The sequence below is a fragment of the Bacillus thuringiensis genome (assembly GCF_022095615.2).
Taxonomy (GTDB): domain Bacteria; phylum Bacillota; class Bacilli; order Bacillales; family Bacillaceae_G; genus Bacillus_A; species Bacillus_A cereus_AG.
Window position 1 is genome coordinate 4,675,172 of the sequence record NZ_CP155559.1, and the last position, 115,343, is coordinate 4,790,514.

A 115,343-nucleotide genomic window follows, 5' to 3' on the forward strand; every position below is an offset into this window, starting at 1 on the left:
CAAATAGCATAGAAAAGGAAGGTTGATAATTATGGTAAAAGTAAATTCTCATATTAGTAGTTATGATCCAAATGATGCTATTTTTCTATTAAAAGATATTAGTGATTTAATGAAAGAAAGTTCCACAGAAACTAGAGAACAAGCAATTCAAGCTGGCACACATTATTCCGAAATGTTACCAATGGAATATAAACCATCTAAAGCGTATATGGATTTATTCTTTTCTTCCCTGCAACAATACAAACACAAACTAGCTATTGCTGTTGGAGTTGTCGCCGAACAAATTATACAGACTAAAGGAACTAACCTTGTCCTCGTTTCATTAGCTCGTGCTGGTACACCTATTGGCATTCTTATAAAACGCTACATACGTTATCAATACAACCTTGATGTACCTCACTATTGTATTTCTATTGTTCGCGGACGCGGTATTGATGAAAATGCACTCCATTATATTTTGGAACATCACTCTAAAGAGACAATTCAATTCATTGATGGATGGACTGGGAAAGGTGCAATAAAAAAAGAATTAGAATATGCAGTACACACATTTAACGAACGAAATAATACACACATTTCTCATTGTATGGCTGTGCTTGCTGATCCCGGTTACTGTACTTCAATCTACGGTACGCGTGAAGATTTTCTTATTCCTAGCGCTTGCTTAAATGCAACTGTCTCTGGACTAATTAGCCGCACTGTACTAAATGACACCTATATCGGTCCAAATGATTTTCATGGTGTTAAATATTATAAAGAGCTAGAACAAGAAGATTTATCAAATTTCTTCATTGATGAGGTAACAGATTTATTCCCTTCTGTTCATTCTCATGTAGATAATCAATTACGTTATATTGCTTCAACTTACACGGATCCCTCTTGGCAAGGATTAAAAGATATACAGTCTATCCAAAATCATTTTAAAATTGACGATATTAACTTAATTAAACCAGGAGTCGGTGAAACAACTCGCGTATTACTCCGAAGAATACCATGGAAAATTTTAATACGTAAGCAAAACAATCCCGATTTAAAGCATATTTTACTTCTTGCTAAAGAAAAGAATGTCCCTATTGAAATATATGAGAATATGGCTTATTCATGTTGTGGGCTCATTAAGCCTCTTAGGAGGGAAACGATATGATTTTCGCTAGTGATCTTGATCAGACGCTTATTTATTCCCGGAAATCGTTTCGTGCCCCTATAGAAGATGAATCAATTCAACTCATTGAAACTTTAGATGGGAAAGAAATTTCTTTCATATCACATAAAACCATTTCACTACTAAAAAAATTGCAACTGCACTCATATTTTATCCCAGTTACAACAAGAACGATTGAACAGTTTCAGCGTATTACTTTATTCCAAAATGAAATCATTCCCGAATATGCCATTACAAGTAACGGCGGTAATATCCTTCATGACGGCAAGCAAGATGTTACTTGGAACAAAGAAATAAAAAAAAGACTTTCAGTAGAATGTTTAGAGAGAAACGATATACTAAAGGAATTTGAACAAATCGCTCATAAAGATTGGGTTATATCACAAAAAACAGCTGATGATCTATTCCACTATTGCATCATTAAACGAGAGAACATTCCTTATGACGAATTAACATCCTTTATTTCTTGGTTAGACAAACAAGGCTGGGCCCATTCACTTCAAGGTAGAAAATTATATTTTGTACCGAAGCCTATTAACAAATGGGATGCCTTGCAATATATAAAAGAAATTTTGCAAATAGATACGATTATTACAGCTGGGGATTCTTTACTCGATCTATGCATGCTTGAAAAGGCGAATCATGCCTTCGCACCACTTCATGGTGAATTAGGAGCAATGCATGATCACTTACAATCCCATATTTTAAAAACAGACGCAGTTGGCATATATGCCGCAGAAGAAATCGTAAATAAATCACTTCAAATTATTCATAGTTCATTACCCACCTCATAATCAAAATATGCACAATTGCATACGCACACCTATGAAACAAATGGTACAATTTATTTGAATCGCTGTTGCTACACTTCTTGATCAAAGAAAAGGCGTTAAAACGGATATTAGCGCCTTATCAAACTCAAGCAATTGGCACATTTTGTCATCATGAAAGACACTCAAAAGAGTGTCTTTTTTTTATCTCACAAGGACTTACTCATTTCAAAATATAAACACATAAAATAAGGTAACTCTTACATGCATGAATCCTTTTCTCAAAGTTTTGAAGTAGACTCAAAATAAGGAGGTTACATAGTATGGATAGTACTCTCGTATTTAACTTCGGCATTGGTATTGTTATCATTTTATTCGTTTTCTTTGTTCTTTGTATGAGCGGAGTGTGAATACAAAAAAATACATCACTTTACATGTAATTAAAGGTTGAAAAACTTTTTTTTTGCTAATAAACACTTTATATATTTGTATTTCTTGATTATTATATTAACTATATCCATTTTTTAGGATAAATCTATATTTATGAAATTAAAATAGTATAAAGCATGAAACAGAGGTGGCTTTTTGAAACTAGGTGAAAGAATACGACAAATTCGAATACATCGTGAAATGACACAAGGAGAACTAGTGAAGGGCATATGTTCTATTACATATTTAAGCAGAATTGAAAATGGTCAAATAAAGCCCTCTCAATCTTTCCTGCAAAAAGTCGCAAAAAAACTTGATATAGATGTAAATCACCTTATCAAGGTAAATATGCATAGTGCAGAAGAGACCATATCTGATATTGCGGATCGTTACAAAGAGACAAAAGAATTAGCCGAAAATGAAGTTTCTATTTTAGAACTACATGCACGCGAAATGCATCCAACTTCTATACTTTTAAAAATTTTCGGTGTCTTAGTTCATTATTATGTCCGCTCTGAATCAATTAAAAAAGCTCAAACAATTTACAATCACTCTACAAATTTAATACCAAGTCGTCCAAATAAGCAATTTGCTTCTGATTTTTTATATTATTACATAGCATGTGGAAATTATTTTTACTATATACAAGATTTCCTTAAGGCAAATGAACATTATGTACAGGCTGATAAATTATTGACTTCTGAAGAAACTCTACAACGTGCCGACCTATACTACAATATGAGCTTAGTAAAACAACGTATTATTAATAGTCAATCTGTCAGCTTAGCATATTCAAAAAAAGCTTATAACATTTATCAAAAATTGAATATCCCTTCAAGAATAACAGAAACCCTTATAACAATATGCGTTCAATATCATTTAGACGGAAACTACGAAGAATCATTAAAACATTTAAAAAGAGCTGAGGAATACATAAAACCTCTCAATGATCCCAATCTATTAGCAATGGTTGAATATAATTATGGAAGAGTATTCCAAGGACTAAAAGAATACGAAAAAGCTATTCACCATTTTAATAATACACTTGAGATTAATGAAAGCTTACATCAACATATGGATAAAATATATGCTTTGCGAAGTCTCATTGAAATTTATTTAGAATTAAAAGAATGGGAGCAAGTAGATAAATATATGTCAACCGCTCTACAAATTGTTGAAACTTATAATGTTTCCTCAATACAAGTTGAAATTTATATGTACAAAGCACAAATACTTAAGACTCGTGGCGACTACTATAGTTACGAAAAAGAAATGCAAAATACAATTCAGTTAGGTATAGATAAAAACCAATATGTTCGTACAAAACAACTGGCTACCGAATTGGGAGATTATTATTACGACATTAGGGCATATAAACAATCTGCTAAATATTATAAAATGGCTTTAAATTGTTGCATTGATATAAAATAGCTCTATTAACTTACGTTGTAAAATAAGAGCTATTTTTTATGTAAATAATGCATTTAAATTTAACTAATTTTTACTTATTCTTTTTAACTACCCTTTTGATTTATATTTTAATTAACAAAACAACTCAAAGGGGTAGAGAAAATGTTAAAAATTAAAGCTTGTATCATGTTCTTATTGATTGGATTACTTTGTATTAGCTCATACAATTTTTCAAATCACGCAACAACACATACAAAAACACTTCATTTAGCAGAACTACAACCAAAGCCTCATTCTCCCGCTGTCCCAACTGAAATTTCAAAACTTCATACAATTTAACACCTATACTTCAACAGGCCTCCTTATAATAAAGGAGGCCTTATTTTGCTCTAAATTATGAATTTAAAATAAAAAAACTTACTTGATTTATACAAATCAAGTAAGTTTTTTTATTAATCCTCCAGTATGTTTGAATAACGGGATGCGATTTATAGCTTTTGCATATATACCAGAATCATCATGTACCTCATTAACTTTATTTATCGTAATCCACCCGTGGTAATACGCCCAAATCCCAATTTCCACACGATGATGAATATTCCATTTTTCTTTAATAGATGCTATAATTTCGCCAACTCGTCTTCGGCTAATATACAATGTTTTAGCAATATCTTTATCCTTCATACCCTTAGATACCAGAATAGCTACCTCTTTTTCTTTTTCACTTAATATTGTACTCATCATTCATTCTCCCCTTATCCTATTATTTATTTATAATCCATTGATATAAAAAAATTGCTGATAAATTACACTGGTACAACCCAGACTCTTGTATAGTATTCTCTTCAAAATCACATGTTAATTCACCGTGAATGTTTAACAATTCATTCATTCTATGAATCATATACAGAAGCTCTTCTTCTATTCTTATATCTATATCTTCCGGACTAACATGTACTAGATTATTTAACTGTACGGCGTAACCAATCGCTAATGAAGCGCTATGATTTTTTTCTCTCTCTAAATTTTTAACGTTATCAATACGAACCAGTTGCTCTCCCTCAAAGTCAACGATATATACTCCAGGCTCATCTACATTCGTAACAGTTAAGGAATCTAAAATCACAATTGTAGGAACTACTAACGTTTTTTGAAAATCTATCTTTTTGAACACCCCATATAGTAATTGAACCAATACATTAATATGAATATTAAATTTACTTTCCAACTTCACTACACTTAGATCTTCATTCGTTTTTAAAATGTTATACGATATTCCGCACTTTTTTTTTTGAGAGCATTGTTCTGTTCCAAGAATTTTTGGAACAATTTCTTTTATACGTACCTTTATTTCTTTCTTTTCCATTATTTTTTCACCCCCGTTATTCATTTTCTAACTTTAATTTATAGCTTTTTGTTGGTTAATTAATAGAAGTTAAATACAATAAAAAAAATACAAATAAATTAAAGATTTACAGCTCAAATTTAACTAAGGGTATACTGTATTTAGTAATATTTCCTCTTCACTTTTAATCACGCGAACTTATGGTTTACATATTTGTAAAAAATAAAAAAGACCGTATTTGAAATACGGTCTAAACGAAATATGATTAACTCATTTTATGCAGATAATTCTTTTAACGTATCGCTTAATTTAAATTGACGAAGTTGGAATGCTGCAATACTTGCTGCACCTGCTCCAAGTAAAATACTTGCAATAGCAAGGAAAATAATTTGATCATATGGAACAATAAAGGCCGTTAATTCTAGGCTTGATAAAACAATATAGCTAAAAATTAGCCCCCCTCCAATTCCAATAACTCCTGCTATAGCTCCAAGTAGGGTTCCTTCCAACCATACAATTCTTCTCATTTGCTTCGGTATCGCACCTACTGCACGAATCATACTAATTTCAGCACGTCTTTCATGTAGACTTGCTACAATTGCATTCATTAAACCAATTCCTGAGATAACAAAGATAATACCTACTAATAAGCGAATTAAAGTAACCATTTGTGATAACAATTGTTGTTGTTCTTGTAAAAGATCGTTACTATTAATTACTTCTACATTATCTCTTCCACTTGTAATGCTCTTTACTTCTTCTTTTATTTTCTCAAAAGGAACCTTTGAATCCGTCATTACTTGAATAGATTCATATCCTTTTAGATTAAATGCGCTCTGAGCCCATTGTTCATTTACAAATACATATGATCCCCTTAAGCGTAAATCCTTTTCAATAATCGAAACAATTTTTATCTGCTGTACTTGTTTTCCTTTTGCTTGTATAGAAATTGTCTCATTCAGCTTAATTCCTAAATTTTTAGCAGTTTCTTTTGTGATAACGCCTTCTCCATTTTTTAATGGCGTACTTAATTCTCTTCCAGATACAACATTCATTTTCGTGATTTTTTGGAATGCTACAATATCTACTCCTGCAACTTCCATTAATTCATAATCAAGTTTACGAGTTTTCATAAACTCGTACCACTCTTGATTTGCCTTTTTAAAGTTATAATCAATTAACTTAGATGTAGAATCTGGAGCTATTCCTACGCTTTCTTTTATACCATTAACTTTTTGAACTTTAGATAACCAGCTGAAAGGTAATGATTCTGTTTCCTGTACTTCAACAGGAACACGGATTACTAAATCTGCCGGCAAGTTCTTCTCTAGTCCTTGCTTCATGCCTTCATACATAGAATTCACGTACATTGTCCCTACAAGAGACAGCATAAATCCAAATGCCAATATTGCAACTGAAACAGCAGCTTTTTGACGATAACGTACTACATTTCGGCTACTAATGGCCGTTTCAACACGAAATATAGCTTGCAACGGTTTAGAAACAATTGGAGTAAGTAAGCGAATAAATAAAGGTATTGTAAACAATAAGCCAATTGCAAAAAAGATTGCCCCAATTGCACTAGGATTAAACCCTATATATTTTTCAATAAACGACCCACCCAGACCAATTAACGTACCAATGAATAAAATACAAACACTAATTATACTCCATTTTCTTTCCTTCTTTTGATCACTTGGAAGTCCAGGTCTTAATGCTTGAACTGGTGGAATCTTTCTTACCATAAACGCCGGAATGATTGCTCCTACTACTGACATAATCATTCCTAGGATAAAGGTAATAAGTAAAAGCGTTCCTGAGATAGCAAATACTTCGTTCCCTGTACTTTCAGCATTCACCCATTGATTTATAAAGGATGCGGTAATTTGATGCGTAGAAGCACCTAAAATTACCCCCGCTAAAGAACCAATACCTCCGATAAACAATGCTTCTAATAGTACAACCATAATAACTTGGTTTGGATTACTGCCAAGCGCTCGTAAAAGTGCCCATTGCTTAAACCTGCTACGAACAGATAAGAAAAAGCTTCCCATAATTAAAAGTGCTACCACAAATAATGCAATTCCACCAAGGCTAAATATTAATGGTTTCATGACGTTTAATCGTTCAAATGCCTTGTCTACATATGTACGTTGATCAATTTTCACATCTTCTAGCTTCTTATTTAAGTCAGAAGCTATTATCCCTTTTACACTCGGATCAAACACTTTTATTTGAACAAGATTGAACTTTCCATTTAACTGCAATTCATCTTGTAGCCAACGAATAGGGAAATAAGCACTATGCCCCATCGCTGCCATCGCTGGAGGATTTAATACCCCAACAACTTTAACTGATTTTTCACCGTGTGGAGGAAAGGGTAACTTTATTTCCTCTCCTACCTTTATATGTTCCCGCTCAGCATATCCTTTTGTAATAGCAACTTCTGCTCCTTGTTCTGGATATCTTCCTTCTGCCAATTTATAAGAAAGCATGTCCGGAGAATCTTTTTCAACTCCCCAATACGATGGTTTTCCAGTAAGCTCTTTCTGGTTTGGCATTGGATACGGAATTAATATTTTTGATATTTTTTCAGCGTTTTCTAAACTATCGATTTTTTTTAGTTCTCCATCATTTAAGTATGCATCATTTTTCACATACCCAAATTGCATATCATAATCACCATAACGGCTTACTACTTGTTGATGAACTGTTTGCTCTACAGATTGATTTCCAAGCAATAGCATAGTTGCCAACATAACACCTAGAGCCGCTCCAAGCGCAATTAACATATTTCTTAACCAATTTTGTTTAATTGATTTCGCTGCATACTTAATTGCCCAATGCATCGTCCCTACCTCCTACCTTAAAGTGCGTATTCATAATTTCTTGAATACGAGCAACTTGTTGAGAGATATTACGGAATTTCCACCCCTTACTTTCTGCATGCTCATAAATGATCCGACCATCTAATAAGAAAATCACCTTATCTGCATGAGCAGCAACAAATGGATCATGTGTAACAACAACAGCGGTTTGCCCTAACTCATCACAAGCATTTCGCAAAGCAGCAATAATATTTTTGCTATTTTCAGAATCCAATGCCCCTGTTGGCTCATCGGCTAATATAATAGCTGGCTCATTCGCAAAAGCTCTTGCAATTGCAATACGTTGCTGCTGACCACCTGATAGCTGAGACGGAAGATATTTTTCTTTTCCCTTTAAACCGACAATTTCAAGTAAACGCTTTGCTGTAACTGTTGCTTTTTTCTGAGATACATTATCTAATAATAGCGGTAAACCAACATTTTCTTCCGCATTAAAAACTGGAATTAAATTAAACTGTTGAAAAATAAATCCAATTTTATGTCTCCGGAATAAAGCAAGTTCCTTTTCTTTTAATGATGATATTTCTGTATTTTCTATTCGAATGTTACCCTTAGTCGGTAGATCTAATCCTCCGAGTAACTGTAACAATGTCGTTTTACCAGATCCACTTGCTCCCATAATACATACAAAGTCACCTTTTTGAATCTGAAAATCTATTCCTTTTAAAACTTTTGTTTCACTATCACCAAGGTCAAATGATTTTTCTAGTCCTTCAATCTCAATAATGTTCATATCATATACCCCTTCGTCTTAAAATTTTTCTCTCTCTACTAACAATATACATTTTTAAATAATAAGAATATATGAATTAAATACTTTCTCAACTTTATACAGAAAATTTTTAACCATGCAACTTTTTAGGTTGCTTATTGTCTAACCTATAAAACCATAATTCTAAAGTTGCAATCGTCCACAAATAGTCAACATTATTCGTTTCTCCTTGTCTCCATAGGTGAAGATCTTTTTTGAATCCATCATGATCAACCAATCCGAGATCAGCTAAATATCCTTTACTATATGCTTTAGCCATTTCTGGCCATTCACGTTGTAAACCAGAATAAATTACAGAGTAGTGAGCTGTTTTATCAATTCGCTTTCGAATTGGTTCTGGCAGTATTTCCTTCATAGCATTTTTTAATATTAATTTTTTAATAGATCCTTGTAATTTTTGCTCCATTGGTATAGCAATTAAGAACTCTACTAATTCTCTATCAAGAAACGGATGTCTTGCCTCCATTCCTAGTGGAGCTGCGATATATTGATCGATAAAAGGAGTAATATTAGTTGTGATTTGATTTTCTTGTTTCCCTCTCGCTAGTCTTCCCCGTGCAATCCCCTTAACCGTCATAGCATCTTGAATATCTTTCGCTAGCCAAGGGCTAGCATTCATCTGTACTTTTTTGAATAATGGATGGATTCCATAGTGAAGAAGATTTTTAAAGAATGGTTCTTCCCTCAAATATGCTAATTGTTTTACATCTCTAATTGCCTTCCCCCATTTGAAGTTCCAAATATAATCGGAAATTACTAAGTTACTTCCAGAAAGCACTTCATCTCCCCCAGCTCCAGTTAACATTATATTTGCATTTGCTTCCTTCGCTTTCGCATATAAACTTTCTTGTACTCCAAAAGTAGATGCATTTACAAATGGCTCCGCTGTAGATGGTGCATCATATGGGAAGTTTTTAAAGCTCCATAAATCATCTGCTACAATTTCATGTGAGCGAACATTGTATTTTTGGTTTATTAATTCAATGTACTTCCTTTCATCATCTGAGGCGTACTTATCAAAAACAAGGGATACAGGGAAAAATTCTGCTTTGTTATTTTTTTCATTTAGTAACTGTCCAACTGAAAAAATACTAGTTGAATCTAGTCCACCACTCATAGCAACTGATACTGGTGAGCTCGATCGCATACAATCTTTAACGGCTTGGAAAAAGATTTCACGAAAACGTTCTTCATAACTTTCGGAATCTGAATATTCAATGTTTTTAACATGCTCAATATCCCAATATTTCTTTACTTCTAGACGCCCCTCTTGCAGGATTAAAATACTTGCTGCTGGCAGCCTCTTAACTCCCTCATACGGAGTCTTATCTGTTCTAACAAATCCTTGTTCTGTAATGTATTCAATAAAATATTCTCTGTCCCATTTCAATGAATGATTTGTACCATATATAAGTCCTTCTAACATGCTAGAAAACTCTAGGTTTTTACCATTCCATTTATAAAACAATGGTCTAAATCCTAAATAATCTCGACCACAAAGTAATCTTTTTACATTGGCATCCCATATAGCAAAGGAAAATTCTCCATAAATATATTTTGGAAAGTCGATTCCCCATTTTCTATAAGCCTTCCATAACAGCTCAACATCTGTTTCTTGAATGGAAGAGTGCATACCACTTTGATTAAATTCATTAACTAATCGTTCTCTACGATCTAACCTTACATCAGCCATAATCGTTATTCCTTCTTTAGAAAAAGGTTGCCGTTCTCTCATTGATTCAGTTGTTAAATTAAGTGCATTAAAACCAAAACCAATTTGTTCTTCTACATATACTTGTACGTAATCATTCCCTCTCGTTAAGTTTTCATTTATCATACGCAATACAGCAGCCCGATCTGGGATGAGATTTTCTTTATAATACACACCAGTAATTCCGCTCATTTTTGGCCTCCTATTCTTAATACCTCAATATAAGATTCTTTTACAGTCTGTATATCATTTACAACTGATCCATCATGTTCTAACCAAGCGTGTGAGCCAAAAGGAAATTTTTTTACTCCTATTACTAATTCAGCAGGGAGTCCCCATTTACGTACTAACTTAAAGCCAATTAAGGAACGATGTAAACACTGGGCATTTCCGAAAAACCAAAAGCATACTTTATCAATTTTGTTTAATAGTCGTGTTAGCTTCTCTTTCTCCATATCCCCTTCTTGATTTAATTGCCCATATTTCGAACCGTATAATTCGGTTATATAACCAAACTCATATTTTTTAAGATAATAATTTACTAGTAACGTTTCATAAATAATCTGAATATATTTCATCATTTTTGATCACCTTGATAGACTAATGATTTCTCTTCTAATTTACTTAAAAAGCTACCAATATCATTTTTTACAGTTTCTAGCTGCGAGCTATCTATTTGATAATTATTTTTTACTAATTCAATAATCTCATCCGCATTTAACTTATTCTCAATTTGTCTCCAAACAAAAGATCCCATTTCATCGAGTCCAAAATATGTGCCTGCTTTCGTATCTAATAATACTGCCTCTCCATCTACTTCAGTAAAAACCACACTATCTTTCTTCACATATGTTATATTCATTCTTTTTCCTCCTCATTATCCTACTTTTATAGTATGTCTCTCATTTTGACTGTTATAAAGTGCTTTAAATTTCCCTTCTATTTGCATCAATGTATCAAAATTTCCTTGCTCATATATGGTTCCTTGATCTAGTAAAAAGATATTATCGCATTCCGTAATCGTTGAAAGACGATGTGCAATAATGATAGCCGTTCTATCTTTTAAAATATTAAAAATTGCCTTCTTCACTGCATTTTCTGAAAAAGCATCTAATGATGCTGTAACCTCATCTAATATGACAATCCTACTATCCTTTAAAAAGATCCTCGCTATCGCTATTCTTTGCTTTTGTCCCGTCGATAGTCTGAATCCCTTCTCCCCAACGATTGTGTCGTACTGATCTTCCATATCCATAATAGCATCATGGATATATGCCTTTTTAGCAGCATTCATAATTGCCTCTTCTGTTACGTCTCCACATCCATAAGCAATATTATCTCGAATAGACATATGGAATAAGAATGGTTCTTGTGGTACATAGCTTATTAAGCGAGTAAAAGTTTCCCTATCAAAATTCTTAATATTAACTCCATCAATCAAAATTTCACCCGCAGTAGGCTCACATAACCTACTCATCAAATTAGCTATAGTCGTTTTGCCTCCACCACTTTCTCCAACAAGTGCAATTTTTTGACCAGCTTGTATTTGAAACGACATATTATTTAAAACTTTAGATTGTTCATCATAGCGAAAATCTACATTATCAAATTGAACTTCACCTTTTATCTCTTTTCCTTCATATCCTTTTTCCGGGAATTTTATTTCATCTTCACTATCTCTAAATTCCAACAACCGCTTTAATGCTTTCATAAAAACAGGTATTCTTGTCCATACACCTGCCAATGTTTGTGTTAGATCTGATAATTGCACTAAGTAAGTAGAAAATGCCACTATCGTTCCAATACTAATCTCTCCTTTTGTAACCTCTGTACTAGCTACCCAAAATACTGCTATAGGTGCAAATACAGCCAAAAAGCTAGTCAATGCCCCCATTCCTTCCATAAGAGTTGAGCTAAAAATGTTATATTTCGAGATAGATGTAATAATTTTCTTAAAATGATTTCGTTCTGTCTCTTGTGTTCCAAGCGTCTTTATTAAAAAAATCCCATTCATATTCATTGTTTCTTGAATTTTAGAAATAGATTCCGCTCTATAATTCCATGATTTAACATTTATAGGTACTGTCCAACGAGAGAAAAATGGGCTGGGTAATAAAATTAAGGGAACAAATAACAATGCTGTAAATGTTAAGCTAGGACTGAGCATAAACATCGTGAATAATGTTGTACCTAGTAAAAATATTTTCGAAGCAAATTGGGTTGTAATTGTCGATAAATGTGAATTCACTTCTCCTGGCTCTTGTAAAACACGCTGCAAAACTTGACCGCTCTTATTACTAATGAAGAAATTCATTGATTTATCCATCACTCGGTTATACATTTCTAATTGCAAAATATTCGATGTTTTCTCCGATAAAGAACTTGAGAAGTACCGTAAGAAGAGATTCGCGATTCCAAATAAAAGTGGCAATACCGCAAAAGCCATTAAAAGTACCGTTAAAGAGTATTGGCTATTTCCTTGCAAACCATGATCGATTATCTCTTTTAAAACAAGCGGTGATAACGGCCCAAGCAAACTCGTAACTCCAATACATAGTAAGACGATCAAAGCTGTTTTCCATTCTTTGGAAATTGTTTTCATAATCCATTTCACTGCGTAAATATCTTCTTTCTGAATTTTCATTCTTTTAAACATATACGTCTCTCCTTAAACGAGATAAGTGTCAGGAAACAAAACTAGAATACCAAACATCACAAACATCGCAACATTTCGAGATACATGTTTCATCGTAATTTTTTCCGCTGAATGAAGACCAAAACAACCACAACCATTCGGTTGTACTTGATTAACCTTGATCGCCATTAGCAAAGCAAAGCAAAATTGCATACATGCACCAATTAAAGCAGCAGTAAAAATATTAGATCCACCGATAAAAAGTCCTACTACTACTGCGACCTCAATTGCTGGTACTATTACTGTTATAAAAGGAATTATAAACTTTGGAAATACTTTATAATCTTCAATAATTACTTTAAATGCATACACATCTTTCAATTTTCCAATCGAGCTTCTAAAATAAACAATAGCCCCTATTAAACTCAACAAACGAATCGCATATTGCAAACTAATACTTAAAGATTCTTCCATTCTTTTTTCACCTCTTTAATAAAAGATTCATATTGCTCTAAATCTGTTTTTTGTATCTCTTGCATCGGATCAAAGTTCTTCACATTATGTCCATCATGAAATACAAGTAACGCAGGAACGTCAGAATGTGATACGTAACTTTGTTGTGAACGAGAATCAATTGCTACAAATGGTAATCCAGCCTTCTCTACAATGTTTTTAACCTTTGCAAAAATTTGCATGCACGAAGTACACTTAAATGAATCAATAATGAAAACTACCATTTTTTCTCCAGAATCTATTCTCATTTTTGTTTTTTCATACTCTTCCAATTGGTTTACAACTTTTTGATATTTAAAATATTTATTCCCCAAAAGAATTGCAACAACTAAGAAAACTACTCCGACAGGTATAGCATTTATGCTTGATATACTATCTGTAAATTCATGCAACACTATGATCACCACCTAAATCCCCAAATTTTATTGTTTGAATTACTTGATCACACACTTCATTTAAATATGAAAACTCTTTTGGATATTCAAGACTGTATACTGGTATTTCTTTAAATATAGAAGAAGAAAAAATGTTCATATACTGGATTGTCGTTTCTGGATTAATAATTCCTAAAGTAAATGTATTAGCAAGTATATGAATCAGTTTCTCATGTCCTTGTAATTGCTTTACTTTAATATCACCAACAGAATCGTTATGCGGTTTAAGTAAAAATAATCCTTTTAATTTTTTGGTATCTTTACATGCGTTAGTTTCCCCTAATGAATACACTTGTTTCGTTGCCCCTTCAGCGAGTGAATCTTCATTAATGAATGTTTGTTGTGAGGCGATTGAAATAGAACTTTCATCCAATTTTAAAGCTGCATAACCTGGATGAACTAAAACTACATCTTTTCCTATAGAAAGAGGCATCACATCATCTGTAAAGAATTGCATTCCCTTTTCCATTAGAGCAATTTGAATTGTTGATTTCCCAACTCCTGGACCAGCCATAAATCCCCAGGCCCCTTCTTCATGAGTTATTCCACTAGCATGTATAGGAACAATTCCTCTAACTTGTAATATGTAAGGTAAGACGATTCCAACAAAACAAGCTGCTATATCTTGTTCTGAACTACAGTAGGTAAATCGTATAAAGTTTACACTCTTACCATTTGCTAAGATTTCATATTTACCAGTTAAACAATTTACATACGTATGTTTACTATGGTGCTCTTGATTAACATAGTCATCAAACTCTTTAAATGGTAAATCTAATACCTTTTCTTTATCAATCTTAAAGAATAGATCAATCTCCCTTTCTTCCTCTAAATTAATATGATTGATTACTCCTACAGGTAATGCAACTTCACTAGCAATTTTCAAGCCATAAAATCGATAATAGAACATAGCTTTCCCTCCTAACTACACTGATTATTAATCAATATTTTTCCTGTTTGTTTGTCATCATTAATGGACAATATATATATGGTCTAGGACGATTTAATTTACTTATAAGATGACACTCTTCAGCAAATTTAATATCTCCTATCAAAATATCTGATGTATTTTCAAGTCTCTTATTTGAAGGTTTCATATAATTATTCAATTTCACTGTCCTCCTAAAATGTAATAGTTCAGAAAAACTTATCCACATTTTAAATCCATAAAATAATAGGATAACAACAGGGCTAATTTTCTAATTTAAATTTTTAAAGAACCTGTTGTTATCCCATTTACCTTTAATACACTAGATTAGCAGTCTCCTGCTTCCCCTTTATATGCATCTACACATTTTCCACCTTGCATTCTGTATGACCAGTTGCGTAAGTAAACTTCACAACCCCAGCCTCCACAGCCTTTTACAATATCTGATGCATTCCCAAACTCTACTACCTCTGGCGCTACATATTTCTTTTTCACTTTCATTACCTCCGTTTTTTTTAGTTTTATTTCGATTTTACTTTTTCACTTTAAATTAGCAGTCGCCTGCTTCCCCTTTATATGCATCTACACATTTTCCACCTTGCATTCTGTATGACCAGTTGCGTAAGTAAACTTCACAACCCCAGCCTCCACAGCCTTTTACAATATCTGATGCATTCCCAAACTCTACTACCTCTGGCGCTACATATTTCTTTTTCATTTTCATTACCTCCGTTTTTTTAGTTTTATTTCGATTTTACTTTTTCACTTTAAATTAGCAGTCGCCCGCTTCTCCTTTATATGCATCTACACATTTTCCACCTTGCATTCTGTATGACCAGTTGCGTAAGTAAACTTCACAACCCCAGCCTCCACAGCCTTTTACAATATCTGATGCATTCCCAAACTCTACTACCTCTGGCGCTACATATTTCTTTTTCACTTTCATTACCTCCGTTTTTTGTTATTTATTACTTCATCTTCTAATTCTTTTCACAAGATTTATTTTTTCATCTCCTTCGTTTATATTTTTAATTGCTTTACACTTGTAGTGTAGTATAAATAAAAATTGAAACACACCTCGCAAAATGGCATACTTTCAGTTTTTTAATAATTTTCCGTTAATTCAACCGAAATATATCTCTCTACCTCCTATAATCCTTTATCAATAGTAGCCCTATACAAATGCAAATCATTTGACTAAAGTACCCATCATAACGAAAATAATTACATCAGTATGTTATTACACCTCGAGAACAAGCTATTCACATATCCACAAATAGGAGGAAGAACAATGAAACATGTAATCGTTTATGCACACCCAAATCCAGAAAGCTTCAACCATGCGATTTTAGAAACGGTAAAAAGTGAATTAGAAGGAAAAGGTCACGAAGTACGCGTTCGCGATCTCTACGAGTTAAACTTTAATCCAGTATTAGGCGCTTCCGATTTCATCTCATTTTCTCAAGGAAACACACCAGAAGATATTAAAGAAGAACAAGAACATATCTCTTGGGCTGATAGCATTACATTCATTTATCCAGTTTGGTGGGCAGGACTTCCTGCTATTTTAAAAGGATACGTCGACCGTGTATTTAGCCACGGCTTCGCTTATGCTTACGGTGAAAATGGTATTGAGAAGTTATTAAGCGATAAAAAAGGCTTATTATTATCTACACTGGGAAATACGAAAGAGGCATACCTAGCCGGCGGTATGTTTGAAGCAATGAAGAAAACAGCAGATGTTGGTATCTTTGAATTTACAGGCATCGAAACAATTGAGCATATATTCTATACAAGCGTTCCTTCTGTGGATGACAGTGTGCGTAAACAATATCTTGAAGAAGTTAAAGATGTTGTGAATCGTGCATTTTAATAAAAAAACTCCGGTTTTCACAACCGGAGTTTTTTATTTCATCATCAATTTCGGAATATATCTTTGAAGAATTCTTTCTAATTCATTCATATCTTCCTGTCTAATAAGTAAATTTACATTGTCATTCATTTTTTCTCGCCCGCGATATAAAAATATATTTTCTTTTGAATTTTCCCATGTTGATGTTTTATAGCCTTTTAATTCTTCGTATGAATAAAAGTTCAATCCGTCAATTACGCCTTTTTCATATATTTGTACGCTTTTAATAAGATGGATAGCTATTAAAGTCATAAAACAACTTGCTATAGCATAACTACCCGACTGAATGAAAAACTGTTCAGCTGTATTAATATCGCCACTTACGTACTGAGCATATATATACATACATTGTCCAATGAAATATGCTGGTCCAAGTAACGCAATCCAACGTCGTTTTACCCTAGGATAAATTGCAATAAGTTTTCCTGCGCTTTTTTTCATTTCATTTATTTTATATATTTTCCATAGAACAAAGAACAAAACACATAATGTAAAAACAAACATAATACATGACATCCAGTACATTCTTATCCCCCTTTAAAATATCATTACATATAAATTTTACATTTTGTATACCAACAGCACATATGCAATTATGCATAAAAAAAACAGGTAACCTCTTCCGGCTACCTGTTTTTCATTACATCTTCTCAATCCACTCCGTCAAGTTATGCACAACTTGCGTTGGTTGTACTTCATATTCTGTTAACTTCTCCACAGTTGTGACTCCAGTGTGGACAAGAAGCGTATGCATGCCAGCATTTACTCCCGCTAAAATGTCTGTATCGTAGTTATCCCCAACCATTAATGCTTCATCTTTTCCTATACCAAGCACTTTTAACGCTTGTTCCATAATAATTGATTCTGGTTTTCCGATAAAGATTGGATCAACACCTGTTGATACTGCTACAACTGATGTTAATGAACCGTTACCTGGTAATAATCCGCGCTCAGTCGGAATAGCAATATCTCCATTTGTAGAAATAAACGTTGCGCCGTTACGCACAGCAAGACAAGCTTTTGCTAATTTTTCATATGTGATGTCACGATCTAAACCGACAACAACGAAATCAGGATTTTCATCCACAAGTTCAAATCCCTTTTCCACAAGCGCATCATGTAACCCTTCTTCACCAATCATATATACAGTTGCGTCTTGTTTACGTTCATAAATGAAGTTCGCTGTCGCCATACTCGTTGTGAATACTTGCTCTGCTTTCGCTGGAATATCGAAACGAACAAGTTTTTCTGCCACTTGTTCTGGTTTACGTGTTGAATTATTCGTAACGAACAAATAAGGAACGCCGCGCTCTCCTAACGCTTTTACGAAGTCGCTCGCTTCTTCAATTTGTTCTTCTCCGCGATACATCGTACCGTCTAAGTCAATTAAATAACCTTTATACATTATTATGTCTCTCCTTCTATGCTAACGTTCTCACCTATCATACCACTCTTATATTACCCGCTTTTTCCAAAGAAAAAAACGCTTTACCTTAAAGCGCCCCATAACGTTCATTTTTTCTCTTTTACTTGGTAAGAACAACTACAATCGCCTTCGCACATGTTTGCTAACGCTTTCACATCTGCACCTGCAAATAAACGCTTATACATCTCTTTTTCATCTTCACATACTTGCGAGAATCTCTCTGCAATTTCCTTTAACGGACAGTTTTGTTTTTCAATTACGAAAGAATTCTCTCCATCTCTCTTTATTTGAACCATATAACCATTTTTCTCTTGCATAGCTGCTATCTCTTGTACTTTATATGCTAAACTCTTTTGATTACTCACTCGCTTTTGCAACTGTTCTTCCATCCGCTTCGTTCTCTCTTTTAAAACGTGACGAAGTATTTTTTCATCGCCCATTCGAGCTAAATCTTCTAACATATCAATCGCAAATTGCTTATACTCTTTCGGGAATGTATCTTCTCCCTTTTCGCTTAATCCATACAAATAAGTTGGTCTTCCGACATGTTGCCTTACCATCTTGGAATAGATTAAACCATCTTTCTCGAGATTACTTAAATGTCTTCGGATTGCCATTTCTGTAATCTCTAAAACGTCAGCTAGTTCCGCTACCGTGTGCTCTCCCTTTACTTTCAACAATTGTACAATTTCATCTTTCGTCGTACGTGCTTCCCCCATGCTTCAACCTTCTCCCTTTTCTTTCTCACATACAATATAAGATCCCCAAAAAAGTACCTTGGGGATCTTATAAGCATAATTATTCTGGTACAAATGCAGATACAGGTCCTAATTCCTTTTCTAAATAACTGCGAATATTTGCTGGGTATTTCTCTACCACTGCAATATGTTTTTGAATCGTCTTATATAATTCATCATGATTCATTTGAATATAATCTTGCGTAAGCATTTTTCGAAGAAGGATAATTTCTTTCATCCCTTGTCCATCTTCTGCACTTATCACTCGCTCGTCCATTAAAATATCAATAATATCTTCATAGCTTCCTGGATCGCGCATAATAAATCCATCAATCATCGCATTTCCTACATCTAATACACAATCAATAATAAGATGCGCTATGCGTTCTAATGCGTAAAATTCAAACTCGGTTTCATATATCTTTTTCTCTTGAAATGTACTTGTTGCTCGTTCTAAACATACTAGCATTTGTTCTATTTTCTTTCTGTCTACAAAATACATGAATGTCACCTACCTGGAAATTAAAGCATTTACATTTTAATTGTAACGCTTTCTTCTGAAAAAATCGACAATTTTTCGAATTCACCTTTTCTCCGTTATTTGTTATAGTTATATTTGTATGATTTTTGAAATTGGAGGAATGGAATCTTGGAACGTGAACTCGCACTAGAAATTGTCCGTGTAACAGAAGCAGCAGCATTAGCATCCGCACAGTGGATGGGCCGCGGAAAGAAGAATGAAGCAGATGATGCAGCAACTACAGCAATGCGTGATATGTTCGATTCAGTAAACATGGCAGGTACAGTTGTAATTGGTGAAGGAGAACTTGATGAAGCACCGATGTTATATATTGGTGAAGAACTAGGAACAGGTAACGGTCCAGAAGTAGATATCGCCGTTGATCCATTAGAAGGTACAAACATCGTTGCAAAAGGTCTTGCAAATGCAATGGCAGTTATCGCAATAGCAGATAAAGGAAACCTTCTTCATGCTCCTGATATGTACATGGAAAAAATCGCGGTTGGTCCAAAAGCAGCTGGTAAAATTAGCTTAGATGATCCAATTGAAAAAACAATTGAAATTGTAGCAGAAGCTAACAATAAAAAGATTCGTGATCTAACAGTTATCGTGCAAGAACGTGAACGTCATCAAGATATTATTGACCGTGTTCGTGCAAAAGGTGCACGCGTAAAATTATTTGGTGATGGTGATGTTGGTGCGTCAATCGCAACAGCACTACCTGGAACAGGTATTGATTTATTCGTAGGTATTGGCGGAGCTCCAGAAGGTGTTATTTCTGCAGCAGCATTAAAATGCCTTGAAGGTGAAATGCAAGCTCGCTTAGTTCCAATGAACGAAGAAGAAGAAGCTCGTTGTCGTGAAATGGGATTAGAAGATCCTCGTCAACTTCTTATGTTAGATGACTTAGTATCTGGGGATGATGCAATCTTCTCAGCAACTGGTGTATCTGCTGGTGAGTTATTAGACGGTGTTAAATTCCTTGGCGGAGATTTAGCTGAAACATATTCTATCGTTATGCGTTACAAAACAAGAACGGTACGATTCATTAAAACGCATCACCATTTAGATCATAAACCACACTTAAACTTAGATATTTAATAAAGGAGCCATGTGTATGGAAGAACGTTTCTTTCTGTACGACGATACAGTCGCTACAAGAACTCGTTTCGTTAGCTTTATGGGAGAAAATGAGCGTCATGATTTAGCACTTTTATACTCCGATCGTCATTACGGTAAAACAATTGTCCTTGATATGCAGCGCAATAGATTTGCAATCATCGGTCCTGACGATTTAAACGAACCAGGCTACTTAGAGCATGCATTTTCTATGACTGAAGAAATTGCAGAAGAACTACGCTCATTTTTATTTGAACTTATATAATTTATCGTAGGCACCAGCTATGTTAGCTGGTGTTTTTTCGCTTAAAGTATTTTGAATTTTCAAACCAACATGTTATAATTAAGAATAAATCTATTTGGATAGAAAGGACGTTATCTACGTATGCCAACATTTACTTTGTAATGGACCAGCAATTGGATAGTATTACTCTCAAAAAAGCACCGTGCTTTTTCAAGGGAGTAGTCTGCCCATTCCCATTACAAAGGAACGTAACGCATCTGTAGTATGATGTTTACGGAGGTTCCTCTTTGGGGAATCTCCTTTTATTTTTGTCTATTTCTCAGATCTTCATACTACAAGACATCCAAATAGCTGTATTACGTTCCTTTACCACTACTATAAGAGGTGAAGGAAAATGCAGAAAGTACAACTTTCTTGGAGTTTATATGAAAATGAGCAAAACACAATCGAAAAGTATTGTAAAAATTGCAGACGCACTACCCTATTTACTGACACGAATATTCGTAGGCATAACGCCAATGGAAAAAATATATACCGCTTTGCCATTTATAAATGTCCGAAAGATCATACGTGGAATCAAAAACTTCGTATTTATAAAGCATTTACTGATCACGTTGAAACAGTCGATATGACCCAGCAGGATCAAACAGAAACAACTACTACCATTTCCATTACGCAACATAAAGAAAACGGCATAGCCGAAATCACAATCGTATTAGATATCGTTTTCGGTTCCCATCGAATGGATAAAGCTTTATCCACATATATTTCCGACTGGAGCCGTACACGCATTGTGGATAAAATTAAAAATGGGGATATTCAATTGAACGGACAACAAATGAAACCAAATGCAATACTTTCTGAAGGTGATTCTATTTCGATTTGTTTGTGAGCAAGTATAAAAAAATCCTCTTACAATCGTAAGAGGATTTTTTTATTTCTTCACTTTTCGTAATACGAAGTGTGCACAACCGAAGTTACAGTACTCGTATAAATACTCCGTTAACGTACTAATTTTCGTATCATATGTCGAACGTTGATTACTATCATCAAAGAAACCGCGCAATCTAAGTTGCTCATAACCCCAGTCCCCAACGATATAATCATATTTATTTAAAATTTCTGCATAACGCTCTTTAAATGCTTCTTCACTAAAACCGTCACGAAAGTTTTTAATTACTTCGTACTGCACATTATTAATGCTCACCGTAGCATGCATCTCTTGCTCTTGCTTTTGCTCCATCATTAACTTCCTCTCTAAGCATTCTTCTTTTTATCGTATCACAAAGCATACCAACCAACAATTTCAAATACAAAAAATTGAAAATTAGTGCATGCTATGGAGAAGGAGGTGATACATCGTGAAAAAACAAATTATACTCTCTCTCCTCACTCTTTCCTTATTTGCAGGCTGTCAATCAACGAATAAAGCCGAAATGGAACGTGAAGAAGGAAGTCGTGTTCTTGTTTCCAATAAAAACGACATGTATCATACGGAAAATACAAATACACGGCTTACAAGGGTAGGTTATTCATCTAAACAAAAGCATGAAGTATCTAACAAACAAGTAGGAGCCATTAACCGTGAGAAAGTCGCTGAAATGATTACAAGCATGACAGTCAAACTTCCTGATGTTACAAACGCTGCTACGCTCGTTACCGATGATGAAGTATTTGTTGTATACCGTGCAAACACAACGGATCCGAAACTCGTAGCGGATCAAGTATATAAAGCTGCTTTGTCCATCGTCCCTCGCTATTATAAAGCATATGTATCAACAGACCAAAAGTTGATTTCTCAAATTCAAGGCCTTCAATCTGGCGCATTAAATGATACAGAATATACGCAAAGCCTCGATATGTTAAAACGAGAAATGAGTAAAAATCCTTATTTGAACAATACGGGGGATCAGACTTTGAACGATATGATAAAAAAATAAAACAGGTGGAGAAAACTCCACCCGTTTTTATTTTTTATTACGATCCGCATAAATCTCCATCGCATCACACATAAATTGCGCTAACCCCTCGCCAAACTTATCGATATTTTTCGTAAAGCGCTCATCAGCGACGTACATTTGACCGAGGCCCTTAAAAGCGTCTAATGAATAGTGACTAAAGTTTTGCAAGTAATCGTACCATACTTTGATAGATGCCTGCGCCTCTTTAGAATCTGGTGCACCGTGTCTCAGTGCCGCTAAATTTCTATAAATAGTATTAAACTCTTCTTGATTGTCTTTTGACATACCTTTTGCATATTCGTTCGCTTTATCTACAGCTGCGTCTCCCCATCTTTCACGTGCTTCTTCTTCATATGGGTTATGGCTGAAATCGAATCCTTCAAATTTCTCTTTATTCGTCATTTCAATCTCTCCTTTTGTATGCTGAATTGTTTTATCAATCGTCGCAATCACTTTATCTAACCTTGCACGCTTTTCAAGAAGCATTTTCTTATGAAGCTGTAGCGCTTCTTCGCGATCAAATGACGGACTCATGATAATTTCTTTAATTTTCTTCAAAGGGAAGCCTAGCTCTTTAAAAAATAAAATTTGCTGCAATGTCTCTAAATTTTCATTGGAATACAGACGATATCCAGACTCTGTCGTCTCGTCTGGGGTTAATAACCCAATTTCATCGTAATGATGCAGTGTGCGCACACTAATTCCAACTAAATTAGCTACTTCTTTTACCTTCATTGTCATGTGTATCTCCCCCTTAATACATACGATAAAGTATGACGCAACGTTAGAGTCAATAAGTGAATTATTCATTTTTTGTTAAAAGTTTCATCTCCACTATATTTCATGCATAATAGATATGTACATATATTAGAAAGCGGTGAAAGTATGGTTTCAAATACTGTAATTGCCAGCATCATCTTTCAACTCATTGTCTCGATTCTGGTCCCAATTATTGTACTCGTTTATTTCCGTAAGAAATATAATATTAATTGGAAAGTGGTCGGCGTTGGTGTTCTTATCTTTATCGGTTTTACCCAAATTCTCGAAACACCGTTCCAATTATTCATGCGCGGAAATCCTACAATAGGTCCAATTTTAGAAAACCCATTTATTTTCTCGCTTTATAGCGGACTGACTGCTGGTATTTTTGAAGAATTAGGACGCTTCGTTGCCTTTTTCTTCTTACTAAAAAAATATCAAGAATATAAAGATGGCTTCGCTTACGGAATTGGTCACGGCGGCATTGAATCTATTTTAGTTGGCGGATTCTCTGCATTTCAAGCGCTTATATTTGCGAATTCAATTAACAACGGTAGCTTCGCTCAAATGGTCGAAAAAATGCCGGAGCTAGGCCGCCTACAGGACATGTTAATTCAGCAACCTGCCTACTTATACTTCCTTGGTAGCTTCGAAAGAATTATGGCACTCGTGCTGCAAATTGCCTTTACAATGCTTGTCTTATACGCAGTAAAACAGAAGAAGTATATCTTCCTTGTGTACGCTGTATTATTCCACGCATTTGTAGACTTTTTTGCGGCACTTTACCAAACAAAAACAATCAACATCTTTGTTGCTGAAGGAATCACCCTTCTCTTCACAATTGGTGCTGTCATTCTTATTCGTAAAATGAAAGAAAAATTAATGAATGTACCGGCGTAAAAATAACCCACCAGTTGGTGGGTTATTTTTTATATAGATTATCATAATGATGATAGCTTTTACCTGCTCGCAGCTCCCTTTTTGTTTCTGCATCTATAACAATGTACTTATGAAATTCGTCTACTTCATTTTGAGAAAAGGAAGCGAAAAAATAAACTTGGCGATCAGGGTGAACGAAAGAATCTTGAAGCACCACTTCACCCCGACAACCCACGGCTGTTTTTTGTCGGAAAGAAGATTCTTCATCGGGCACTTCTTTAAATGAGATTTTTTTTCGAACGCTATATGTTGCATTGTTGTATTCTTTATAGATTTTCTTATCTAACTGTTCGTAAAACACATCCTCACTTACAAATGGCGTATTTCGATTGCTTGGATAGTCTAACTTTTGATTGGATTGTGCATATGTTGTGGACAATTGCGTAAGAAAACAAATCATGAATACGATACATATCATTTTTTTCATAAGTACACCTCGATTTTCTATTATCCACATTACTTTTCCACATATTTAGATCAATATGCCGTTTCCAATAAAAAGGAATTATTTCCACTTTTGTCGAAGTATATAGCGTCAACTTGAAAGATGGGGATGAATTATGAAGAAATTAATTATAATACGACATTGTTCAGCAACTGGACAAGAACGTGATGCCGAATTAACGATTGCAGGAAAAAATCAAGCAAACATCCTTGCTACATTCCTCTTAGAAATCCAACCACAAATAGATCATATTATTTCAAGCCCGTTTGTGCGAGCTATCGATTCTATTCGGCCTTATGCGCTCCAAGCTAACTTGTCTATCCAAGAAGATGAACGCTTAACTGAACGCATATTAAGCGACGTTCCAATGGACGATTGGATGCAAAAACTAGAATCTACTTTTACAAATATAGATATTGGCTTTTCAGGCGGAGAGTCAACAAAACAAGCAATGGACCGTGCTATATCGCTTATCCAAGACGTTTTAAAATTAAACCATACTACAACACTACTTGTTACACATGGAAACTTACTTACGCTCATTTTAAAGCACTTTGATCATACGATTGGCTTTAATGAATGGAGAAGTTTAACGAATCCTGATATTTACGAAATTATAATTGACGAACACTATGTCTTAAAACGATTATGGGAAGCACCGTCCAAGTAATATCTCTTTCCAACACATTCAGTTGACGCCACGAGAAGAAACTGTACTAACAATAGAAAGGGGTATCACTCCATATGTACGAAGATGTACTTGCTTTACTACATAAAACAAATGCTTCTTATGAAAAGTTCGAGCATGAACCAGTACTCGATTATGAAACAGATCGTATCGTACGTGAAAGGCTTGGCTTACACGGCACTCCAAGCAAAAGCTTATTTTTAAAATCTAAGTCTGGAGATTATTACGTATTTTTCACGTTAGAAGGCACAAGGCTCAACCGGGGAGAGATGAAAGAAATAACTGGAGAGCGCTTATCTCTCTGTTCTCCTGATGAACTGCGAGACAAAACTGGTTGTACACCAGGATGTGTCGCTCCTTTCGGTTATTCACAACATGTAACAATTATTGTGGATCGTGCGATTTATACTTACGACAAAATTTTAATTACACCTGGTGTACCTGAATTTACAATTGAATTATCCACAGAAGAATTAAAAAAGATTTTATTAACATGCTCAAATACTGTTTTAGAATATAAACAAAAAGAGAGCCCATGATTGGCTCTCTTTTTTTATTATTTTGCTTCTGCTGTTTTTTCTTTTGCAGAACGAACTTGCTCGTCCGCATGGTAAGAAGAACGCACAAGTGGGCCAGCTTCACAGTGGCTAAATCCTTTGCTAAGTGCAATTTCTTTAAGCTCTGCAAATTCTGCTGGTGGGTAATATTTAAGAACTGGTAAATGCTTCTTAGATGGTTGTAGGTATTGTCCAAGAGTTAAAATATCCACATTGTTTGCACGTAAGTCATCCATTGCTTCAATTAAATCTTCTCTCGTTTCACCTAAGCCCACCATAATGCTCGATTTAGTTGGAATATCAGGCTGCATTTCTTTCGCTCGACGTAAAAACTCTAATGAACGGTCATATTTTGCTCTAGCGCGAACTCGGTTAGATAATCGACGTACTGTTTCAATGTTATGGTTTAAAATATCTGGTTTTGCATCCATTAACATTTTTAAGTTTTCTTCTACTCCACCCATATCAGATGGTAATACTTCGATAGATGTGAATGGGTTTTTACGACGTACAGCTCGTACTGTTTCAGCAAAAACAGCTGCTCCACCGTCTTTTAAATCATCGCGTGCAACCGCTGTTATAACAACGTGCTTTAAGCCCATTTGTACTACTGAATCTGCTACGCGTTCTGGTTCTTGTAAATCAAGCTCAGTTGGTAAGCCTGTTTTAACCGCACAAAAACGACAAGCACGTGTACAAACCGCACCTAAGATCATAAATGTTGCTGTTTTCCTTACAGCCCAGCATTCATGAATATTCGGACATTTCGCCTCTTCACAAACTGTATGAAGATTCTTAGAACGCATCATTTTCTTTAAGCCTGTATAGTTTTCATTCGTGTTTAACTTAATTTTCAACCATTCGGGCTTGCGCTTATATTCTGTTTGTTTTGTCATGGTTATCAACTCCGCACAATATGAAATAGTTTACCGTGTTCGCTTCTTTCAATGTAACATATCTATTCTAACGTATGAAAGCGATTTGCTCAAATGAAGATTCTAAGATTTTTTCCAATCGTTCCCTATAATGAAATACTCCGTATATCCCACACTAAAAAGAGTGATGTTGTGAAAGGAGTCTATTTCATGCTTCGAAAAATTTCTCTTTTGCTTTCGATTTGCTTTCTTCTCCACCAAAACATCGCTTACGGTGAAGAGAATCAACAAAGCATATACGAAAAGCGCATGGCACTATATAAAGAAACAGAGCAATCTTCAGGCATTCCTTGGTATTACTTAGCTGCAATGGATCAGTATGAAAGAAATATACGGAGCGTAAGAAAAGATATTCCGAAAAAACCAGATGCCATCATTTCCCTTTATTTCAAACCAGAAATATGGGCTGGACCTGTTAATGGTAACGATACTCTTCCCCATACAATTTCTCTATTTGGCGGAATGGGTTTAGATGGTGACAAAGATGGATTTGCAAATGCAAATAACGACCGTGATCTTCTGCATACAGCAGCAACGATTTTAAAGAAACAAGGATCGTCCGAAGACCGCATTCACATTATGCTTTGGGAATATTATAGACGTGCGAAAACAGTTGATTTAATTACCGAATACGCCCGAATTTATAAGCATTATGGACGTGTTAATTTAGAAGGAAATGCTTTTCCTCTCCCGATTCGCAGTGACCATAGCTACCGTAGTACTTTCGGTGCCGGAAGAAGTTTTGGGGGAAGAAGAATTCATGAAGGAACTGATATTTTTGCAGGCTATGGCGTACCAGTAAGATCCACTTGCTATGGCATTATTGAAACAAAAGGCTGGAACCGCCTTGGTGGATGGCGCATCGGTATTCGTGATCTTCATAATAATTACCATTATTACGCTCACTTAGGCGGATTCTCAAAAGAAATACAGCTTGGACAAATTGTCGAGCCTGGAAAAGTAATCGGATTTGTTGGTAGCACCGGTTATGGCCCTCCCGGCACAGCTGGAAAATTCCCGCCCCACCTACATTTCGGCATGTATAAAGACAATGGCTATACAGAATGGGCTTTCGATCCATACATGCACTTAAGTCTTTGGGAGCGAAAAGAACGCGCGAATACAAAACGATAACCGTAGCACATTGCTACGGTTATTTTTTATTTATGGCTAACTATCCGTTTTCTTTTTATCAGGTACAGAAACACTTCCGCTTCCATAATAAGTAGGTACTTCCCCTTGAACAATGCGCGTTGCAATTGGAACGTCTTGCTTCACTGTTATTTCTTTCGTATGAAATGGAATAATCACTTGCAACGTTACTTCCATCTCCATAATAATTTGAATCGCTGTCGTATTGATCCCGTGCGGCTCAATTTTTTGTTTAATATCCGTATTCACATGACCAATCGTCGTGAAATCAATTGGAATATCGGGGCCTATATTTCCAAGAAGCGCATTATCCGTTACACGACCAAAAGGAATTGCCATCGTTGCCCCATTTTTTTCAGAAATACCTAGCCCTTTCAAATCCCCTTGTTCTACTTGCTGTAAATATTTTTCTATGTATGTGGTCGTTGACGTTACGATTTCATTTACTTGCTTCGTATTTAAATTAATTGTGGACACTTTCCCATTTTTATCATTTTGTACTTTCATTAATGAATCAACATCGAGTCCCTCATTAATTCTATCTTTTACCGCCTTCGTCATAACCGCTGTCGCCATTTTATGCGTCTCTACTTCTCCATATTTAAGTAATGTCGGCTGAATGCTACTATTCACAATCCATAATCCTTGCACGAGTAATATAACAAAAAGAATAAACGACATAAGCAGTATGTACCGAAAGGAAATTGGCCCCTTTCGAAACCGCGAATTTTTCGAACGAAATATGCTCATAAAAAAAACCTCCTTCTTATATCATTTCTATGCAAGAAGGAGGGACGATATATGCTTATCTCATTTTTAATAATGCTTCTTTTCCAATTGTGCCGACCGTAATACCTAAAGCTTCGGCTTCAATCGTTACTGATTCTAGCGGTGCTTCAAGAAGTTGTTCAATCGTTCTTACACCAACCGCACGGCCAGCAATAATACCTCGATCCCCTAACTTCTCATTTAAAAGACCTACATCTAATGCACCGCACATAATATATCCTTTATCGCTCATTACCGCTAGCAAATTTGTCTTTGGAAGTTTGACGCTAACCGCAATAAACGTATAATTATCGATTATAATTGGCTCCACATTAACCATAGTTCACACTCCTCTCTTTCTTATCTGTATGACAAGAGAAAAATGAGTGTTACAAGTAACTAGCCTATAGTTTGACGGAAGATGTATGAGTTATCAACACGTCTGTTAACACATCTCTCAGTAGTTCCGGCATATAATATTGTTTGTCAGAAAGTGTGGATAGCTCTGGGTATAAGTATCCGAATGTAAACATATCAATCGTTCCTACCGTATATATACGATCTAATTCCAGCGATTCCCCGTTAATCAATACATCCTCGAGTAAAATTTTATTCCCAGGAATCGTATCTGGAATGACCTCGACACCAGCGTAAATCATTTTCCCCATCACTGTCCCGCGAAATCCGAATCCTTTCACCTCAAGATTCTCCATATTTGGACGACGCGCTTTCAAAATAACTTCTCTTAACGTTTTCCCTGGTACTTTTAATAAACATGGATTAATGGGATGTGGACAAATTCTGTGAATATCTCCGCGCGTCACAACACCTTCATTTAATCCCTCTAATAGCACACCAGCGTTCACCATGCCAATCTCTGCACCACACCACGTTTTCAGCGCACTTGCTAACATGTGCGAAAATGATGTCTCCTGAAACCAATCGACCGGTAACGCTTCCTTTAAATAAACGACAGGCTCGGCCATAATCTGTTTACTTTCTTCCTGCAGCACTTCAATTGTGGATAACGGTTTGCTATAAGCACCTAAACGTTCTGTCTTAATCGCTCTACCGGCCTTTTTCAACAGCTTCTTCGTCTCTTTATCCACAGTAAGCTGAACGTGCCCAACGTAACGTCCCCACTTTTCACAACAACAAAGTAACGTATTATTCATAAGAACGCCACGCTCAAATAAATGGTGCGTATGTGCACCTAAAATAACATCTATATCATAATGCTCCGCCATATACTCATCCATGCTTTTTCCAAGGTGAGAAAGGACAACCGTAATATGAGCCTCATCTCGCACTTCTTCTAAAATAGACTCTAAATGGATAAGCGGATCTTCAATATGCCAATCGAGCATATGATAAAACTCTGGATAAGCTACCGTTAACCCGATAAAAGCAATTGTAATTCCATCTGTCGTTGTATGTAATTTATAAGGCTTTGCCCACTCCGGACGTACCCCTTCTTTTTCAAATAAATTCGCAACGAGCACCTCGAATCCAGCATCATCATATAGACGATTCAAATGCTCCTTCGCTAACGTAATTCCTTCATTATTTCCGATCGTTACATAATCATATAGCGCCTCATTTAAAAGCTTCGTATTGCCAAGTCCATTCATCGCTTCCGAAATACTATGAAAACGATCCACATGATCGCCGATATCAACCGTCAAAACGGTCTCTCCCGCTTCCTGTCTTCGCTTTTTCTCTCCTTGTACAAACCGAGAAATTTGCGGCCAATTTTCAAAATGACTATGTATATCGTTTGTATGATAAAGGTGGATGATTGTTTCTTTATTTATATTCAGCGAAAAAACCTCCTCTCAGTTCCTTACTGCCATTTACGCTACACGTACGCAATAATCCTGTAAATACTTTTCGTCTTTTCTTGCTATTTTACATTGTACTCGCATTGAGAGAAAAAGCAAAAGATTGTCCTTTTTATATGAGAAACTTTATTTTTTAAATCTGTGAATTCATTGGTAGAACAGAGAGTTGTAAGAAAGTTTACCGTGGGGAATTTTCCTATGAATTCTTTACTGTATTTGTCAGTATCTTAGCCTCAACTACTTCCAGTCGCCTTCTATATATATAAATGCTCCTTTCCTGTTTGAATGGTGCAGGGTATTCGTTCCTCTTGCTATGTCGTAATTTATTGATAAGTCGATATCCCTTGTCAAATCGTCGATATATTGAAATAATCGCTGATATATTCCGAGTTATGGTTGATATATTTGAAAAATCGTTGATATATTTAGCTGAACACCCACCCTGGTATCCTCTATCCAGCCAAGACAAATCCGCAAAACAAAAAAGCGCCCTGCACAGCAGGGCGCTTTCTTCATACATATATTAACCGATAGAACCTTCCATCTCAAACTTGATTAGACGGTTCATTTCAACTGCGTATTCCATTGGAAGTTCGCGAGTGAATGGCTCGATGAAGCCCATTACGATCATTTCTGTAGCTTCTTGCTCAGAAATACCGCGGCTCATTAGGTAGAATAATTGTTCTTCTGATACTTTAGATACTTTCGCTTCGTGCTCAAGTGAAACGTAATCGTTTTTGATTTCGTTGTAAGGAATTGTATCAGATGTAGATTGGTTATCCATGATTAACGTGTCACACTCGATGTTAGAGCGAGAGTTTTTCGCTTTTGGTCCGAAGTGTACGATACCACGGTAAGTTACTTTACCACCATGCTTCGCAATCGATTTAGAAACGATTGTTGAAGACGTGTTTGGTGCTAAGTGAATCATTTTCGCACCAGCATCTTGGTGTTGGCCTTTACCAGCAATCGCGATAGATAATGTTAAACCACGAGCGCCTTCGCCTTTTAAGATAACTGCTGGGTATTTCATCGTTAATTTAGATCCGATGTTACCGTCAATCCATTCCATCGTTGCGTTTTCTTCACAAACCGCACGTTTTGTAACTAGGTTGTATACGTTGTTCGCCCAGTTTTGGATTGTTGTATAACGGCAATATGCATCTTTTTTAATGATGATTTCTACTACCGCACTGTGAAGTGAGTTAGTCGTGTAAACAGGTGCTGTACAACCTTCTACGTAGTGTACGTGTGCGCCTTCGTCTACGATGATAAGCGTACGCTCGAATTGTCCCATATTTTCAGAGTTAATACGGAAGTACGCTTGAAGTGGTGTATCCACTTTAATACCTTTTGGAACGTAGATGAATGATCCACCAGACCAAACTGCAGAGTTTAATGCAGAGAATTTGTTGTCTGTTGGTGGGATTACTTTTCCGAAATGCTCACGGAAAATATCTTCGTTCTCTTTTAATGCGCTATCTGTATCTTTGAAGACGATTCCTAGAGCTTCTAGGTCTTCTTTCATGTTGTGGTATACAACTTCAGATTCGTACTGTGCAGATACACCAGCTAAATATTTTTGCTCAGCTTCAGGAATACCTAATTTATCAAATGTCGCTTTAATTTCCTCAGGTACTTCATCCCAAGACTTCTCAGATTTCTCAGATGGTTTTACGTAGTACGTAATTTCATCGAAATCTAAGTCGTTTAAGTCGCCGCCCCATTGTGGCATTGGCATTTCATAGAACTTATCCAGTGATTTTAAACGGAAGTCTAACATCCACTGTGGTTCTTCTTTCATACGTGAAATTTCTTCAACGATTTCTTTTGTTAAACCGCGTCCAGCACGGAAAATCGAAACGTCTTTGTCTTTGAAACCATATTTATAATCGCCGATATCTGGCAGTTGCTTCGCCATGTTGGTGTGTCCCTCCTTAGATAGCCTCGTTTTTAGGAACCTTTAACATTACTTATCTTCGTTTAAGCCCTTTTCTAACGCTTTCCACGCTAATGTTGCACATTTAATACGTGCAGGGAACTTGCATACGCCTTGTAATGCTTCAATATCTCCTAAATCAATGCTGTCATCGTACTCTTTTCCTAGCATCATATCAGAGAAAATTTTAGAAAGCTGAAGTGCCTCTTCAATTTTCTTACCTTTTACTGCTTGTGTCATCATCGAAGCTGAAGACATTGAGATAGAACACCCTTCTCCTTCAAACTTCGCCTCTTGTACAATACCTTCTTCTACTTTCATCGTAAGTTGAATACGATCTCCGCAAGTTGGATTGTTCAAGTTAACAGTAACACTATCTTCTAACACGCCATTGTTACGAGGATTCTTATAATGATCCATAATAACTTGACGGTATAACGTATCTAAATTATTAAATGACATTTGTGAAATACTCCTTTGTCTTGATTAGTGATTCAACAAATGTATCAATTTCTTCTTTTGTATTATATAAATAGAAGCTCGCACGTGCTGTAGAAGAAGCCTTCAGCCACTTCATAAGCGGTTGTGCACAGTGGTGTCCTGCGCGAACCGCAATGCCCTCTACATCTAATACAGTTGCTACATCGTGAGGATGTACGTCTTCAATATTAAATGTAACAAGACCAGCACGATGCTTTGGACCATAAATTGTAACGCCATCTACTTCTGATAGTCTTTCTAAAGCATATTGCGCTAATTCATGTTCATGCTTTTCAATATTATCAAGACCGATTTCTTCTAGGAAATCAATTGCCGCACCAAGTCCGATTGCATTACCGATAATCGGTGTACCTGCTTCAAACTTCCACGGAAGCTCTTTCCAAGTAGATTCTTGTAAATCTACGAAATCAATCATTTCACCGCCAAACTCAATTGGCTCCATATTGTTCAGCAATTCTTTTTTACCATATAATACGCCGATACCTGTAGGTCCGCACATCTTATGAGCAGATAATGCGTAGAAATCACAGTTTAAATCTTGTACATCTACTTTCATATGAGGTGTACTTTGTGCACCATCAACGACCATAATTGCACCGTTTTCGTGTGCGATTGCTCCGATTTCTTTTACAGGGTTAATCGTTCCAAGCACGTTTGATACTTGCATAATAGAAACGATTTTTGTATTCGATGTAACTGTTTGACGAACATCTTCTAAAGAAATTGTACCGTCTGGTTGAAGCGGAAGGTATTTTAAAGTTGCACCAGTTTTCTTCGCAACTTGTTGCCACGGAATGATGTTACTATGGTGCTCCATGTAAGAAATAACGATTTCATCGCCTTCTTTTACATTTTCAAGACCATAGCTAGCCGCTACTGTATTTAATGCAGTGGTCGTTCCGCGCGTGAAAATAATCTCTTCCATTGATTTCGCGTTAATAAACTTGCGAACTTTCTCACGTGCACCTTCATACGCGTCGGTAGCTTTCGTACCGAGCGTATGAACACCGCGATGCACGTTAGAATTATATTCTTTATAGTAACGTTCTAACGTTTCAATGACTTGAATTGGTTTTTGAGAAGTTGCTGCACTATCGAAATATACAAGTTGTTTGCCGTTCACTTTTTGATCAAGAATTGGAAACTGTTTGCGTATTTCATGAATATTCATTAGCGAACTTTCCTTTCAATTACCTCAACAAGCTGTGCCTTTACTCCTTCAATTGGAAGCTCATTAACTACAGGTGCTAAGAATCCATGGATGACTAAACGTTCTGCTTCGCGTTTTGGAATACCACGGCTCATCAAGTAGTATAGTTGGTATGGATCTACGCGGCCTACTGAAGCTGCGTGACCTGCCATTACATCGTCTTCGTCGATTAAAAGAATTGGGTTTGCATCCCCACGAGCTTTTTCATCTAACATAAGAACGCGAGAAGATTGTTGTGCATTTGATTTAGATGCACCGTGTTCAATCTTACCAATTCCGTTAAAGATAGATGTTGCACTATCTTTTTGTACACCATGTTTTAAAATCCAACCTTCAGAGTGTTTACCGAAGTGAACAACTTTAGTTGTAAAGTTTTGTGTTTGGTTACCACGGCCAATTGTTACTGTTTTCGTATCAGCATATGAACCGTCGCCCATTAAGTTCGTAACGTTCTCTGAAATTGTGTTTCCGTCATTCATAAGACCTAGAGCCCAATCAATGCGGCCGTCGCGTCCAACAACACCGCGGCGGTTAACGTAAGTTGTTACGTCTTTCGCTAATAGATCAACCGCACCGAATTTCACTTGTGCGCCTTGTTCCACGATTACTTCTGCTACGATATTTGCAATACCTTTAGCATTTTCATTTGCAACGTAGTTTTCTACATAAGTTGCAGTACTGTTCGCATCAGCTACGAATAATACGTGGTTATATACGTTAGCTTCTTCGCCGTCTACTAAGAATACAGCTTGAAGTGGAGTTTCAAGAACAACGTTTTTCGGAACATATACGAATGCACCGCCGTTGATTAATGCAGCATGAAGTGCAGTTAGACGATGCTCGTCTACTTTCACGCCATCTTTCATTAAATACTTTTGTAATAGTTCAGCATGCTCAGTTGCTGCTGTTACGATATCTGTGAAAATAACACCTTTTTCTTTTGCTTCGTCTGCTAAAGAAACGAATGCAGTTGTACCAGTACGTTGTACTAATACGCTGTTATTTTCATCGATTAAGTTTTTCACTGCTTCTGGAAGCTCTGTTAAAGAACTTACAGGCTCTTGCTTAGCAGCGTCGCCTTTTCCGATAAAGTCCCATTTTTCAATTTTCGTTTTATCAGGCGTTGGCATTGGAAGTTCAGTTGCTTGTGCAAGAGCTTGTAAGCGGAACTCAGTCAACCAAGCAGCTTCGTTTACTTCGCTTGCGCGCTGACGGATTGTTTCTTGATCGAAAGGTAATGTACCGATTGTCATGTTTATGCTCCTCTCTTACGCTTCTTGCTCTGCTGTTTCGTCTTCAATACCTAATTCTTTTTTAATCCAGTCGTAACCTTCAGCTTCTAGACGTTGTGCAAGCTCAGGGCCACCAGATTTAACGATACGACCGTTCATCATAACGTGAACGAAGTCTGGAGTGATGTAATTTAATAAACGTTGGTAATGCGTAATCATTAGGCAACCGAACTCTTCGCCGCGCATTTGGTTAATACCTTTAGATACAACTTTTAATGCATCGATATCAAGACCTGAGTCGATTTCATCTAAGATTGCGATTTTTGGCTCAATCATCATTAATTGAAGAATTTCGTTACGTTTTTTCTCTCCACCAGAGAAACCTTCGTTTAAGTAACGTTGTGCCATTTCTGGATCCATTTCTAGGAATTCCATGTTTTTATCTAATGTACGGATAAATTTCATAAGAGAAATTTCATCGCCTTCTTCACGACGTGCGTTAATTGCAGAACGTAAGAAGTCAGCGTTTGTTACTCCGCTAATTTCACTTGGATATTGCATTGCTAGGAATAGACCGGCTTGTGCGCGCTCATCTACTTCCATTTCTAATACATCTTCACCGTCGATGATGATGCTACCTTCTGTTACTTCATACTTTGGGTGACCCATAATCGCAGAAGATAAAGTTGATTTACCTGTTCCGTTAGGTCCCATAATTGCGTGGATTTCTCCACCCTTTACTTCAAGGTTTACACCTTTTAAAATTTCTTTGCCATCAATTGATACGTGTAAGTCTTTAACCGTTAATGTAGAACCAGCCATCTCAATACCTCCATTAATCCTATATATACATTTTAAAAATTACTAAAACGTTCATATTCTCATTTTATTCTCATTCTAATCTTATATCAAATAAAATGATATCGCAAACGATGAAAAAATGTAACAATTTTTTCACAAATGTATATAAGTATTTCCCTTGCATCCTTATATGATACACCTTTCTTCTTATTTATATAAAGAAAAAAGAACTGGGAAATTCCCAATCCTTTCCTTGTACTTATTCACTTACCGGAAGTACAGCACCTTTATATTCTTTATTAATAAAGTCTTGAATTTCTTTTGAATGCAGCACTTCTACTAGCTCTTTAATTTCTTTTTTCTTCTCGTCACCTTTGCGAACTGCAATAATATTTGCATATGGAGAGTCTGATCCTTCAATCGCAATTGCATCCTTTGTTGGATTTAATTTCGCGTCAATTGCGTAGTTTGAATTAATAAACAAAGCATCGCCTTCATTATTTTCATACAACTTCGGTGACAGTCCAGGTTCAACATCTGTTTTAAACTTTAAGTTTTTCGGATTTTCCACGACATCTTTTACTGTTGCTTTAACAACATCCACTCCATCTTTAAGCTTAATAACGCCTCCTTTTTGTAACAGTGCTAACATACGTCCACGCTCCGCTACGTTATTACTCATAATAACTGTTCCGCCATCTGGTAAGTCTTTTAAACTTTTATATTTCTTAGAATAAATGCCCATTGGCTCTAAATGGATTTTTCCTGCGTTTACAATTTTATATCCCTTTTCTTGAATTTCTTTATCTAAGTAAGGAATGTGCTGGAAGTAGTTCGCATCAATCTCCTTATCTGCTAACGCTTTATTCGGCAGCACATAATCTTGGAATTTTTTAATTTCTAATTTAATACCCTTTTTCTCTAATATCGGCTGTGCTTTTTCTAAAATAACAGCGTGCGGCACGTTAGAAGCTCCAACAACAAGCTTATTCTCCTCTTTCCCTCCGCAAGCAGCTAATGTAAATACAGACAGCGCTGTAACAACTGACAATAGAATCTTTTTCATATGATGTCCCCTTCTCCCCAATAGTTATGTAGTTATGAAAAAGAGCTGGCATCAGACCAGCCCTTTTCAGCAATTATTCTTTTACAGGAACAACCGCTCCTTTATATTCTTTGTTAATAAAGTCTTCAATTTCTTTAGAATGTAATACTTCTACAAGAGCCTTGATCTCTTTCTTATCTTTATCACCTTTACGAACAGCTACGATGTTAGCATAAGGAGAATCACTACCTTCAATTGCAATTGCATCTTTTTCTGGATTTAATTTCGCATCAATTGCATAGTTCGAGTTAATTAAAACAGCGTCGCCTTCTTTATTGTTATACACTTGTGGTAATAAACCAGGCTCAATATCCGTTTTGAATTTTAAGTTTTTCGGATTATCCGCGATATCTTTTGGAGTTGCTTTAACCGGATCTAGTCCGTCTTTAATTTTTAAAATGCCTTCTTTTTGTAAAATTGCTAGGCCACGCCCGTGGTCAGCAACAGAATTACTCATAATAATTGTTGCTCCGTCCGGAAGTTCTTTTAAACTCTTATATTTTTGAGAGTATACACCAATCGGTTCTAAATGAATTTTCCCTGCCACTTCAAAGTCATACTTTTTATCTTTCATTTCTTTTTCTAAATACGGAATGTGCTGGAAGTAGTTTGCGTCTAAATCCTTATCCGCTAACGATTTATTTGGTAATACGTAGTCTTGGAATTTTTTAATTTCTAACTCAATTCCTTTTTTCTCAAGTAACGGTTTAGCCTTTTCTAAAATAACAGCATGCGGTACGTTAGAAGCCCCAACAACAAGTTTCTTTTCATCTTTATCTTTCCCGCCACAAGCAGCTAACCCAAAAATTGAAGTTGAAATAAGTGCTGTAAGTAATAATTTTTTCATTTGAAACATCCTCCCATTTTTTATTATCGTTTATCTATTCGAGTCGTTAAACTATCACCAATCCACTGAATGAAAAATACAACTAGTAATACACAAATTGTCGCAACGATTGTTACATCGTTATTTCCTCGCTGGAATCCTTCTAAATAAGCAAGTGTTCCAAGGCCACCAGCACCAACAACTCCCGCCATTGCTGTATAGCCTACTAAAGCAATTGTCGTAACCGTAATACCAGATACTAATGCTGGTAACGATTCTGGAATTAACACTTTCAAAATAATTGTGCTTGTTTTTGCTCCCATTGCTTTTGAAGCTTCAATTACACCTTTATCAATTTCACGAAGCGCAATTTCAACCATTCTTGCATAAAACGGTGCCGCTCCAATAATTAAAGCTGGAAGTGCTGCACTCGCTCCAAGAATTGTTCCAAGCAGAATCTTTGTGAATGGGATTAACAAAATGATTAAAATGATGAACGGTATCGAGCGGAAAATGTTTACGAATGCTCCAATCCCCGTGTTAATCGCTTTGTTTTCCCATAAATTATCTTTCGCTGTCATAAAGAGTAACAATCCTAAAATTAGTCCTAAAACAAATGTGGCAAGAGCTGCGATTGCCGTCATATATAACGTTTCACCAGTTGCTTCTAACATTTGATTCCAATCGACATTTGTGAGTAACTTATCCATGTGCAATCACCTCCAGCTCTACTTGATCTTGATGTATTCCCTCTATTGCTTGCTGAATCGCTGTTTCCTCACCATTTAAATGAACAACTAAACTACCGTAAGAGCCGTTATTTGTTTGGGCGATGTTTCCTTGCAAAATGCTAACTTCTATATCACTGCGTTGCATTAATCTTTGAAGTACTGGTCTTTCTACAGCTTCACCGATAAACTGCAAACGAACTACTTTACCATCTGGATACTTTTCAATTAAACTTTCAATCGTTTCATTTGTATCTTCAGAATCCGTTAACTGCTGTACAAATCGTTTCGTAATGTCTTTCTGTGGATTGCGGAATACATCAAGTACTGGCCCCGTTTCTACAATCTTTCCTTTCTCCATTACCGCCACTCGATTACAAATCTTTCGAATCACGTGCATCTCGTGTGTAATGAGTACAATTGTTAAACCGAGACGCTTATTAATATCTAATAATAAATCTAAAATTTGATCCGTCGTTTCTGGATCCAAAGCTGATGTCGCTTCATCACATAAAAGTACTTGTGGGTTATTAGCTAACGCTCTTGCAATACCAACACGTTGCTTTTGTCCTCCACTCAGCTGAGCTGGATACGCATCTCCTCTTCCTTCTAATCCAACAAGATGAATTAACTCATCTACGCGTTTTCTTCTCTTCGCCTTATCAACACCTGCAATTTCAAGTGGGAATTCGATATTTTCACGTACAGTTCGTGACCAAAGTAAGTTGAAATGCTGAAAAATCATTCCGATTTCTTGCCTTGCCTTACGAAGTTCACTTCCTGTAATAGCTGAAATGACACGATTTGCGATTGTAATTTGGCCTGAAGTTGGTTTCTCTAGCTGATTGAATAATCTGATTAACGAACTTTTCCCAGCGCCACTATATCCGATAACACCAAATATTTCGCCTTTGTCTATTTTTAAATTGGCATTATCTACAGCAGTGACATCACCGCTTTTTGCTTTATATATTTTCTTTACATTTTCTAATAAAATCATGATGTTCACCCCTTTTTGTTTGAACATACTCCGCAATTTTTTATTTTTGATGCGTGTAGTCCACCATTATCATTACTTTTATTATTTGAATGTCCTCCACATTCAAACAACAAAAAAACCTTTCCGCTTTAGAGAAGCAGAAAGGTTTATATGCGTATATAACAACATTATCCCTCTCTCTCATCTCTCAAAGCATTTGCTTTGCAGGAATTGGCACCATTTCAACATAAGTTGACGGTTGCCGGGCTTCACAGGGCACAGTCCCTCCACCTCTCTTGATAAGAGAAATCAGATTACATTTTCGTCTGATTTGTAATTTATGAAATTGTCTATATTTTATGAATTGAATTGTATCAATATCCACACACCATGTCAACAGAAATTTTCGTAAAAAAAGAAACTTCAGACTTTTAAGCACCCACTGACATCGGCTTGCATATATGAAACATCGATTCAACTAATAGCATCGTTCGATACGTTCCCGAATATTGTACACGTCCATCGTTCATTAACATTTGCAATCGTACATTGCCGTTCACCAATTGTTTTACATCTTCCTCATCTACACAAACGATTTGCTCCGTTCCTCTTTCCTCATGTAGCAGCTCTATATAATCTCTTGAAATTTGTAGCGAACAACTTTCATCTCCAAAGCGGAAATTAACAGTTTTTTCTCCTTGTCTTAAAAGCGGCTCTAAATGATATTGACCATTAGCGTAATTTACAAATGATTGCAGCAAAGAATATAATTTCATCCTAAATCACATCCTTCATATCACTTTCTATTACACATACCATTCCCTCTCACTAAAGAGCAATCCTGTTACTTTCGCTCGACAAATACTGTAATCATCCTGCATCTCGACATATTTCCCAAGAAATATGTCGAGGCGGCAAAAACTTTGCCGCCTACTTTAATTCCGTATATAAATATTCAACCGAATGAAATGCATATATCTTCTTCATGAGTGTCCCATTTTCAAAAACAAGTAAACACGGTACACTTTCGATTCCATACTCTTTCGCTAAATGCGGAGCATAATTTAAATCTAACATTCCAATTTGGAGGTCTTCAATTGTCATCTCAACGACTGTTAACATCTTTTTTGCTAATTGGCATGTTCCACACATTGGAGTATATACATATAACACTGTTTTTTCTTCGTTCTCTATTAGGGCTGTAGCTTCGGCTCCTGTCCAATCAATCACTTCTATCATTCCTTACCGTAAATATTCTGTATAAACGTCAATGTCAGCTCCCCATAATACATTTGCTAAGTGTGAAGATGGCGCAGTTGCCACTTCTCGGTACGAGCGATCAATATAAATATGCTCTGCTTGCGGAAATTCTTTTCGAAATTGTTTCCTTAACTTTTCTCCAGCATCATCAGCATCCACTAGTACATACACTTCCTTATCAAAAAACTGATCAATGAGCTCATCCATTTTCGACAAACCAATTGTACCATTTGTACAAACAATTTCCACTGGTTCACGAATAATAGATTCAATCTTTCTTCTGTCTGATTTACCTTCTACAATAATGACTTTTTCTACATAAATCATATGTCATCACCCGATCACCATATACTATACAACCTTTAACTTAGTATATAGTATATTCGTTATTTTCATGTTGTTTCCTGTTTATTTTTGCAAAAGAAAAGCGCAAGCGGCTCGTTCAGAACAGGAGGACATTGGAACTCCTGAACTAGAGGCGCTTTTTGCCTCAAGTGAAGGAGTGAAATGACTGACTGTTCTAGCCGCTGGAGCTAGACAATAAAGAAAAGCGGAACCGACTGCTTAGCCCTGTTGGCTAAGGTTCTTTCGCACAGAAGACGCTTTTTGTCTTCTCGTGCGGAAGGTTCTTAGACATGAAGGGCTAGGAGGTGGAGCTGGACAAAGAAAAGCGCAAGCGGCTCGTTCAGATTGTGAGGAGGATGGAGCTTCTGACGTAAAGGCGCTTTTTGTCTTGCAGGAAGAAGCGCAACCACCGAACAATCTAGCCGCTGGAGATGGACAATAAAGAAAAGCGCAAGCGGCTCGTTCAGATTGTGAGGAGGACGGAGCTTCTGACGTAAAGGCGCTTTTTGCCTTGCAGGAAGAAGCGCAACCACCGAACAATCTAGCCGTTGGAGCTGGACAATAAACACTTAAACGAAAAATTTTTTCAAAAAACGTTCTCCTACACGATAATTAGTATATGATTCTATGTTCATTATTTTACACAAAATAAAAAAGGACAGCACAAAGGCTGTCCTTCAGTCGACTATAATTAGTCTTGGTTTGTCATTTCTGCATATTTTTCTGCAGTTAATAACTTCTCAACTTGGCTTGCATCAGAAAGTTCAACTTTAACCATCCATGCACCTTCGTATGGAGATTCGTTAACTAGTTCTGGTTGGTCACTTAATTCTTCGTTTACTGCTACAACTTTACCACTTACAGGTGCGTATAACTCAGAAACTGTTTTAACAGATTCTACGCTTCCGAATGGCTCGTCAGCTTCGATTGTTGCACCTACTTCAGGAAGTTCAACGAATACGATATCGCCTAGCTCACCTTGTGCAAAGTGAGTAATACCGATAACAACTTCATTACCTTCAGTTTTTACCCATTCGTGTTCTTCAGAGTAACGTAAATTATTTGGAATGCTCATGACTGTACCTCCAGTGAATGTATTAATTATGTAAAAATACCTTATTGGTACTTTTTCCACACACTTTCAAACTGCTCTTCGTTAAAACCAAGTGTTACACTCGTTCCATTTGTTACAATTGGACGTTTAATTAACATGCCATCAGATGCTAAAAGTTCGTACATTTCGTCTTCGCTTGCATCCTTTAACTTATCTTTTAAACCAAGTTCGCGGTAACGCATTCCACTTGTATTAAAGAATTTTTTTAATGGCAATTCACTTTTCTCATGTAAATTACGTAAATCTTCTTTTGACGGTGGATTTTCAACAATATGAATCATCTCATATGCTACATCGTTTGCCTCAAACCATTTTTTTGCTTTTTGACATGTGCCACACTTTGGATATGAATAAAATGTTACTGTCATAAATTCACCTACTTTTTTACTAACCTTTACCTTTATCATATAGAAAACGTTTTATTATTTCAAACGATTATTCGCTAAACTTTTACTTATTTCGTGATAATTTTTAATAATCCTGCTAATTTTTCTTATTTTTCCGCCATTTGTTAAGAAAAAATAAATATTTAATTTTTTTTAGATTCTTCTCTCATCACTCGCGAGCATTATCTTAAACAAACGTTTGATTAACTCCCTATTTTTCTTTATTAATCCTGGAACTGCATCGATTTCTTCCTACCGAACATACACCTTAAGCAAACGTTTGATTAATTCCACTTTTTTCTTTGTTCATCCTTGAGCCGCATTGTTTTCTTCCTACCGAACATACATCTTAAACAAACGTTTGATTAACAATAAAAAAGGACCCTTTTACAGGCTCCTTCATCATCGACTTAAATAATCTGCAATTGTTTGAAATACTATGATATACATATTATGAATATTTTGATCCGAAACAGTATCATTATATAATCCCATACCCCAATATTGTCCCTCAGGATTCCCCATATTTACAAATCCTTGTGTATACATCATTGCTTTGTCCCTTGGGGCATTGTCATAATCTAAATCTTTTTCAGTAAAAATCAAGTATGGCCGATCCTTTAGACCGATAAAGAACACTGGCTTCTTTAATGATAAAAATAAGTCCGTATACTGCTCCTTTGATGCTTCTTGAAAGTATTCTTTCATGACAAGAAAACCATCAACTTTTGCTGCTTTCTCCTTCATCTCTTCTAACTTCACATTTTCAAACTTTATATTCCTAAACGTATCTTTCGGTTTTTCTCCAACAACTCCGATTACGAGTGCTCTTCCGTTATATTCTAATTTCTCTCCTTCTTTATCCTTTGCACACCCAGTACTCACTAGGCATATCAATATAAAAAATAAGAAATACGATAAACGCTTCATATAGCACCCTCCCCTTCTTTTAAGTCAAGTGACAAAAATGTAAGGCTAATTCAAGAAAATGTAAGTAAAATCGATAGCTCAAATGACGTTTCTATATTATAATCAATTGAATTTACTTACATTACTAAAACATAGGAGCTTATCATGAAGAAATTTAAACTTTCATCTTTTCTTCCGTTAAGTTATATACTTCTACTCGTACTCGTAAGTCCCCTTTACGATGTATTAAATAAATCTACTGTACACGCAGTAGATGTCACAACTGTAGTAGATGATTGGATTCCATTTGTGAAAGCATTTATTATTCCTTATTTACTTTGGTTTCCATACTTATACGGCGCACTTATTTATTACTGCTTTGCAGATCGAAAACAATATTATGTCACTTTAAGTAGTATAGTTCTTGGAAAACTTGCTTGTTTTTCTATTTATTATTTTTGGCAGACAACTGTACCACGTCCAACAGTCGTTGGATCAGACGTATTTTCCGAACTAGTCCGCTATATTTATAGTATCGATCAACCGGTAAACTGTTTCCCTAGCATTCACGTTCTTACTACCTTTGTCATTATGCTAGCTGCCTTTAAACGTAGAGAACAACATGCTTTTGAATATTACATTCTTACCTTCTTCGGTACGCTTATTATTTTATCAACGTTATTTACGAAGCAACACGCATTTGTAGACGCCATTTCTGGAATGACGCTTGCAAGCATACTTTATTTCGGCGTTCAGCTTCTATTAGTAAAAGAAACCGTACGTGTTCCAGTAAAACAAAATCATAAAATGTAAAAAGCAGACTGTGGCTTCCAGTCTGCTTTTCTCTATATAAAAGGAGATTTTCAATTTAAGATTGCGGTACAGTCATATCACCAGAATGAATACGACCTGCTTTTTTAAGCGCAATGTAAAGTATATAAGAAACAGCTACTGGAATGATGATATAAGTGATTACCATCGCTGGGACAACTTCCCATCCTTGGCTGGAAATTAAATTAATTGGTGCGATAAGAGAACTTAATCCAAGACCTGCAATTTCTTTTCCTGCTTCCAGTTGGAAAATTAATGCGGACACTGGACCAACTATAGCACTGGCGACGACAGTTGGGACGAGAATCATCGGGTTTTTAGTGATATTTGGCAACTGCACTTTCGGAGTACAAAGCGCCTGAGCTAATATGCCACCTAAATTATTTTCTTTCGCTGAAATAACAGAGAATCCGATAAACTGAGCAACGCAGCCGGCAAGAGCAGCACCACCTGCAACACCGTCTAAGCTAAGTGCGATCGCTAACGCAGCTGATGAAGCTGGAGAGATAAGTAATAGTCCCCAAACTACTGCTATCACGATAGAAGCGATAAACGGGCTACCAGCTGAACTCTCTTTAATGAATGCTCCAACTGCATTTAAAACCGGACTAATATTTTGTGCTAACCAAATGCCTACTAAACCAGAACCTAATATTGCCGCAAATGGAACGAGCATCATATCTAATGCAGTTTTTCCACTTAAACGTTTACCAATATATACAGCTAAAGTTGCTGTTAATAATGCACCGATTGGCTCACCTGTTTTAATGATTAGACCTGCTTCAGTAATCGAGATAGATCCGGCACCAATCGCTCCAGCTACCATAGCTGAGAAAATTACAAGACCGTTTGCACCGAGCATAAAAGCAATTCCGGCACCAATGGCTGGTGCCATAAGTGATTTTGCAACAACTCCGATTGTAATAAGCAACGGAATATCAACAATTCTTCCTATATTTTCGATCAGTAAACCAATTCCGAGGGATACGAAAATACCTTGTGCGATACCAGCAGATGCTTTAAATACACGAGACATTATATATTCCTTCATTTGTTTCACCTTCTCCTATAAGTTAGTAACCAATTGTTTTCATATAATCACGTAAAGTATCGTTTGATTTTGCGAATCGAGATTCTTCATCCTCTGTTAAATTTAGCTCTACAACCTCTTTCATACCGTCTCTAGTAATAATAGCTGGTACTCCTGTACAAATATCATATTCACCATACTCACCATCTAAAATAGCTGATACAGCAATTACACGGTGATCATCGTTAAAGATTGAACTCGCAATATATGCTAGAGAATTTCCGATTCCGTAATAAGTAGTTCCTTTACGTTTATAAATTTCCCATCCAGCTTTTGCAGTCTTCTCAACAATTTCATCTAAATCTATTTCACCAAATTGGTCTTTTTTCTCTTCTAAAATTTGCAAAATTGGTTTTCCACCAACAGTTACGTGTGACCAAGCAACCATTTGAGAATCACCATGTTCTCCTAATGAATACCCATGAATACTACGAGGATCTACATGTAACATTTCAGATAAAATTGTTCTTAAGCGAGAAGAATCTAGCGATGTACCAGTACCGATCACACGATTTCTAGGTAATCCAGATAATTTCCACACTTGATATGTAATAATATCAACTGGGTTCGATGCAAGTAAGAAAATACCATCAAATCCACTTTCCATTACGCCGCCAACAACGCTCTCCATAATCTTTGCGCTTGCTCCTAAAGTATCTAAACGACTTTGCCCTGGTTTTGGTGCTGGTCCTGCTGTAATAATAACAATGTCCATATCTTTGCAGTCTTCATAGCTTCCTGCATATACTTTTGTTCTTGTATTTGTAAAGTTAATGCAGTGTGATAAATCCATTGCTTCCCCAACTGCACGTTCATGATTTATATCAATTAATAATAGCTCTTCGCAAATGCCTTGATTGACAATGGAATATGCACAACTTGATCCAACTAATCCAGTACCGATAATTGCAATTTTTCTTGTATTTCGTTTCATGGCAATCTCTCCTAATTGATCATATAATCTATTTCTTTTGTTCTTTACACTCCTAATTATAGAGATTCCCACGATAGAAACCATGGATACTTTGTGAAATATTGAGCAAACTTTTGTCCTTTTTGTGAATTGTTATATTCCATTTTCGTCATATTTGTTACAACTGGAAAAATATTTATTATATATTTATTGACATGCCCAAAATAAAAAACGAGCGACTTCATTCGCTCGTTTTTTCATCCCATTATTCCGCACTTAATTGACCCTTTAATTGCTGTACAATCATTGGATTAGCAGGTGCTGCCGGCTTGTAATAACTCTTTTGCTTTGCGTACTCATACATATCGCGTTGGCGCATCTCATCTTGATTACGAATTTGGATTAACGTTTGATGTAACTGTTCATTATCAGACTGAGAAATATAATTTGCATAACTTGTTAAACTTGCATTTAATCCTGCTAAATAATCGTTTACCATATCTTTTTCATTCATCTGTTACTTCCTCCTATCCTAGGAAAGTCATTAATTGCTGTTTCGTATTTCGTGCATCTTGCGCATCTTTTTGTAGCATTTGCTTTAGCTGTGGATCTGTACAAGCCTGTGCATACTGGTCTAACTTGTTAATAATTGTTGCGTGTCCACCAATTAAATGACGTAAGTTTTCTACTTCAAGCTCTGTTAAATTTTGCATAGAATACTCCTACCTTTCTTCTTTCATTCTCCTTTAGTATTCTGTTCTTTTCGAATCATATGCACTAAAAAAACCTTAGAATTGCTTCTAAGGTTTTTCGTTGTTTTGCTTCTTATTCACTCTCTCATTACATGTAATCCTTTAATAAACGTTTCCAATAATACATGTAAACTTATATCTAAATCTAACGGCAGGCCAAATCCACCCTGCTGTTCAATCGACGCAAATCCATGACAAATACTTCTGAATCCACGTGTCGCATGAAGGGCATTCTCTCCTTCTAAGCCGTATTGTTGTAAAACCTGAAGGCAAAGCTTTACAATTCCGTCACCCGCTTTTCTTACTTCTTCATCTCGTACAAAAGTTGCTTCATAGAGTCCAGGATGTTTGCGGACGAATGCTACATACGCTGCTCCTAAAGCATGAATTGCTTCATCCATACGTTTACCCTCGGCCGCTTCTTCCAGTCTGTTATGCAGCTGTTTTATTCCGTAAATACCAAGATTTTTCCGTACATCTTGTAACCCTTTCACGTGATTATATAGTGAGGGCGAACGTACCCCTAATCTTTGCGCTAATGAAGCTAACGTTACTTCTTGTATTCCATTTGCATCTGCAATTTCTGCCGCTGTTTCTACAATTTTAGGTAATGTAAGTCCGATTCTCGGTGACATAAATTAACCCTCTTTTCTACTTTCTATATTCCGCTTAGCTTCCTTAATAACAAGCTCTATGATAGCACCTGGATCATTTATCATTTTTCCATGCCCTGCCGCAAGCAAGGACGGCTCATATTCTCTTAGCTTCTCTGCACTTTGTAATGCTATTTCTTTACTCCACGTTGCCATCGCAGGAAATGGAAACCAAAATTTCATTTGTCCCGAAACAGCCATACCTCCTCTTGTTTGGAATGCATCCCCAACAATAAGAGCTTTATTTCTTACATCAAGGAATGACATGGATCCTGGCGTATGTCCCGGTGTCATAATCGCAAGCAGCGATCCAACTCGGTCGCCATCTTCTAATAAAACATCAGGTACCGTTTTTACTTTTTTAGGTACACCGCCTTTTATCGGTATATTCGGCTCATCCTCTTGTAACGTCGTATCTCCTTCTAACAGTTTTGCGTCCCTCTTAGAAATATAGACTGGAACATTAGGAAGTACTTCCTTTAATGCGTCTAATGCACCGATATGATCATCATGCGCATGTGTTAATACAATCTTAGTAATTGGTTTCCCTATTTTCTCAGACGCCTGTAAAATTCCTTTTGCGCTATATGGCAAAGCCGCATCAATTAAAGTTAAACCATCTTCTTCCTCGACAAAGTAACAATTCACAGGAAACACTCTTGGCAAAAATGACAATTGATATACCGTTTTTTCATGTATCACTCTCATATTTCCAGCTCCCTTTCCGAAAAAACTAATACTATTAGTTTCATTATACTAATGGTATTAGTTTTATGTCACTAAAAATTTCATTTTTGAAAAAAAAAAAAAAAAAAGAACAGTAGCCGTTTATACGACTACTGTTCTTTACAGCTATTAAACTGTGTAACGCTCATCTTCTAAAATTTTCGCAGCGATTTCACGTTTCTTCGGAATTACGTTAAGTGGTGTGTGGCGAGTTAATTTGCGTAATGATGATAACATCATGCGCAGCATGTCGCCGTTTTCAACTGCGATAAGTGTTTCTTTCGCATCTGCTTCGATTTCGTTGAATGCTTCTTGGCAGAATACTTCAGTGTATAACACTTTTTGTTTATTCTTTTCAAGACCAGTTGTTTTAATTGCCTTTTCTGTACGAAGAACAGCTGACTCCATTGCGTATAGGTTGCTTACGATGTCAGCAATATTCACAAGAATTTCTTGCTCTTTATCTAATGCTTTACCATATTTTTGAGCAGCTAATCCAGCTACCATTAAACCGATTTTCTTAGCGTTACTTACTAAATACTTTTGAAGTGCTAATGGCTCATCGCCTACTTCTTCTGGCATCATCATCATTAACTCTTCTTGTAATTTTTGTGCTTTTTGAAGAAGTGGTAATTCACCTTTCATCGCTTTACGTAAGAACGTACCTGGTACGATTAGGCGGTTAATTTCGTTCGTTCCTTCGAAAATACGGTTAATACGAGAATCGCGGTACATTCTTTCAATCTCATACTCTGCCATAAATCCGTAACCACCGTGAATTTGAACACCTTCATCAACTGTATAATCTAGTACTTCAGAACCGAATACTTTATTTAAAGAACACTCGATTGCATATTCAGCGATAGACGCTGCTACTGCTTTACCGTCCTTTACTTCCTCTTCTGATAATGTGCTCATGCGGCTTTCGAATAAACCTACTGTACGGTATACAGAGCTTTCAGCTGCATATGTTTTCGCTGCCATATTCGCAAGTTTCTCTTGAATTAATGGGAAGCGAGCGATTGGTTGTTTGAACTGTTGACGTTGGTTTGCATATTGTGCTGAAATTTCTACTGCACGTTTCGCAGATCCAACTGTACCAACACCTAATTTATAACGACCGATATTTAAAATGTTGAACGCGATAATATGACCTTTACCGATTTCACCAAGTAAGTTTTCTTTCGGTACTAATGCATCTTCCAAAATTAACGTACGAGTTGAAGAACATTTAATACCCATTTTCTTTTCTTCTGGGCTTGTAGATACGCCAGCATATTCTTTCTCTACGATAAATGCTGAGAAGTGCTCTCCATCAATTTTTGCGTATACGATAAATACGTCAGCGAATGCAGAGTTTGTAATCCATTGTTTTTCACCATTTAATACGTAATGTGTACCTTCTGCATTTAAACGTGCAGTTGTTTTTGCACCTAATGCATCAGATCCTGAACCTGGCTCTGTTAATGCGTATGCAGCTAATTTTTCACCAGTTGCAAGTAATGGTAAATACTTTTTCTTTTGCTCTTCGTTACCGAATAATACGATTGGTAATGACCCGATACCTACGTGAGCACCGTGAGTAATTGCAAAGCCACCAGCGCGCGAGAATTTCTCTGCGATTAACGCTGAACTTACTTTATCAAGACCAATTCCGCCATACTCTTCTGGTACGTCAGCGCCTAATAAACCAAGTTCCCCAGCTTCTTTTAAAAGACGAACAGAACGATCAAACTCATGTTGCTCTAAATATTCAAGCTCTGGAAGAACTTCATTTACGATAAAGTCCTCTGTCGTTTTTGCAATCATTTTATGCTCAGATGAAAAATCTTCTGGCGTAAACACTTGATCAATCGTAATCTCATCTACTAAAAAGCTACCACCTTTAACCGCATTTCCTACTGTTTTTTCCATGAAAATTTCCTCCTTCATATTTTCATAAGCCGCTTCTCTCATTTTGAAAGAAGCTGGCTCTCCCGTTTATTTTTTATAAACCTTTGTTGCTTCCATTCTTTGTATTAGCGTCGTCTCGTTCTGAGCGAGCCGCTTACACTTTTTTATATAATCCAGTTCCAGCGGCTAGAATGTTCGGTGGCTAGAACAGTCGGTCGTTTCACCCCTTCCTGTTCTGAACGAGCCACCTGCACTTTTTAAAGTAATTCAAACACTCCTGCTGCTCCCATTCCGCCGCCGATACACATTGTTACGATACCGAATTGCTCATTGCGGCGTTTCATTTCATGAATAAGGGATAGTGTTAGTTTTGCTCCTGTACAGCCAAGTGGATGTCCAAGTGCAATTGCACCACCGTTTACGTTTACTTTTTCTTCATCTAAACCAAGTTCACGAATAACTTGGATCGATTGAGAAGCAAATGCTTCATTTAGTTCGAATAGGCCGATATCAGATAGCTCTAAACCAGCTAATTTTAACGCCTTTGGAATTGCAGCGATTGGGCCGATTCCCATTACTTCTGGTGGTACGCCAGCTACTGCAAATGAACGGAATTTCGCAAGTGGTTTCATGCCATCACTCACTGCTTTTTCACGATCCATTAATAATACAGATGCTGCACCGTCACTCATTTGTGAAGAGTTACCAGCTGTTACAGAACCGCGAACGTTAAATGCTGGACGTAATTTACCTAAAATGTCTAGCGACGTTTCTGCTCTTACACCTTCATCTTGTGCAAAAATGATTGTTTCTTCTTGCAGTTTATTGTTTGATCCAACAGTACGTAACGTTACATCTACAGATACTGTTTCATCAGCAAAGTTCCCTGCAGCTAATGCTTTCGCAGCACGTTGATGACTTCTTACTGCAAATGCATCTTGTTCTTCACGAGAAATTCCATATTTCACAGCAACTTGCTCTGCTGTATGTCCCATACCCATATAATATTCTGGAGCTGCTTCTACAAGGCGACTATTTGGACGAACAACGTGTCCCATCATCGGAACTAAACTCATTGATTCCGCTCCGCCTGATAATACAGCTTCCGAGTGACCAAGCATAATGCGCTCTGCTCCGTAAGCGATACTTTGTAACCCTGAAGAACAGTAACGGTTAATTGTAATAGCTGGAACATCATAAGAAAGTCCTGCTAGTCCGCCGATATTACGAGCCATATTTAACCCTTGCTCTGCTTCTGGCATCGCACAACCGAAAATTAAATCGTCGATTGGTCCTTCATAATTCGCACGCTTTAACGTTTCCTTTACTACTAACGCCCCTAGATCGTCAGGACGAACTGTTTTTAATGAACCCCTCTTTGCTTTTCCAATTGGTGTTCTTGCTCCCGCAACAATGACAGCTTCTCTCATGAACGATATCTCCCCTCGTTATTAGTTACGTAATGGCTTTCCTTTTACAAGCATGTGCTGCATTCTTGCTTGTGATTTCATTTCACTTACTAAGCTAATAAATGCTTCACGTTCTACATCTAATAAGTACTGCTCATCAACTTCTGTTCCGTACGGCACTTTTCCGCCCGCAATGACATATGCAAGTTTCTTCGCAATGTGAAGATCATGCTCAGAAATGTAACCTGATAAATGCATTGCTTCTGCACCAAGTACAAGAGTTGCATATCCTGTTTCACCAACAACTGGTATCTTTTTACGGATTGGTGCTTTATAGCCAGCTTCATATAAAGCAAGTGCTTTTTGTTTCGCATCATATAGTAAGTGATCACCATTCACACTAATACCGTCTTTATCGCCTAAGAAGTTGTTCGAGACAGCTTCTTGTGCTGATGTAGAAACTTTCGCCATCGCTACAGATTCGAATACTTTATTCGCAACTTTTTGCAGGTCAAACTCTACACCTTTTGGCATTTTATTTAAGTGTTTAATGTATAGCTCTTTATTACCGCCTCCGCCAGGGATTAAGCCAACACCAACTTCTACTAAGCCCATATACGTTTCGCTAGAAGCTTGAATGCTCGCTGCTGGTAAGCAAACTTCTGTACCTCCGCCAAGCGTCATACCATATGGTGCTGCTACAACTGGCTTAGAAGAGTACTTAATTTTCGTCATTGCATCTTGGAAGTTTTTCACAACCCACTCAATTTCAAAGTAGTTGTCGTCTTGCGCTTCCATTAAGATCATTGCTAGGTTCGCACCAACGCAGAAGTTCTTCGATTGATTACCGATAACAAGACCTTTATAATTCTTTTCTACTTCATCAACAGCGTAGTTAATCATTTGCGTAATATCCATACCGATTGCATTACTCTTCGAATGGAATTCTAAGCAAAGGATGCCGTCACCTAAATCAATTAAGCTCGCTCCGCTATTTTTCTTTAATACGCCATTTTTCGCTTTTAATTGTTTAAGAGAAATGGCTTTTTTATTACGTTCGATTAGCTTATATTCGCCATTATCGTAATAGTAGCTATCGCCGTTATCATGTTTATAGAAAGTAGTGAAACCTTTCTCTACCATTTCTTTCACCCAAGTCGGAACAACTACGCCGTTTTCTTCCATCTTTTGAACAGACTTTTCAACGCCGATTGCATCCCAAACTTCAAACGGCCCTTGCTCCCAGCCAAAGCCCCACTTCATCGCTTGGTCAATCGCAACGATATCGTCAGCAATTTCTTTATGAAGTTTTGCAGAGTATAAAAGAGTCGGTGTAATGATGTTCCATAACAACTCTCCTGCACGGTCTTTCGCGTATACAAGCGCTTTCAATTTATTCGCTAATCCTTTTTCTTGTTTACTTAACTCTACGGATGCAGCTTTTAATTTTTTACGCGCTTCGTATTCCATCGTTTCAGGATTTAATTCTAAAATTTCTTTTCCTTGTTTTAAGAAGAAGCCTTGACCTGTTTTACTTCCAAGCCATTTTTTCTCAAGCATGTCATGCATGAAAGCTGGTACTTTAAATACATCACGCTCTTCTTCTTGCACATTTTCATATACGTTATTTGCAACGTGTACGAATGTATCTAAACCGACAACATCTAATGTGCGGAACGTTGCGCTCTTCGGACGACCAATAAGTGGGCCTGTTACAGAATCAACTTCCCCAATGCTATAGCCGCGTTTTATCATCTCTTGAAGAGTAACAAGTAAACCGTACGTACCGATGCGGTTTCCAATAAAGTTTGGTGTATCTTTTGCGATAACAACGCCTTTTCCAAGAACGTCTTCGCCAAATAGTTTCATGAAGCTTAATACTTGTGGATCTGTTTCTTTCGTCGGTATTACCTCTAGAAGTTTTAAATATCGTGGTGGGTTAAAAAAGTGTGTGCCTAAGAAGTGTTTCTGGAAGTCGTCTGAACGACCTTCTGCCATTTTTTCTACTGAAATGCCTGACGTATTCGAGCTTACAATAGAACCCGGTTTACGAACAGCATCTACTTTTTCAAATAGTTTCTTTTTAATATCTAAGTTTTCAACTACTACTTCAATAATCCAATCAACATCAGCTAGACGCTCAAGATCATCTTCTAAGTTACCTGCTTCAATCAGTGCTAGATTTCCTTTCACTGTCAGAGGAGCTGGTTTTTGCTTTAATAGTTTTTGCACAGCCGTATTACTAAAACGATTTCTCACACTTTTATGTTCTAATGTAAGTCCCTTCGCTTCCTCTTCTTTTGTTAGCGCAGGTGGTACAATATCAAGCAATAATGTCGGAATACCAATATTAGCTAAGTGTGCCGCAATCCCTGAACCCATTACGCCTGACCCTAGAACAGCAGCCTTTTTAATTTGGAACATCCAATTCTCCCCCTATTCTTGAATGAATGCTCATTCAATTTTTCGACATAAGTCGCAATCAATGAGTGAGCCTCTACTAATAAATATATGATACAGTTTGAATTTTCGCAATATATTTATTGATAAAATTTTCTGAAATAAATATTTTTCTTTTATTTGCCCATGCTATATGTATGTATTTTCTTTACTCAAATACACTTTTCCTTTTTATAATCTGACGAAACTGGAGGAATATATATGGCAAAACTTAAGAAAAACCCTTCAAAAGCTGGAATTAGCGCAGCGAGTGTAACTGGAAATGCAGGTCCGCATAATCACGGCGTGGAAAAGGGCCGTCAAGGTAATAACCAACAATACAAGAAGCATAATATGGGCGAAAAATAACGGTATATTTTTGGGCAGAAAACGTGGCATAATGGGTAATGGCTGCTTTTTCTGCCCAATTTATTTGTACATATGGAAAACAAAAGAGGGAACGATGATGAAACGAACAATAGTTATGATTGTAATGATTGCTACACTATTTACAGGGATGATTTTCTTCTCTTACGCACAAAGACAGCAAACTGTAAGAGCCGATCAACCTAGCATCACTGGACAATACGGCATTACAATCGATGCGGACACAGGTGAAATTTTGTATGGAAAACGAGAAGATGAGCGCTCTTATCCGGCTAGTATAGCCAAAATGATGACAACCCTTCTTTTACTAGAGAATGTAAAAGAAGATGAAGAAATTACAATTACAGAGAACGCAATTAAAACAGAAAGTCAAAGTAAGAAAATTAAACTTCGTGCTGGGGAAAAGTTAAAGCGTGATGAGGCATTAAAACTGATGCTTATCATTAGTGCAGACCCAATAGCCGAATCCATCGCGGAACATATCGCAGGATCAAAAAATGAATTTGTAAAAATGATGAATGCTAGAGCGAAGGAACTTGGTACAAAGCATGCGACTTTCAAAAACGCAAGTGGTGCTGATGCACTCGGAAATAAAGTGTCACCATATGACATTGCTATGATTACGAAAGAAGCATTAAAGTACCCAGTTGTTTTAGAATATATGAATTCAACGCGTACAACTCTACATACTTCAGAACGCTCTCCAAACATCGCAAACTATGGACGAGAAGAACTATATGACGATCCATATGCAATTGGAAGTAAAAGCGGTCTATCAGCACTCGGAAAATATACGGTCGTAACAGTGGATGAAAAAAACGGTAAACGCGTCATTAATGTTGTATTATCTTCTACTCGCACGCAGCTATATCCTGATACGAAAAAAATGGCACATTACGCATTTCAACAATTAAAATAACCAAGGAGTATTTTCTCCTTGGTTATTTTTTAACCATACCTTTTAATACGAACGCAACGTTTGCTGGACGCTCTGCTAGACGACGCATGAAGTAGCCATACCAGTCGTTTCCATAAGGTACGTAAACACGCATTTTGTAACCTTCTTTTACTAGCTCAAGTTGACGCTCATTACGAATACCATATAACATCTGGAATTCAAATTGGTCTCTTGGAATGTTGTGTTCTTCGGCAAGTTTTTTCGTATATTCAATAATCGCTTCGTCATGTGAAGCAATTGCAGTATAATTTCCATTTAATAAGTGCATTTTTATAATTTTTTTATAGTTATCATCTACATCTTTCTTATCCGGGAACGCTACTTCTTCAGGTTCTTTATAAGCTCCTTTTACAAGACGTAAATTCGGACTATAAGCATTTAATTCTTCCATATCTTTTTCTGTACGATATAAGTAAGCTTGAATAACTGTACCAATATTATCGTATTCAGATTTTAATTGTTTAAAGATCTCAATTGTTTTCCCGCAGCGCGTATAGTCTTCCATATCAATTGTAATAAACACACCATTTTCTTTTCCAGCTTCTAAAATACGGCGCATGTTGTTCATTACGATTTCATCAGAGATATCTAATCCCATAGAAGTCATCTTTAAAGAAAGCTGCGAATTAAGACCTTCTCTTCCAATTGCACGAATCGCTTCAATCGATTCGCTAGCCATTTCATTTGCTTCCGCTTCGTTATCAACGAATTCACCTAAATAATCGATCGTTACACAAAGACCTTGCTTATTTAATGCTTTAATTGCAGCTGTCGCCAATTCAATCGTTTCCCCTGCGACAAAGCGACCTGCACCAAAGCGTAAACCGTACTTTTTAGCCAGTTTTGTTAGCGCTTTATTTTTAGATAAGAAAAGAAACGAATTTCGCATTAATTGTTCCATGTAATTCACCCCTATGACTTGATTTATCTGTTTTTTACCCCTCTTCAAAATTATATCATTGTTTAAAATTATTGGATACAAATAATTATTTAGATAATTTATAAAATACTATAAAAACATTTAAAACCCTATATTTCCGCTTATAAATATGCAGGAAATATTTTTCGACATTTAAAAAAAACGAATTTACTAGGCACAAAATAAGCATGTCGAAAATATTCGACATGCTTATAAAACCCTTTATATTCCATGTAAATTATATAAGGATATTAATACAGAAAACTTGAGATTATATTTACCTCAAGTTTTTTTATTGCTCATTTCTCTTCTCTTCATTCAGCCTTTTAATATCTGTAATTAACTGTACCATCTCTTCTTTCGCATCAGGGTAAGTCTCATTCCAATGCTTCACTAAAGCCGGCATCGTCTTAGCTATGTAAGAATACAGTGCCCACTTCTGCACCTGTTCTTTTCTCTCTTCATTGCTCTCTCCAAGTAATAGTTCCGTGTATTTCTCTAACAACCCATCAAATTGTTCGTTAAACTTTTCACTCATCTTATCTACCTCCTATATGAAAAAAGCAGCGAAGATCGCTGCTTTTTCTTATAATTTTGATCGAACAGAGTTTAATTTCTTCTCCATTGTGCTTACTTTATCACGACGATCGTCGATACGAATTGTTGTCGCAACACGCTGTGCACCTTTCGTATATGGAACTTCATGCATTTGTTGAACAACTTCTAGAATGACAGGAAGATCTCCTTCAATAATTGTATTCATTGGTGTTAATTGATACTTCACGCGATCTGCATTTTTCTCTAGCACCTTTTGTACTTCTGCTACATATTCACTCACACTTGGATTACCTGTTCCTACTGGAATAATCGATACGTCAACAATTGCCATAGTAGTCTTCCTCCTATACTTGCTTCTTATATATCCATTGTCTATTTTACCGAAATACGCATCATTTTACTAATTTGTTATTCCTCTATTTTAAATTGCTCAACTAATCTTTCTAAGTCTCTCATGTGCTCCGTCAAGCTTTCCATCGTATGAGCTACCTTTTCTAGATGATTCACTTGAGATTCAGTTGCAGCATTTACCTCTTCCGAAACAGCTGCACTTTCTTGACTCGTACCGGCAATTGTATGCATTACCGTTGTAATTTCTCCTTGCTCATGACCAATGTTATATACCTCTTCTACAATTTGTTCCACTGAAGTACTAATCGTATTTACAACTGACATAATTGTACGGAATTCCGTTTCTGCCTCTGTCGTCACTTTATTTTGTATATCCGCAATGTCTTTCAATTTACTTACAACATCTACCACTCGTCTTACCTCTACTTGGACATCACCGATCATCATTGCAATTTCTACTGTTGCCTCTTTTGATTGTTCCGCTAATTTCCGGACTTCTTCCGCAACAACAGCAAAGCCTTTACCTTGTTCACCTGCACGTGCCGCCTCGATTGAAGCATTTAAAGCGAGTAAATTCGTTTGATCCGAAATACCTTTTATAAGCTCTACAACATTTTGAATCGATCCAACTCTTTGCTCTAACTTTCCGGATGCTTCCTCTGTATGAACAACAATCGAAGATGATTGGCCCCTCGTACGAACTAAATTACGCATCGTATTTAACCCTTGCTTAGATGCCTCTTCAGCTTTGCCAGCCACACCTTTTATTTCACCAACAGAGTGATTCATTTGTTCCACTGACTGCGCCATATTCTCGAGCTGTTCAGAAACTTCATCTACACTATTAGCAAGAGTAGACGCTCCTCCGCTCACATCATCCATTGCACCTGATACTTCTCTACTAGCTGCTACAGTTTCATTCGTTAAATAATGTAGATTATTCGTTGATTGCTGCACTGTTGATACACTATTTTTAATCTTACTTACCATTTCATTCATTTGCTCAACCATATGATTAAAATGATTTGTCAGTTCTCCAACTTCATCCTTACTTGTCACTTTCATTTGCAACGTTAAATCACCTTCTGCTACTTTTTGAACATGATTCGTTAATAGCTGCAATGGTCTTGCTAATCTTCTTGAGAACAAGTATGAAGCTGCAATTCCAACTAATAAGCTAATACAAGCCATTATAATGACTGTATTTCTCGTACTATTTAATAGCCCATCAATCGTTTCTTTCGGATAAAAAATTCCTATTTTCCATTTCATCAAATCAAATGACTGACTATATGCAACTACATCTTCACCTTTTAATGTAGTGACAGCATATTTTGTTACATCTTTATTTAAACTCTTCACAAGTGGTTCTTTCGAAACATCTTTCCCGATTTTCTCTGGGTAAACAAGAGCCATATTTTTATCATTTATAATAAACATTTCTCCGCCGTTATTGTATTGAATATTATGAAGTAATTTCTGAATTGTTCCGAGTGATACATCCATCGCTACAACACCTAATACAGATCCATCTTGAGCTGTAATTGCTTTAGAAACTCCCACGCTTAACTTACCTGTTGCAATTTCATACATAGGTTGTCCCCAGTGAACCTTTTTCACATCAGCTTCTGAGTCTTTATACCATGTTCTTGTCGTTGGGTCATATCCTTCTGGCACTTGTCCACCTTCAGCAAGATTGGCACTTAATGTTTTTTTATCTTTCGTACCAATATATAAGTCTAAAATGCCAGGATGATTCTTTTTGTACTCCGAAAACTCTTTCGTCAAAAAAGCTTCTTCTTCTGGAGTAACTCCGTCTTGAAGTATATTACGAACCATCTCACTGTTCGCATAATATCCCATATCTTCATCCGTTCTTTGAACAAATGTCGTAAGTTGCTCTGTCACAAGATCCATCGTATTTTGAGAATACTGGTCTAAGGAGCGCACTTCCTTCTCTTTCTGTAATTGATACATAGCTGTACCTAATATTACGAACATCATAGAAATAAGTACCGAAAATACTACCGCAATTTTTAAACGTAAACTTCTTAACATCTTCCCCCAAGCATCCCCTTCTCGTTGTATTGTAATCGTATTAATCACTATATTAAGTATAATGGATAAAATTAAAAAATTGAAATTAATTCTCATCTCAATCTGAGTAGAAAACCTACTACCACTTGTGCAAAAACAAATAGTTCATTATCCTTAAACTATATAATCTCATTCGTTCGGAGGGAACTATGTTACAAAAATTCGGTTTCTCACAATATGAAAGCCAAGCTTATGAAGTTGTCGTATCAAGCAACGAACCACTAGATGCTACAACGATTGTGAAGCATTCTGGTGTTCCAAAAGCAAAAATATATGAAGTGCTAGCACGCCTGATCGATAAAGGGATGGTAATGGATTCTGTTTCAGAAAAGAAAAAGCTGTATACAGCATTACCACTCAAGCTAGCAATTGAAAAATTAACGACAGAATTCCAATCAAATATTAAAGAATTGGAAACAAATATATCGAAAAAATCATTTACAGATGACCGTGTGTGGAGCTTAAAAATGCAATCTTCTATTCGAGTTCAAAGTAAAGGGCTCATCGAAAGTGCAAAAGAATCGATTCGTATTTCAGCTTGGAATGATACTCTTTTAGAATACCTTCCTTTACTAGAACAAAAAGAAAAGCAAGGCGTCAAACTCGAGTCTCTTATAGTTGGAAAAGTAGAAACAGACTTAGAAAACATGCATTTTCTAATCCCAACAGAAGAACCTAACGCATTAGAGCGCTACTTGCTACTCATCGTTGACGATCGCGAAATTTTATTTGCTGGTGTAGAGCAAGAGTCATGGCAAGCGATGAAAACAATGTCACAACCTTTCGTAAAGTTCTTTACAGAATTTTTCTATCACGACGTTGCACTTGCAAAAATTACAGAAAAGCATCTGGATCTCTTCATGCAAGATGAGGAAATTAAGAGTTTGTTGAGGAAGTTAAGGTATTAATTGAATCATAAAAAGGAGTCTAGTTCTTCACCTAGACTCCTTTTTATTTTCTTCTTTTATCTCCATCAACAGCTCAATAATTTTCTCATTTTGCTCCACTTGTTTCTCTGAATTTTGATAGATGAAACGAACCCATCTAAGTGCAAGAATAATAAGGAACAACGGAATCATTGAAATTAGAAAACCAATAACCGAAAAATTCGTATACATATACATCACCTCGCTGTATACACCTTCTCCATTTCTCTCCTAATTCCTGCAATTTTTCACAAAACAAAAAAGAACCTATCAAACGATAGATTCTTCTTTTGCAAACTGAGCAGAACGTCCTCTCGTAATCGAGAAAATTGCACAAAGCAGCGCCAATATAATAAAGCCACCGCCTACCCAAGCATTATATATAACAGATGATTTTTCAATAACAACTCCGCCTACTGTTGAACCGAGCGCAATCCCTAAGTGAAGGGCAGAGTTATTTAAACTTTGCTGAATACCAGCTGATTCTGGTGCAATTTCAATTAAATAATTTTGTTGCGCTGGTGAAATAGCCCAGCTCAGCATACTCCAAAGTCCCATCATAATAATGAACAGCGGGAATGAGAATGTCATCATTGGCAATATGAAGATCGCACACGCAAATACAATAATAATTGAGATAATACTTTTCTTTGATCCCCATTTATCAGCAAGCAAGCCCCCAAGGCCGCCTCCAAGTACCGCTGCAATTCCGAAAATAAAGTAAAATACACTAATCCAATCCGCTTCAACATGCATGACATCTTTTAAGAAAGGTGTTAAATATGCATATAGTGTTAAATGACCCGTTAAAAATAAAAATGATGTTAACTGTGCACTTACGATTTTCTTATCTTTTAACGTAGCAATTTGTGCTCTTATCGATAGTACTGATGTCGGTGGTACTTTCGTTAAAAATAATGAAATACAAGCGATTGCTATAACTGTTAATACCGAAATGAGTACAAATGGTGCACGCCATCCATATGCATTTCCAAGTACAAGTCCAAGTGGTACTCCAAGTACGAGCGATCCACTAATCCCCATGAAAATGATTCCAATTGCACGCGCACGAAAATGCGGTTCTACAACGCTAGAAGCAAGTGTTACTGACAGTGCAATAATAAGCGAACCACTCGCTGCACAAACAACCCTTGAGAACATTAACATCCCGTAATTCACACTAAATGCTGAAATAATATTGCCGATTAAGAAAATTGATAATGCCCCAATGTATAATCTTTTTCTTTCAAATTTTCCAGTTACCGCTAATAAAACCGGACCTGATAAAGCAAATACTACTGAAAATATTGTGATAAGCTGACCAGCTGCACTAATAGATACTCCTAAATCATTGGCAACTAGATCGAGCGTTCCTCCTATAATTAGCTCAACCGTTCCGACTACGAAAGCCGCGATAGCTAAAATATACACACGAAAATTCAAGTCTTTCCCCACGCTTTCTATTTTGGTTACTACGACTATAGTAACCAAAATAGAAAGTGGAAGCAAGTACAATTTTTTTACAATAAAAAACAGGCGTATCATACGCCTGTCTTCTAATTATTAAACACTAGCTTTGTTTTTCTTATTTAAATACCAATACACCGGCAGTCCAGTAAAGACAATTCCGATTGATAAGAAACAACTTACTGGATCATTAATAATCGCACTTCCAAGTACAAACAATGATCCTAAAATCGCGACGATTGGTACGATTGGGAATAACGGTACACTGTATGCACGCTCTTTATTCTTATTACGTTTTCTTAAGATGAAGACACCAATAAACGTCATTACATAGAAAATATAAATAATGAATACGGAAATCTCAGATAGCTTATTCGGATCACTAATAATCATTAAAATAATTCCTAAAATGATTTCAACAGTAATCGCATTTGCTGGTGTTTTAAATCTTGGGCTTTCCTTTGCGATAAACTTAGAAAATGGAAGGTGTCCACGCTCTGCCATCGACATCGGAATACGTGGGAACGTTAAAATTTTTCCATTTAAACAACCGAAAATAGAAACGATAATACCAATACTAATAATTTTTCCGCCATATTCTCCAAGTAACATGCCCGCAGCTGTCGCTGTTGCATTTTCTCCAAGGTCTACGATTTTCGCTGCTGGTAACACATTTAATAATGCCAAGTTAATTAGTACGTAAGCAGCCGTTACAATTAAAATCCCCACTGTCATCGCTTTCGGTAATAACTTTGTTGGATTCTTCATTTCTCCGCCAATCGAAGCAAGTAGAATCCAGCCGTCATAAGCAAATAATGTTGCTAAAATTGCCATACCGATACTTTGATTTTCTGATATCGGCACAACTACATTAAAGATATCGCTATTCCCTTTCCAAAAACCTAGCACAACAATTAATACGATCGGAATCATCTTCCCAATTGTCGTAACCGTTTGGACGATACCTCCATATTTTGTTCCCATACTATTTACAACGCCAAGGAACACAACTGTTCCAATAGCAATTGGTAAATTCCATACTTTATCTAAATAGAAAAAATTAATCATTAACGAACTAAAATACAAACCTAACGTTCCGATAATAGCTGGTCCATAAACAATCGTCTGCATCCAGCCTGATAAATACCCCCAAAAACTTCCGTAAATCTCCTCTAAATACGTATACAACCCACCATTTTTCGGGATTTGCGCTCCAATTTCAGCTACTGTTAAACCACTTGCTAGCGTCAACAGACCACCAATTACCCAAGCAAGAATAGCCATATTAGAACTTCCTGAGTAATCTAATACGCTCCCTGGTTTCATAAACACACCAGATCCAATAATCGTTCCTACTACGATAGAAAGTGCTACTGTTAAACCAATTTTGTTTTTCTCATCATGATGCATGCTGCGTATCCTCCTTCCAATTCTAGTGTGATGCAAAAATGAAATAAAAAAACACTCCTCCCTAAAAAAGGGACGAGTGTTGTATTCGTGGTTCCACCCTTGTTTCAATTCGCAAAGTAACACACTTCACCAATTTCTCAAGTCTAAATAACGGTTTTTGCCGGCAAGCAATTACTAGGTATCCGTTCACTGCTGCAGTTCAGAGGTGGTAATCCATTTTTCCGTATTAGGAAGCTCACAGCCAAAGGCTTCCCTCTCTGAGAATCGTAAAAAATTGATCATGTCCTCATCATCACTTCTTGATGTCGAATTTTGTAGTTATTGTTCATTATATTGAATTGTTAGAAAAAATCAATATATTTTTTTATATAACATATGAAATATTTCTCTTCTTATATTATAACAGAAGTTACGATACTTCTCTAATTCCCTAAAAATGGTATAATCTATATAGGAGGTGCACAAATAATGATTGTTGTTTTTTGTATCATCGCTACGTTTCTTTCTGTTCTATTCGCTATCATGTACAGACACAAGTATCCTGTTTATAGCATTTTAGAGCGGTAGCTATTATACCAGCTACTTCCTTCTACGTATTAGGTAAATACCAATATACAGAAGTGTTTATCGGTTTTACAATCTTCTACTGCGTCTTTGGATACATACTAACAATGAAAAAAATTTTATTGAATCATTAAAAGGGACCGATTTCTACTAACAGAAATCGGTCCTCGCACGTACCTTCCGGTTGCCCACACGAAAGATACGACTTCACTCAATTATTTCTCATCTTTTTTCATAAAAAATTTACCCCGCATTAACAGGCAGTAAAATTTCCACCTTAAAATCCAGCGAATACAGGGATGAAGTTGGAATATTAACTGCCCGTAAAAGCCCGATTGGTTCAACTAATAATCAGTGGAAATGCACCGCTGATTAAAGTTTCACTTTATGGTGCGGAAGATCCACATTCAACGCCTCTAATTGTTTCTTTTCATTCTCTAAAATCGCTTTTGCTTTTTCTTTCGTTGCCTCATCTAATCCCGCAAACATGTCTTTATGCTTCTCTTTCTCTGGAAGTTTCACACCTAGCTTTGTTAATTCTTCTTTTGCTTGCTCATGAGTTAATTTCCCTGATTTTTCTTGTTCAAAAATTGATTTCACTTTTTCTTTCGTTGCTTCATCTAAGTCAGCAAGCATATCTTTACGCTTACCTTTCTCCGGGAATTTCACGCCTAACTTTGTTAATTCCTCCTGCGCTTGTTCACGTGTTAATTTCCCCGATTTCTCTTGCTCTAAAATCGACTTCGCTTTTTCTTTTGTTGCTTCATCTAAGTTAGCAAACATATCTCCATGCTTACCCTTTTCCGGGAACTTCACGCCTAGTTTTGTTAACTCTTCTTTTGCTTGTTCACGTGTTAATTTCCCCGATTTCTCTTGCTCTAAAATTGACTTCGCTTTTTCTTTTGTTGCTTCATCTAAATTAGCAAACATATCTCCATGCTTACCCTTCTCTGGCATTTTCACGCCTAACTTCGTTAATTCCTCTTGCGCTTGTTCACGTGTTAATTTCCCCGATTTCTCTTGCTCTAAAATTGATTTCGCTTTTTCTTTCGTTTGATCATCTAATCCCGCAAACATATCTTTACGCTTTTCTTTCTCTGGAAGCTTTACACCTAGCTCCCTTAACTGTTTCTTTGTATCGTCCATAATCGTTTTTACTTTTTGTTTTGTAGCGTCATCTAAATCTTTTTTCGCCGTTTTTGTAGACTGCTCAGCTGCTGGAGTATTCGTTGCCGCGAATGCCGGAATACCGACTCCCCCAATGATTCCGAATGATAAAGCACCTGCAATCGCTAAATACCCAACTGTTTTCTTCTTCATAGGAAATTTCCTCCTTCATATTTCTAAAGCATGTACACTTTCGTATACAATGCCTATAGTAATGTTGGTTTCTTAACATTTCCTTAACGACTTAACAAAAAAACACCGCTCATCCCGAGCGGCGTTGTTCTAAGCTTTTTGTAATTGTAATTCTTCACGTTCCATTATTCTTCTTAATACAATTGTTTGTGTCATTGTAAATAAATTACCCGTTATCCAGTACAACACAAGTCCTGATGGCGCTGCAAATCCCATAAATAGAATCATTGCTGGCATCATAATTTGCTGCATTTTCAGCATCTGTACTTGTTCTCCAGGTGTAATATTAGATTGGAAAACTTTCATCTGAATAAATGTCGTTAACGCTGCGATAATCGGTAATATATGATAAGGATCTGCATGTCCTAAGTTCACCCATAAAAATGAAGATGTGCGAATCTCTTCTGTTCGGCTAATCGCATAATACAATGCAGAGAAAATCGGCATTTGTATAAAGATTGGCCAGCAACCCGCAAGTGGATTCCAACCGCCTGATTTCATTAGTTCTGACATTTCTTTTTGATACTGCTTTTGTTTTTCAAGATCTTTACTTACATCACCGTATTTTTTCTTTAGCTTCTGCAATTCAGGTTGCATTTTTTTCATTTTTGCTTGGCTACGATATTGCGAAACAGCTAATGGAATCATTGCTGAACGAATAACGAGCGTCATAATAATGATAGCAATCCCGAAGCTAGCTCCCGGTATATGATGAGCAACAAATTGAATCATATACGAGATTGGATATACAAAATAATGGTTCCAAATCCCCGTACTATGTGAATCTATTGTGCCTGCATTACTGCAGCCAGATAAAACAAAAACAAGTAATACTGATAAACTAATGAGCGCAGCTCGGTATGATTTTAACATGTTCATTCCTCCAATGTTTCGTAATTATTTAGCGAAACATTGGTGTATATGGACCGACCTCGTCATTCTCTTCACTTGATTCTTGTCTGCGTACAGAACGAATCATTCCATATTTATAAAAAATTGAAAATAGCGTTACATTCCCTGCACTATCTTCACATGTATCAACTAGTTTGAAGGCTCTCTGTCTACCGCTCGATGCTTGCTGACGTACAAAGCGAGAAACGTTAGCAAGGAAGAAAACTTCTAATAAACAAAGCGCTGTCGTTACAAACGATATATATAGAATTGCATCCTGCAATAAAAATTCCATCGCTTCACATCCTTAATAAGGTCATTTTAGCACATTAGGCAAACATTCTCTATTTCCTTTTATCGTCAAAAAAGTATTTTGCATATTTTCTCAATAAAACTATGCTAGAAAACCGATGTATTCGCTTTCTTTAGTATATTCACACGTATCTTTGAATAGGTTTAATTTGTTAGAAATTTATAAAATTTTTGCATTATAATAAAACTATTGCCAGTTTTTGAAAAAACCTTTATTCTCTTCTTGTAATCAAAAATGAATATGGAGATGAAACATACTATGGGTCAACTAGGAGACGCCGATTACGTTCCCGACACCGCCTTTTTATCCTTCCCAGCAGCTAAAACATTTCACTTAGAATTCATCATACAGTTGGTTGTTATTTTCGTAGCTTCTATTTTGTATGCAATTTCTATGAATATGTTCTTTATCCCGCATAACATGATTAGCGGTGGATTCGCTGGTGTAGGGATGATTATCGGTTATTTAATGCATTACAATATCGGTGCACTTATCTTTTTACTAAACATTCCTCTTCTTATTTTAAGTCACTTTTACTTAGGTAAGAAGACAACCTTTTTAACAGCGTATTTTGTAGCTATATCATCGTTAGCGATGAACATTATCCCTGTACACCAAGTTTCAGACGATATTTTACTATCTTCTGTATTCGGTGGTGTAATCTGCGGAGCAGCTTCCGGAATCATATTCCGATTTGCTTCTTCAACAGGTGGCTTTGATGTTGTTGGATTGATTGTAGCAAAACATCGAGATATTTCGATTGGAGCAATCATCTTTGGATTCAACTTAATCTTACTTGTTGCAGCAGGATTTATTTTCGGATGGGATATTACGCTTTATACGTTAATTAGCCGGTTTGTAGTCAGTAAAGTAATTGATGCCGTGCATACGAAACATATTAAATTAACGATAATGACAGTTACAGAAAAAGGCGAGGAAATAAAAAGCGCACTATTACATCACGGCATACGCGGAGTGACAATGGTAGATGCTGTCGGCGGCTATACAAACCATAAGAAAAAAATGATTTACACCGTCGTGACTCGCTATGAGTTAGGCGAAATGAAACGTATTATCCGTCAAGTGGATAACAAAGCATTTATGAACATTACTGAAACAGTTGAAATTGTCGGCCGTTTCAAACGCATATAAAAAAGGTTAATACATTAAAGGGCATAACATATTAGTCATATATAATATGTTATGCCCTTTGTTATTCAACTAACGCACCCTTTAGCATAATAAAATCACAAAGTTTATTACTACAAATCAGAGGATAGCATTCCATATACAATACTATCTGTCCATTCATTTTTATTCCAAAAATCTTGTATGAAATGTGCTTCCTTTCTCATGCCTATTCGTTCACACAATTTTTTTGAAGCTGTATTACGTGCATCAAGATTAGCTTGTATACGATGTACATTACATTCATTAAATAATTTAAATACCAAACTATTTACTGCTTCTGTTGCCAAACCTCTCCCAGCTACTTCATTTGAAAAACTATAACCAATCTCAACAGTATCTTTCATATTTGTGTACCATACGGATAAATCACCAACTACTTTAGTCTTGTAAATAACTGCCAAACTTAATATTGATTCTTTAGTAAGTACATTGTTTGCTAGCTTCTTATCAAATCTTTTCTGCATGTCTTCATGAGTCCACTTATTATGTAATAGGAACTTACATGTATCATCACTATTGTAAATAGCAAATACATCCTGTAAATCCGTACTTTTAAAAGGTCTAATTATTAATCTTTCTGTTGTGATCTCCAAGTTAGCTCTCCTCCCTTACATTCATGCTACAAAACATTTTTTATAGTATTTAAGTCCCCTTCTTATATCTCACCCTGATTACATATTTCATCATAATACATTAAAATCCTTCTTCCGCTAAACTGCACCGTTAATGGTATTTCCTTGCGTTTTTTATTTTTTACACTTATTACAAAATCAGATAATTCTATTATTGTGACACTAAATGTGTTATAATGAAAGCAGACTCACAAAAAAAGAGTATATAGACTTGGAAGTTTCTCTTATTTTACAAGCAAAAAGAAACGAGCAGTCGGGTATATTTCAAACACCATACACGTAACGGTTTAAACAACCGATCACTCTTCAATGATCTTTTTATAAAAAAGATACGTACAACTAAAATTCACTTCAATATACTATACCTACCTTTTTGACTTCCAAATCATCTTATTACATAAGGAGATGAACATATGAATCAATATATAAGATATACAATAGCTGTCCTGTTTGCTATTATCGGCGGAACAATCTGCTTCTGGACAAACACTCAGCTTGGAGAGAATATTATTTTTAATGGAATCGAAACACTTGTAAGCGCTTCAATTTTAGGTGGATACATTTACTTCCTCTTCAATCCAGAAGAAAATGCGCAAAAAACAATGTTATTAACAATGATCGGAATCGTTGGTGGATGTATTTCCTACTCAATGACTAACTATACATTACCACTTCAATTAAGCTCAGCTTTCTTCCACGGTCTATGGACTTGGTTCATTGCATTCTGCCTAGCAGACGTATTCAACCTATTACAAGACAATGAAGAAGAAAACGGTCGCCAAATTGAAAGTAACTCGTAAGCTGGAAGATATTCTTCCAGCTTTTTTTATGTTGTTTTGCAGATCCCGTCACCACAATAAAAAGAAGCTACCCCACGGTAACTTCTTTTCCACATACCCCACTTCGTATTCACTTAAATATATCAACGAGTTTTCAAATATATCGTTCATTTCTCCACTTATATCAGCGATTTTTTCATTATATCGACGCTTCGACACTCAAAACGCACAACATACCCTATCCCCCAAGCAACTTACTGCCGAACTCTACGATTAAAAAGATAATTAATAGTATCGCGAGTATCTTTAATGCTACATATGCCACTTTAAAAACAACATAAATGAGCAAGACTATCAAAATAATCGATAAAATTTCCATATTTACTTCCTCCAAGCTTTGCTCTTCTTATCTCATTTTACTCGCACCAGGCTATTTATGGAACGGCATAAGATGACATATAAAAAAGAGGATACCTCACCCATCGTAAGATACCCTCACCTTCAACTGCTCCAACCATTCTCTTTCTAATTGTAAATATCCTATCTCACTCTTCTCGGCACTCTTTAATTCTTTATCCGCTTTTCTCATATAAGTGCGGGACGCTTCCCTGTCGCCCTCTAAATATTTAACAATTCCTTGTGTGCGATAATACCCATGTAAGTCTATTTTTGTAATGGCCTTCCCATGTTCCTTCGCTTCTTGCAGAGAAAAACTATCCATCTGATAAAGAGCTTTGTATAAAAGATACCAACTATGAAAACTACTAACGAAATATTTATTTTCCTTCGTTACAGGTAATTGAACAATTGGCTCTATATATGGTATCGCTCTTTCCATTCCTTCTTGATCAGCTCTAGAATAAAAAACGAGCATAAGTCCGCTCATTATATCTCTTATACTTTTATCCTCTTTTAATTTTTCCTCACTAAGTTCTATTAATCTCTTATCCCAATCTTCCGGCCTCTTATAACTAAATAACTCACTTGATACTTGAATATTATATACATGCTGCTTCGCCTTTTCATCATCTTTAATTAAAATAAGAAATTGCATACCATCGCTCATAAGCGTTCCTTTTATCGGTACGATTGTAACCGCAAAAATTATAAAATGGAAAACAGAAAAATATAACAGATATTGATAATAACTCACCATGTATATGTAACCAAAAGTAATACCAAATAGTAAACTTGTAATTGGTCCACCTAAAGTCATCCATGCCCATTTTTTCGAAAGGTTCGGTGTTACTATAGAAGGCGGTATTAACATTGCCACGCCTCCGAAGTACGCCCATAATTTATTTTCTCGAATACGTACTTTCCCCTTCTCTTTTTGAACAGTAATAGGCCCTACTGTCATAAATTTAAATGTCAAACCACCTATTATGCCGAATATGACATGTCCTAACTCATGAATGATCACCACTAACAGAAAAATAGCCAATAATGCCCATATATCCAACATTACTTCTAATTTCTCAGTTCGGATTACTCCGTATAAAATGGACAAAACTAACGCCACCGTCATAGAACCAGCTGGCCTTCTTAAAATATCCACCTTTTTCTCCCCTTAATAAATCATTTTTCTCTGCATTTCGTACATGAATTTTCCAAGATGCAATATCCAAATAAATGAGATTAAGCCAATTAATACAAAATCGATATCACTAGCCGCTGTATATATAACGGCAGCCCACCATACATATGCCAATATTGTATTCGTAAATTCATACGCTTTATATCCAGCCTCATGCACAATATGTTTTAATCCTTCGTCTGCGTTTTTCGTCCACATTTTCATAGATTCCATATATGTTACACCTTGTTCAGGATATAGCTTATTATAATGATTTTTTGTTATGAGCCCGCTAATCACTACAGTGGTTAAACAAACAATAGAAGCTACTAAATTCCACACTGCAAATGAAACATTTGTATCCTGTAACAGTGCACGTCTACATGCAATAACCGCATATACAAACCATGCCTGCGTAACTATATCACCTACACGTAAATATATACTTATAATGCCTAATTTTCTGCCTTGTACGCTCTCTTCCTCATCGCGAGCCTCCGCTAACATACGTGTATTCTTCCAAGTGTAATACATCATTAAGATTCCAAAAATAGTACATACACCTATAAATGTATTAGATGATAATTTTCTCGGTTCATCCGAGAGTAAATTTAAAGCTACATACGTTGTTAAAAAGCCACCCATCATGCTTAATGATATTTTCCCCACAAAATCAAATTGTTTTTTTCGTTTACTCTTCATCGTCCTCTTCCCCCTCCACTAACATAAATATTTCCTCCACCGGTACATTGAAAATTTGTGCGATTTTTAACGACAATACAATAGATGGTGCATAATCCCCGCGTTCAATTAAACTAATTGTTTGCCTCGATGATCCAATCGCTTTCCCTAAATCCCCTTGTGATACACGATGCTTTGCTCGCAATTCCCTCACTCGATTTTGAAGCTTCATGTCTTCCCTCTTTTTCATTTATTTAATTAAAATTGTAAATAATATCCTTATTGTTGTCAATTATAATTGTCATTTTGACGTTAATAATTGACAAAAATAAAGATGTATTATGATGAAAATAACTTATATAATGAATGTGAAATATTAAACAAAGGAGATTCCATATGAAGAAAACATCTACCTTTTCTTACATTTTTACCAAACTTACAGCGGCTTTTTTGTTATTATTACTTATTAGCACGCTTCTCTTAACAACTAGTCAACAAACATTATATAGTTTCTTAGCTGGATTACGAGAACTACTATATGTTCCCTTCGTTCCTATTCTTGCGGCATATGCAATTTTTTGTTCTATTTGCATCGATAAATTGAAATTAAAAACACATACAAGACTGAAGACATTGTGCCTTTATATTTTTTGCGGCTATTTATTTTCTCTTCCATTCCTAATATTTAAAGAAGCTAGTCTAATACAGTTCTTATTTCTCGGATCAATTGGAGCAATATGTTCTCTTTTTTTCTATTTATGTACAGTTATAGCAACAAAATTTAAGTGGATACAATATGTCGTGCCAGGCATTATGCTTATTATATTTATCACAATCAACTTAATAGATATAGAAAAGTTTGGAACATCAAAAGAACAATGGGTCGAAACAAAAACAGATAACTCTTTCGAAGCATCTTTTCAACATTTTAATGGTAAACATAAAGTCCCCATTAAACTAAAACGAGGGGACATATTAGAATTCACGATTGAATCACGAGCTGAAAATCCAAATGGCTACATGGGGGATATCAAAATGGCTAGTGAATTTCAAGAGGAAGAAAATTATTTAGCTTCAAACGGTCCTAATACATACCATTTCGCTGCAATTAAGACCGGAACGTATTACATTATAGTTAGTGGAAACCAGTTAAAAGGAAAGTTGAAAATAAATTGGAACATAAAATAAAAAAGGCAGTGCATCTGCACTGCCTTCCTAAATTTTGACATAGAATGGATTTCATATTAACTTGCGTTTTGTAAGAATGCTCGTTTTAACTGTTTGCGGAAACGAACTCCTAACGTAACTACTACAATCACAAGCACTCCAAAAATGATTTTACCGATATGACCTTCTAACACTCCAAAAATATCATGTAAGTTGCCACCTAACCAGTAACCACCGATTAAGAAGAATGATACCCAAAATAGAGCACCTGAGTAAATTGTAATTGCAAAGCGACGGAATGGTAAGTTAATAATTCCTGCAAAGTATCCTGTAAAATGACGTACACCAGGAATAAAGAAACCGATAAAAATCAGGAAGTATCCATACTTATCAAACCACATTCTTGTTAAGTCGATTTTTCTTTGTGTTAAAAATACGTATTTCCCATACTTTTGAATAAAGGGCATACCTAATTTATTTCCTAAAAAGTATTGAATTGTCATTCCTACACTTGTCCCAATAAAGGATAGGATAATTAAGATCGGTAAACTTAAATCACCCTTCTGTGCTAAAAATCCCGCATATGCTAACGTCGGTTCTCCCGGAAACGGAAGTGCAATATATTCTAACAGCAAACCAACAAGTACAACATAGTACCCGTACTGCTGAAATAATTCATGAACCCATTCCATGTCATCTCTCCTTTCAATCACGTACAACTTCTTACCATTATTGTATAAAAAAATTGTCGAAATAACTATCACAATAGCTTACATTTTTATTACATTTTTGTAAGGCTCACACTAAAGTTTTCCGTTCATTATTTGCTGCTAACCATTATCGTTTTAAAACGAGCTAACAACTATATATCGGACGATACAAAGGCACTAATATACATTTTTTATCCATTTTTTAACACTTAGAAATCACCTTATTTTGTTCTCAATAAAAAACCACCACAAACTCATACTAACTTCATATTAGCTACATATACATATTGTAAGATTATATCGGAATTTGTTGAAAAATTTAACTAATATATGACTAAACATTATTTTGAATAAATATAAATCGCTTTTCGAAATTGAAAAAAGGGTGAATAAGAAATGGAAGCTTATAAAATGCATGATTTTATTAATACAAATATTGAATCTCATCAAAATGAAACCGTTTTTAATTTGCACATATGCGAAACAAGTGAATTTGACGTAAGTTTAACAAAATCTACAACACTGTCTTTTATCGTTTCAAAAAAGAACATTAAGATTGTTACGAAAAAATGGATTAATTCAAATCAAGAAAGCATGATTGGCAAAAGTTACATCATTCCAACGAAAGCTTTCCACTATTTCTTACCAATTATTTCTGAAACTGAAGATGAATTAAATATTCAAGTTCAAAGTTTTGGACTACATGGGGAACTTTTACTAAATGAAAGATTACTTATTGATAAAAACAACAAACATAATACCAAAATTACTAGTTTCTTTGAAACATTAGATGAGAATGTAAATCAAACATTACGAGGATTACAAGTTCATTGTATGTAAGACTATTACAATAGTAAAAGGAGAATAATGATGAAAAAATTATTATTAAGCGCCCTATTATCATTAGGATTTTTAAGTATCCCGTTTACAGCTGCGGAGGCAGCTACAACGAAAGATCAACTGGTTATAAACACGCAGTTAAATAAAATGGATTATTATCAAAACGGAAAATTTATAAAGAGTTTTACTGTCGCTACTGGAAAAGCAGGTACACCTACACCTAAAGGTACTTTTCAAATCGTTAATAAAATTAAAAACCGTCCTTACTATACAGGAAAAATTAAAGGCGGCGACCCACGTAATCCACTTGGTGACCGTTGGCTAGGCTTAAATATGGCTGGAACTTACGGAACAACTTATGCAATTCATGGTACGAACAATAATCAGGCAATCGGCAAGTGGACAACACTAGGTTGTATTCGTATGTATAACAATGATATACACTGGTTATTTGAGCGTATTCCACAGCAGGCTACTGTCACTGTAAAATAACCTAACAACACGATTTACCCGTAGCCAAGAATTTTATGTCTTGGCTTATTTTATTTCTTCATTTACAGTAGCAAAACAACTGTATTTACATATATAATGGAATAGATTGTACAAGCAACTTCAAAACATTGATAAACATGGATATTAAAATTATACAGTTATAATATTTTATAAATTTTACGATACATACTATAATAGAATTACTGTAATTCTGAAATATTCAGTTTCGCTAAAACAACTCCCCTTGCTACTTTCATGATTATTTTATAGCGGGGGCTTATTATATGTATAAACAATCTGAGTCATTCAAAAATGATGAATTCGAATATTGCAGTAAAAAGCGTTATTTAGGAGGTGTTACTATGACGCATATACTGGTGATTGAAGACAACCCAGATATACAAGAACTGATTCGTGAATTTCTAATGGCACAAAGCTTTACCGTTGATGTCGTTGGCGCTGGAACAGAAGGTATACTTCTTTTCCAAAAAAATTCATACGATCTTGTCCTCCTTGATGTGATGTTACCAGATATAGATGGCTATAGTATTTGTAAAATTATGCGAGGACAATCTGATGTACCGATTATTATGTTAACAGGCTTACATAATGAAGAAAGTGAAATTAAAGGATTTGAATTAGGTATTGATGACTATATTACGAAACCGTTCCATTACACCGTATTTATTAAACGTGTAGAAGCTGTATTAAGAAGGGCAGCAACGAAGGAAGCAGAAACTGCAACTATACTACAATTCCGTGAATTGATGTTAAATTCTACAGCATATGCCGCTTATGTTCATGGTAATCAAATTGAATTAACAACAAAGGAATTTGAAATTATTTATACTTTACTGCAAAATCGGGGAAAAGTATTATCAAGAAGTGATTTGCTGAATAAGGTATGGGGCTATGAACATTATGGTGATGTAAGAGTTATAGATACACATATTAAAAACTTAAGAAAAAAATTAGGGATTCCTTATATTAAAACGGTGAAAGGCATTGGCTACAAAATCGAATCGTAGCACAGACAACATCACCAAAAATATTTTCATCAAAACCTTATTGTTTTGTATTCTTTTATCACTTTGTCTTTATCAAATTATTTATTTTCTAGCTTCAAACTATGATAAAGAACGTTTTGCAAAAGAAAATGGAGCGCTGTCTACAGAACAAGCGGATTCAGACAAACAAAACGACCAAAGTAAAATGAATCAAAATAAAGCTGTATCACAGGGAGACATTTTTAATTTCCAATCTTCTATTATAGATTATAAATCACTCTCTACAGCTATCAATCACCTTTTGCAGCCTAGCCAAACTGCAAAAGCAAAAGAACATGCTCAAAATATTCCGAGGAAAAATAGCACTTCTGCTCCACTTACAGAAACGGAAAAGCAAGTCGCTACTAATGATGCCTTACATAAACAAAATGCAGCAAGTAAACCAAATGATGCACAAGATGATCCAAAATTAACAGATGCACTGCAGCAGTTAGCTCCAAATATTGGCGCGACAATGCTTGCATTATCTTTGCTCGGATCTTTAATTTATGCAAAACTAATTGCTAAACCTTTTCAATTTATGAGTGATGCTTTAAAAGATATTATGAATCTTGATTTCTCAGATAAAAAGCTACTTAACAAAAATACTGATCAAACAGATTTTAATTTACAAGTAGCTGCTTCACAAGTACCAAATATTGTGAAGAATTTACATACAAGCAATCAAGATTTAAGAAATGAACTCAAAAAGGAGCAACAATTAGAACAATCTCGTAAAGAATTTATGTCTATGGTTTCCCATGAATTAAAAACACCAATTGCAGCCGTTATGGGACAACTAGATGGCATGATTCACGGAATTGGAGCTTATAAAGATAGAGATAAATATTTAAAACGTTCCTATGAAATGATGCAAGACATTAACATATTAACGGAAAAAATGTCGGAATTATCCAAAATACAAAACCCTCAATTTAAACCTGATTTAAAAGTTATCTCACTAACTAATATTATTGAAGATGTTATGAAGAAAGTTGATTATTTCGTATCTGTAAAGCAATTAAATGTTCAATCTAACATTAAACAAGATGTACAGGTTTTAGCTGATCCTAAATTTATTCAAACTGCTATTTTTAACATTATTTCAAATGCAATTCATTATACAATTGACCATCAGCATGTATATATAAAGCTTTATGAAAAGCCTAACGGTTACGCATTAGAAGTATTAAATACAGGTTCACAAATAGATGAGGATAAACTTGCCCATCTATTTGAGCCATTCTATCGCGCAAACCCTGACAAACATGGCTTAGTACAAGGTAGTGGTCTTGGGTTATACATTGTAAAACAAATACTAGATAAACATCAATTTCCTTATGGGATACAAAACACGCCTCAAGGTGTAAAATGTTCTATTGTATTCCCAAAAGCAATGTAAAAATCTACTACAATTTCATATCCCAAATTCATACTTCGTATGAGTGGCGGAATTTTGTAGAGTATCTTACTCTGTTTCGTTCGCCCGTTATCCTTATTTGGATAGCGGGCGTTTTTTATTATTTAAAAGGAGGATTTTCATGGAAAAATTTAAGTATTCATTACTTGTTTTATTCGGAGCTTGTAGCTACGGCGTACTTTCAACTATTTTCAAACTCGGATTCATTGATGGATTTTCAGCACATCAACTATTAGGGGGACAATATGTCTTCGGATGGATCGGGCTTCTTCTGCTCGTTCTTTTCGTTTCACGTCATAAAGTAACAAAAAAGCAATTCTTTTCCTTACTAACAGTCGGTACAACAATGAGTATGACTGGTATCTTCTACGCTATTTCTGTAGAAGAATTACCCGCATCTATCGCTGTTGTCCTACTTTTCCAGTTCACATGGATTGGTGTATTCATTGAAGCAATCGCAAATCGAACATTTCCAAGCCGCGATAAGATCATATCTATCCTTATTTTATTTGCTGGTACATTGTTTGCAGGTGGTGTATTTGAAGGCCTCGGACAAAGTTTTTCTACGAAAGGGATTATCTTTGGACTATTAGCCGCTGTTTCTTTTTCATTCTATGTTTTTGCAAGTGGGCGCGTTGCTACAGAAGTTCCGCCTTATACGAAAAGCTTTCTTATGACAACAAGTGCTACTCTTATCGTATGCCTATTCTTCCCGCCAACCTTTTTAACGGATGGTGCCCTGCAAGCGGGTCTTTGGAAATATGCTTTCTTCCTCGGATTGTTCGGTGTTGTCGTACCCGTCATTTGTTTTTCAATTGGCGTACCGAAAGTAGGAACAGGACTTAGTACAATACTAGGAGCAGCTGAATTACCAACGGCCATTATCGCTTCTATTACACTTGTGCATGAAGTCGTAACATTCATGCAGTGGATTGGAATAATCTTTATACTACTTGGGATTTTCACCCCTCAGCTACTTACAGCTAGGAAAGAAAAGAAACATAGTAGCGTGCATAGTGCGTGAAAATAGAAACTTGCATATAAATGTAAATATAGTTACAATGTGGTATAATTTCAAATCTATTTGGAGGTATAAATGACTATTTTAAGCGTAGCCTTTTTTGCCATTATGTGTATCTTCTTCCTAATAAGATATATGAAAGAAAAGAAATTTTACGATTTGCTCCTCATTCCCATTTGCATATATGCTGGGGCAGTCAAAACTCCTTTAGTAGAGTACTTAAACTTTAATACTACATTCAAAATAACATATGATATTGCAGCTATTATTCTCGTAATCCTTGCTGTGCTTTTCTTCTTAAAGGATAAGAAAGAGAATCCTACTGCATAACAAAAAGACCTTTCATGTATTTGAAAGGTCTTTTTGTTTTTCTTTTTCTCTATCTCACTTTACCGCTCCATGTAACTTCTCTACCTCATGCTCAATTTGTTTTACATCGATTCGTTCAAATAGTGGCTGCACACTATCGATTCTATTCGGCAACGTATGTTGAGGTTCCCAATTTCGGTTCCCGATCGATAATGCGTTTCTAACTTTTTCACTTGAAAATGGTAAAAACGGTTCAAGGAGATTTGCAAAATTAGCGATAAGATACACACAGTTATAAATCGTTTCTTCGCATGAAACTGGATCATCTTCTCTTTGTTTCCAAGGCTGCCTCTCATCAAAGTATTTATTTGCAAAACGTACTGCATCAAATATTGTTTCTAGCGCCACCTTAAATTTAGTTTGCTCAATTGCTTCTCCTACATTTTTATATAATCCTTCTACTTTATCTTTCAGCTCTACATCAATACTCCCCTGCGGCACGATACCACCATAATATTTTTCAATAAACTTTAATGTCCGGTTCACAAAGTTTCCGTATGCACCTAACAATTCACTATTATGACTGTAAATGAATTCACGCCATGAAAAATCAGTATCACGATTTTCTGGTGCATTGACTGTCAAAAAGTAACGAATAGCATCTGGATTATAGCGTTCTAATATGTCCGGCACCCATACTGCCCAGTTTTTACTTGTAGATAATTTTCTTTTTTCAACTGTTAAATATTCATTCGAAACGATATGATGAGGAATTGCTCCTTCTCCTATTCCAAGTAATACCGCTGGCCAAATGATGGAATGAAACGGAATATTATCCTTTCCGTGCACATAATATGTTTTCGCTTCTCTATCCCAAAACTCTTGATCATCATTTCCTGTTTCTTCAGCCCAATGTTTACTCGCTGAATAATATCCTGTCACAGCTTCAATCCATACGTAAATTTTCTTATCCTCATACCCTTCTACTGGAATTGGTACCCCAATTGGTAAATCACGTGATACAGCCCTATCTAATAAACCTTCCTTAACATATCTCTCTGTTAGTTGAATCGCATTGTCGCGCCATGTTCCTTCTTGCTTTGCGATTTCTACAGCCGTTTTGATTTGCTCCTGAAATGTATGCAATGCAAAATAAAAATGCTCTGTTTCCTGCACGGACGGTGTACTACCACATAATTTACATTTCTTTTCTAACAAATCGAGTGGATCTAAAATAGCTGAACACGCATCGCATTGATCTCCTCTTGCTGCTTCATGGCAATGTGGACAAATGCCTTCTACATAACGATCAGGTAAAAACTGCGTACACGTTTCACAATACGCTTGTTCCACCGTTTTTTTATAAATATAGCCTTCTTCTAATAAACGTAAAAAGACATTTTGAACAGTTTCATGATGATGCTCACTATCTGTACGTGTATAGCAATTATACGTAAAACCAAGGCTACGAAAACATCGCTGGAATTCTTCATGATACTTATCAGCAATTTCCTTCGCCGTCACACCTTCTTGTTTTGCCCTAATTGCAATTGGCGTTCCATTACAATCACTTCCCGAAACGTACAACACATTTTCACCTTTTGCCCGGTAATAACGTGCTAGTATATCTCCAGGTAACAAACTCGCAATATGTCCAAGATGTAACGAACCATTTGCATACGGCCAAGCGCCTCCAATAAAAATACTCATCTTACATTCCTCCTTTTAAATATAAAAAAGCCCCGCCCTTATCTTAAAAAAGATAAGGGCGGGGCTGTATAAACAGTCGCGGTACCACCTTATTTCGCCAATTACTCACATAATTAGCCTTAACAAGTACGGAGCTATATGCTCTTATACTGTGGTTTTGATAACGAGTACCAACTCTCGTCGCCGCCTACTACTATCATTTGATAAGTTCAGGACGAAGCTCAAAGGCCATTGTTCAAATGAATATTCTTGCTTCTTCTCAGCTACCGAAGCTCTCTGGAAAGAATGTGTTCATCCTACTTTTCCTTTTCAACGCTTTTACGTATAACAAGTATTGTACGACTTAATCACAGAAAAATCAAACTTTTATTCAGAAAGAAAAGGAAATCCCATCCCCCTGCCGAATAACTATACGTTCACAAAAGGAGTGATACGATTGAATCAAAAACAACTAAGCACACGTAATGAAAAAAGCTGGAATGCAGCTGCTTATGAAGCTTGGACGAATCGCCACGGGGCGCCAGCCGATTATGCGAAAAAGCTTATGGCAGATCCCGTGCGCGAAGTAGATCACTATTTACCTTACATACAATCTCCAAAAGGAAAACGTATCATTAATTTACTCGGGTCAAAAGGAAATAAAGCCGTTGCTCTCGCCCTTTTAGGAGCTGACGTAACAGTTGTCGATATTTCAGCAAGTAATGCAAAATATGCAAATGAACTTGCGGAAGCAGCAGGAGTCTCTATCCAGTATGTCGTTTCTGATGTATTAAATGTGCAGCTCTCCGAATCATTTGATATCGTATTGCTGGAACTTGGTGTACTCCACTATTTTTTAGATTTAAAACCGCTCTTTCAAAAAATTACTACCTTACTTAAAGGAGGTGGAACGCTTATCCTTCGTGACTATCATCCTGTTTACACGAAATTACTAGGAGTAGACCACCCATCATTTCGGGCTAACGGAAATTATTTCGATGAAGAATTGATTGAAGATGATGTGGCTTATAGCATCCTTCTTACAGAAGCGCAGAAAGAAGCATTACCTAAAACAACCATCCGTCGCTGGACGCTAGGAGAAATTATTACAACCCTTGCAGAAGAACGTTTTAAAATTGAAAAACTAGCTGAAGAACACGGGGCGCATCAAAGATGGGTCTTCCCTTCTACTGCACCGGAAGGAATTGAAGAACGTGTGCCTGGTTTATATACATTAATTGCGACAGCATACAAAAAAGGATCCCTTCACGGATAGGATCCTTTTTGCATGCTTACGCATATAAGTTGAGGTTGGAGATTACCATAATTCTGTAGAATAGGACACAAGATATTTCAACATTTCGTCTCTGACTTACGTCGTCAAAAAGGGGTATGACCAACATAACGAAGAGTAATGTTACAGTTGATATTGATAATCGTTATCAACTAATTAGAAGTATACATGATGTTATTTCAAATTACAATAGCATTTCTAATTTTTATTTATGAACTTTTTGATATACAAATGTATACATTTTAAGAACATTTGCTCATATCAATCTGCCATCTTCCATTATCTGCTATAATTTTCATTGAACAGATTAATAACTTCATAATGATGTTTTTATTAATGTCGTTCTTAATATTTATAAATTATAATAAATAGTTTTTAAAGGTAGGGGTAACGATGAAATATGTTAGTATTCGAAAAAAACTACTGTTCACACTCTTAAGCATTTCTTCTTTATTTAGTATTGCTCTTATTGTTATTCTTTCATTCGCTATGAACCAAGCAAGCGAAATTGAAACGTTAAAAAATGATGTATCAAAACGAGCAACAATTTTAAAAGAACGTGGTGATTGGTTCCAAGCACAAGTTGCCGGTTTACAAGAATATTTACTGTCACATGATCAAAATGGATTGGATAAATTCAACCGAGAAGGAAAAAAACTTGCTGATACTAGAGAGAAAGTAACAAGTGATAAAAAACTCCCAGAAGGAATGAAAGAAGCGATTTTGATGGGGGCAAAATGGCGAAGCGTCATAGATAATGAAGTCCTTCCTCTCGCTCGCGAAGGAAAATGGGACGAAGCATCCAAAATCGCTTTAGCTCAAACCGACTATGTAAACGATCTTTTAAGCCGTTTTACTAAATATGCAAATGAAGAAAATGATAAACGTGACGCATTAATTGCTGACGTAGAGTCTTCTTCATCTCTTATTCAATATATTATTTTCTTCTCTCTCATTACATGTACGTTAACATCTATTTTATTAGCATGGTGGTTCTCTGGTAAACTCGTTAAACCGATACGACAAATTGATGAGAAATTAAAAGAATTAGCCTCTCAAGATGGCGATTTAACAGCTAGATTTCATGTAACGAGTAAAGATGAAATTGGTGATATCGCCAATTCATTTAATCAAATGCTCGCTAACTTACAACGTATTATAAAACAAGTGCAACAAACATCAACAAGTGTAAAAGAAGCATCTGAAAATGTGTTTATCGAAACAACTGCTTCTATGGAAAATACAGCAAAAACCGAAGAAACTATGAATGCCCTTGAGCACAATATTCGCTCACAAGTTTCCAGTATTGAAGAAAGTTCAACTGCAATGGACGATATGGCAACGAGTGTTCAACGTATTGCTGAATTCGCCTCTTCTGTTACTAGCCTAGCTGTTACAACTTCAGAAAAAGCAGATAGTGGGAATAAAGTCATTGAGAAATCTATTACACAAATGCATACAATTAACGAAGCTGTTAACGCTACATCACAAGTAGTAGAGCGACTTATTACACATACGAATCATATTGATACTGCACTTCAATCCATTTCTAATATCGCAGAACAAACGAATTTACTCGCTTTAAATGCTTCAATTGAAGCAGCCCGCGCTGGCGAACATGGAAAAGGCTTCGCTGTTGTTGCCGATGAAGTACGAAAACTTGCTGAACAATCTCAGCTAGCGGCAACTGACATTAACCATTTACTTCATCAAATTCAGGCAGATACAAAAATAGCAAATGAAATGATGACACAAGGTCAGTCAGAGGCTTCGGAAGGAATTACAGTCATTCGTACCGCTGGATCTTCATTCTCAGAAATTGTTAACCACATTAACAAAGTCTCTACACAAATGCAAGAAATGTCTGCAACTGCTGAAGAAATGGCCGCAAGTTCTGAGGAAATGAATGCAGCTTTAAATAGCATCGCTTCTATTTCAAATGAAGTTGCCGCCGAAACATCACAAACAGCAACTTCGGCTGGTGACCAAGTAAACAAAATGAGTATCGTTGCTAAAAATGCGTCTGAAATGAAAACGACTGTACAAGAACTTGAAGTTCTCGTTTCTCATTTCAAAACAAACGTTTAAAGCAAAACTTTCATTTATATTTCTATGAGCTCCAAATTATTAAAAAGAGAGATTTACAGTCTCTCTTTTTTCATCTTAAAATATCTCTTTCTATCTCTCATTCCGTCTGCTATAATTCCTAAAGGAAAGAAGAAAGCTTTGTTCCAAATGGAGTAAAGCTTTCTTTCAATTTTTTAAATTTATTAATTCTAATACTAAGATTTCACAAAGGAGGCTTTTTATCATATGAGTTTTATTAGCATTCGAAAAAAACTAATGTTCATGATGGGAACGATTTGCGCTTTATTTGGCATCGCCTTAGCTTTTATTTTATTCTTTACCATGGATCAATCTCGTCAAGCTGAAGCATTACAAAAAGAAATTTCCCCTCTGGCAACAGAATTGAAAGAGCGTGGGGACGCTTATCAAGTACAGCTCTCTGCTTTAAGAGGTTATTTATTACAACATGATCAAGTTGAATTAGACAAATTTAATGAGATGAGTAAACGTCTGGAGGATTCAAAAGATAAACTTCTTTCTAATCCAAATGTTTCTCAGTCCATGAAAAATACAATGGAATCAGGATCCACTTGGAGAAAATTTATTGAAGAAAAAGTTTTCACTCTTGCAAAAGAACAAAAGTGGGAAGAGGCTTTACAAGTAGCTTATGCAGAAAATGGTACTGTTTATAAAGTAATTGGTGACTTCACAAATTACAGTAACGAACAAGCCAAGTTACGTGATCAATCTATCGAAAAAATTGATCAATCTTCGCTACAAATTGAATATGTTGTCTTCTTATCACTTGTTATTTGTATTATCGTAGCTATCACTGTTGCATGGTGGTTCTCTGGTAAACTTGTTAAACCAATTCAACAAATTGATAGTAAGCTAAAAGAATTATCATCTCAAGAAGGTGACTTAACAGCCCGCCTACAAGTAAATAGTAATGATGAAATTGGTACGATCGCAACATCATTTAATAAAATGTTAGAAAACCTACAACATATTATCAATCGTGTTCAAAAAACATCTGTGGAAGTGCAAAACGCTTCTGAAAATATGCTAGAAAAGACGAATATATCACGCGAGGCAACAATAAAAGTTCAGAGCTCGATGTCTAGCTTAAATGCAAATATTCAATCACAAGCCTCTAGTATGGAAGAAAGCTCAACTGCAATGGACGATATGGCAGTAAGCGTTCAGCGTATTGCTGAATCTGCCACATCTGTAACTGAGCTTGCTGTAGTTACATCTGAACAAGCTAACGACGGAAGTACTGTTATTCAAAAATCCGTTTCACAAATGACAACGATACACGACGCGGTAAATGCTACGTCAGAAGTGGTCGAACGTCTAATCACTCACACGAAATATATTGATACAGCTGTACAATCTATTTCTAATATCGCAGAGCAAACAAACTTACTTGCTTTAAATGCATCTATCGAAGCAGCTCGTGCTGGCGAACAAGGAAAAGGTTTCGCTGTCGTAGCTGACGAAGTTCGAAAACTTGCAGAACAATCTAAAACAGCAGCAACAGATATTAACCAATTACTACATCAAATTCAACAAGACACTGAAACTGCGAGCTCTATGATGTCACAAGGTCGTTCTGAGGCATTTGAAGGCATTCATGTCATTCGTGAAGCTGGCAATTCTTTCACAACGATTGTAGAACAAGTAAATAAAGTATCTACTCAAATGCAAGACATCTCAGCAACTGCTGAGGAAATGGCTGCAAGCGCTGAAGAAATGAACGCTTCACTGAATAACATCGCTTCTATTTCGACTGAAGTATCTAGTGAAACAGCGGCAACAGCACACTCTGCTGAGCAAAAAGTCATTACGATGAATGAGATGACACAAACCGCTAGACAAATGAAACAAACAGTTGAAGAATTAGATCAACTCGTATCTCATTTTAAAACTGAATAGACATTCCAAAAAGATTCCTCTTCCAAAAGGGATCTTTTTTTGAGCTCATTTCCTGCACATTATGTACATTTCCGTTATAATGAGAATCGATATCATTAATTATGCAGGGGGTGCTACACATGTCACAACAAGCATTTGAAGAAAAGTTATATACAAACTTAGAAGCTGTTATTGACCCTGAACTAGGTGTTGATATTATCAACCTTGGATTAGTTTATGACGTTACAGCAGATGAAAATAATAATGCTGTCATTACAATGACGATGACTTCTATCGGTTGTCCAATGGCTGGGCAAATTGTATCAGACGTTAAAAAAGTATTATCAACGAATGTACCTGAAGTCAATGAAATAGAAGTAAATGTCGTTTGGAATCCGCCCTGGTCTAAAGAACGCATGTCACGTATGGCGAAAATCGCATTAGGTATTCGCGACTAAATAGAAAGAGCTCTAACAATATAATATTGTTAGAGCTCTTTTTTTCCGCTAGGTACATGTAATGATTGAAGTTTCGCCTTATTTTACGCCTACTGCATCATAAGCTTTCGTAACAGCTTGTACAGCCTTAGAGTTTTTACCATATAAATCTTCAGCTGACTGCAGAGCAGCTTGACGCATCATCTTAAAGTCAGAGTTTGCAGTTAAATATTTCGTAAGAGCACGGTAATAAATTTTTTCTGTCGCTTCGCGGCCTACTCCAGTTACTTTCACGCCGTAATGCTCGCCGCCATCAGATACTAAGTATGCAGCTTTATTGTTAATACTACTGTTAATATGAACGCCGCCATTATCAGCTGTTCCAGTGTAGCGTTTATTGTAATGATCTGGGTAACCTTCACCTGGCTTTAATGGATTTGGAATAGATGCTGGATCTTTCAGAGAACGAAGTGCATCACCAGGTTTCCCAGGTGTATAAATGTCAGCACCTAAATCCCAGCTCTTCTTCTCAACCATGACACCCATAATATCAGATAACGATTCATTTAACGCACCTGACTCATTTTTATAAACAAGATTTGCTGTATGTTCAGTTACAGCATGCGTTAATTCGTGACCGATAACATCAAGCCCAGCAGATAATGGAATGAATGTTTTACCATCGCCATCACCATACATCATTTGTACACCGTTCCAAGCTGCGTTATTCCAGCTTTCTCCAACGTGAACAGTCGAAATAAGCTTCGCACCTTTATCATCGAAAGAGTTACGATTAAACGTCTTTTTGTAGTAATCATATACTTTTCCTGCATTTACATGCGCATCGACTGCCGCTTTATCTTCGAAGAACTTAGATTTACTCTTCACTTCTTCTCCTGTATATCCAAGAATTTGCGAGAATAAATTAAACCAGTTTTCGTCCATATTCTCCGCATCAAATGTATGGATACCTTGTCCTCGTTTACCATCAAATAAGTTGAATTCTCCTGTTTTCGTATCTTGAGCAATTTCAAATGATTGTCTACCGCCTAATACGCCGTAACCAAATCCTGTAATGTTATCTACAGCGTTATATTTCTCAATCACATTTCCATTCGTTGCATCAACAAAATAATGCCAATAGCCTGGAGCTGGTTTTGAAATCGATGCTTTAACTAAATAGGCAAGATAGTAGTTTCCATCTTTTTCATATACAAATAAATCTTTTTTCACACCGTCATAATTCTTTACTTTACCAACTTCTTTTTCAATATCTGCCTTTGCAATCGTTTCTGCTTGCTCTGCACTAATATTTGCAAACGCAGGAATATTTTTATCATCTAAATTCGGAATAACTTGTCCGAAGAATGCTTTTACATTATTTTCTTTATCAAGTGTAACAGTTTGATCTGAACCATACACAGGAATGTTATTATGCTTCTCAACTAATTTCACGTGTGTTGTGCCAGATTCAGCGTCTTTTTCTTCCCCAACGATATTGAAGTGTTTATCAATATTCCCTGCTAATTTAAACATATCTTTCTTACTCTCTAAATATTGAAAGACCGTTTCTTTTTTATCTAGTCCTTCCGGTGCTTTCCATTCTTCACCTATGTATGCAGGTGTTTTAAACTCTTGATGATATTGAATTTTTTGTTCTTCCGCTTTCGTTGTCGTTGCTCCAAATGTTCCAAATCCCCCGGCTATAACAGTTAACGCTAATGCTGATGAAATGACTTGCTTTTTCACTATAACATTCCCCATTCCCATAAAGATTTTTGACACTTTTATAAAATTCTGAATCTTTACCCTGATACCTCTTCCAAAAATTTGAGAAACATTTTTCAGATAATTCCACGCAAAAAGAGGACACCCTATCAGGTGTCCTCTTTTTTTATAAACATTTTGTTATTTTTTTAGCTCAATTGCTAAATAGTGTGATTGCTCTTTCGCTTCAATATGAATATCTTCTTCTATTGCTTCTGCTGCATCACGCATAACAAGACTTTCCCCATTTATTACACTACTTCCTTCAATTTGAACAAGATACAATTGACGGCCTTCTCGCACAGGAAAATGAATTTCTTTTCCGGCATCTAACGATAAAGAATATAAATTTGCATCTTGGTGAATACGAATTGGTGCCTCTCCTTCTACTGGAGATACCATATGGAACCATTCATTTTCACGCTTACTCCAATCAAATGTAAACTCACCATAGTTTGGTTTATGATCCGCACGATCTGGTAAAATCCAAATTTGTAATAAACGTAGTGTTTCATTTCCTAAATTATGCTCGCTATGAAATACACCCGTGCCAGCACTCATATATTGAACATGTCCTCGCTCAATTGTTCCGCGGTTCCCCATGCTATCCTCATGTGTTAAAGCACCATCTACAACGTACGAAATGATTTCCATATCGCGATGCGGATGCATATCAAAACCAGTTTGCGGTGCTACTAGGTCATCATTAATTACACGCAATGCTCCAAAGTTCATGTTATTTGGGTTATAGTAATTCGCAAATGAAAAATGAAAATGTGTATTTAGCCAACCGTGATTTGCTCTTCCCATATTTTTATGATCAACTTTTCTAAACATATCCTTCACCTCATATTATCTCGAATCCAAGATTTATTTCAAAAATTTTTCTCACTGTAATTTTTTTAGTAATTGTAATAATTGATGTTGTTCTTCTACATTTAAATTTTGAAACTGCTCCGCTTGGAATGTTTCTTGAGGCGGGACGATTTCTTCATATAAAGCTTTTCCCTTTTCTGTTAACGAAATATATTTTGTAGTACCTTCTTGTTCACGACGAATCCACTCTAGCTGCTCCATTTTATTTAAAAGCTGCGTGATATTTCCCTTCGTAACAAATAGTTTATTTCCAAGCTCTTGCTGCGTTAGACGATTATGCCCTCCAACTTGAGCAAGTACATCAAACTGAGCAGCAGATACATTCCATTCTTTCAAATGCTGATTCGTCTCACGAATACTTTTGTTATAAAAACGTGATAAACGAAACCATAATAGTAATCCAAGTCTATCTTCTGTTTTCATTCTATCACCTCGCTCATTTCATACCATTAGTTTAGGACTAAACTTTATAAAAGTCAATTACTTACTTTTAGTAAATAACAAAGAAAGCACAGTGCTATTTCTCCACTATGCTTTACATTAACCTTCTACTTTTATATTCATCTAACTTCCTTTCCGCGAACTTCCTCGCATCTTTCTCAATCCATCTATCTTCGTACAATTCACTTCCAACATACAATACTTCGCTCTTATGCTGCATCGCATGGCGAAATTCATGCAGTAGTGTTTTGAGCACTTGCTCATACTCTTCCCATATGCAAACGAAAATTAATTGTTTTTCTTTATGATAAAAACCACCTACTGGGAATAAAAATTCCTCTTCTTCTTCTCCTAATGATAGAAGCACATGATTCGCATCACACGTATCACAAAAAATAACTGGCGTTTTACATACTTCAATCAATGAAAACAAATCATCTCTAAGCCTTTTGACATCCCAAGGAAGCTCCGAATCCAACACATACCAATTCTCCACCTGTTGATATACATTTTGAAACTGGAGTTCCATTTTTCTATAATCCCCTTTCCAAACTCCTTTTCCTATATGTATGCCACAATCTGTAAAATATTAAACATACTCTTTCTCCTTTTGAAAAATGACAATAAAAAAAGAATCTATGTCAGCATAGATTCTTTTTCTACAATCATTGTTTTATTCAGTTAGTCTTCGTATCCCACTTAAAGATTTTATTTAAAAATTTATATACATTCTTTGACTCTTTCGTCAGAAGTGGACCTAAAATCGATAGTATAAGCACGTATAGTGCCGAGAATGGCTTTAGTACTGACATTAAACCACCGGCGATACCGATATTGGCCATAATGATGGAGAATTCTCCCCTTGAAACGATTGTTAATCCAATATTTGTTGACGCTTTATGAGATAATCCAGCTTGTCGCCCTGCAATCATACCTGCAACAAAGTTACCGATAATTGTAAGAAGGACAGCACCTAATGTTAACCATATCGCTCCGCCCAATGAGAACGGATCAATACTTAATCCGAAACTGAAGAAGAAAATAGCTCCGAAAAAGTCTCTAAATGGAACAACAAGATGTTCAATTCTGTCACTATGCTCTGTCTCAGAGAAAACTAATCCTAAAAGAAGTGCTCCAATTGCCTCGGCAACGTGAATTGTTTCTGAGAAACCTGCAATAAAGAATAACGAAGCAAATACCACAATAATGAAAATTTCATCTGAACTAATATTGAGCAATTTATTTAATAACGGTGTAGCCTTTCTAGCCACAATAAAGAATAGAAGCATGTATCCTAAAGCAATTCCAATTGAAGTGAGGGCACCTAAGAAGGAAGCATGATCCCCTAGAACTAAACCAGAAACAACTGATAAATATACAGCAAGGAATATATCTTCAAACATAATAATTCCTAAAATTAATTCGGTCTCATTATTACCAGTTCTTCTTAAATCCACTAACACTTTAGCAACGATAGCACTAGAAGAAATCGTAATAATACCCGCGATAATTAAGATTTCTAGTAAAGGGAATCCCATTATAAATCCGTATAATAATCCGAGTGAAAAGTTAATTAAAATATAAATCGTTCCACCAATCGCAATAGAACGTCCAGATTTAATTAGTTTTTTCATCGAAAACTCTAGTCCTAGATAGAACAGAAGGAACAGAACGCCAATCCGTCCAAGGAAGGAAATTACATTTGCACTTTCAATAAATTTGAAATCGATCACACCTATTGTCGGCGCATGTGGTCCCACTAACATCCCAAGAACAATTAGAAACGGAATTACTGAGAATTTAAACTTTCCAGCAATTACTGCCGCAATTGCAACTAATACTAACGCTGTACCAACTTCAAAAATTAACGTATCCATCTAGTCAGTCCCCCTATTCGAAAGTAACTCATTAATAATTTTTTTAATTTCTTCCCTCTCACCAGAAACTACAAGCATATCGCCTTCCTCAATTACCGTTTCTGGCCCTGGATTAAATAGCTTTTTCATATTCTTCTTCATAACTGCAATAATCGTTACGCTATAGTTTTTCCTTATTTCAAGATCACCAATTGTTTTTCCGATTGATGGAGCTGCATTCTCTACTTTAAACCACTCAATCGCTAAACCTTCAAAGACCATTTCAACATTTTCTAATGCTCTAGGCTTATATACCATTCCACCTAATATTGCTGCAATTTGTCTTGCCTCTGAGTCACGTAATGAAATACTTGAGATACTTTCTTCATGGTCTGAATCAAAATGATACATTTCTCTACGCCCGTCATCATGAATGACAATTACCATCTTTTCGTTACCTTTCGTAACGATTTGAAATTTGTAACCAATACCCGGAAGTTCACTTTCTCTAATATTCATATTTAGCTCCTCCACAACTTTTGTATTTGAATTTTCTGTTTTTCTGTCTTTTATTCATCCAATCAACTTTAGAAATTCTAACCATTCAGGATATCTGTGACTTGGAAATCTTTTATTGTAATAATAAGTGGCTCCTAAAAAGATACTGAAAGATGTAATGATAAAAAATATATTACTTCTCATTTTCAAACTCTTAAGGCTTACTTTCAATAAAGTTTCTTCTTTCAAATTATCCCCTCTTTTTCGTTTTACATTTAGTTTTTTAAAATGTAAATAATTCTAAAAATATTATGATGTAACATAATCATAACACAAAATACGTTTATGTAACATAATTTTTTAGAAAAATTGATTCTCATATATTTTTTGCATATAATTTTCTTATTACGAAAAAAAGGAAGTGTATTATATGGTTGATATCTTTAGCAGATTCCTTGAGGTAACGAATAATATTTTATGGTCATATATTCTTATTGCAATGCTAATCGGCTTCGGTCTTTATTTCTCTTTCAAATTAAAATTTGTCCAAATTACTCATTTTGGTGAGATGGTCGGTTTAATTAGTAAAGGGTTTAATCGAAAAGAAAAAAAGAAAGATAGCATCTCTCCATTCCAAGCATTTTGCTTAAGTGCAGCAGCACGTATCGGTATCGGAAACTTAGCTGGTGTAGCATTAGCCATTTCAATGGGTGGACCCGGTGCAATATTTTGGATGTGGTTTATCGCAATTATCGGAGCAGCTACTAGTTTCGTAGAATGTACGCTCGCGCAAATTTATAAAGTAAAAGATGGAAGCAGGTTCCGTGGTGGACCAGCATATTACATGGAAAAAGGATTAAACAAACGCTGGATGGGTGTTTGGTTTTCACTGCTTATCACAGTTGCGTACGGATTAATTTTCAATTCTGTACAAGCAAATACAGTAACAATAGCGTTTGAAAATGCTTTTGGACTAGAGCGAACGATCGTAGGAGCTCTATTAGCTTTATTAGTTGCAGTTATTATTTTTGGTGGTATCAAGAGTATTTCACGTATTACAGAAATAATTGTTCCTCCAATGGCAATCATTTATATTGGTGTGGCTATTTTTGTTGTTATTAACAACTTCACTATGTTACCAAGTATTTTTACAGAAATTTTTAACAGTGCATTCGGCTTAGACCAAGCCATCGCTGGTGGCATTGGAGCAGCAATCAAGTTCGGAATTCAGCGCGGTCTATTCGCGACAGAAGCAGGTATGGGTAGTTCTCCTAACGCAGCAGCAACATCAGATGTATCTCACCCAGTAAAACAAGGACTTGTTCAAGCATTAGGAGTTTTCGTAGACACATTCTTAGTATGTACATCAACAGCATTTATCGTATTATGTTCTGGACTTTACAAAGGAACAAATTTACAAGGTATTGAATTAACACAACAAGCATTAAGTTCACAAATCGGACCGTGGGCAAGCACTTTCTTAGCGATTATTATTTTCCTATTCGCATTCAGTTCTTTACTAGGGAACTACTATTATGGTGAAACAAATATCGCATTCATTAAAGAAAGCAAAACATGGTTAATGATTTATCGCGTCGCAGTTGTCGGAATGGTATTCTTCGGATCAATCGCTGCCCTTCAAACAGTTTGGAGCTTAGCTGATTTATTCATGGGACTAATGGTATTCACAAACTTAATTGCCATCTCATTCCTTAGCAAATTCGCCTACGCAGCATTAGTAGACTATATTAAACAAAAGAAACAAGGAAAAGATCCTGTTTTCGTTGCAAGTTCTATCCCTGGCTTACAAAATACAGAGTGCTGGGATGGACAGGATGTAGAAGAAAAACAGAAGGCTGTATAATAAATTAATAGCAGTAGCTATATATCAAACAAAATCCCTATTACCTCACAGTAATAGGGATTTTTATTTACAACAGTTCATAATTTGTTCAAATTAATTCCAGCAAAAGGGTTGATTTATATCAATTACTAGATTATAATAATTATAAATTAGTAATTGATATCATATAACAACTCAAAAGGAGATTGATCATAATGAACAAACAAGTAATCGAAGTATTAAACAAACAAGTAGCAGACTGGAGCGTTTTATTCACAAAACTACACAACTTCCATTGGTACGTAAAAGGACCTCAATTCTTCACATTACATGAAAAATTCGAAGAGCTATACACAGAATCAGCTACTCACATCGACGAAATTGCAGAACGTATTTTAGCAATTGGCGGCAAACCAGTAGCAACAATGAAAGAATACTTAGAACTATCTTCTATTCAAGAAGCAGCATACGGAGAAACTGCAGAAGGAATGGTTGAAGCAATCATGAAAGACTACGAAATGATGCTAGTAGAACTGAAAAAAGGCATGGAAATCGCTCAAAACTCTGACGATGAAATGACATCTGACCTACTACTAGGCATCTACACAGAACTAGAAAAACACGCTTGGATGCTACGTGCGTTCTTGAATCAATAATAGATTTTAAAGCGGAAGCGGCTCGTTCAGAACGGGAGGGTGTTGGAACTCCTGATTACGAGGCGCTTTTTGCCTCGAATGAAGGAGTGAAACAACCGACTGTTCTAGCCGCTGGAGCTGGATAGTACTTAAAGCGGAAGCGGCTCGTTCAGAATCGCAGGGCATTGGAGCTCTCGACCTTGAAGCGCTTTTTGCTTCGAGCGAGAGAGCGAAATGACCGGAGATTCTAGCCGCTGGAGCTGGATATCCCTTAACGCGAAAGCGGCTCACTCAGAGGCGCTTTTTTCTATGGGTTGTCATACATATCAGCACATGAAATTTATATCAGCGATTTTCCAATTATATCGGCGATTCCATCAGATATATCAGCGATTTTTCCAATATATCGACTTACCGACAAATCATGACAATATCAGCGCCTCTCTCCTCTACTTTTATCAATATATTACAATCCCTTTTATGTTAAAATATAGGCAACACCCTTTAGTAAAATAGATCCAAAAGCTTTTCCATATTCATCATTTACTACTTAAATGGCGGGAGTGGTTCAGTTGAAAGACTACTTAATTAGAGCATTTTTTGCGTTAATAACAGTTGGGATTGTCTTACTTATAGCTAATATTTTCAATATACGTGTCGAGGTGAAAGACTATGCTTTCCTCGTTGTTATAGCAATTGGTGGCGGCTGGGGTGGCTGGTACCTGTATAAAAAACAAAGTAATCAAAATGATAAAGGCATTCCAAAGTAATATGGAATGCCTTCCTTTTTATTTCCGTCTATAGTAAATAATGAAATTTAGACCACTGATCAAAACAATCCCAATAAACATATTAGAAGACTGCAAATCTCCGCCTAAACTATACTCATCGGCAATAAATCCTAACATAACAAGTGTTATCGCTGAAACACCGATACACAATATCGAAATAAACCAAAGCGAAAATTCATTAATTAGCTCTTTCTTCTGTCTTAAAACAATTAGCATAACCAGAATAGATGCTGCTAAAATACTTTTAAAAACAGGACGTAAATACACAAACTCCTCCATCTATTTCTCCTTTTCAAAAAACATTACATCTCAACATTAACATATTTAGCCAAATTAAAAACACATGCCTTTTCAAGATAAAATGACATGTGTTTCCAAAAATCTCTATAAATTTGTATTATGATAGCTGCTTCCACTTCGTTCCTAAGACAGGACGCTCGTAATTTTGGATCTCATGAATTAATTTATCTGCCGTCTCAGCTGAAACAATCAACTCTTTATTCGATGGATTCATAAATCCTTCTTCCGCTGCACGTTCAACCATTTGCAGAATTGGTCCATAAAAATCTTTAATGTTTAATAAACCAACCGGCTTATTATGTATACCAATTTGTGACCAACATACTACTTCAAATAGTTCTTCAAACGTTCCATATCCGCCTGGTAATGCAATGAAAGCATCCGCAAGCTCTGCCATTTTCGCTTTACGTTCATGCATCGTTTCTACTTCAATTAGTTCTGTTAACCCTGTATGAACAATTTCTCCTCGGAATAGACCGCGCGGCATAACACCTGTTACACGTCCGCCTAAACGAAGAACTTCATTCGCTACTTCTCCCATTAATCCAACGCATGAACCACCGTATACAAGCTCATAGTCGTTCTCAACAAACATTTTCCCTAACGCTATTGCCTGCTCTTTAAATTCTGGTCTCTCCCCTAAGTTGGAACCTGCAAACACACAAATCTTTCTCATTCCTACACCCCGAAACTATATATTGTTATGATACAATGAACATTGTACAACATATTGAAGGGATGAGGAAGAAATGGATATCATCGCATTTCAAAGATGGGTGGAGGAATTTTACGAAAAACGAAGCTGGTCACAGTATAATTCCTTTATTCGCTTAAATTTCTTAACTGAGGAAGTTGGGGAAGTTTCACGCGTTGTTCGCGCAATCGAAATCGGTCGTGATCGTCCTGATGAAGACGCGAAAACAGAAGAAGAGCTAAAACAAGAGTTAAAAGAAGAACTTGGTGATGTACTATCAAATCTTATTATTCTTTCACAAAAATATGATTTGGATTTGCAAGACATTATGGAAGCACACGTCACAAAGCTTTCGAAAAGGTTTGAACCATCTAAATGAGAATATTATCAATTATGATATAATATTCTTGTCACAATACTAAGGGGGATTTTATGTTATCTAAAAAATTGCACGACGCACTAAACGATCAAATGAACTTTGAGTTTTACTCTGCCCACGCTTATATGGCAATGGCTGCTTACTGTACAGCCGAAAGCTATGATGGATTTGCTAACTTTTTCCTTGTACAAGCTGAAGAAGAGCGTTTCCACGCAATGAAGCTTTACAACTACATTAATGACCGCGGTGAGCGCGCTATTATTACTGGATTTGATAATCCAAATAACAAATACGAATCTGTACTGAACGCTTTTGAAGTGGCACTTGAGCACGAGCGTGAAGTAACGAAACGCATTTATCACTTATCTGATATCGCTTGGGATGAGCGTGAGCATGCAACAATTACATTCTTAAAATGGTTCGTCGATGAGCAAGTAGAAGAAGAAGCTTCATTCGATAGCATCATCCAAAAATTAAAACGTATTACAAGCGATTCAAACGCACTATTTATGCTAGATGCTGAATTGGAAAAACGTACATTTACGGCTCCAGCTGAGTAATATTTCAATCACCTTAATGAATCTATTAAGGTGATTTTTTAATTTGTTCTTCTCTAAGCTGAATAAGCTTAGCCAAATCCTGCTTATAAATCCCTGAAACCTTTTCAACAAAATCACTCTCAGTAAAAGTACCATCTCCCTCTTCTACTATGTTCAAGTACCCATGTATAAATTTCAAAAATGCTCTAGCATCTTCTCCAGTTAAATAATTAATGTTCTCTACAATCTCATCAAACTCCCTTAAACTATCCCGTTCTTTCAACCTAATTCCCCCTCTCTTCATTATTTATCATAACAAAAAAGCCGTTCACCCTCTAAGTGAGGGATAAACGACTTCTTTATTATTTATTAAAGCATAACCCCAACGATAATCGCTGATAATATACTTACTAACGTTGCACCGTATACAAGTTTTAAACCGAATGATGATACAACGTTTGCTTGTTTGCCATCGATACTCTTCGTTGCACCTGCGATAATTCCGATAGATGAGAAGTTCGCAAATGATACAAGGAAGATAGATAAAATCCCTACTGTACGAGCTGATAAATCGCCAGCTACTTTTCCAAGGTCAAGCATTGCAACGAATTCGTTCGTTACTAATTTTGTTGCCATAATTTGTCCTGCTTGTAACATCTCTGATGTTGGAATACCCATTACGAATGCTAATGGTGAGAAGATATATCCTAAAATGCTTTGGAATGTGATTCCGAAAATTGAATCGAATACACCATTAATTGCTGTAATTAATGCTACGAAACCGATTAACATCGCCGCTACTGTTACAGCGATAGAGAAACCAAGCATAATATATTCGCCTAACATTTCAAAGAATGTTTGTTTCTTGTCTTCTTGTAATTCTAAAATATCGTCTTCTTCTTTTACTTCATATGGATTAATGATATGAACGATAATGAATCCACTGAATAAGTTTAATACAAGTGCTGTTACTACATATTTTGGATCAATCATTTTCATATAAGAACCGACGATTGACATCGATACTGTAGACATGGAAGATGCACAAAGTGTGTATAAACGATTTTTCGGTAATTTGCTTAGTTGATCTTTTACTGTAATGAATACTTCCCCTTGACCAACGATTGCAGCTGCTACCGCATTATATGATTCTAGTTTTCCTAAACCGTTCACTTTACTTAATAGGAAACCGACTGCACGAATGATAATCGGTAAAACTTTAATATGTTGCAGGATTCCGATTAATACTGCTAAGAAAATAATCGGTAATAATACTGTTAAGAAGAATGGTGCTTGTCCATCGTTTGCTAGACCACCAAATACGAAATTAACCCCAGCTTCCGCAAATTTTAAAATAGAACCAAATCCATCTGCGATCCCTTTTACTAATACAAATCCGACCTTTGTATTTAGTAAGAAATACGCAAGTACCAATTGAATGACAAGCATAAGTGCAATTGGTTTATATTTAATTTTCTTACGATCTGAACTGATAAGGAATCCTAGTACAAATACTACAAGTAAACCGACTAGAAACATTACTATTTTCATATGTGAATCCTCCACTTCTCCCACGAGTTATTGGTCGTATAACGTATAACGAATGACGTCTGACCATTGATGTTAAAAAAATTTAAAACCCCTAAATACTATCCAACTGTTATCTAAAATCAGTAAGCGTTTACATAAATTGCAATTTATAAAAGGTAGTTTCTTCTCTCCTACCATACTTGAAAGTCTGAAATTGATACCACCTACAAATCAAATTGTAAGCGTTATCTAGATGAAATGCAATATAAATTTTAAAAGATTTTTATATGTTAATATATTCCTAATCAATTGGTTTTTTCATGCAAATTTACCATAAAAAAATAGCCCTAACTATGAGCTAGGGCCACCTTTTTTTATAACATAACACCAACGATAATCGCTGACAGAATACTTACTAATGTCGCACCGTACACAAGGCGTAGACCGAATGATGATACAACATTTGATTGGTTTTCATCGATACCTTTCGTTGCACCTGCGATAATTCCGATTGATGAGAAGTTCGCAAATGATACAAGGAATACAGAAAGAATACCAACTGTACGAGCGGATAAATCACCAGCTACTTTTCCAAGATCCAGCATCGCAACAAACTCGTTTGATACTAATTTTGTTGCCATGATTTGTCCCGCTGTTACCATCTCTGCTTGCGGGATACCCATTACGAATGCTAATGGTGAGAAAATGTATCCTAAAATAGCTTGGAATGTAATACCGAACATGGAATCAAACAAGCTATTAATTGCTGTAATTAATGCTACGAAACCAAGTAACATCGCCGCTACTGTGATCGCGATTGTGAAACCAAGCATAATATATTCACTTAGCATTTCAAAGAATGACTGTTTTTTCTTATTTTCTAATTTCAGTGTATCTTCTTCTTCTGTAATATCGTACGGGTTAATAATATGAATGATAATGAAACCACTAAATAAATTTAATACAAGTGCTGTTACTACATATTTCGGTTCGATCATTTTCATATAAGAACCTACGATTGACATTGATACTGTCGACATGGAAGATGCACATAATGTATATAAACGATGTTTTGGGATTTTACTTAATTGATCTTTTACTGTAATAAATACTTCCGCTTGTCCAACAATGGCAGCTGCTACTGCGTTATATGATTCTAGTTTTCCTAGACCATTTACTTTACTTAGCGCCGTACCAATAGCACGAATAAATATCGGTAAAATTTTAAAGTGTTGCAGAATTCCGATTAAAACGGCAAAGAATACGATTGGTAATAACGCTGTTAAGAAGAATGAAACCTCTCCTTTATTAACAAGACCGCCAAATACGAAAACGATTCCAGCTTCCGCATATCCAAGAAGCGCGCCAAATCCATCTGAAATTCCTTTTACTAAAATATAACCAACTTGCGTATTTAATAAGAAATAACTTAAAGCTAGCTGAATAACAAGCATGATTGCGATTGGTTTATACTTAATCTTCTTTCGATCGGCACTTATAAGAAAACCGAGTACGAATACAACGAGCAATCCTACAAGAAACATAACAAACTTCATTAATAAAATCCTCCATTTAACTCTTCATTAACGTTGAACGTCTGACCATTCAAAATAAGAAATAATCCGAACTTTCCATTTCTCCTCCAAAACCTTTAATTGGATAGGAAAGATCATAAAACCTCTTGTTTCAAAGGCATTTTCCATTCTAACACAAATCACAACTCATATCCGCACTTTTCTTAAAAAAATTACATTTTATTATAAAACATTCATGAATGTTCGTCTTTTACATTATATAGCGAAACTTTAATCAGTGTCATCCCCACTGATTATCGCTCGTATCAATCGGGAGTTTTACTGTTCACAAATAGCGGGATAAAACAAAAAATGAGCATCAAGTTTCACTTGATGCTCACCTCATTATACTGCTTTTTCTTTATCAGCTACTGTTGGCTTATCCCAGCACTCTGTATTGTTCAAACCTGGAATAGACTCCGCATAGAATACTGGATCTTTTCCTTGTTTCTTTTGCTTAATATAGTCTGATAACGCTGCGAAAGCGTACTTAGAAAGGAATACGATTGCTACTAAGTTAATAACAGCCATAATACCCATAAATAGATCTGCTAAATCCCACACGATTTGAATTGTTGCTACAGACCCTAACATAACCATACCAAGTACAGCAATGCGGTATGCATTTAATAGCACTTTACTTCCATTTAAGAACTCAATATTCGTTTCACCATAGTAGTAGTTACCTACTAATGAACTAAATGCAAACAAGAAGATTGCAACTGCTACAAATATAGATGCCCATGGTCCGATATGCTGACTTAACGCTTGTTGCGTTAATTGAATACCATTTAGATCAGCTGCATTATGCACATCTGATAAAAGAATAATAAATGCTGTACAACTACAAATTAATAATGTATCTGTAAATACCCCTAAAGTTTGAATGAAACCTTGTTTAACTGGATGTGTTACGTTTGCAGTCGCTGCTGCGTTTGGCGCACTACCCATACCAGCTTCATTTGAGAATAATCCACGTTTTACCCCTAGTAAAATCGCAGCTCCTAATCCTCCGCCTACTACTTCTTTAATTCCGAAAGCATGTAAGAAAATTTCTTTAAATACATATGGAATTGCCGTAATGTTTGTTACAACAACGAATAATGCCACTGCCACATATATAATTGCCATTACTGGAACAATCATTTCAACCGCACGTGCAATACGTTTTACTCCGCCGAAGATAATAATTGCAAGTAAACCAGCCATTACAAGACCTACTAATCTACTATCTGTTTTGAATGCCCCATCAAAAGCAGCCGCTACAGTATTAGACTGTACAGCGTTAAAAATCAATCCGAAACTTACTGTTATTAAAACAGAGAAAATTGCTCCCAGCCAGCGCTTATTTAATCCCTTTTCCATATAATACGCTGGGCCACCACGGAACGCATTCCCATCTTTTACTTTATAAATTTGCGCTAATGTGCTCTCTACAAATGCAGAAGCACCCCCAATTACCGCGATTAACCACATCCAAAATACCGCTCCTGGTCCACCTGCTGAGATTGCGATAGCTACACCAGCTAAGTTACCAGTACCTACACGAGAAGCTGTACTCATACAAAAAGCCTGGAATGATGATACACCGCTCTTCTCTTTTTGTGCTTTCCTCGTTTTCGAACTCGCCCCATCCCCAAGCAATCGAATCATTTCACCGAAGTAACGAATTTGGACAAATTTCACACGAAACGAAAAGTAAAGTCCTAACCCAATTAACATCGCGATGATTATATATGACCATAGAACATTATTTATATCCCCAATTATATTCGTTAAAAAATCCATAATTGTATTGCCCCCTCTTCTTCACAATAAGAAAATTATATTCTAAAAACTCTTAGTAATCAAGAATTTTCGACAAAAAGATGTAAGGTTTCCTAACATGTAAATGTTACCACATATAACATGTTAGTTCTTTCTACAATAAAATACAACAACTAGTACAAGTATCCATACCTATTCAAATGATTCTTTCCATACCGTATACTTCCTATAAATAACAAGAAAAACAAACCTAATTACACTTCACATCATGTACTACAACAAAAAAAGATGAGTATCGAATTTAATTCGATACTCATCTTTTCATCACACTGCTTTTTCTTTATTCGTTACAGCTGGCTTATCCCAACACTCTGTATTCGTTAAACCAGGAATAGAATCTGCACTGAAGACTGGATCTTTCCCTTGTTTCTTTTGCTTTACATAGTCCGCCAATGCAGCGTATGCAAATCGTCCAAGAAGTGTAATCGCAATTAAGTTTGTGATTACCATTAGACCCATAAATAAATCTGCCATATTCCATACGACTTTAAGCGTCGCAACAGAACCGAATAATACCATTCCCACTACCGCAATACGGTAAATCATTAACCAAGTTTTACTTTGTTTAATGAATTCAATATTCGTTTCACCATAATAGTAGTTTCCTAGAAGTGAACTAAATGCAAATAAGAAAATAATAATCGCTAGGAAGCTACTTGCCCATGGGCCGATTTGTGAACTTAATGCATTTTGCGTTAATTCAATACCTTCTAAATTTGTTGCTTTATATGCACCAGAACATAGTACGATAAACGCCGTTGATGTACATACTAAGAATGTATCTACTAACACTCCAATTGTTTGAATAAAACCTTGTTTCGCTGGATGCGTTACATCAGCTGTTGCTGCCGCGTTCGGCGCACTACCCATACCTGCTTCATTCGCAAATAAGCCGCGCTGAATACCAAACTTCATTGCAGCACCGATACCGCCACCTACAGCTGAATCTAAACCGAATGCACCTTTAAAGATTTCTGTGAACACATCTGGTATTAAATAGAAGTTTTTAATGACAACAAAAATAGCTACCGCAATATAAATAAGCGCCATTGGCGGAACAATCATTTCCGACATACGTGCAATGCTTTTTACACCACCAAAAATAATAACCGCAACTAATGCAGCTAATACAATTCCAACAATATAACGTTCTAAACCAAATGCATTTTCAAACGCTAACGTTACTGTATTCGCTTGTACTGAGTTAAAAATTAAACCGTAACTAATTGTAATAAGGATAGAGAACCAAATTCCCATCCAACGTTTATTTAAACCTTTTTCCATATAATAAGCAGGACCACCACGGAAGCCACTGCCATCTTTTACTTTATAAATTTGGGCAAGCGTACTTTCTACGAAACTTGAAGACGCTCCGATAATCGCAATCACCCACATCCAAAATACTGCGCCAGGTCCTCCCATAGAAATAGCTAACGCTACACCGGCTAAGTTCCCGATTCCAATACGAGCCGCTGAACTCATACAGAACGCTTGGAAAGAAGATACACTACCTTTTTTACGTGTCTTTCCAGTTAATCCATCACTCATTAAACGAATCATTTCCCCTAAATGAGTAAGTTGTACAAATTTCAATTTAATAGAAAAATAAAGACCTAAACCAATTAACATTGCGATAAGAATATATGACCAAAGAATTGTATTCGTTGATGAAACGAATTGTTCTAAAATATTCATACAATTAACCCCCTCCTTTTCTCCATAAATCGAATTATATTTAAAAAATATTTAAAAATCAACATTTTTCGACAATTTTCTCTTTTCCAAATACTAGGGTTTTTTAGAACAACTATGTTTTTATGACTTACGTTTCCTCAACTACACATACTAAAACAAAAAACAAATTCCTAAACAACCCATTGACAAAAATACCTACCTGTAACTATAATGATTACAACAAGTTGTAACAAACCTAATTATAATGCATTCATTTACTTTCAGATATACACTTTAACAAAACACTTTGGAGGGATTTATTATGAAAATCGGAGTTATCGGAGCAACTGGTAAAGCAGGAAGTCGTATTTTAAAAGAAGCATTAGATCGCGGACATGAAGTAACTGCAATCGTAAGAAATGCTGCAAAAATTACAGAAGAAAACGTAAATATTCTAGAGAAAGATGTATTCTCTCTTACATCTAACGACCTACAAGCATTCGATGTAGTTGTAAATGCGTTCGGTGCTCCAGCAGGAGAAGAACACCTTCACGTAGATGCAGGAAACGTACTAATTGAAGCTATGAAAGGTGCACCAAATACAAAATTACTTGTAGTTGGCGGAGCTGGAAGCTTATTTGTAGACGAAGAGAAAACAACACGTGTATTTGAGACACCAGGTTTCCCAGGCGAATACCTTGCAACAGCTCAAAACCAAGGTAAAAACTTAGAAATCTTACAACAAACAAACGACATCACTTGGACATTCATCAGCCCTTCTGCACTATTTGCATTAGGAAAACGTACTGGTTCTTACAAAGCTGGTAAAGACAATCTTCTTGTTAACTCAAAAGGCGATAGCTACGTAAGCTACGAAGACTTCGCAGTAGCAGCACTTGATGAAATCGAAAATCCAAAACATGTAAACGAACGCTTCACAGTTGTTTCTGAAGCAGAATAATAAAGAAAAGCTCGTAAAACATAATGTTTTACGAGCTTTTTTATCATTTCACTTGCTCTAAACCATTTGGAGTAATCTTGAAGGAAATCTCTTTAAATTTCTTCGAATCTCCTTTTCCAAGTAACTCACCAGTTTTATACCAACTTAAACGATCAGATTCTGCATGATATACTTTCACTACATCCCCATACTGGAACGCCATACCATTTACTTGCTCTGCAAAATTCTTTGAGGTCTCTTGTCCTTCTGCCGTTACATGTTTTTTCTCTTTTCCTTCTCCATCATATAACGTAATTCCCATATATAGTTCATTGTTAAAGTAGCTATGAATTTGTTCATTTGTATATGTTACATGCAATTTCTTTTCGTCATGATTCAACGTTACAATCGAACGAATACTATTACTTAGCCCCTGATATACTAAACTATCTCCATATGTTACTTCTACTGGAACTTCTGTCACTTTCTTATTTCCAAAACGATCTTTCGTTTCTACTTTTACTGTTTGTTTACCGATTTTTGATGTATCTAGTTTTTCTACAAAACCTACTACTTCTCCATTCTGAACTTCAACAAACTCCTTCGCATCCAGCGTTTCGCTATTTGTTCCAATTACTACTGTTTGCGGTTTCACTTTTATTGTTTGTTCCCCATCTAACCTTTCAAATCCGTTTTCAGTAATTTTAAAGACTAGTTCCTGTATTTCTTTATTTTTCCCTTCTCCCGCATATACATCTTTTTGATACCAATGTAAGCGAGAAGACTCTGCATGATATACTTTCACCACATCTCCATACTCAAATGTAAGTCCATTCACTTCCTTAGCAAAAGCTTTCGTATTCTCTAAACCTTTTACCGCTACATTTTTCTTCTCGCTTCCATCTTTACCGTACAATGTGAATTCAAAATACTTCTCATCTTTAAAGTAATCATGAATTAAATTTTTTGTATCTGTTGCACTAATTTTTTTCGTATCATGATGTAGAGTTACGATCGACTTCAGGTTCCCATCGCTATAGTTCAATCCATACACAAGTAAACTATCTCCATATGTTACTTCTACTGGAACTTCTGTCACTTTTTTATTCCCGAAACGATCTTTTGTTTCTATTTTTACTGTTTGTTCACCGATTTTTGATGTATCTGGTTTTTCTACAAACCCGATTACTTCTCCATCTTTCACTTCAACAAAGTTTTTCGCATCTAATTTTTCTACTTCTGTTCCGACTACTATTTTTTGTGGTTTTGCCGTTACTTCTTGCTGAGTTTCCACTCGTTCGAAACCTTGCTCTGTAACTTTAAAGAATACTTCGTTAACACCATACTTAGCGTCAATTAATTCATTCTTTTTATACACTTTAAATCTATCAAACTCTCTTTGATATACTTTTACTACATCGCCATATTCAAAAGTCATTCCATTGAATTGTTCTGCGAATCCTTTTGTATTTTCAAATCCCTTTACTGACACTTCTTTCTTTTCTTTTCCATCTTTATCGTATACAGTCATTCCCATATACTTTTGTTCTTTAAATGACGTATGCGCCGAGCCTTCTGCGCCAGTTGTACTAAATTTCTTTTCTTCATGATTTAACGTTACAACTGACTTTATATTACTTCCGCCATAACTTGTACCAAAGAACATAATGCTATCTCCGTAAATTACTTCCAGTGGCACTTCCGTCACTTGCTTATTTCCAAAACGATCTTTCGTTTCTACTTTTACTGTTTGTTCACCGATTTTTGATGTATCTGGTTTTTCTACAAAACCGATTACTTCTCCGCCTTTTACTTCAACAAAGTTTTTGGCATCTAGCTTTTCTACTTCTGTTCCGACTACTACCGTTTGTGGTTTTGCTGTTACTTCCTGTAGCATGTCCATTCTCTCAAAACCTTTTTCTGTTACTTTGAAGAATAGTTCTTTTGCCCCTTTTTCCTCACCTTGACCAGTAAGGGTATTATTTTGATACCATTTCAAACGAACCGGTTCTGCGTGGAATACTTTCACTACATCTCCATACTCGAACTGCATACCATTCACTTGCTTCGCAAAGTTCTTTGATGTTTCTTGTCCTTCTGCTGTTACATGCTTTTTCTCTTTTCCTTCTCCATCGTATAACGTGATCCCCATGTAGAGCTCTTTATTAAAATATTCATGAATTTCGCTATCCATATCAGTTACATGGAATCTCTTCTCTTCGTGCTTTAAAGTTACAATTGAAGCAATATCATCGCCATATCCTGCATATGCAATACTATCTCCATAAACCACTTCTAATGGCACTTCTGTTACTTGCTTATTTCCAAAACGATCTTTCGTTTCTACTTTTACTGTTTGTTTTCCGACTTTTGATGTAGTTGGTTTTTCTACAAATCCGATTATTTCCCCATCTTTCACTTCAACAAAATCTTTCGCTTCTAGTTTTTCTACTTCTGTTCCGACTACTACTGTTTGTGGCTTTGCTGTTACTTCTTGCAATGATTTTAATCTTTCAAATCCATTTTCAGTAATTTTGAAGAATAATTCTTTTATTTCTTTATTTTTTCCTTCTCCCACATATAAACCTTTTTGATACCAATGTAAACGTGAAGACTCTGCATGGTATACTTTCACCACATCTCCATATTCAAATGCTAACCCATTCAATTCCTTGGCAAGAGCTTCTGTATTCTCCAAGCCTTTTACTTCTATATTTTTCTTCTCTTTTCCCTCTTTATTGTACAAGGCGAATTCAAAATACTTCCCATCTCCAAAGTAATCATGGATCAAATTACTCGTATCTGTCGCACTCATTTTTTTCGTATCATGATGTAACGTTATAATTGATTTCATATCGTCAGTGCCATAACTTAATCCGTATACAAGTAGGCTATCTCCATACGTTACTGTTAGAGGTACTTCTGTCACTTTCTTATTCCCAAAACGATCTTTCGTTTCTACTTTTACTTTTTGTTCACCGATTTTTATTGTATTCGGCTTTTCTACAAACCCGATTACTTCTCCATCTTTCACTTCAACAAAATCTTTCGCTTCTAACTTTTCAACATCTGTTCCAATTATTATCTTTTGTGGCACTGCCGTTACTTCTTGCTGGGCTTCCATTCTCTCAAAGCCCTTTTCTGTTACTTTAAATAATAATTCTTGCTCTACCTTCGCCTTACCTTGGCCGATAAAGTCATTATTTTGATACCAATTAAAGCGATCTGATTCAGCGTGATACACTTTCACTACATCACCATATTCGAACTCTAACCCATTAATTGATTTCGCGAATTCTTCCGCATTTTCAACACCTTTTACTGTTGCTTTCTTTTTCTCATTTCCATTTTGGTCTAGTAATGAGAATTCAAAATACGTATCTTCTTTAAAATAATAATGCACTGGATTTGAATCAGCCATCGCACTAAACTTTTTCTGATCATGTTGCAGTGTTACGATTGATTTAATATTAGTATCATAATTAAGCCCTTTGAATACTAAGCTATCACCATAACCGACATTTGCTACAACCGGAATTAAATTCTTATTACCTTTTTCATCTATAATTTCTACTTTTACAGTTTTTTCTCCAACTTCAGGCTTGCCTTGTGTAATCACACCTGTTGTTTTTACACCTTCCCCTAAATTCTTTACAAGTTCTTTTGCTTTTTTCTCATCATATGTAGTACCGATTACTACATTTTGTATTTTTTCATTATTTGGCTCGCCATATGGAACTTCATATAACTCAATTTGTTTTTCACGAATTGGATTGCTATCTGTAGATAACCAAATTTCTTTTTCTAATTTTGGTAAATTTAATTTTTCAATCTTTTCTCTCGTAGCATCATTTGCAATTAATCCCCATTTATCAAAGAAAGGAATTAAATTTTGTCCTGCCACTTTTGACGTCATATAAATAAACATCTGCTTTTTCTCTTCATCAGATTTAGGCAGTTCTGTATCATGTAGCAAACGATACATTTGATGTAAATTCGGATAGAATTGATCCCCATAGGCTAAATGCAACTGCCAAAACATAACTAACTTCTCAAATACATCCATCTTCTCTTGTGCATCCGGTTTACCTAAATAAGCAAATGCAGCTTCATAGCGCTCCTCTTGCTCTAACCTTGTTTTATGCCCGAATGTAGTTTGAACTGCCAAAGAATAAATATTAACGGTTACTTCTCCAAGCCCATCCCATAACCAAGTGTCCTGTTGATGTTGATGTCCCACTTCATGCCAAGGCCCCCATCCATCATTAGTTAACTCTTCTAGATTTAGTACTGACTCTAAATTCCCTTTACTATAAGCCGTTCGATAATAAGTCGCATACATATAATTGTCCGTATACCAGTCTTCAACAAAATGAATGGAATGTTTACCTTGATTCGCAACACCCGCACCATCTTTTGATAAACCTGATATTTTATGTTCTATATTAATTATTTCATCGTGTTTCTTTAATAAAGCAGCTGGATCTTCTTGCTTCAAATGTTCCGCTACAGTTTCAGGATGCATAGTTAATAAACTATTTTCTCCTTTCATTTCTATTGCATATGGATCAGGATTATCTGCCAACATACGTTTCCAATCTTTTGTCGTATGCTTTCCTAAAATAAATAAAGGATTTGGTGTACCACCTTTTTTCACTTTAGCGACTACTTCTCCTGTGTTGTGATAATTATAAAAGTATAATAGTCCCCCATTTGAAGAAGAAATTTTATTCTCACCAGGATTTAAATTGAATTGTTTAGGTTCTTCTTTTTCATAAGAATATGTACCAATATAAGCTTTAATCTGTTGAGTCCCTTCTACTTGAATAACTACTTCTTCACCTGGCTTTACATAAATGCCCGTTGGTTCATAAGGAGAAAAACTCATTCGACGCTGATGCAACTCACGCATCCCTTCTACATCACCTTTTGGCAGCAATTGATACACTCGCTCTTCTTGCTGTTTCTCCTTACCTTCAATCGTCATCTCTGCATACACCTTAGGTAATTCAAGTCCATATGGCGTTAATAACGTAGCTAAACAAACACCAGCCACTAATACCCTACTCGTCTTTTTCTTCGACATAATCTGTGTCCCCTGTTCCTTTATTTAGAGAAACTATCCTATATATTCATTTAATAAGTAATCCTATTATTTTTATAAAAACATTTAATGAATAGACTAACACCTCGCGCACCTGTATCTATTACTACCGCATTCCCCTCCATGTATTCGCTTTCTTACATTGTAAAATTTTTATGTAATATGCCCCCCTCACTTCTCTCTATTTGTGATGAGTTCTCTTCGTACATAAAAAGAGAATAGTAAAAGATATAATTTAGTATTGTCATCTATACATCTAAAAATAAAATAGCAATAGAATCTTACATTTTCTTCATATATGACCATCTATAGGTAGTTTTTCCAACTGAATTGTACACGCTTTACACTTTGTTTGATAGCACTCCCAATCAGAATAATGTTACAATTTTGTGAATTTAATCCAATAATCTTAACGTTACGATTAATGGTATTTAACATTATTTTAAAATAAAAACCTATCAAAAAAGATGCTACTCTTTTTTGATAGGTTTTTATTAATCCAATATACGTTTCATTATAAATCCTTTTCCATTTATCCATTCGCCTTCAATTTCACCAGTTAAATGGAATCCAATTGATTCATATAATTTTTGGGCAAGTTTATTCTCTGGATGTATACTTAAATATATAACTTTTCGATCATATTCTTTTTGTAAATATTCTATTAGCAAATGTAATAATGGTTTTGCATAACCTTTACCTTGGCAATTACTATCAATCATAAACTGATTTAAATATACAGCCTTCTCTTTTTCTTCCAACCAACCGTACATGGCATATCCGATTGGCGTTTCACCATCATAAAACCCTACTGAAGTAGCCTCACCTTTATATTTTGTACCAGCATCAACTAAACACTCTGCAACTGTACTTTCAATAAATGCAAGCTGCTCTCCGGTTACTTTCAAATTAGCAATTTCATTTCGATTTTCATTCGTTATTTTATAAATATAAAGAGCCATAATTCCCTCTCTCTTTCTAATTTCTCAGTTTCATTATACCTTACGGTGGTGTAATGAAACCAAAATAAACTAATTCTAATTCTTTTCGCGGCAAAAATTCAAACGAATAAAAAAGCACTGGCACACGCCAATGCTTTTTCATTATCTCTTTTGATTCGGTTTATGCGGTTCGTTTGGAGTATGTGGTTTATTATTATGATCATGACCATTTTCTTTTTTCCAGCTCACTGATAACTCCGGACTTGTTTTTTCTTCACTACGCTCAAGTAATACTACTGCATTTTGAATTGTCGGTGTGCCTTTATGTGCAATCCCTTGTAACTTCGTTAAATTCCCTGATACTTTAAAGCTAAATCCACCAGCTGGTGTCTGTTTCGGAATTAAGATACGGAACTTTTCTCCTACATTGAATTCCGTTTTCGCTTCGCCTTTTTCATTTACAAACTTCGCGCCCGCTGGTGCACCTGTTGCTTGCACTTTATATGTTCCACTTTTCGCGTTTGTTTCTACTGTGTATAAACCTGTTTCAAAGAAATCATTTTTCAATACTGCTTGTTGTTCTTCCGATGGTACTACACTCATCGTAATTTCTTGTAAATCTTCACTAGCACTTGCTTTTGCAACAATGTCTTTCGTTACCTTTTCTACGTTTTTATTTCGGAAATCTAAATCATTAATATCGATTTGTTTTAACGCATTCCATACTGCAAGCTGTGTTGCATAATGGGCATCTCTCCAATCAGAAACACCTAATTCTTGCGGGCTCTTTTGTGGATATCCATTTAATAATACACGGTATACGTTAATATCCACTTTGCCCATTTCCGGTAAATCTTGACCGCTTGGAGATTTCAAATCTACATTTAAGCAAAAGGCAATTTTACCATCTGCCGTTTTAATAAGCTCTGTTCGAATTGGTTTCTTCTTTGACCTACTATAACTCCAATCCATTTCATACTTTGTATGATCCATAACTTCCGCGAATACTTTTTGAAGTGGGAATAACACAAATAAAACACTTAAAAACATAGCTAAAAGTTTGAACGATTGCTTTATATTCATGTTCACAGCCCCTTAATAACAAACTTAATACTAAGTAGTATTTAATTAGAAAATATTTTTATGCACAAAAAAAAAGAGTGCATAAAAGCACTCTTTTTCTTTCTTACTTTAATCTTAGAAATCGAAGTTATCAGGATCTGGACCAACGCGGTGATTTTGATTTAATGCATCGATTTTTTCCATATCTTCTTTCGTTAATTCAAAGTTAAATACATCAGCGTTTGCAATAATACGGTGTTCTTTCGTTGATTTTGGAATTGTGATTACTCCATTTTGAAGGTCCCAACGTAAAATAACTTGCGCTGTCGTTTTACCGTGTTTCTCAGCAATTGCTTGTACTGTTTCGTTATCTAATAATTGACCTTGCATTAGTGGTGACCATGCTTCCATTTGAATACCTTGTTCTTTACAGAAAGCTTGTAATTCTTTTTGCGTTAAACGAGGGTGGTATTCTACTTGATTAATCATTGGTTTAATTTCTGCATCCTTCATTACATCTTGTAAGTGATGGATTTGGAAGTTACTTACACCAATTGCACGTACGCGCTCTTCTTTATAAAGTGTTTCTAGCGCTCTCCATGTATCTTTATATTTTCCTTCTACAGGCCAGTGAACAAGATATAGATCTAAATAATCTAGTTCTAATTTCTTTAAGCTTTCTTCGTATGCAGCAATTGTTGCTTCATATCCTTGGTCTGCGTTCCATACTTTTGAAGTGATGAATAAATCTTCTCTTGAAATACCAGTTGCTTCGATACCTGCACGAATTCCTTCACCTACAGCTTTTTCATTTCCGTAAATTGCAGCTGTATCGATGCTGCGGTATCCTGCTTTAATCGCTGCTTTTACAGCTTCTACAAGTTCTGGTCCTTCTTCTACTTTAAATACACCTAAACCGAACCAAGGCATTTCTACACCGTTATTTAATACTGCTTTACTTTGTAAGTTTTTCATTTTATTTTATCTCCTTTTATTTTACTTGATCTCTTTTTTCTAATGTCATACTCCACGCTGTTAAAATCACAGCAGCTACTACCATAATGCCGCCTACCCAAGCAGTATGGATTAACCCTAATGAATTTGTTACAAGGCCACCTATATAAGAACCTAAAGCGATCCCTCCGTTAAATGCGGCAATATTAATTGCTGAAGCAACATCAACCGCACTCGGAACAAAGCGCTCTGCCAATATAACTACATATACTTGCAGCCCCGGAACATTCATAAATGCGAATAGTCCCATAAAAATAATTGTGATTAATCCAGCTACTTTAAATGGCGCCGTAAATGTTAAAACAAATAATATAATCGCTTGAATCAAGAACATGTAAAATAGCGCTCGAATCGGATTATGATTCGATAATTTTCCGCCAACCATATTCCCTATCGCAATGGCGATCCCATACACTAATAAAATGATAGTAACAGTACTTGCTTCAAATCCTGTTACTTCTTGTAATAGCGGTGATAAATACGTAAATGTTACGAATGTACCGCCGTATCCAAGTGCAGTAATAATGAAAACAAGTAACAGTCTTCCATTTTTAATTAGTTTGAATTGATCACGAAACGATACAGGTACACCATTTTTTAAATTAGATGGGACGAGTATACTGTTTGCGATAAAAGCAATAATTCCAATTACAACAATCACCATAAATGACGCTCTCCAGCCAAATTGTTGACCGATAAACGTCCCAATTGGCACACCTGTAATAGTCGCAACTGTTAATCCAGTAAACATAATCGCAATGGCGCTAGCACGTTTATTCTCTGGTACGATTGCAGCCGCAATTGTAGATCCTATCGACATAAACACACCATGTGCAAATGCAGATACAATTCTTGCGATAATTAATATAGTGAAGCTTGTTGCTACTGCCGCAATACCATTACCAATAATGAAAATAACCATAATCCACATTAATAATGTCTTTCTCGACATACTAGCCGTTAACGCTGTTAAAACAGGAGCCCCTACTGCCGCTCCTAACGCATATAAGGAAACTGTTAAACCAGCTGTTGTAACCGAAACATTTAAATCTTCCGAAATAGATGGTAATAAACCGACACTAATAAATTCTGTCGTTCCTATTCCAAATGCACTAATCGCTAGTGCTAATAAAGCAAACATACTTCTCCTATTCGTCTGAACTTCCGAAGATGGTACTGTATACGAACTCAATTGAATTCCTCCTTATTACAAGAAATCCAATCATAATAGTGCGATAAAAAGGCCTTTTTATCTTCTAAAAATATATATTTAATCTCTACAAATGCTATTATGAATGGTTTCATTCCTTTTTGAAAGAACGCACTTTAAAGTACGATAGGAACCAAAAAGTAACATAGGTACTTTTTAGTACCGTACTACTCATTTGCCTCTTACATGTGCTATTATGAAACATATTTAACATGATAAAAAGTACGTACTTTAAAGTGCTATAGGTACTAAAAAGTAACATTTGTATAATTTAGCTTACTTTACTCATAAAGGAGGGTTTTATATATGAAGAAATACAATATTCCTGTAGAAGCAACTTTAGAAGTTATCGGCGGCAAATGGAAGGTTGTTATCCTTTGTCACTTAACGAAAGGTACAAAGCGAACGAGTGAACTAAAACGTTCCATGCCTGGTATTACACAAAAAATGTTAACACAACAATTACGTGAACTAGAAGTCGACGGCGTTATTCAAAGAAAAGTATATAACCAAGTCCCGCCAAAAGTAGAATATTCTCTTACTGATTACGGTTGGTCTTTAGAATCGATTCTTGATTCTCTTTGTACTTGGGGCGAATGCCATCTTGAAAAGGAAGGTAACACATCGATGCTAATTGCGGAAGGTGAATAATAGAAAAAAGGAAAAAACGAACATGAATTTGTTCATTTTTTCCTTTTTTTCTTATTATATATGTACATTTCTAACTGAAGCAAAATATTTTATACGCTTTCATACCTTGTCAGTACTACATTATACACTCAATATCAAATAATTAGGAATCATTTTTATGTTAACATAGGTGTATATAGTATATAATATAGGATATATATTATATACACTTTCCGGTAACGGACCTTTTCCATTATACGGACAAGCCATATATCGGACAGTTCATAAATAATAGGTAAGACGTTATGGTTTTAGATTTATGTTTGCAGCTTACTTGCTGTCATAAATTTAAAGGCATTTTATTGTGCTTTGTGAAACTTTGTATAAAGTTTCGTAACCGTTTACTATCTTACTTATAAAAAATAAGAGTATTGCTATCGTAAAGGAGAATTGGAGATGCCAGAAACTATGACTCAAACAAAGCCAGAACAAGAAACTGTACAAATTTCTGCTAGCCAAGGACAACTTGATGTACTTGATCAGTTGTTAAAACCTGAGGTACAAGAATCATTAACAACACTAGTAGAACAGCTTCCAAAATTAACTGAGCTTGTTAACATTTTAACTAAGTCTTATGACTTCGCTCAAACTGTTGCTACTGATGAAGTATTAAAAAGCGACACTGTCAGCGCAATCACAGAGCTTGTAG

125 protein-coding genes, 1 pseudogene, 1 riboswitch and 2 other annotated features (2 of these 129 running past the window's edge) are annotated in these 115,343 nt (G+C 35.8%); of the genes and pseudogenes, 41 read left to right on the forward strand and 85 right to left on the reverse strand.

What is annotated here, in order from left to right:
- The 5 genes from KZZ19_RS24305 to KZZ19_RS24325 form a co-directional block, all read left to right on the forward strand.
- Positions 1-26: the 3' end of a phosphoribosyltransferase family protein gene (locus KZZ19_RS24305; protein ID WP_237982083.1), read on the forward strand. 1,321 nt of this gene lie to the left of the window's left edge; only the last 26 of its 1,347 coding nucleotides appear in the window; the start codon falls outside the window, past its left edge; its stop codon occupies positions 24-26.
- A 5-nt stretch (positions 27-31) separates the two neighbouring features.
- Positions 32-1,144, forward strand: a complete 1,113-nt coding sequence (locus tag KZZ19_RS24310) for a cysteine protease StiP family protein (protein WP_237982082.1) — start codon at positions 32-34, stop codon at positions 1,142-1,144.
- On the forward strand, positions 1,141-1,956 hold the full coding sequence (locus tag KZZ19_RS24315) for an HAD family hydrolase (RefSeq protein WP_237982081.1): 816 nt from the start codon (positions 1,141-1,143) through the stop codon (positions 1,954-1,956). Before KZZ19_RS24310 ends, KZZ19_RS24315 begins: the two co-directional genes overlap by 4 nt.
- A 561-nt stretch (positions 1,957-2,517) precedes the next feature.
- On the forward strand, positions 2,518-3,792 hold the full coding sequence (locus KZZ19_RS24320; RefSeq protein ID WP_237982080.1) for a helix-turn-helix domain-containing protein: 1,275 nt from the start codon (positions 2,518-2,520) through the stop codon (positions 3,790-3,792).
- 141 nt (positions 3,793-3,933) lie between these two features.
- Complete coding sequence (locus KZZ19_RS24325) at positions 3,934-4,110, forward strand: hypothetical protein (protein WP_237982079.1); 177 nt, start codon at positions 3,934-3,936, stop codon at positions 4,108-4,110.
- 96 nt (positions 4,111-4,206) lie between these two features.
- Here the strand turns inward: KZZ19_RS24325 and KZZ19_RS24330 are convergent, their stop codons facing one another.
- The 15 genes from KZZ19_RS24330 to KZZ19_RS24400 all read right to left on the reverse strand — a co-directional run bounded on the left by KZZ19_RS24330 (position 4,207) and on the right by KZZ19_RS24400 (position 15,937).
- A complete protein-coding gene (locus KZZ19_RS24330) occupies positions 4,207-4,512 on the reverse strand; it encodes a response regulator transcription factor (RefSeq protein ID WP_044740554.1) in 306 nt (101 codons plus the stop codon).
- 22 nt (positions 4,513-4,534) lie between these two features.
- The gene (locus KZZ19_RS24335) at positions 4,535-5,137 is read right to left on the reverse strand and encodes a hypothetical protein (RefSeq protein ID WP_237982078.1); all 603 of its coding nucleotides are present in this window, start codon (positions 5,135-5,137) and stop codon (positions 4,535-4,537) included.
- A 254-nt stretch (positions 5,138-5,391) separates the two neighbouring features.
- Positions 5,392-7,965, reverse strand: coding sequence for an FtsX-like permease family protein (locus KZZ19_RS24340; protein WP_237982077.1), 2,574 nt, complete (start codon positions 7,963-7,965; stop codon positions 5,392-5,394).
- The gene (locus tag KZZ19_RS24345; protein WP_044740515.1) at positions 7,949-8,737 is read right to left on the reverse strand and encodes an ABC transporter ATP-binding protein; all 789 of its coding nucleotides are present in this window, start codon (positions 8,735-8,737) and stop codon (positions 7,949-7,951) included. Before KZZ19_RS24345 ends, KZZ19_RS24340 begins: the two co-directional genes overlap by 17 nt.
- 109 nt (positions 8,738-8,846) lie before the next feature.
- Positions 8,847-10,679, reverse strand: coding sequence for an asparagine synthetase B family protein (locus tag KZZ19_RS24350; protein ID WP_237982076.1), 1,833 nt, complete (start codon positions 10,677-10,679; stop codon positions 8,847-8,849).
- Positions 10,676-11,068 (reverse strand): lasso peptide biosynthesis B2 protein, encoded by a 393-nt coding sequence (locus KZZ19_RS24355; RefSeq protein WP_052662131.1) that lies wholly within the window; start codon positions 11,066-11,068, stop codon positions 10,676-10,678. The genes KZZ19_RS24350 and KZZ19_RS24355 overlap by 4 nt, the downstream gene beginning before the upstream one ends.
- The gene (locus tag KZZ19_RS24360; protein ID WP_098271625.1) at positions 11,065-11,349 is read right to left on the reverse strand and encodes a PqqD family protein; all 285 of its coding nucleotides are present in this window, start codon (positions 11,347-11,349) and stop codon (positions 11,065-11,067) included. Before KZZ19_RS24360 ends, KZZ19_RS24355 begins: the two co-directional genes overlap by 4 nt.
- A 15-nt stretch (positions 11,350-11,364) precedes the next feature.
- On the reverse strand, positions 11,365-13,143 hold the full coding sequence (locus KZZ19_RS24365; protein WP_237982075.1) for an ABC transporter ATP-binding protein: 1,779 nt from the start codon (positions 13,141-13,143) through the stop codon (positions 11,365-11,367).
- Between the two features lie 12 nt (positions 13,144-13,155).
- Positions 13,156-13,596 (reverse strand): MauE/DoxX family redox-associated membrane protein, encoded by a 441-nt coding sequence (locus KZZ19_RS24370; protein WP_237982074.1) that lies wholly within the window; start codon positions 13,594-13,596, stop codon positions 13,156-13,158.
- The gene (locus KZZ19_RS24375) at positions 13,581-14,030 is read right to left on the reverse strand and encodes a hypothetical protein (RefSeq protein WP_237982073.1); all 450 of its coding nucleotides are present in this window, start codon (positions 14,028-14,030) and stop codon (positions 13,581-13,583) included. The genes KZZ19_RS24370 and KZZ19_RS24375 overlap by 16 nt, the downstream gene beginning before the upstream one ends.
- Positions 14,020-14,979, reverse strand: coding sequence for a hypothetical protein (locus KZZ19_RS24380; protein WP_044740509.1), 960 nt, complete (start codon positions 14,977-14,979; stop codon positions 14,020-14,022). Before KZZ19_RS24380 ends, KZZ19_RS24375 begins: the two co-directional genes overlap by 11 nt.
- Before the next feature lie 31 nt (positions 14,980-15,010).
- On the reverse strand, positions 15,011-15,178 hold the full coding sequence (locus KZZ19_RS24385; RefSeq protein ID WP_170960721.1) for a hypothetical protein: 168 nt from the start codon (positions 15,176-15,178) through the stop codon (positions 15,011-15,013).
- A 146-nt stretch (positions 15,179-15,324) separates the two neighbouring features.
- The gene (locus KZZ19_RS24390; RefSeq protein ID WP_162875963.1) at positions 15,325-15,492 is read right to left on the reverse strand and encodes a hypothetical protein; all 168 of its coding nucleotides are present in this window, start codon (positions 15,490-15,492) and stop codon (positions 15,325-15,327) included.
- Between the two features lie 55 nt (positions 15,493-15,547).
- A complete protein-coding gene (locus KZZ19_RS24395) occupies positions 15,548-15,715 on the reverse strand; it encodes a hypothetical protein (RefSeq protein ID WP_162875963.1) in 168 nt (55 codons plus the stop codon).
- A gap of 54 nt (positions 15,716-15,769) precedes the next feature.
- Entirely contained in the window at positions 15,770-15,937 is a 168-nt protein-coding gene (locus KZZ19_RS24400) for a hypothetical protein (RefSeq protein WP_162875963.1), read from the reverse strand.
- 351 nt (positions 15,938-16,288) lie between these two features.
- Here KZZ19_RS24400 and KZZ19_RS24405 point away from each other — a divergent pair, with 351 nt between their 5' ends.
- A complete protein-coding gene (locus KZZ19_RS24405; RefSeq protein ID WP_237982072.1) occupies positions 16,289-16,870 on the forward strand; it encodes an NAD(P)H-dependent oxidoreductase in 582 nt (193 codons plus the stop codon).
- A gap of 33 nt (positions 16,871-16,903) precedes the next feature.
- On the opposite strand, the gene KZZ19_RS24410 is transcribed toward KZZ19_RS24405, so the two are convergent.
- The 4 genes from KZZ19_RS24410 to KZZ19_RS24425 all read right to left on the reverse strand — a co-directional run bounded on the left by KZZ19_RS24410 (position 16,904) and on the right by KZZ19_RS24425 (position 19,574).
- The gene (locus KZZ19_RS24410) at positions 16,904-17,434 is read right to left on the reverse strand and encodes an iron ABC transporter substrate-binding protein (protein ID WP_237982071.1); all 531 of its coding nucleotides are present in this window, start codon (positions 17,432-17,434) and stop codon (positions 16,904-16,906) included.
- Between the two features lie 115 nt (positions 17,435-17,549).
- Positions 17,550-18,314: a TIGR01457 family HAD-type hydrolase gene (locus KZZ19_RS24415; RefSeq protein ID WP_088098265.1), complete on the reverse strand. Its 765-nt coding sequence runs from the start codon at positions 18,312-18,314 to the stop codon at positions 17,550-17,552.
- Between the two features lie 107 nt (positions 18,315-18,421).
- Positions 18,422-19,054 carry a helix-turn-helix transcriptional regulator gene (locus KZZ19_RS24420; RefSeq protein WP_237982070.1) on the reverse strand — a complete coding sequence of 211 codons (633 nt, stop codon included), beginning with the start codon at positions 19,052-19,054 and terminating at the stop codon, positions 18,422-18,424.
- Positions 19,055-19,133: 79 nt separating this feature from the next.
- A complete protein-coding gene (locus KZZ19_RS24425) occupies positions 19,134-19,574 on the reverse strand; it encodes a DUF86 domain-containing protein (protein WP_000274001.1) in 441 nt (146 codons plus the stop codon).
- 147 nt (positions 19,575-19,721) lie between these two features.
- On the opposite strand from KZZ19_RS24425, the gene glpX reads away from it, so the two are divergent.
- From glpX to KZZ19_RS24440, 3 genes are all read left to right on the forward strand, one after another.
- Positions 19,722-20,693, forward strand: a complete 972-nt coding sequence (gene glpX / locus KZZ19_RS24430; protein ID WP_000439090.1) for a class II fructose-bisphosphatase — start codon at positions 19,722-19,724, stop codon at positions 20,691-20,693.
- 16 nt (positions 20,694-20,709) lie between these two features.
- Complete coding sequence (locus tag KZZ19_RS24435) at positions 20,710-20,976, forward strand: DUF3055 domain-containing protein (RefSeq protein ID WP_000392616.1); 267 nt, start codon at positions 20,710-20,712, stop codon at positions 20,974-20,976.
- Positions 20,977-21,349: 373 nt separating this feature from the next.
- Positions 21,350-21,847 carry a cytoplasmic protein gene (locus tag KZZ19_RS24440; protein WP_098111112.1) on the forward strand — a complete coding sequence of 166 codons (498 nt, stop codon included), beginning with the start codon at positions 21,350-21,352 and terminating at the stop codon, positions 21,845-21,847.
- A gap of 42 nt (positions 21,848-21,889) precedes the next feature.
- Here KZZ19_RS24440 and KZZ19_RS24445 read toward each other — a convergent pair whose 3' ends face one another.
- Complete coding sequence (locus KZZ19_RS24445) at positions 21,890-22,201, reverse strand: YutD family protein (RefSeq protein ID WP_002008894.1); 312 nt, start codon at positions 22,199-22,201, stop codon at positions 21,890-21,892.
- Positions 22,202-22,316: 115 nt separating this feature from the next.
- Here KZZ19_RS24445 and KZZ19_RS24450 point away from each other — a divergent pair, with 115 nt between their 5' ends.
- The gene (locus KZZ19_RS24450; protein ID WP_237982069.1) at positions 22,317-22,895 is read left to right on the forward strand and encodes a YhcN/YlaJ family sporulation lipoprotein; all 579 of its coding nucleotides are present in this window, start codon (positions 22,317-22,319) and stop codon (positions 22,893-22,895) included.
- A gap of 27 nt (positions 22,896-22,922) precedes the next feature.
- On the opposite strand, the gene KZZ19_RS24455 is transcribed toward KZZ19_RS24450, so the two are convergent.
- Positions 22,923-23,657, reverse strand: a complete 735-nt coding sequence (locus KZZ19_RS24455) for a MerR family transcriptional regulator (protein WP_088098269.1) — start codon at positions 23,655-23,657, stop codon at positions 22,923-22,925.
- 102 nt (positions 23,658-23,759) lie between these two features.
- Here KZZ19_RS24455 and KZZ19_RS24460 point away from each other — a divergent pair, with 102 nt between their 5' ends.
- Positions 23,760-24,575, forward strand: coding sequence for a YhfC family intramembrane metalloprotease (locus KZZ19_RS24460; protein ID WP_140392596.1), 816 nt, complete (start codon positions 23,760-23,762; stop codon positions 24,573-24,575).
- Positions 24,576-24,597: 22 nt separating this feature from the next.
- Here the strand turns inward: KZZ19_RS24460 and KZZ19_RS24465 are convergent, their stop codons facing one another.
- On the reverse strand, positions 24,598-25,071 hold the full coding sequence (locus KZZ19_RS24465) for a hypothetical protein (protein WP_237982068.1): 474 nt from the start codon (positions 25,069-25,071) through the stop codon (positions 24,598-24,600).
- A 103-nt stretch (positions 25,072-25,174) separates the two neighbouring features.
- Here KZZ19_RS24465 and KZZ19_RS24470 point away from each other — a divergent pair, with 103 nt between their 5' ends.
- Together KZZ19_RS24470 and KZZ19_RS24475 are read left to right on the forward strand one after the other, a co-directional pair.
- Entirely contained in the window at positions 25,175-25,729 is a 555-nt protein-coding gene (locus tag KZZ19_RS24470; protein WP_237982067.1) for a histidine phosphatase family protein, read from the forward strand.
- Between the two features lie 74 nt (positions 25,730-25,803).
- Positions 25,804-26,286: a YbaK/EbsC family protein gene (locus tag KZZ19_RS24475; protein ID WP_237982066.1), complete on the forward strand. Its 483-nt coding sequence runs from the start codon at positions 25,804-25,806 to the stop codon at positions 26,284-26,286.
- A 17-nt stretch (positions 26,287-26,303) separates the two neighbouring features.
- Here KZZ19_RS24475 and lipA read toward each other — a convergent pair whose 3' ends face one another.
- Positions 26,304-27,200 (reverse strand): lipoyl synthase, encoded by an 897-nt coding sequence (lipA, locus tag KZZ19_RS24480; RefSeq protein WP_000166375.1) that lies wholly within the window; start codon positions 27,198-27,200, stop codon positions 26,304-26,306.
- Positions 27,201-27,389: 189 nt separating this feature from the next.
- Between lipA and KZZ19_RS24485 the strand changes: the two genes are divergently transcribed.
- A complete protein-coding gene (locus KZZ19_RS24485; RefSeq protein WP_088098272.1) occupies positions 27,390-28,373 on the forward strand; it encodes a M23 family metallopeptidase in 984 nt (327 codons plus the stop codon).
- A 36-nt stretch (positions 28,374-28,409) separates the two neighbouring features.
- On the opposite strand, the gene yunB is transcribed toward KZZ19_RS24485, so the two are convergent.
- The 15 genes from yunB to KZZ19_RS24560 form a co-directional block, all read right to left on the reverse strand.
- A complete protein-coding gene (gene yunB / locus KZZ19_RS24490; RefSeq protein ID WP_237982065.1) occupies positions 28,410-29,141 on the reverse strand; it encodes a sporulation protein YunB in 732 nt (243 codons plus the stop codon).
- A gap of 55 nt (positions 29,142-29,196) precedes the next feature.
- Complete coding sequence (locus KZZ19_RS24495; RefSeq protein ID WP_046954392.1) at positions 29,197-29,499, reverse strand: YunC family protein; 303 nt, start codon at positions 29,497-29,499, stop codon at positions 29,197-29,199.
- A gap of 64 nt (positions 29,500-29,563) precedes the next feature.
- On the reverse strand, positions 29,564-30,979 hold the full coding sequence (locus KZZ19_RS24500; RefSeq protein WP_265413140.1) for a bifunctional metallophosphatase/5'-nucleotidase: 1,416 nt from the start codon (positions 30,977-30,979) through the stop codon (positions 29,564-29,566).
- A gap of 544 nt (positions 30,980-31,523) precedes the next feature.
- Positions 31,524-32,921: a Fe-S cluster assembly protein SufB gene (sufB, locus tag KZZ19_RS24505; protein WP_088098276.1), complete on the reverse strand. Its 1,398-nt coding sequence runs from the start codon at positions 32,919-32,921 to the stop codon at positions 31,524-31,526.
- 48 nt (positions 32,922-32,969) lie between these two features.
- Positions 32,970-33,401, reverse strand: a complete 432-nt coding sequence (sufU, locus tag KZZ19_RS24510) for a Fe-S cluster assembly sulfur transfer protein SufU (protein WP_000009525.1) — start codon at positions 33,399-33,401, stop codon at positions 32,970-32,972.
- Complete coding sequence (gene sufS / locus KZZ19_RS24515) at positions 33,391-34,611, reverse strand: cysteine desulfurase SufS (protein ID WP_063222137.1); 1,221 nt, start codon at positions 34,609-34,611, stop codon at positions 33,391-33,393. The genes sufU and sufS overlap by 11 nt, the downstream gene beginning before the upstream one ends.
- Positions 34,611-35,903, reverse strand: a complete 1,293-nt coding sequence (gene sufD / locus KZZ19_RS24520; RefSeq protein ID WP_000152177.1) for a Fe-S cluster assembly protein SufD — start codon at positions 35,901-35,903, stop codon at positions 34,611-34,613. The genes sufS and sufD overlap by 1 nt, the downstream gene beginning before the upstream one ends.
- Before the next feature lie 15 nt (positions 35,904-35,918).
- A complete protein-coding gene (gene sufC / locus KZZ19_RS24525) occupies positions 35,919-36,704 on the reverse strand; it encodes a Fe-S cluster assembly ATPase SufC (protein WP_000929162.1) in 786 nt (261 codons plus the stop codon).
- A gap of 238 nt (positions 36,705-36,942) precedes the next feature.
- Positions 36,943-37,749, reverse strand: a complete 807-nt coding sequence (gene metQ, locus KZZ19_RS24530; RefSeq protein ID WP_000722401.1) for a methionine ABC transporter substrate-binding lipoprotein MetQ — start codon at positions 37,747-37,749, stop codon at positions 36,943-36,945.
- 73 nt (positions 37,750-37,822) lie between these two features.
- Complete coding sequence (gene metQ / locus KZZ19_RS24535; RefSeq protein ID WP_237982064.1) at positions 37,823-38,635, reverse strand: methionine ABC transporter substrate-binding lipoprotein MetQ; 813 nt, start codon at positions 38,633-38,635, stop codon at positions 37,823-37,825.
- Positions 38,636-38,658: 23 nt separating this feature from the next.
- Positions 38,659-39,324, reverse strand: coding sequence for a methionine ABC transporter permease (locus tag KZZ19_RS24540; protein ID WP_140392592.1), 666 nt, complete (start codon positions 39,322-39,324; stop codon positions 38,659-38,661).
- Positions 39,317-40,342, reverse strand: coding sequence for a methionine ABC transporter ATP-binding protein (locus tag KZZ19_RS24545; protein WP_237982063.1), 1,026 nt, complete (start codon positions 40,340-40,342; stop codon positions 39,317-39,319). Before KZZ19_RS24545 ends, KZZ19_RS24540 begins: the two co-directional genes overlap by 8 nt.
- Positions 40,343-40,519: 177 nt before the next feature.
- Positions 40,520-40,627, reverse strand: a riboswitch (SAM riboswitch).
- Between the two features lie 125 nt (positions 40,628-40,752).
- On the reverse strand, positions 40,753-41,097 hold the full coding sequence (locus KZZ19_RS24550) for a hypothetical protein (protein ID WP_000781217.1): 345 nt from the start codon (positions 41,095-41,097) through the stop codon (positions 40,753-40,755).
- A gap of 154 nt (positions 41,098-41,251) precedes the next feature.
- Complete coding sequence (locus KZZ19_RS24555) at positions 41,252-41,560, reverse strand: thioredoxin family protein (RefSeq protein ID WP_076541789.1); 309 nt, start codon at positions 41,558-41,560, stop codon at positions 41,252-41,254.
- A gap of 3 nt (positions 41,561-41,563) precedes the next feature.
- Positions 41,564-41,908, reverse strand: coding sequence for a toprim domain-containing protein (locus KZZ19_RS24560; RefSeq protein WP_000640866.1), 345 nt, complete (start codon positions 41,906-41,908; stop codon positions 41,564-41,566).
- 289 nt (positions 41,909-42,197) lie between these two features.
- On the opposite strand from KZZ19_RS24560, the gene KZZ19_RS24565 reads away from it, so the two are divergent.
- Positions 42,198-42,368, forward strand: a complete 171-nt coding sequence (locus KZZ19_RS24565) for a hypothetical protein (protein WP_237982062.1) — start codon at positions 42,198-42,200, stop codon at positions 42,366-42,368.
- Positions 42,369-42,617: 249 nt separating this feature from the next.
- On the opposite strand, the gene gcvH is transcribed toward KZZ19_RS24565, so the two are convergent.
- From gcvH to KZZ19_RS24580, 3 genes are all read right to left on the reverse strand, one after another.
- Complete coding sequence (gcvH, locus tag KZZ19_RS24570; RefSeq protein ID WP_000026896.1) at positions 42,618-43,001, reverse strand: glycine cleavage system protein GcvH; 384 nt, start codon at positions 42,999-43,001, stop codon at positions 42,618-42,620.
- Positions 43,002-43,042: 41 nt separating this feature from the next.
- Complete coding sequence (locus KZZ19_RS24575) at positions 43,043-43,408, reverse strand: arsenate reductase family protein (RefSeq protein ID WP_000218970.1); 366 nt, start codon at positions 43,406-43,408, stop codon at positions 43,043-43,045.
- Between the two features lie 420 nt (positions 43,409-43,828).
- The gene (locus KZZ19_RS24580) at positions 43,829-44,356 is read right to left on the reverse strand and encodes a hypothetical protein (RefSeq protein WP_237982061.1); all 528 of its coding nucleotides are present in this window, start codon (positions 44,354-44,356) and stop codon (positions 43,829-43,831) included.
- Between the two features lie 144 nt (positions 44,357-44,500).
- Between KZZ19_RS24580 and KZZ19_RS24585 the strand changes: the two genes are divergently transcribed.
- Positions 44,501-45,148, forward strand: a complete 648-nt coding sequence (locus KZZ19_RS24585) for a phosphatase PAP2 family protein (RefSeq protein WP_237982060.1) — start codon at positions 44,501-44,503, stop codon at positions 45,146-45,148.
- 55 nt (positions 45,149-45,203) lie between these two features.
- On the opposite strand, the gene KZZ19_RS24590 is transcribed toward KZZ19_RS24585, so the two are convergent.
- The 9 genes from KZZ19_RS24590 to KZZ19_RS24630 form a co-directional block, all read right to left on the reverse strand.
- Positions 45,204-46,217: a PTS transporter subunit IIC gene (locus tag KZZ19_RS24590; protein ID WP_237982059.1), complete on the reverse strand. Its 1,014-nt coding sequence runs from the start codon at positions 46,215-46,217 to the stop codon at positions 45,204-45,206.
- Between the two features lie 22 nt (positions 46,218-46,239).
- The gene (locus tag KZZ19_RS24595) at positions 46,240-47,190 is read right to left on the reverse strand and encodes an L-lactate dehydrogenase (RefSeq protein ID WP_237982058.1); all 951 of its coding nucleotides are present in this window, start codon (positions 47,188-47,190) and stop codon (positions 46,240-46,242) included.
- Positions 47,191-47,434: 244 nt separating this feature from the next.
- On the reverse strand, positions 47,435-47,683 hold the full coding sequence (locus tag KZZ19_RS24600; protein ID WP_237982057.1) for a spore coat protein: 249 nt from the start codon (positions 47,681-47,683) through the stop codon (positions 47,435-47,437).
- Between the two features lie 13 nt (positions 47,684-47,696).
- Positions 47,697-47,882, reverse strand: a complete 186-nt coding sequence (locus tag KZZ19_RS24605; RefSeq protein WP_001180550.1) for a hypothetical protein — start codon at positions 47,880-47,882, stop codon at positions 47,697-47,699.
- Between the two features lie 116 nt (positions 47,883-47,998).
- The gene (locus KZZ19_RS24610) at positions 47,999-48,556 is read right to left on the reverse strand and encodes a TetR/AcrR family transcriptional regulator (protein WP_237982056.1); all 558 of its coding nucleotides are present in this window, start codon (positions 48,554-48,556) and stop codon (positions 47,999-48,001) included.
- Between the two features lie 3 nt (positions 48,557-48,559).
- Entirely contained in the window at positions 48,560-49,282 is a 723-nt protein-coding gene (locus KZZ19_RS24615) for an MBL fold metallo-hydrolase (protein ID WP_237982055.1), read from the reverse strand.
- Between the two features lie 147 nt (positions 49,283-49,429).
- Entirely contained in the window at positions 49,430-51,232 is a 1,803-nt protein-coding gene (locus KZZ19_RS24620) for an acyl-CoA dehydrogenase family protein (RefSeq protein ID WP_116777410.1), read from the reverse strand.
- 218 nt (positions 51,233-51,450) lie between these two features.
- Positions 51,451-52,623 (reverse strand): acetyl-CoA C-acetyltransferase, encoded by a 1,173-nt coding sequence (locus tag KZZ19_RS24625; protein ID WP_001206339.1) that lies wholly within the window; start codon positions 52,621-52,623, stop codon positions 51,451-51,453.
- A 21-nt stretch (positions 52,624-52,644) separates the two neighbouring features.
- Positions 52,645-55,026: a 3-hydroxyacyl-CoA dehydrogenase/enoyl-CoA hydratase family protein gene (locus KZZ19_RS24630; RefSeq protein ID WP_237982054.1), complete on the reverse strand. Its 2,382-nt coding sequence runs from the start codon at positions 55,024-55,026 to the stop codon at positions 52,645-52,647.
- 237 nt (positions 55,027-55,263) lie between these two features.
- On the opposite strand from KZZ19_RS24630, the gene KZZ19_RS24635 reads away from it, so the two are divergent.
- The gene (locus KZZ19_RS24635; protein WP_001096344.1) at positions 55,264-55,410 is read left to right on the forward strand and encodes a YuzL family protein; all 147 of its coding nucleotides are present in this window, start codon (positions 55,264-55,266) and stop codon (positions 55,408-55,410) included.
- Positions 55,411-55,507: 97 nt separating this feature from the next.
- The gene (locus KZZ19_RS24640) at positions 55,508-56,347 is read left to right on the forward strand and encodes a D-alanyl-D-alanine carboxypeptidase family protein (protein WP_088098287.1); all 840 of its coding nucleotides are present in this window, start codon (positions 55,508-55,510) and stop codon (positions 56,345-56,347) included.
- Positions 56,348-56,369: 22 nt separating this feature from the next.
- On the opposite strand, the gene KZZ19_RS24645 is transcribed toward KZZ19_RS24640, so the two are convergent.
- The 4 genes from KZZ19_RS24645 to KZZ19_RS24660 form a co-directional block, all read right to left on the reverse strand.
- Positions 56,370-57,287 carry a proline dehydrogenase family protein gene (locus tag KZZ19_RS24645; protein WP_000436767.1) on the reverse strand — a complete coding sequence of 306 codons (918 nt, stop codon included), beginning with the start codon at positions 57,285-57,287 and terminating at the stop codon, positions 56,370-56,372.
- 310 nt (positions 57,288-57,597) lie between these two features.
- Positions 57,598-57,843, reverse strand: coding sequence for a YusU family protein (locus KZZ19_RS24650; protein WP_001290594.1), 246 nt, complete (start codon positions 57,841-57,843; stop codon positions 57,598-57,600).
- Between the two features lie 48 nt (positions 57,844-57,891).
- A complete protein-coding gene (locus KZZ19_RS24655) occupies positions 57,892-58,194 on the reverse strand; it encodes an MTH1187 family thiamine-binding protein (RefSeq protein WP_237982894.1) in 303 nt (100 codons plus the stop codon).
- Between the two features lie 77 nt (positions 58,195-58,271).
- Complete coding sequence (locus KZZ19_RS24660) at positions 58,272-60,272, reverse strand: methyl-accepting chemotaxis protein (protein ID WP_348638014.1); 2,001 nt, start codon at positions 60,270-60,272, stop codon at positions 58,272-58,274.
- 188 nt (positions 60,273-60,460) lie between these two features.
- Here KZZ19_RS24660 and KZZ19_RS24665 point away from each other — a divergent pair, with 188 nt between their 5' ends.
- On the forward strand, positions 60,461-61,219 hold the full coding sequence (locus tag KZZ19_RS24665) for a TrmB family transcriptional regulator (protein ID WP_088098290.1): 759 nt from the start codon (positions 60,461-60,463) through the stop codon (positions 61,217-61,219).
- A gap of 27 nt (positions 61,220-61,246) precedes the next feature.
- Here KZZ19_RS24665 and KZZ19_RS24670 read toward each other — a convergent pair whose 3' ends face one another.
- From KZZ19_RS24670 to KZZ19_RS24680, 3 genes are all read right to left on the reverse strand, one after another.
- Positions 61,247-61,429 (reverse strand): hypothetical protein, encoded by a 183-nt coding sequence (locus KZZ19_RS24670; RefSeq protein ID WP_237982862.1) that lies wholly within the window; start codon positions 61,427-61,429, stop codon positions 61,247-61,249.
- Positions 61,430-61,507: 78 nt separating this feature from the next.
- Entirely contained in the window at positions 61,508-62,692 is a 1,185-nt protein-coding gene (locus KZZ19_RS24675) for an MFS transporter (protein WP_226545840.1), read from the reverse strand.
- Between the two features lie 108 nt (positions 62,693-62,800).
- The gene (locus KZZ19_RS24680; protein ID WP_088098292.1) at positions 62,801-64,114 is read right to left on the reverse strand and encodes an APC family permease; all 1,314 of its coding nucleotides are present in this window, start codon (positions 64,112-64,114) and stop codon (positions 62,801-62,803) included.
- A gap of 65 nt (positions 64,115-64,179) precedes the next feature.
- Positions 64,180-64,416 (reverse strand) — a binding site (T-box leader).
- Positions 64,417-64,582: 166 nt separating this feature from the next.
- Between KZZ19_RS24680 and KZZ19_RS24685 the strand changes: the two are divergent.
- Positions 64,583-64,812: pseudogene (locus KZZ19_RS24685) on the forward strand (hypothetical protein).
- A 238-nt stretch (positions 64,813-65,050) separates the two neighbouring features.
- Here the strand turns inward: KZZ19_RS24685 and KZZ19_RS24690 are convergent.
- From KZZ19_RS24690 to KZZ19_RS24700, 3 genes are all read right to left on the reverse strand, one after another.
- The gene (locus tag KZZ19_RS24690) at positions 65,051-65,998 is read right to left on the reverse strand and encodes a hypothetical protein (RefSeq protein WP_348638015.1); all 948 of its coding nucleotides are present in this window, start codon (positions 65,996-65,998) and stop codon (positions 65,051-65,053) included.
- A 129-nt stretch (positions 65,999-66,127) separates the two neighbouring features.
- Complete coding sequence (locus tag KZZ19_RS24695; RefSeq protein WP_088098295.1) at positions 66,128-66,910, reverse strand: membrane protein insertase YidC; 783 nt, start codon at positions 66,908-66,910, stop codon at positions 66,128-66,130.
- Between the two features lie 28 nt (positions 66,911-66,938).
- Positions 66,939-67,223, reverse strand: coding sequence for a hypothetical protein (locus tag KZZ19_RS24700; RefSeq protein WP_087982921.1), 285 nt, complete (start codon positions 67,221-67,223; stop codon positions 66,939-66,941).
- A gap of 276 nt (positions 67,224-67,499) precedes the next feature.
- Between KZZ19_RS24700 and KZZ19_RS24705 the strand changes: the two genes are divergently transcribed.
- Positions 67,500-68,393 carry a YitT family protein gene (locus KZZ19_RS24705; protein ID WP_000530033.1) on the forward strand — a complete coding sequence of 298 codons (894 nt, stop codon included), beginning with the start codon at positions 67,500-67,502 and terminating at the stop codon, positions 68,391-68,393.
- 110 nt (positions 68,394-68,503) lie between these two features.
- On the opposite strand, the gene KZZ19_RS24710 is transcribed toward KZZ19_RS24705, so the two are convergent.
- Positions 68,504-69,025, reverse strand: a complete 522-nt coding sequence (locus KZZ19_RS24710) for a GNAT family N-acetyltransferase (protein ID WP_088098296.1) — start codon at positions 69,023-69,025, stop codon at positions 68,504-68,506.
- A 452-nt stretch (positions 69,026-69,477) separates the two neighbouring features.
- Here KZZ19_RS24710 and KZZ19_RS24715 point away from each other — a divergent pair, with 452 nt between their 5' ends.
- Positions 69,478-69,864 carry a DUF3938 domain-containing protein gene (locus KZZ19_RS24715; RefSeq protein WP_001077775.1) on the forward strand — a complete coding sequence of 129 codons (387 nt, stop codon included), beginning with the start codon at positions 69,478-69,480 and terminating at the stop codon, positions 69,862-69,864.
- A gap of 217 nt (positions 69,865-70,081) precedes the next feature.
- Here the strand turns inward: KZZ19_RS24715 and KZZ19_RS24720 are convergent, their stop codons facing one another.
- The 4 genes from KZZ19_RS24720 to KZZ19_RS24735 form a co-directional block, all read right to left on the reverse strand.
- Positions 70,082-70,222: a DUF3985 family protein gene (locus KZZ19_RS24720; protein ID WP_000404758.1), complete on the reverse strand. Its 141-nt coding sequence runs from the start codon at positions 70,220-70,222 to the stop codon at positions 70,082-70,084.
- A 96-nt stretch (positions 70,223-70,318) separates the two neighbouring features.
- Positions 70,319-71,371: a site-2 protease family protein gene (locus KZZ19_RS24725; protein WP_237981333.1), complete on the reverse strand. Its 1,053-nt coding sequence runs from the start codon at positions 71,369-71,371 to the stop codon at positions 70,319-70,321.
- Positions 71,372-71,413: 42 nt separating this feature from the next.
- Positions 71,414-72,121 (reverse strand): DUF3169 family protein, encoded by a 708-nt coding sequence (locus KZZ19_RS24730; RefSeq protein WP_237981328.1) that lies wholly within the window; start codon positions 72,119-72,121, stop codon positions 71,414-71,416.
- Positions 72,111-72,332 carry a helix-turn-helix transcriptional regulator gene (locus tag KZZ19_RS24735; protein WP_237981327.1) on the reverse strand — a complete coding sequence of 74 codons (222 nt, stop codon included), beginning with the start codon at positions 72,330-72,332 and terminating at the stop codon, positions 72,111-72,113. Before KZZ19_RS24735 ends, KZZ19_RS24730 begins: the two co-directional genes overlap by 11 nt.
- Positions 72,333-72,496: 164 nt before the next feature.
- On the opposite strand from KZZ19_RS24735, the gene KZZ19_RS24740 reads away from it, so the two are divergent.
- Positions 72,497-73,288 (forward strand): hypothetical protein, encoded by a 792-nt coding sequence (locus tag KZZ19_RS24740; RefSeq protein ID WP_237981326.1) that lies wholly within the window; start codon positions 72,497-72,499, stop codon positions 73,286-73,288.
- Positions 73,289-73,344: 56 nt separating this feature from the next.
- Here the strand turns inward: KZZ19_RS24740 and KZZ19_RS24745 are convergent, their stop codons facing one another.
- Positions 73,345-73,959 carry a DedA family protein gene (locus tag KZZ19_RS24745; protein WP_088098299.1) on the reverse strand — a complete coding sequence of 205 codons (615 nt, stop codon included), beginning with the start codon at positions 73,957-73,959 and terminating at the stop codon, positions 73,345-73,347.
- 414 nt (positions 73,960-74,373) lie between these two features.
- Between KZZ19_RS24745 and KZZ19_RS24750 the strand changes: the two genes are divergently transcribed.
- From KZZ19_RS24750 to KZZ19_RS24775, 6 genes are all read left to right on the forward strand, one after another.
- A complete protein-coding gene (locus KZZ19_RS24750; RefSeq protein WP_237981325.1) occupies positions 74,374-74,817 on the forward strand; it encodes a DUF3978 family protein in 444 nt (147 codons plus the stop codon).
- 30 nt (positions 74,818-74,847) lie between these two features.
- On the forward strand, positions 74,848-75,309 hold the full coding sequence (locus tag KZZ19_RS24755; RefSeq protein WP_237981324.1) for a L,D-transpeptidase: 462 nt from the start codon (positions 74,848-74,850) through the stop codon (positions 75,307-75,309).
- A gap of 362 nt (positions 75,310-75,671) precedes the next feature.
- A complete protein-coding gene (locus KZZ19_RS24760) occupies positions 75,672-76,337 on the forward strand; it encodes a response regulator transcription factor (RefSeq protein ID WP_088098302.1) in 666 nt (221 codons plus the stop codon).
- Positions 76,315-77,757: a sensor histidine kinase gene (locus tag KZZ19_RS24765; RefSeq protein WP_237981323.1), complete on the forward strand. Its 1,443-nt coding sequence runs from the start codon at positions 76,315-76,317 to the stop codon at positions 77,755-77,757. Before KZZ19_RS24760 ends, KZZ19_RS24765 begins: the two co-directional genes overlap by 23 nt.
- A gap of 139 nt (positions 77,758-77,896) precedes the next feature.
- Positions 77,897-78,799: an EamA family transporter gene (locus tag KZZ19_RS24770; RefSeq protein ID WP_237981322.1), complete on the forward strand. Its 903-nt coding sequence runs from the start codon at positions 77,897-77,899 to the stop codon at positions 78,797-78,799.
- A 72-nt stretch (positions 78,800-78,871) separates the two neighbouring features.
- Positions 78,872-79,126, forward strand: a complete 255-nt coding sequence (locus KZZ19_RS24775; protein WP_000154150.1) for a hypothetical protein — start codon at positions 78,872-78,874, stop codon at positions 79,124-79,126.
- 54 nt (positions 79,127-79,180) lie between these two features.
- On the opposite strand, the gene metG is transcribed toward KZZ19_RS24775, so the two are convergent.
- Positions 79,181-80,815, reverse strand: coding sequence for a methionine--tRNA ligase (gene metG, locus KZZ19_RS24780; protein ID WP_237981321.1), 1,635 nt, complete (start codon positions 80,813-80,815; stop codon positions 79,181-79,183).
- 51 nt (positions 80,816-80,866) lie between these two features.
- Positions 80,867-81,137: a binding site (T-box leader), on the reverse strand.
- 114 nt (positions 81,138-81,251) lie between these two features.
- Between metG and KZZ19_RS24785 the strand changes: the two genes are divergently transcribed.
- The 4 genes from KZZ19_RS24785 (at position 81,252) to KZZ19_RS24800 (ending at position 86,530) form a co-directional block, all read left to right on the forward strand.
- Positions 81,252-82,070, forward strand: a complete 819-nt coding sequence (locus KZZ19_RS24785) for a class I SAM-dependent methyltransferase (RefSeq protein ID WP_237981320.1) — start codon at positions 81,252-81,254, stop codon at positions 82,068-82,070.
- Between the two features lie 411 nt (positions 82,071-82,481).
- Complete coding sequence (locus KZZ19_RS24790) at positions 82,482-84,176, forward strand: methyl-accepting chemotaxis protein (protein WP_237981319.1); 1,695 nt, start codon at positions 82,482-82,484, stop codon at positions 84,174-84,176.
- Positions 84,177-84,401: 225 nt separating this feature from the next.
- Positions 84,402-86,093, forward strand: a complete 1,692-nt coding sequence (locus KZZ19_RS24795) for a methyl-accepting chemotaxis protein (protein WP_237981318.1) — start codon at positions 84,402-84,404, stop codon at positions 86,091-86,093.
- 119 nt (positions 86,094-86,212) lie between these two features.
- Entirely contained in the window at positions 86,213-86,530 is a 318-nt protein-coding gene (locus tag KZZ19_RS24800; RefSeq protein WP_237981317.1) for a metal-sulfur cluster assembly factor, read from the forward strand.
- A 78-nt stretch (positions 86,531-86,608) separates the two neighbouring features.
- Here KZZ19_RS24800 and nprB read toward each other — a convergent pair whose 3' ends face one another.
- The 6 genes from nprB to KZZ19_RS24830 all read right to left on the reverse strand — a co-directional run bounded on the left by nprB (position 86,609) and on the right by KZZ19_RS24830 (position 91,968).
- The gene (gene nprB / locus KZZ19_RS24805; protein WP_237981316.1) at positions 86,609-88,258 is read right to left on the reverse strand and encodes a neutral protease NprB; all 1,650 of its coding nucleotides are present in this window, start codon (positions 88,256-88,258) and stop codon (positions 86,609-86,611) included.
- Positions 88,259-88,417: 159 nt separating this feature from the next.
- Positions 88,418-89,113: a pirin family protein gene (locus tag KZZ19_RS24810; RefSeq protein WP_237981315.1), complete on the reverse strand. Its 696-nt coding sequence runs from the start codon at positions 89,111-89,113 to the stop codon at positions 88,418-88,420.
- A 51-nt stretch (positions 89,114-89,164) separates the two neighbouring features.
- A complete protein-coding gene (locus KZZ19_RS24815) occupies positions 89,165-89,575 on the reverse strand; it encodes a MarR family winged helix-turn-helix transcriptional regulator (protein ID WP_237981314.1) in 411 nt (136 codons plus the stop codon).
- 112 nt (positions 89,576-89,687) lie between these two features.
- Positions 89,688-90,122 (reverse strand): DUF3920 family protein, encoded by a 435-nt coding sequence (locus KZZ19_RS24820; RefSeq protein WP_237981313.1) that lies wholly within the window; start codon positions 90,120-90,122, stop codon positions 89,688-89,690.
- A gap of 148 nt (positions 90,123-90,270) precedes the next feature.
- On the reverse strand, positions 90,271-91,470 hold the full coding sequence (locus KZZ19_RS24825) for a cation:proton antiporter (protein ID WP_088098311.1): 1,200 nt from the start codon (positions 91,468-91,470) through the stop codon (positions 90,271-90,273).
- Entirely contained in the window at positions 91,471-91,968 is a 498-nt protein-coding gene (locus KZZ19_RS24830) for a cation:proton antiporter regulatory subunit (protein WP_088098312.1), read from the reverse strand.
- A 409-nt stretch (positions 91,969-92,377) separates the two neighbouring features.
- On the opposite strand from KZZ19_RS24830, the gene KZZ19_RS24835 reads away from it, so the two are divergent.
- From KZZ19_RS24835 to KZZ19_RS24845, 3 genes are all read left to right on the forward strand, one after another.
- The gene (locus KZZ19_RS24835) at positions 92,378-93,811 is read left to right on the forward strand and encodes an alanine/glycine:cation symporter family protein (RefSeq protein WP_098343461.1); all 1,434 of its coding nucleotides are present in this window, start codon (positions 92,378-92,380) and stop codon (positions 93,809-93,811) included.
- A 194-nt stretch (positions 93,812-94,005) separates the two neighbouring features.
- Positions 94,006-94,446 (forward strand): Dps family protein, encoded by a 441-nt coding sequence (locus KZZ19_RS24840; RefSeq protein ID WP_001041897.1) that lies wholly within the window; start codon positions 94,006-94,008, stop codon positions 94,444-94,446.
- Between the two features lie 551 nt (positions 94,447-94,997).
- Positions 94,998-95,195, forward strand: coding sequence for a hypothetical protein (locus tag KZZ19_RS24845; RefSeq protein WP_237981311.1), 198 nt, complete (start codon positions 94,998-95,000; stop codon positions 95,193-95,195).
- A gap of 18 nt (positions 95,196-95,213) precedes the next feature.
- On the opposite strand, the gene KZZ19_RS24850 is transcribed toward KZZ19_RS24845, so the two are convergent.
- Positions 95,214-95,495, reverse strand: a complete 282-nt coding sequence (locus tag KZZ19_RS24850) for a hypothetical protein (protein ID WP_237981310.1) — start codon at positions 95,493-95,495, stop codon at positions 95,214-95,216.
- A gap of 118 nt (positions 95,496-95,613) precedes the next feature.
- Positions 95,614-96,177, reverse strand: coding sequence for a TIGR00730 family Rossman fold protein (locus KZZ19_RS24855; RefSeq protein ID WP_170955061.1), 564 nt, complete (start codon positions 96,175-96,177; stop codon positions 95,614-95,616).
- Between the two features lie 88 nt (positions 96,178-96,265).
- Between KZZ19_RS24855 and KZZ19_RS24860 the strand changes: the two genes are divergently transcribed.
- A complete protein-coding gene (locus KZZ19_RS24860) occupies positions 96,266-96,589 on the forward strand; it encodes a MazG-like family protein (protein ID WP_237981309.1) in 324 nt (107 codons plus the stop codon).
- Positions 96,590-96,642: 53 nt separating this feature from the next.
- Complete coding sequence (locus KZZ19_RS24865) at positions 96,643-97,149, forward strand: ferritin (RefSeq protein ID WP_088098316.1); 507 nt, start codon at positions 96,643-96,645, stop codon at positions 97,147-97,149.
- Between the two features lie 25 nt (positions 97,150-97,174).
- Here the strand turns inward: KZZ19_RS24865 and KZZ19_RS24870 are convergent, their stop codons facing one another.
- The 5 genes from KZZ19_RS24870 to KZZ19_RS24890 form a co-directional block, all read right to left on the reverse strand.
- Entirely contained in the window at positions 97,175-97,411 is a 237-nt protein-coding gene (locus KZZ19_RS24870; protein ID WP_237981308.1) for a hypothetical protein, read from the reverse strand.
- Positions 97,412-97,497: 86 nt separating this feature from the next.
- Entirely contained in the window at positions 97,498-98,679 is a 1,182-nt protein-coding gene (locus KZZ19_RS24875) for a NupC/NupG family nucleoside CNT transporter (RefSeq protein ID WP_000706853.1), read from the reverse strand.
- 353 nt (positions 98,680-99,032) lie between these two features.
- Positions 99,033-100,214, reverse strand: coding sequence for a NupC/NupG family nucleoside CNT transporter (locus KZZ19_RS24880; protein ID WP_000673848.1), 1,182 nt, complete (start codon positions 100,212-100,214; stop codon positions 99,033-99,035).
- A 363-nt stretch (positions 100,215-100,577) separates the two neighbouring features.
- Positions 100,578-102,020 carry an alanine/glycine:cation symporter family protein gene (locus KZZ19_RS24885; protein ID WP_237981307.1) on the reverse strand — a complete coding sequence of 481 codons (1,443 nt, stop codon included), beginning with the start codon at positions 102,018-102,020 and terminating at the stop codon, positions 100,578-100,580.
- A 303-nt stretch (positions 102,021-102,323) separates the two neighbouring features.
- Entirely contained in the window at positions 102,324-103,754 is a 1,431-nt protein-coding gene (locus KZZ19_RS24890) for an alanine/glycine:cation symporter family protein (protein WP_088098320.1), read from the reverse strand.
- A 301-nt stretch (positions 103,755-104,055) separates the two neighbouring features.
- On the opposite strand from KZZ19_RS24890, the gene KZZ19_RS24895 reads away from it, so the two are divergent.
- Complete coding sequence (locus KZZ19_RS24895; protein WP_237981306.1) at positions 104,056-104,694, forward strand: NAD(P)-dependent oxidoreductase; 639 nt, start codon at positions 104,056-104,058, stop codon at positions 104,692-104,694.
- A 43-nt stretch (positions 104,695-104,737) separates the two neighbouring features.
- Here KZZ19_RS24895 and KZZ19_RS24900 read toward each other — a convergent pair whose 3' ends face one another.
- From KZZ19_RS24900 to KZZ19_RS24920, 5 genes are all read right to left on the reverse strand, one after another.
- Positions 104,738-109,759, reverse strand: coding sequence for a putative mucin/carbohydrate-binding domain-containing protein (locus tag KZZ19_RS24900; protein WP_237981305.1), 5,022 nt, complete (start codon positions 109,757-109,759; stop codon positions 104,738-104,740).
- A gap of 512 nt (positions 109,760-110,271) precedes the next feature.
- Entirely contained in the window at positions 110,272-110,739 is a 468-nt protein-coding gene (locus KZZ19_RS24905; protein WP_237981304.1) for a GNAT family N-acetyltransferase, read from the reverse strand.
- Positions 110,740-110,880: 141 nt separating this feature from the next.
- Positions 110,881-111,801, reverse strand: coding sequence for a thioester domain-containing protein (locus KZZ19_RS24910; RefSeq protein ID WP_237981303.1), 921 nt, complete (start codon positions 111,799-111,801; stop codon positions 110,881-110,883).
- A gap of 114 nt (positions 111,802-111,915) precedes the next feature.
- A complete protein-coding gene (locus tag KZZ19_RS24915; RefSeq protein WP_237981302.1) occupies positions 111,916-112,755 on the reverse strand; it encodes an aldo/keto reductase in 840 nt (279 codons plus the stop codon).
- A gap of 16 nt (positions 112,756-112,771) precedes the next feature.
- Complete coding sequence (locus KZZ19_RS24920; protein WP_170930162.1) at positions 112,772-113,935, reverse strand: MFS transporter; 1,164 nt, start codon at positions 113,933-113,935, stop codon at positions 112,772-112,774.
- A 375-nt stretch (positions 113,936-114,310) separates the two neighbouring features.
- On the opposite strand from KZZ19_RS24920, the gene KZZ19_RS24925 reads away from it, so the two are divergent.
- Both KZZ19_RS24925 and KZZ19_RS24930 read left to right on the forward strand, forming a co-directional pair.
- Positions 114,311-114,655 (forward strand): winged helix-turn-helix transcriptional regulator, encoded by a 345-nt coding sequence (locus tag KZZ19_RS24925; protein WP_088098326.1) that lies wholly within the window; start codon positions 114,311-114,313, stop codon positions 114,653-114,655.
- A 435-nt stretch (positions 114,656-115,090) separates the two neighbouring features.
- Positions 115,091-115,343 carry the 5' portion of a DUF1641 domain-containing protein gene (locus KZZ19_RS24930; protein ID WP_001115312.1) on the forward strand. It continues 188 nt past the right edge of the window, so only the first 253 of its 441 coding nucleotides appear in the window; it begins with the start codon at positions 115,091-115,093; its stop codon lies off the right edge, out of view.

Excerpts from the sequence above, each read along its gene's own strand:
- KZZ19_RS24310 (WP_237982082.1), top strand. The coding sequence starts at position 32 with ATGGTAAAAGTAAATTCTCATATTAGTAGTTATGATCCAAATGATGCT.
- KZZ19_RS24315 (WP_237982081.1), top strand. The coding sequence starts at position 1,141 with ATGATTTTCGCTAGTGATCTTGATCAGACGCTTATTTATTCCCGGAAA.
- KZZ19_RS24325 (WP_237982079.1), top strand. The coding sequence starts at position 3,934 with ATGTTAAAAATTAAAGCTTGTATCATGTTCTTATTGATTGGATTACTT.
- KZZ19_RS24330 (WP_044740554.1), bottom strand. The coding sequence starts at position 4,512 with ATGAGTACAATATTAAGTGAAAAAGAAAAAGAGGTAGCTATTCTGGTA.
- KZZ19_RS24335 (WP_237982078.1), bottom strand. The coding sequence starts at position 5,137 with ATGGAAAAGAAAGAAATAAAGGTACGTATAAAAGAAATTGTTCCAAAA.
- KZZ19_RS24340 (WP_237982077.1), bottom strand. The coding sequence starts at position 7,965 with ATGCATTGGGCAATTAAGTATGCAGCGAAATCAATTAAACAAAATTGG.
- KZZ19_RS24345 (WP_044740515.1), bottom strand. The coding sequence starts at position 8,737 with ATGAACATTATTGAGATTGAAGGACTAGAAAAATCATTTGACCTTGGT.
- KZZ19_RS24350 (WP_237982076.1), bottom strand. The coding sequence starts at position 10,679 with ATGAGCGGAATTACTGGTGTGTATTATAAAGAAAATCTCATCCCAGAT.
- KZZ19_RS24355 (WP_052662131.1), bottom strand. The coding sequence starts at position 11,068 with ATGATGAAATATATTCAGATTATTTATGAAACGTTACTAGTAAATTAT.
- KZZ19_RS24360 (WP_098271625.1), bottom strand. The coding sequence starts at position 11,349 with ATGAATATAACATATGTGAAGAAAGATAGTGTGGTTTTTACTGAAGTA.
- KZZ19_RS24365 (WP_237982075.1), bottom strand. The coding sequence starts at position 13,143 with ATGTTTAAAAGAATGAAAATTCAGAAAGAAGATATTTACGCAGTGAAA.
- KZZ19_RS24370 (WP_237982074.1), bottom strand. The coding sequence starts at position 13,596 with ATGGAAGAATCTTTAAGTATTAGTTTGCAATATGCGATTCGTTTGTTG.
- KZZ19_RS24380 (WP_044740509.1), bottom strand. The coding sequence starts at position 14,979 with ATGTTCTATTATCGATTTTATGGCTTGAAAATTGCTAGTGAAGTTGCA.
- KZZ19_RS24395 (WP_162875963.1), bottom strand. The coding sequence starts at position 15,715 with ATGAAAAAGAAATATGTAGCGCCAGAGGTAGTAGAGTTTGGGAATGCA.
- KZZ19_RS24405 (WP_237982072.1), top strand. The coding sequence starts at position 16,289 with ATGAAACATGTAATCGTTTATGCACACCCAAATCCAGAAAGCTTCAAC.
- KZZ19_RS24410 (WP_237982071.1), bottom strand. The coding sequence starts at position 17,434 with ATGTACTGGATGTCATGTATTATGTTTGTTTTTACATTATGTGTTTTG.
- KZZ19_RS24415 (WP_088098265.1), bottom strand. The coding sequence starts at position 18,314 with ATGTATAAAGGTTATTTAATTGACTTAGACGGTACGATGTATCGCGGA.
- KZZ19_RS24420 (WP_237982070.1), bottom strand. The coding sequence starts at position 19,054 with ATGGGGGAAGCACGTACGACGAAAGATGAAATTGTACAATTGTTGAAA.
- KZZ19_RS24425 (WP_000274001.1), bottom strand. The coding sequence starts at position 19,574 with ATGTATTTTGTAGACAGAAAGAAAATAGAACAAATGCTAGTATGTTTA.
- KZZ19_RS24435 (WP_000392616.1), top strand. The coding sequence starts at position 20,710 with ATGGAAGAACGTTTCTTTCTGTACGACGATACAGTCGCTACAAGAACT.
- KZZ19_RS24440 (WP_098111112.1), top strand. The coding sequence starts at position 21,350 with ATGCAGAAAGTACAACTTTCTTGGAGTTTATATGAAAATGAGCAAAAC.
- KZZ19_RS24445 (WP_002008894.1), bottom strand. The coding sequence starts at position 22,201 with ATGATGGAGCAAAAGCAAGAGCAAGAGATGCATGCTACGGTGAGCATT.
- KZZ19_RS24455 (WP_088098269.1), bottom strand. The coding sequence starts at position 23,657 with ATGACAATGAAGGTAAAAGAAGTAGCTAATTTAGTTGGAATTAGTGTG.
- KZZ19_RS24460 (WP_140392596.1), top strand. The coding sequence starts at position 23,760 with ATGCATAATAGATATGTACATATATTAGAAAGCGGTGAAAGTATGGTT.
- KZZ19_RS24465 (WP_237982068.1), bottom strand. The coding sequence starts at position 25,071 with ATGTGGATAATAGAAAATCGAGGTGTACTTATGAAAAAAATGATATGT.
- KZZ19_RS24470 (WP_237982067.1), top strand. The coding sequence starts at position 25,175 with ATGAAGAAATTAATTATAATACGACATTGTTCAGCAACTGGACAAGAA.
- KZZ19_RS24475 (WP_237982066.1), top strand. The coding sequence starts at position 25,804 with ATGTACGAAGATGTACTTGCTTTACTACATAAAACAAATGCTTCTTAT.
- lipA (WP_000166375.1), bottom strand. The coding sequence starts at position 27,200 with ATGACAAAACAAACAGAATATAAGCGCAAGCCCGAATGGTTGAAAATT.
- KZZ19_RS24485 (WP_088098272.1), top strand. The coding sequence starts at position 27,390 with ATGCTTCGAAAAATTTCTCTTTTGCTTTCGATTTGCTTTCTTCTCCAC.
- yunB (WP_237982065.1), bottom strand. The coding sequence starts at position 29,141 with ATGAGCATATTTCGTTCGAAAAATTCGCGGTTTCGAAAGGGGCCAATT.
- KZZ19_RS24495 (WP_046954392.1), bottom strand. The coding sequence starts at position 29,499 with ATGGTTAATGTGGAGCCAATTATAATCGATAATTATACGTTTATTGCG.
- sufB (WP_088098276.1), bottom strand. The coding sequence starts at position 32,921 with ATGGCGAAGCAACTGCCAGATATCGGCGATTATAAATATGGTTTCAAA.
- sufU (WP_000009525.1), bottom strand. The coding sequence starts at position 33,401 with ATGTCATTTAATAATTTAGATACGTTATACCGTCAAGTTATTATGGAT.
- sufS (WP_063222137.1), bottom strand. The coding sequence starts at position 34,611 with ATGAATATTCATGAAATACGCAAACAGTTTCCAATTCTTGATCAAAAA.
- sufD (WP_000152177.1), bottom strand. The coding sequence starts at position 35,903 with ATGACAATCGGTACATTACCTTTCGATCAAGAAACAATCCGTCAGCGC.
- sufC (WP_000929162.1), bottom strand. The coding sequence starts at position 36,704 with ATGGCTGGTTCTACATTAACGGTTAAAGACTTACACGTATCAATTGAT.
- metQ (WP_000722401.1), bottom strand. The coding sequence starts at position 37,749 with ATGAAAAAGATTCTATTGTCAGTTGTTACAGCGCTGTCTGTATTTACA.
- metQ (WP_237982064.1), bottom strand. The coding sequence starts at position 38,635 with ATGAAAAAATTATTACTTACAGCACTTATTTCAACTTCAATTTTTGGG.
- KZZ19_RS24540 (WP_140392592.1), bottom strand. The coding sequence starts at position 39,324 with ATGGATAAGTTACTCACAAATGTCGATTGGAATCAAATGTTAGAAGCA.
- KZZ19_RS24545 (WP_237982063.1), bottom strand. The coding sequence starts at position 40,342 with ATGATTTTATTAGAAAATGTAAAGAAAATATATAAAGCAAAAAGCGGT.
- KZZ19_RS24550 (WP_000781217.1), bottom strand. The coding sequence starts at position 41,097 with ATGAAATTATATTCTTTGCTGCAATCATTTGTAAATTACGCTAATGGT.
- KZZ19_RS24555 (WP_076541789.1), bottom strand. The coding sequence starts at position 41,560 with ATGATAGAAGTGATTGATTGGACAGGAGCCGAAGCTACAGCCCTAATA.
- KZZ19_RS24560 (WP_000640866.1), bottom strand. The coding sequence starts at position 41,908 with ATGATTTATGTAGAAAAAGTCATTATTGTAGAAGGTAAATCAGACAGA.
- gcvH (WP_000026896.1), bottom strand. The coding sequence starts at position 43,001 with ATGAGCATTCCAAATAATTTACGTTACTCTGAAGAACACGAATGGGTA.
- KZZ19_RS24575 (WP_000218970.1), bottom strand. The coding sequence starts at position 43,408 with ATGACAGTAACATTTTATTCATATCCAAAGTGTGGCACATGTCAAAAA.
- KZZ19_RS24580 (WP_237982061.1), bottom strand. The coding sequence starts at position 44,356 with ATGAAGCGTTTATCGTATTTCTTATTTTTTATATTGATATGCCTAGTG.
- KZZ19_RS24585 (WP_237982060.1), top strand. The coding sequence starts at position 44,501 with ATGAAGAAATTTAAACTTTCATCTTTTCTTCCGTTAAGTTATATACTT.
- KZZ19_RS24590 (WP_237982059.1), bottom strand. The coding sequence starts at position 46,217 with ATGAAGGAATATATAATGTCTCGTGTATTTAAAGCATCTGCTGGTATC.
- KZZ19_RS24595 (WP_237982058.1), bottom strand. The coding sequence starts at position 47,190 with ATGAAACGAAATACAAGAAAAATTGCAATTATCGGTACTGGATTAGTT.
- KZZ19_RS24600 (WP_237982057.1), bottom strand. The coding sequence starts at position 47,683 with ATGAATGAAAAAGATATGGTAAACGATTATTTAGCAGGATTAAATGCA.
- KZZ19_RS24605 (WP_001180550.1), bottom strand. The coding sequence starts at position 47,882 with ATGCAAAATTTAACAGAGCTTGAAGTAGAAAACTTACGTCATTTAATT.
- KZZ19_RS24610 (WP_237982056.1), bottom strand. The coding sequence starts at position 48,556 with ATGTCACCGAGAATCGGACTTACATTACCTAAAATTGTAGAAACAGCG.
- KZZ19_RS24615 (WP_237982055.1), bottom strand. The coding sequence starts at position 49,282 with ATGAGAGTGATACATGAAAAAACGGTATATCAATTGTCATTTTTGCCA.
- KZZ19_RS24620 (WP_116777410.1), bottom strand. The coding sequence starts at position 51,232 with ATGAAGGAGGAAATTTTCATGGAAAAAACAGTAGGAAATGCGGTTAAA.
- KZZ19_RS24625 (WP_001206339.1), bottom strand. The coding sequence starts at position 52,623 with ATGAGAGAAGCTGTCATTGTTGCGGGAGCAAGAACACCAATTGGAAAA.
- KZZ19_RS24630 (WP_237982054.1), bottom strand. The coding sequence starts at position 55,026 with ATGTTCCAAATTAAAAAGGCTGCTGTTCTAGGGTCAGGCGTAATGGGT.
- KZZ19_RS24635 (WP_001096344.1), top strand. The coding sequence starts at position 55,264 with ATGGCAAAACTTAAGAAAAACCCTTCAAAAGCTGGAATTAGCGCAGCG.
- KZZ19_RS24640 (WP_088098287.1), top strand. The coding sequence starts at position 55,508 with ATGAAACGAACAATAGTTATGATTGTAATGATTGCTACACTATTTACA.
- KZZ19_RS24645 (WP_000436767.1), bottom strand. The coding sequence starts at position 57,287 with ATGGAACAATTAATGCGAAATTCGTTTCTTTTCTTATCTAAAAATAAA.
- KZZ19_RS24650 (WP_001290594.1), bottom strand. The coding sequence starts at position 57,843 with ATGAGTGAAAAGTTTAACGAACAATTTGATGGGTTGTTAGAGAAATAC.
- KZZ19_RS24655 (WP_237982894.1), bottom strand. The coding sequence starts at position 58,194 with ATGGCAATTGTTGACGTATCGATTATTCCAGTAGGAACAGGTAATCCA.
- KZZ19_RS24660 (WP_348638014.1), bottom strand. The coding sequence starts at position 60,272 with ATGTTAAGAAGTTTACGTTTAAAAATTGCGGTAGTATTTTCGGTACTT.
- KZZ19_RS24665 (WP_088098290.1), top strand. The coding sequence starts at position 60,461 with ATGTTACAAAAATTCGGTTTCTCACAATATGAAAGCCAAGCTTATGAA.
- KZZ19_RS24670 (WP_237982862.1), bottom strand. The coding sequence starts at position 61,429 with ATGTATACGAATTTTTCGGTTATTGGTTTTCTAATTTCAATGATTCCG.
- KZZ19_RS24680 (WP_088098292.1), bottom strand. The coding sequence starts at position 64,114 with ATGCATCATGATGAGAAAAACAAAATTGGTTTAACAGTAGCACTTTCT.
- KZZ19_RS24690 (WP_348638015.1), bottom strand. The coding sequence starts at position 65,998 with ATGAAGAAGAAAACAGTTGGGTATTTAGCGATTGCAGGTGCTTTATCA.
- KZZ19_RS24695 (WP_088098295.1), bottom strand. The coding sequence starts at position 66,910 with ATGTTAAAATCATACCGAGCTGCGCTCATTAGTTTATCAGTATTACTT.
- KZZ19_RS24700 (WP_087982921.1), bottom strand. The coding sequence starts at position 67,223 with ATGGAATTTTTATTGCAGGATGCAATTCTATATATATCGTTTGTAACG.
- KZZ19_RS24705 (WP_000530033.1), top strand. The coding sequence starts at position 67,500 with ATGGGTCAACTAGGAGACGCCGATTACGTTCCCGACACCGCCTTTTTA.
- KZZ19_RS24715 (WP_001077775.1), top strand. The coding sequence starts at position 69,478 with ATGAATCAATATATAAGATATACAATAGCTGTCCTGTTTGCTATTATC.
- KZZ19_RS24720 (WP_000404758.1), bottom strand. The coding sequence starts at position 70,222 with ATGGAAATTTTATCGATTATTTTGATAGTCTTGCTCATTTATGTTGTT.
- KZZ19_RS24725 (WP_237981333.1), bottom strand. The coding sequence starts at position 71,371 with ATGACGGTGGCGTTAGTTTTGTCCATTTTATACGGAGTAATCCGAACT.
- KZZ19_RS24730 (WP_237981328.1), bottom strand. The coding sequence starts at position 72,121 with ATGAAGAGTAAACGAAAAAAACAATTTGATTTTGTGGGGAAAATATCA.
- KZZ19_RS24735 (WP_237981327.1), bottom strand. The coding sequence starts at position 72,332 with ATGAAGCTTCAAAATCGAGTGAGGGAATTGCGAGCAAAGCATCGTGTA.
- KZZ19_RS24740 (WP_237981326.1), top strand. The coding sequence starts at position 72,497 with ATGAAGAAAACATCTACCTTTTCTTACATTTTTACCAAACTTACAGCG.
- KZZ19_RS24745 (WP_088098299.1), bottom strand. The coding sequence starts at position 73,959 with ATGGAATGGGTTCATGAATTATTTCAGCAGTACGGGTACTATGTTGTA.
- KZZ19_RS24750 (WP_237981325.1), top strand. The coding sequence starts at position 74,374 with ATGGAAGCTTATAAAATGCATGATTTTATTAATACAAATATTGAATCT.
- KZZ19_RS24755 (WP_237981324.1), top strand. The coding sequence starts at position 74,848 with ATGAAAAAATTATTATTAAGCGCCCTATTATCATTAGGATTTTTAAGT.
- KZZ19_RS24760 (WP_088098302.1), top strand. The coding sequence starts at position 75,672 with ATGACGCATATACTGGTGATTGAAGACAACCCAGATATACAAGAACTG.
- KZZ19_RS24770 (WP_237981322.1), top strand. The coding sequence starts at position 77,897 with ATGGAAAAATTTAAGTATTCATTACTTGTTTTATTCGGAGCTTGTAGC.
- KZZ19_RS24775 (WP_000154150.1), top strand. The coding sequence starts at position 78,872 with ATGACTATTTTAAGCGTAGCCTTTTTTGCCATTATGTGTATCTTCTTC.
- metG (WP_237981321.1), bottom strand. The coding sequence starts at position 80,815 with ATGAGTATTTTTATTGGAGGCGCTTGGCCGTATGCAAATGGTTCGTTA.
- KZZ19_RS24790 (WP_237981319.1), top strand. The coding sequence starts at position 82,482 with ATGAAATATGTTAGTATTCGAAAAAAACTACTGTTCACACTCTTAAGC.
- KZZ19_RS24795 (WP_237981318.1), top strand. The coding sequence starts at position 84,402 with ATGAGTTTTATTAGCATTCGAAAAAAACTAATGTTCATGATGGGAACG.
- KZZ19_RS24800 (WP_237981317.1), top strand. The coding sequence starts at position 86,213 with ATGTCACAACAAGCATTTGAAGAAAAGTTATATACAAACTTAGAAGCT.
- KZZ19_RS24810 (WP_237981315.1), bottom strand. The coding sequence starts at position 89,113 with ATGTTTAGAAAAGTTGATCATAAAAATATGGGAAGAGCAAATCACGGT.
- KZZ19_RS24815 (WP_237981314.1), bottom strand. The coding sequence starts at position 89,575 with ATGAAAACAGAAGATAGACTTGGATTACTATTATGGTTTCGTTTATCA.
- KZZ19_RS24820 (WP_237981313.1), bottom strand. The coding sequence starts at position 90,122 with ATGGAACTCCAGTTTCAAAATGTATATCAACAGGTGGAGAATTGGTAT.
- KZZ19_RS24825 (WP_088098311.1), bottom strand. The coding sequence starts at position 91,470 with ATGGATACGTTAATTTTTGAAGTTGGTACAGCGTTAGTATTAGTTGCA.
- KZZ19_RS24830 (WP_088098312.1), bottom strand. The coding sequence starts at position 91,968 with ATGAATATTAGAGAAAGTGAACTTCCGGGTATTGGTTACAAATTTCAA.
- KZZ19_RS24835 (WP_098343461.1), top strand. The coding sequence starts at position 92,378 with ATGGTTGATATCTTTAGCAGATTCCTTGAGGTAACGAATAATATTTTA.
- KZZ19_RS24840 (WP_001041897.1), top strand. The coding sequence starts at position 94,006 with ATGAACAAACAAGTAATCGAAGTATTAAACAAACAAGTAGCAGACTGG.
- KZZ19_RS24850 (WP_237981310.1), bottom strand. The coding sequence starts at position 95,495 with ATGGAGGAGTTTGTGTATTTACGTCCTGTTTTTAAAAGTATTTTAGCA.
- KZZ19_RS24860 (WP_237981309.1), top strand. The coding sequence starts at position 96,266 with ATGGATATCATCGCATTTCAAAGATGGGTGGAGGAATTTTACGAAAAA.
- KZZ19_RS24865 (WP_088098316.1), top strand. The coding sequence starts at position 96,643 with ATGTTATCTAAAAAATTGCACGACGCACTAAACGATCAAATGAACTTT.
- KZZ19_RS24875 (WP_000706853.1), bottom strand. The coding sequence starts at position 98,679 with ATGAAAATAGTAATGTTTCTAGTCGGTTTACTTGTAGTATTTGTACTA.
- KZZ19_RS24880 (WP_000673848.1), bottom strand. The coding sequence starts at position 100,214 with ATGAAGTTTGTTATGTTTCTTGTAGGATTGCTCGTTGTATTCGTACTC.
- KZZ19_RS24885 (WP_237981307.1), bottom strand. The coding sequence starts at position 102,020 with ATGGATTTTTTAACGAATATAATTGGGGATATAAATAATGTTCTATGG.
- KZZ19_RS24890 (WP_088098320.1), bottom strand. The coding sequence starts at position 103,754 with ATGAATATTTTAGAACAATTCGTTTCATCAACGAATACAATTCTTTGG.
- KZZ19_RS24895 (WP_237981306.1), top strand. The coding sequence starts at position 104,056 with ATGAAAATCGGAGTTATCGGAGCAACTGGTAAAGCAGGAAGTCGTATT.
- KZZ19_RS24900 (WP_237981305.1), bottom strand. The coding sequence starts at position 109,759 with ATGTCGAAGAAAAAGACGAGTAGGGTATTAGTGGCTGGTGTTTGTTTA.
- KZZ19_RS24905 (WP_237981304.1), bottom strand. The coding sequence starts at position 110,739 with ATGGCTCTTTATATTTATAAAATAACGAATGAAAATCGAAATGAAATT.
- KZZ19_RS24910 (WP_237981303.1), bottom strand. The coding sequence starts at position 111,801 with ATGAATATAAAGCAATCGTTCAAACTTTTAGCTATGTTTTTAAGTGTT.
- KZZ19_RS24915 (WP_237981302.1), bottom strand. The coding sequence starts at position 112,755 with ATGAAAAACTTACAAAGTAAAGCAGTATTAAATAACGGTGTAGAAATG.
- KZZ19_RS24920 (WP_170930162.1), bottom strand. The coding sequence starts at position 113,935 with ATGTTTGCTTTATTAGCACTAGCGATTAGTGCATTTGGAATAGGAACG.
- KZZ19_RS24925 (WP_088098326.1), top strand. The coding sequence starts at position 114,311 with ATGAAGAAATACAATATTCCTGTAGAAGCAACTTTAGAAGTTATCGGC.